Source organism: Rathayibacter sp. AY1F2 (assembly GCF_002930885.1).
GTDB lineage: Bacteria > Actinomycetota > Actinomycetes > Actinomycetales > Microbacteriaceae > Rathayibacter.
The window spans coordinates 1-90,915 of sequence record NZ_PSVG01000012.1; the positions used below are offsets into that span (position 1 = coordinate 1).

Consider the following 90,915-nt stretch of genomic DNA (forward strand, 5'->3'; position numbering starts at 1 on the left):
GCCCCGTAGACCTCGTAGGCCCCCGTGACTCCGCCGCCCACCGGCACGGAGGCGCCCCCGCCCTCGACGCCGCCGCGATCATGGCCCGCTGCGACGAGCTCGCCGCGGTCTCCTCCAGCCGCGACGGCATCGAGCGGGTCTACCTCTCGCCCGAGCACGCCCGGGTGAACGCGATGGCCGCGCGCTGGATGACCGAGGCGGGCATGCGCACCTGGCAGGACGCGGCCGGCAACCAGTGCGGCCGCTACGAGGGCGCGACTCCGGGACTCCCGGCGCTCCTGCTCGGCTCGCACCTCGACTCGGTGCCCGACGCGGGCCGCTACGACGGGATCCTCGGCGTGATGCTCGCGATCGCCGTGGTGTCGCGCCTGCAGGGGGCGGGCCGGCGCCTGCCGTTCGCCGTCGAGGTCGTCGCGTTCGGCGACGAGGAGGGCACCCGCTTCGGCACAGCGCTCCTCGGCTCCCGCGCCCTCGCCGGCACCTGGGACGAGCACTGGTGGGAGCTCGAGGACGCCGACGGGACGACGCTCGTCGAGGCGTTCCACGAGTTCGGGCTGGACCCCTCGCGCATCCGCACCGCCGCGCGCGACGCGCAGGACGTTCTCGCCTACCTCGAGGCGCACATCGAGCAGGGCCCCTACCTGGAGGAGGCTGACCGCGCCCTCGCCGTGGTCTCCTCGATCGCGGGCGCCCGCCGCTTCGCACTCACCCTCACCGGCAAGGCCGGGCACGCGGGCGGAGTTCCGCTCGACCGCCGCCGCGACGCGCTCACCGGGGCGGCCGAGGCCGTGCTCGCGGTGGAGCGCATCGCGCGGGAGCAGGGCGTGATCGCCACGGTCGGCCGGCTCGAGACCTTCCCGGGCGCGGTCAACGTCATCCCCGGCCGGGTCGAGTTCAGCCTCGACCTCCGCGCCGAGACCGACGCCCAGCGCGACACGGCGTGGGACGCCATCGAGCACGCGATGTCGGAGTCGGCGTCGCGCCGCCGTCTCGCGCTGACGGTGGAGGAGACCCATTCGGCCCCCGCGGTCGTCGCCTCCTCTCGGCTGCAGGACGTCGTGCGCGCGGGCATCCGCGCGACCGGGGACGCGGAGCCGATGGTGCTGTTCTCCAAGGCCGGCCACGACGCGATGGCGGTCGCCGACCTCGCCGAGTACGCGATGCTCTTCCTCCGCTGCGAGGGCGGCGTCAGCCACCACCCGGACGAGAACGTGACCGAGGCCGACGTCGCGACCGCGCTCGACGCGTTCGAGGCGGCCGTGCTGGCGCTCGCCCACGGGACGCCGACCGCGTGACCCCCGCCCCGGCCCCCTCGACGAGCATCGGTCACCGCATCGATGCCGGCTACGCCGCGCTGTCGCGGCAGGAGCAGCGGGCGGCCGACTTCATCCTCGACCACCTCGGCGACCTGGCCGTCTACACGGCGACCGAGCTCGCCCAGCACAGCGGAGTGTCCAAGGCCACGGTCTCGCGGCTGTTCCGCCGCCTGGGGTTCTCGAACTCGCAGGAGGTGCGCGAGCACGCCCGGGCGCTGCGGTCCTCCGGTGTGCCAGTCGGTCCCGCGCAGGGACAGGGGGATCCGCTCGCCGCGCACCTCGAGAGCGAGCGGGCGAACCTGGCCCGGCTGGCCGCCGCGTTCGGCGACGGGCGGCTGGAGGAGGCGGTGCGGCTGATCGCGGGAGCGCGCGAGGTCGTCGTGATCGGACTGCGCAACAGCTACCCGGTGGCGCTGCACCTGCGCCAGCAGCTCGCGCAGGCGCGCGGACGCGTCCGGATCGCCCCGCAGCCCGGCCAGTCGCTCGGTGAGGAGCTCGAGGGGCTCGGAGCCGAGGACGTCGTGGTGCTGGTCGGCTTCCGCCGCCGCCCCGCCTCCTTCGCCGCCCTGATCGGGACGCTCGCCGCGCGCGAGGTGCCCGTGGTGCTCCTCGCGGATCCGCCCGCCCGGCGCTACGCGGAGCACGCGGCGGTCTGGCTGGAGTGCCCGGTCGACAGCGGCACGGCGCTGGACAGCTACGCGGCGGCGATGAGCGCGGTCGCGCTCGTGGCCTCCGGAGTGCTCGGGGCGTCGCCGAGGGAGTCGCGCGAGCGGATCGCCGGGATCAGCACGGCCTACGCGGAGCTCGCCGAGCTGGAGGACCGGCCGTGAGCGAGGCGGCGGAGCTGATCCGTGCGCACGCCAAGGACCCCGTCGGGCAGGCCGACCCGACTCCGTCCCTCGGCCGTGCCGAGCTGATCACCCCCACCTGCGGCGACCGGATCGAGCTGCGCGTCGACGGCGGCGTCGAGCAGGTGCGCCTCGCCTGGAGCGGGCGGGGGTGCGAGGTCTCACGGGGATCCGCGTCGCTGCTCGTGGACGGTCTCGACGGGCTGCCGGCGCCGGCGGTACGGGAGCGGATCGACGCGTTCCTCGCGGCGATGGCGCACCGGGAGGGTGCTCTCGCCGGCGAGGAGCAGGCGCTGCTCGCGGTGGCGGGCAATCCCGTCCGCTCCGTCTGCGCGACCCTGGCCTGGCGGGCGCTGGCCGCCGCCCTCGACGACGCGGGCCTGGCGTGAACCGCTCAGTCCGGCCCGTCGCGGTCGGCTCCCGACCACAGATCGCCGCACTCCACCCCCCGCGCGCCCCTCGCGCGGAGCAGGTCGCGCGCGCCGGAGTCGCCGTGCACGCCCTCGAGGAGCTCCGGCCAGTGGTCCCGTCCCAGCAGCACCGGATGACCGGGCCGACCGCGGAAGACCGCGCGGGCGAGCACGTCCGGCGCGACCGGCGCCTCCGCGAGCAGCCGGGCCCCCACGCTCGGCGGCTCCTCGGGCAGGTCGACCAGGGCGACCAGCGCGGCGACGCCCTCGGCCGCGGCGAGACCCGCGCGGAGCGACGCCGAGAGGCCGCTCTCCCACTCCGCCGCGACGACCACGTCCGCGGACGGCGGCACCAGGAGGCGCGCCCGTCCGCCCTCCGCGCCCAGGACCACGAGCACCCGCCCGCAGCCCACCGCGCGGAGCCTCTCGGCGGCCCGCTCCACCCAGGGAACTCCCGCCGCGTCGCGCCGCAGCGCCTTCGGGCCGCCCGCCCGGCGCCCCGCACCCGCCGCGAGCACCAGCCCGACGAGGTCCCGACTCCCGACCAGATCCATCCGACCATCGTGCCGCAGGCCGAGCCCCTGCTCCGCCGGACGAAGGAGACCGCATGACCGACACCCGATCCGAGACCGCCCGCGACGTGCTGCTCGCGTGCCTCGCCGTCCCCCGCTGGGCCGACGAGGTCGCCTCCGGCGCGCCCTACCCGTCGGCCGACGCGCTCGCCGACGCGGCCGAGCGGGCCGCGCGCACGCTCACCGAGGAGGAGGTGGAGGCGGCGCTGGCCGACCACCCCCGGATCGGCGAGCGGCACGCGGGCGCGGGGCGCTCCTCCGCGTTCTCGGCCGCGGAGCAGGCGGCGAGCCGCACGGGCGACGAGGAGCTGACCCGGCGGCTGCTGGCCGGCAACCGCGCCTACGAGGAGCGGTTCGGGCGCGTGTTCCTCCTCCGCGCGGCCGGCCGCGACCGGGCCGAGGTCGTCGCGGAGCTGGAGCGGAGACTCGGGCTCGACGACGAGACGGAGGCCCGCATCGTCGCGGAGCAGCTGCGGGAGATCACGGTGCTGCGGGTCCGCGGCCTTGACGACGGGCGCCTCGTCCGGGCGGAGGCCGCACGATGAGCGGGCACGCCAGCCGCGTCACCACCCACGTGCTCGACGCCGTCCGCGGCCGCCCCGCGCGCGGGGTCCCGGTGGCTCTCGACGCCCGTGCCGGTTCCGGCTGGGAGCGCCTCGCCGAGGCCCGCACCGACGACGACGGCCGCGTGGCGGCCTTCGGGCCGGAGCGCCTGGCCGCCGGGGTGCACCGGGTCGTCTTCGACACCGGCGTCTGGTTCGCCGCCTCGGGCACCGAGTCGTTCTACCCCGAGGTCGTCGTCGCCTTCCGCCTCGACGACGAGGAGGCGCACTTCCACATCCCGCTCCTGCTCAGCCCCTTCGCCTACTCGACCTACCGGGGCAGCTGATGCAGCTGCAGGACGTCCTCGACGCGCCGCAGCTGCGGCTGCGCGTGCTGGTCGCCGGCGACGGAGCGCTCGCGCGGCCGGTCGACGGCATCTTCACGACCGATCTCCTCGACCCGCGCCGCTACATCTCGCGCGACCAGCTGGTGCTGACCGGTCTGGTCTGGCGTCGGGACGCCCAGGACAGCGCGGCCTTCGTCGCCGCGGTCGCGGACTCGGGTGCCAGCGCTCTGCTCGCCGGCGAGGGGCTGCTGGGCTTCGTGCCGGACGACCTCGTCGTCGCCTGCCGCGAGCACGACGTCCCGCTGATCGCCGTGCCGGCCGATGTGTCGTTCGGCGCGATCACGGCGCACCTGTCGAACGCCCTCGCCGGCGACCGCGTGGCCCGGCTGACGGCCGCCCTCGCCCGCCAGCGGGAACTGCTGACGGAGGTCTACCGGGGGCAGCAGCTCGACGAGCTCGTCACGCGCACCTCGCGCGAGCTCGGACTCCCCGTGTCGGTGCTGACCGCCACCGGCCGGACCGCGGCCTCCGCCTCGCCCCTGGGGCTGGGGGAGATCGAGCGGGTCGTGCACGCGGCGCTCACGGCCCGGCGCAGCCCGGTCGTGGTCGCGGACGCCCGCGGCGGCGCCCTGTCGGTCCTCACCGTCGCCGGAGCGGGCGAGCACCGCGCCACCTCCTGGCTGGTCGTCGTCGGGGGCGACTGGAACGACTGGCCCGCCGCAGTGCTGGACGCCGTGACCGAGCTCGCCGGAGTCGTGGGGGTCTACCGGCTGCAGCGGGAGGCGGCGCTCTCGGCCGACTCCGCTCTCGCCGACCGCCTGCTCGAGCTCGTGGAGGAGGACAGCGAGCAGCCCGAGGCCGCGGTGTACCTGCGGCAGCTCGGACTCGGCGGCGCCGGGCGGTGCGCCGTGGTCGCCGCCGAGTTCGAGGGCGACGCGCCCCCGGACCTGGCGCGCCGTGTCCTGGTCGACGCCGCCGCGCACCTGGGCCGCGCCGTGGTCGGACGCGACGCCCAGGGCTGCGCGGTGGCGGTGCTGCCCACCGAGGCGACCGATGCGATCCCCACCGGCGCGGATCCGCTCGCCGTCGTCACCTCGGCGCTGCGACGAGCGGGAGCCGCGTGGCCGGGCGCCGTGCTGCGCGTCGGGACGAGCGCCGCGACTCCGCTGCCCGCGCTCGGCGGCGCCCTCCGCTCGGCACGCTACGGGATGCTGCTGCCGGGCTCTCCGGGCGACGACGCTCCGGTGCGGGTCAGCGACTCCGGGGAGGTCACCTCCGCCGTGCAGCTGCTGAGCGCGGTCCCCGACCACCTGCGCTCGGTGTTCGTCGAGCTGGTGCTCGGGCGGCTCATCGAGCACGACGCGCGCTACGGCTCGCAGCTGGTCGCCACGCTCGCGGCGTTCCTCGACTGCGGCGGCTCGTGGGTGCGCACGGCGGAGCAGACGCACCTGCACCTGAACACGGTGCGGTACCGCATCGCGAGGGTGGAGGAGCTGACGCAGCGCGACCTGTCGGACACCGCGGACCGCGCCGACCTGTTCCTGGCGCTGCGCCTGCGCTGACGGCCGAGTGCGCGCGGTCCGCACCGCGCCGCCCCGGCCGGCCCCGTCACTCCGGAGGCGCGATCCGCCTGCCCCGGACGTGCACCGCGGCGATCGCCGGCTCGCGCAGGGTCATCAGCAGGGCGAAGAGCAGCTGGGCCGTCGCCTCCTCCTCGTCGTCCGCGCGGATCCCGTGGGCGAGGACGTCGGCGAGCGGCTCCCACCGGTCGGGCTCGATGCGGAGGAAGTCCGCGTCCTTCCCGGGGTCGAGGCTGCCGAACCGGTCCTCCTGGTCGAGCGCCCGCGCGCCGGCGAGCGTCGCCGTGAACAGGAGCTCGGCCGGATGCAGGGCGACGGCCGCGTCGCCGGGCTCCGAGAGGTGCACCTTGAAGGCGTCGTTCGCCACTCGCGCCAGCAGCCACTCGTCGCCCGCGCCCACGTCCGAACCGAGGGCGACGGTGACCCCCGAGGCGACGGTCCGGCGCCAGGGCATGGTGCCGGAGCCGAGGAACTGCTGCGAGGTCGGGCAGTGGGCGATCGAGGTGCCGGTCTCCTCCATCCGGTGCAGCTCCGCGTCCTGGCAGTGCACGGCGTGGGCGAGGATCGTGCGCGGCCCGAGGAGGGAGGATCCTCCGCGCGCGGAGCCGGGGAGGAAGAGCCCGTCGTAGGTGTCGAGGTAGCTGCGGGTGCCGTACGAGCCGAGCACGGCGGCGATCTCGCCGTCGCCGGGCCGGTCGTTCTCGTTGAGGTGGCTGTGCACGTAGACGCCGCGTCCGCGGACGTCGTCGTAGAGGTCGCCGAGCGCTCCGAGGGTCCGGGGAGTGACGGACAGCGAGAACCGCGGGACGAGCGCGACCTGCAGGAGCGGGTTCCTCCCGTGCCAGCGGTCGATCTCCTCCGACACGAGCGTCAGCGCCTCCTCCTCCGAGGTGATCAGGGGCGCCGCCGAGGCCGGGCCCGTGGTCTGGATCCCGCGCCCCGACACGATCCGCAGCCCCGCCTCGCGGGTGCGCTCGAAGAGGGCGTCCTGCGCGGCCGGGAACGCGGAGCCGAAGACCATCGCGGCGGTCGTGCCCGCGGCCACCCGCCGCCGGGTGAAGGCTCGCGCGACGACGTCGGCGAACTCCGGGTCGGCGAGCCGCGCCTCCGAGGGGAACACCGTCCGGTCGAGCCACTCGAGCAGCTGGCCGCCGCCGAAGCCGTCGGTCGAGAACGTCTGGGGGAAGTGCACGTGCGCGTCGACGAAGCCGGGCAGCAGGACCGACGCGGCGTCGCCGGAGACCGGCAGGAGCGCGAAGCGGTCCGGCAGCTCGCGGTACGGACCGACCCAGGCGATCGTGCCGTCCTCGTCCACGGCGAGAGCGCCGTCCGGGATCGACACCAGCGACTCCCGCGCGGTCGCGAGCGTCGCACCCCCGGCGACGTGCAGCACGTGCCCCCGGTGGACGCCCCCGGCGCCGGTCACACCAGGCCCGTGTAGGCGGTCCAGGCGGATCCCGCGGGCGGCGCGTCGTCGCGGGTGACGCTCGCCTGGATCAGCCCGTAGGGGCGGTCGGCGGCGTGGAAGACCTCGTTGTCGTTCTCGACGCCGAAGGGCGAGAGGTCGTAGACGAAGTGGTGCTTGTTCGGCGCGGAGAGACGGATCTCGACGATCTGCGGGTACTCCTCCAGGACCGCCTTCCCCATCTCGAAGAGCGTCTGCTGGAGGGCGAGGGAGTGCACGGTCGCGAAGCGGCTCGTCATGAGCGCCTTGACGCCCGCGTAGACCGCCTCCCAGTCCATCGCCGCGATCTCGTCCTCGCTCAGGGCGAAGCGCCACTTCGCGACCAGCGAGGTCGCCATCACCCGGTCGTTCGTCGGCTGGAGGACCGTGTACGGGTCGGTGAGGAAGCCGTGGAACTCGCTCCCCGTGGACTTCAGGATCGTGAGGTCCTTGAAGCCGCCGGTGATCCAGATCCGCCGCTCCTCGCCCGAGCCCTCGACCGTGACCGACGCGATCCGCGTCTCCTGGCCCTTCCGGACCCAGGTGTGGTCGTGCTCGCGCCCGTCCACCAGCACGCGCTCCCAGGCGAACTCCTCGATCTCGATGCGGGCGCCGTGGACGGGCTCGTAGCCGTCGACGAAGTGGCGGGCCAGCTCGAGGCCGTAGGGCTCGATCGAGCGCAGGCCCTTCTCCTTGGCGAAGGCGTACGCCGTCTGCTTCTGCGTGTCCGTGGGCAGGACGGCCGACTGGTCGCCCTCTCGGTGCGCGGCCTCGAAGTCGCCGCGGAGGGCCGTGGAGACGTTGACGTCGTGGATCTCGTGCCGCGGGGTCTCGCGGTAGATCCGCACGACGCGGTTCTCGGCCTTCCCGTACTGGTGGTCCCCGAGGATGATCGACATGTCCGCTCCTGTCCGTTCCGTGCGGCCGGGCCCGGTCACGCGGTGGTGACCGTCCTGCTCGCGGCTCCTGCGAGCCCGTCTGCCAGCCTCGCGCCTGCCGGGGGCTCCGCGCACCGGCGGAGCATCCCGAGGAGCCGCCGCCGGGACTCCGAGTCTTGTGCGATCCGCCCGCTCCGCGGCTCCGACCCGCCTCCGTTCACACGCTCGAAACCTGCCGATGACACGGCGGCGCTCGGCGTGAGCGGTCGAGCTCCCCGAGGTGTCGTCAGGGAGGCGGGGGATCGGCGGATCGAGGTCAGGGGCGGGTGAGGAGGCGCCCGGCGGGCGGGACCGTCTCGGCGGTGACGCGTCGGCCGCCCACCCAGGTGGCGGCGACGGCGCCGCGGAGGACGCGGTCCTCGTAGGCCGAGACGGGGTTCCGGTGCGAGAGGGCGTCGACGTCCACGCGCCACTGCGCCTCCGGGTCGAACGCGACCAGGTCGGCGTCGGACCCCGCGTGCAGCAGGCCCTTCTGGCCGAGCCCGGCGAACGCGGCGGTCGCCGTGGACATCCAGGCGACGACCTGCTCGAGCGGGATGCCCCGCTCGCGGGCCCCGGTCCAGACCGCGCGGAAGCTCAGCTCGAGTCCCGAGATCCCGCCCCAGGCGACGCCGAAGTCGCCGCCCGCGGGGAGCTTGAGCTCGGCGGTGGCGGGGGAGTGGTCCGAGGCGATGATGTCGATCGTCCCGTCGAGCAGCCCCTTCCAGAGCAGCTCGCGGTTGCGCTCGTCGCGGATCGGCGGGCAGCACTTGAACTGCGTGCCGCCGTCGGGGATCGAGCCGGCGTCGAAGGTGAGGTAGTGCGGGCAGGTCTCGGCGGAGATCGGCAGCCCCTCGGCCTTCGCCTCGCGCAGGAGCGGCAGCGCGTCGGCGGAGGAGAGGTGCAGGATGTGCGCGCGGCAGCCGGTCTCGCGGACGGCCTCGATCACGTGCAGGATCGCGCTGCGCTCGGAGGCGGGCGGGCGGGAGTCGACGAACGCGCCGTAGGAGGCGCCGGGCTCCAGCGCGCTCGCCTCCAGTTCGGCCGGGTCCTCGGCGTGCACGATCAGCAGTCCGTCGAAGGCGGCGATCTCGCGCATCGCCTCGACGAGCTGCTCCCGGCTCAGGTGCGGGAACTCGTTTACTCCGCTCGGCGAGAGGAAGCACTTGAAGCCGAAGACGCCCGCGTCGTGGAGCTCGCGCAGCGTGCCGAGGTTCGAGGGGATCGCCCCGCCCCAGAAGCCGACGTCCACCTGCGCCTGCGGCCCGGCGGCCGCGCGCTTGGCCTCGAGCCCCGCCACCGTGGTGGTCGGCGGGATCGAGTTCAGCGGCATGTCGATGATCGTGGTGACGCCCCCGGCGGCGGCCGCGCGGGTGGCGGAGGCGAAGCCCTCCCACTCCGTGCGGCCCGGCTCGTTGACGTGCACGTGGGTGTCGACGATCCCCGGGATCAGGACCTGGCCCTCGGGGAGGACGATCTCCTCCGTGGTCCGCCAGGGGGCGTCCCGCTCGCCGACCGCGACGATCAGGCCCTCGGCGATCGCGATGCTGGCCGGACGCCGGCCGTTCTCGGTCAGCACGTCGGAGGCGCGGATCACGAGGTCGAGGAAGGGAGCGTCGTCAGGCATGGATCGACCCTATACTCGGCATGTTTCCTGCGTGTGAGCGCCCGTCGGCGGCTCCGCCCGGCCTCCCCGCAGCCCCGGCGCCGTCGCCTCCCGTCCGAGAAGAGGAGGCCGTCGTGCTCGACATCGCCGACCCCCTGCTCGAGCTCGTCGAGGCGGGCGGGAGCGTCGCGGTCGTCACGGTCACGCACGTCTTCGGTTCGGCTCCCCGCGCTCTCGGCTCCTCGATGGCGGTGGACGCGGAGGGGCGCGCGATCGGCTCGATCTCCGGCGGCTGCGTCGAGGCGCAGGCGTACGCGCTGGCCCAGGAGGTGCTCGGCACCTCGGGCAGCGCGTCCGAGCATTTCGGCTTCGACGACGAGGCGGCCTTCGCCGCCGGCCTGTCCTGCGGGGGGCAGCTGCGCGTGTTCGGCCAGGTCGTCGACTCCGGCTCCACCGCGGTCCTCGCCGAGCTGCGCGCCGCCCGCGCCGGCCGCTCGGCCGCGCTGGCGATCGTCGTCGGCGGCCCGGAGGAGGTGATCGGCCTCGTCCTCACCGGAGCGACGCGCCTCCAGGACGTCGTCGGCCCGCACCTGGACGAGGACACGGCCCGCCGCATCCTCGCCGAGCGCGAGGCGCGCCTGGCCTCCGGCCGCTCGGCCACGGTCGAGACCGCCTGCCGAGGTGCCGAGCTCGAGATCGCCTACGTCGTGCACGCCGAGCGGCCGCGCCTGCTGATCTACGGCGCCGTCGACTTCTCCGCCGCGCTCTGCTCCGCCGGCGCCCTGCTCGGATACCGCGTGACCGTCTGCGACGCGCGTCCGGTGTTCGCGACCGCCGAGCGCTTCCCCGGCGCCGACGAGGTCCTCGTCGAGTGGCCGTCCGACCACCTCGCCCGCGCCGAGGTCGACTCGCGCACCGTGATCGCGGTGCTCACGCACGACGAGAAGTTCGACATCCCGCTGCTCGAGACCGCGCTCGCGCTCCCGGTCGCCTACGTCGGTGCGATGGGGTCGCGGCGCACCCATGAGCGGCGGCTGCGGCTGCTGCGCGAGGCGGGAGTGACGGAGGAGGCGCTCGCCCGCCTGCACTCGCCGATCGGCCTGGACATCGGCGCGTCGACGCCGGAGGAGACGGCCGTGTCGATCCTCGCGGAGGTCCTCGCCGCGCGCACGGGGACGTCCGGGGAGCCGCTCGCGGGGCGCTCGGGCCCGATCCACACGGCGCGCTGAGCCGCACGTCCTCCCTTGACGGCGCGCCGTCGTGATCGCGCCGGCCTGCTCGCACTCCGGCGGGAAACGGCCGCGAAACACCGCGCTGCCATGCTCGGGGCATGCAGCGCCACGTCCTCACCGGAGCCCACGTCGCCACCGTCGACGCGCACGGGACCGAGCACCCCGTCGGCCACGTCGTCGTCGACGACTCCCGCATCGTCGCCGTCGGAGCCGGCGACCCTCCGGCGTGGGCCCTCGACGGACGGTCCCCGACGGGCCTGCCGGCGCAGGAGGCGATCGCGCTCACGCGGGTCGACGGCCGCGGCCACCTGCTCACTCCCGGGCTCGTCAACACGCACCACCACCTCTACCAGTGGCTCACCCGCGGCTGGGCGCAGGACTCGATCCTCTTCGACTGGCTCGTCGCGCTCTACCCCGCCTGGTCCCGCATCGACGCCGACCTGACCCGCTCCGCCGCCCTCGGCGCGATGGGCGTCCTCGCCCGGTCCGGCTGCAGCACCGTCGCCGACCACCACTACGTCTTCCCACGGGGCTCCGGCGACATCGTCGGCGGCATCGTCGACGCGGCCGGCACCCTCGGCCTCCGGCTGCACGCGACCCGCGGGTCGATGGACCTCGGCGAGTCCCGGGGCGGCCTCCCGCCGGACTTCGCCGTCGAGACCACGGCGGCCGCGCTCCAGGCCAGCGGAGAGGCGGTCCAGCGGTACCACGACGCCTCCGCCGACGCGATGGTGCGGGTCGCGATCGCCCCGTGCTCGCCGTTCTCGGTGACCACCGACCTGCTGCGAGAGTCGGCCGTCCTCGCCCGTCAGCTCGGGGTCCGGCTGCACACCCACGGCTCCGAGACCGTGGAGGAGGACGCCTACACGCGGGAGGCGTTCGGCCTCTCGCCCACCGACCACCTGGAGTCGCTCGGCTGGCTCGGCGACGACGTCTGGATGGCGCACTGCGTCCACCTCGACGCCGACGCGATCGCGAAGTTCGCGGCCACGGGCACCGGAGTCGCGCACTGCCCGTCCTCGAACGGCCGGCTCGCGGCGGGCATCGCGCCGATCCCGCAGCTGCTGGCTGCGGGAGCCCCGGTCGGCCTCGGCGTGGACGGCGCGGCGTCGAACGAGTCCGGTCAGCTCGGCTCCGAGATCCGCGCCGCGGTGCTGATGAACCGCCTGCGCGCCGGCGCCGACCGGATGAGCGCCCGGCAGGCGCTCTCGGTCGCCACCATCGGCGGGGCCCGGGTGCTCGGCCGGCAGGACGAGATCGGCTCGATCGAGGTCGGCAAGCTCGCCGACCTCGCGCTCTGGCGGATCGACGGGATCGAGCACGCGGGCATCGCGGACCCGGTCGCGGCGCTCGCGCTCGGAGCGCAGCCCCCGCTGAGCCTGCTCCTGGTGCAGGGTCGCCCGACGGTGCGGGAGGGACGGCTGGTGAACGCGGACGAGGACGCGATCGCCCGCGAGGTCGCCCGGGCGAGCACGGAGCTGGCGTCGCGCGTCTGAGCTGCGGCGGCCGATCGGCGCTCAGCCCGTCGTCGTTCAACCGGGCGGCGCCTCCGCCTCGACGGACGCGACCGGGGCGGCGTCCGGGTGCAGGAGCCGCCAGATCCGGTCGCGGGAGAGCGGCAGCTCGGTCGGCCGCACGCCGATCGCGTCGCGGACGGCGTTGGCGAGTGCGGGGGCGACCGGGTTGTAGGGCGCCTCGCTCATCGACTTCGCGCCGAACGGCCCGAGCTCGTCGGCGGTGTCCGCGAAGAGCACCTCGGTCTCGGGCACGTCCGCCATCTGCGGGATGTGGTAGTTCCGGAGGATCGCCGTGGTCACGGTGCCCTCGCCGTCGAGGATCACCTCCTCGTACAGCGCCGAGCCGATCGCCTGCGCCACTCCGCCCTCGACCTGCCCGCGGCACTGCGCCGGGTTGATCACGAAGCCGGCGTCGGCCGCCTGGACCGACTGCAGGATCCGCACCTCGCCCGTCGGCTCGTGCACCGCGACGCGGAAGCCCTGGACGTTGAACGCGAGCGAGCGCTGAGCGCCGTCCTCGCTCCCGGTCGCGGTGACCGGTCCGCCGGCCGCACGGACCAGATCGGCGAACGCGACCCGGGTGCCGTCCGGAGCGAGCAGGCCCTCGTCGTCGGGCTCGAAGGTCTCGTCGTGCCCGGTCAGCCGCTTGGCGAGCGCCTGCAGCTCGGCGAGGAGGCGCGTCGCGGCCGAGTGGACGGCCTTGCCCGCGACCACCGTGCCGGCGCTGCCGAACGCTCCGGTGTCGTAGCGGGCCGCGTCCGTGTCGGACTGGCGGATCCGCACCCGGTCGGCCGAGGCGCGGAAGGCGCTCGCGACCAGCTGCGTGTGCACGGTGGTCGTCCCGTTGCCGAACTCGGCCGTGCCGACGCCGATGGTCAGCACGCCCTCGGCGTCGACGGTGACGGTCGCCTCCGAGAAGTGGCCCCGCGGTGGGATGGTGGCGATCATCGCCAGTGCCGTGCCCTGCCCTGTCCGCCACCCCGGTCCGTCGGGGGCGGGGGAGCCGCCGCCGCCGGCCAGTGCCGCCTCGGTGAGGTCGAGGCACTGGTCGAGCCCGTAGGAGGCGAAGCCGATGTCGTCGCCCTCGACGTGCGTGACCACCAGCGGCTCGCCCGGGCGCACCGCGTTGATCCGCCGCAGCTCGAACGGGTCGATCCCGAGCTCGCGGGCGAGATCGTCCATCGCCGACTCGATGCCGAAGATCACCTGCCCGAGGCCGTAGCCGCGGAACGCCCCCGAGGGGAGGTTGTTCGTGTAGACGGCCTGCGCGTCGACGCGCTTGCTGGGCGCGCTGTAGACGGCGACCGACTCCGAGGTGCCGTGGAACATCACGCCGGGTCCGTGGTTGCCGTAGGCGCCGGTGTCCGAGAGCACGTCCACGGCGAGGGCGGTCAGCCGTCCGTCGCGCCGGGCGCCGAGCGTGACGCCGACCCGCATCGGGTGTCGGCAGGGGGCCATCGTGAACTCGTCGCTCCGGGTGAACTCGAACTGCACGGGCCGGCCGGTGGCGAGCACGGCGAGGGCGACGACGTCCTCCGTCAGGATCTCCTGCTTGCCGCCGAAGCCGCCGCCCACCCGTGCCGTGAAGACGCGGACGGTCGACGGATCGCGGTCGAACAGGCGCGCGATCTCGTCGCGCACGAGGAAGGGCACCTGCGTCGAGGTCCGCAGCACCAGCTCTCCGCCCTCGAGCCAGCCGATGGTGCCGTGGGTCTCGAGCGCCGTGTGCGCGACCCGGGAGGTCGAGTACCGGCCCTCGACGACCACGTCGGCCTCCGCGAGTCCGGCGGCCACGTCCCCGTACTCTCCGTGGAGCTCCGCGACGACGTTCGCCTCCGGCCGGGCGATGCGCGAGGCGATCGGATCCTTGTCGGCGTGCAGGAGCGGCGCGCCGGGGGAGCGCGCCTCCTCCGGGTCGAAGACGGCGGGCAGCACCTCGTAGTCGACCTCGACGGCGCGGCAGGCCGCCTCCGCCTCGGCCACCGACTCCGCGACCACCACGGCCACGCGCTGCCCGCGGAACCGGACGACCGTGTCGAGCATGCGGGTGTCGTCCGGGTCGTCGAGCCGGGACTCGTGGCGGGCGGTGGAGTAGAGGACGTCCGGGACGTCCTCGGCGGTGAGGACCGCGACGACGCCCCGCATCGCGCGGGCGGCGGTCGTATCGATCGAGCGGATGCGCGCGTGGGCGTGCGGGCTCTGGACGACCTTCAGGTGCAGCAGGCCGGGGACGGCGACGTCGAGGGTGAACGGCTCGCGGCCCTGGACGATCCGCCGGCCGGCGGGCGCGCCGAGCGAGCGGCCGACCCGGGACTCCTCGGCCGACGGGCGACCGGTGCGGCGGACGGGGGTGAGACCCGACGACGGGGCCGCGTGCCGTCCGCGGACCGGGGCCTCCGTGCGATCCGCTCCGGACGGCTCGGCCGCGTGCGCGCCGTGCCCGGACGCGCAGGCGCCCGTCACGGCCTCGCGGATGGGACGGTAGCCCGTGCACCGGCAGAGGTTGCCCTTCATCAGCCGCGGCACGTCCTCGGCGCGGACTCCGTCGAGCGCCGTGGCCGTGACCACCATGCCGGCCGTGCAGAAGCCGCACTGGAACGCGCCGGCCTCGACGAACGCCTCCTGCACCGCGCTCGGCTCCTCGGGCGTGCCGAGGCCGGCCGCTGTCGTCACCTCGCGCCCCTCGACGCGGTGGGCGGGGTAGAGGCAGGAGTGGAACGGCGTCCCGTCGACGAGGACGGAGCAGGCGCCGCAGTCGCCGGCGTCGCACCCCTTCTTCACCTCGAAGTGCTCGTGGTCGCGGAGGAGGGTGCGCAGCACCTGGCCGGGGCGGGGGGAGGCGTCGACCGGCTCCCCGTTGACGGTGAACCTCATCGGGCGCCTCCGGCCAGCTCGGTGCGGATCTCCTCGGCGAGCACGCGGACGACGGCGTGGCGCCAGTCGGCGGCTCCGTGCGGGTCGGTGAACCAGGTCGCGACGCCGTCGACGGCCGCGGCGAGCTCGGCCGAGGAGGGAACGGCGGCGAAGCGGAGCAGCTCCGGCCGGACGGTCGCCGCGGTGATCGTGAGCACGAACGCGCCGTCGGTGTCGAGGCGGCCGATGACGACGGCGCCGGAGCGTCCGAGAGGGGAGAGCGCCGTCTTGCGGAACGCGGTGCGCGCCCGGAGGGAGGAGAGCGGGATCTCGATCGAGCGGATGACGTCGTCCTGGGCCAGGGAAGTGGTCATGTCGCCGGTCACGAGCTCGGCGACCGGCACGGCGACGTCCGAGCCGTCGGCCCGCCAGACGAGGGCGGTGGCGTCGAGCGCGGCGGCGAGGCTGATCATCGGTCCTGCGGGCAGGGCGTTGGCGATGTTGCCGCCGACAGTGGCGACGTTCCAGATCTTGAAGGAGCCCAGCAGGGCCGTGCAGCACTGGAAGAAGAGCGGATGGGCGGTGTCGCCCGCGTCGGGCATCGCGGCGAGCTCGCTGAGCGTGCAGGTCGCCGCGATCGAGAGCCCGGCGTCCGTGCGCACGATCGGCTCCCACGCGAATCCCTGCAGGTCGAGGAGCTCGTCGAGGTGGTCGTGGGGGAGGGAGAACACCCAGGAGCCGCCTCCGATGACCGCTGAGCGCGGCCCGCGGCCCGCCAGCTCGGAGCGCTCGCGCACCACCCGGACGCGCTGGATCGTGTTCAGGTCCATGCCGCGCCTCCGTCCCGCGCCCGTCGGGCGTCTCCCCCCAGTGAACCCCACCCGTGTGACGCCCGTGTTTCCCCACCCCGTCCTCCCGCGGCTCCGCCCCCCGTCCCCCCGGCGGATCCGCCATCCGCTGCGCCACACCCCGGGCCCCGACCTTGCGGATCAGTGGGCGACCTCCCGATGTCGACCCGCCACCCCCTCGCTCTCCCCCCGAGCCGAACGATCGATCCGCGTGTGAGCGGATCGGTCTAGGCGGTCGCTCCCCGCTCTGCGAATCGCATCCACGCCGGAAAGCCGACCGCGCCGAGCCCGGCGGGGACGGGCTCGGTGTGAAACACCCCCGAGCCGAACGATCGATCCGCGTGCCAGCGGATCGATCTAGGCGATCGCTCCCCGCTCTGCGAAACGTGACCACCCTCTCCGGCCGACCGCGCCGAGCCCGGCGGGGACGGGCTCGAAGGAAGATCAGCCCAAGCTCGCGACCCACTCCGAGCTACCGTCGACGAAGGACTGCTCCTTCCAGATCGGCACCGACGCCTTGATGTCGTCGACCAGTGCCGCGCAGGCTTCGAAGGCCGCCGCGCGGTGGGCCGAGGCCACGGCGCAGGCGAGGGCGAGGTCGCCGACCACGAGGTCGCCGACCCGGTGCACGGCGGCGATCCGGACGTCGGGCCAGCGGTCGGCGATGCGGCGGGCGGAGGCGAGGAGTGCGGCGGGGGCGTCCGGGTGCGCCTCGTAGGACAGCCGGAGCACGCCGCGGCCCTCGTCGTGGTCGCGGACGACGCCCGCGAAGGTCACGACGGCGCCGTGCGTCGGGGAGTCGACCGCCTGCTCGCACTCGTCGACGGTGATGGCCTCGGCCGCGAGCCGGGCGAGGGCGACCGGCTCAGCGGGCATGGTCGCCGCCTCCGAGCTGGTCGAGCAGGTGCCCGATCACCGGGTCGAGCACGTCGATCCCGTCGCGGACGCCGCCGGGGGAGCCGGGGAGGTTCACCACGACGGTGCGGCCGCTGACGCCGGCGAGCCCGCGGCTGAGCACGGCGGTCGGGACGTGGGCGGCGCCCTTGGCGCGCACCGCCTCGGCGAGGCCGGGCAGGGGCCGCTCCAGGAGGGGGGCGGTCTGCTCCGGGGTGACGTCGCTCGGGGCGACGCCCGTCCCGCCGGTGGTCACGACCACGTCGACTCCGCTGCCGATCGCGTCGGCGATCGCCTCGCCCACCGCGTCGCCGTCGGCCACGACGACCACCCGGGACTCCCAGCCGCGGGTGGTGAACCAGGCCTCGAGCGCCGGTCCCGTCCGGTCCTCGTACACGCCGGAGGCGGCACGGGTGGAGGCGACGACCGCCACCGCCCGCCGCGTCACGGGGTTCCTCCGCTCGTCCACGAGCCGCTCCTCCCGCCCGCCTTCGCGAGCACACGGATACCGGTGATCGCGGCACCGCGATCGACCGCCTTGATCATGTCGTAGACCGTGAGGGCGGCCACGCTGACCGCGGTCAGCGCCTCCATCTCGACGCCGGTGCGCCCGGTCGTGCGCACGCGCGCCTCGATCCGGACGCGGCCGTCCTGCGGCTCGAGGTCCACGTCGACGCCGTCCAGCGCCAGCGGGTGGCAGAGCGGGATGAGGGTCGAGGTCGCCTTCGCGCCGAGGATCCCGGCGATCCGCGCCACGCCGAGCGCTTCGCCCTTGGGCAGCTCGCCCTGCTCGAGGAGCCGCACCACCTCGGGCGAGGTCTCGACGTAGCCCTCGGCGACGGCGGTGCGCGCCGTGACCTCCTTCGCGCTCACATCGACCATGTGCACGGCTCCGTCGCCGCGCACATGGGTGAGCCGATCGCTCTCAGTCATCGATCCTCCAGATCTCGACCGTGTCGCCGGTCGCTGCGTGGTCCGTCCCGACGGGGACGTGGATGAGCACGGTGGAGCGGGCGTAGGACGCCAGCAGGTGCGAGCCGGGCCCGCCCACCGGGTGCACGAAGCCCTCGTCGTCGAGGACTCCGCGGCGGATCTGGTGCAGGTGCGCGGGCGAGTCGAGCGCCGTGCCGAGGCGCGCACGGAGCCGCGGCCGCTCGGCGGGCGTCCGTCCCGCGAGCGAGCGCAGCACGGGCCGGAGGAACACCTCGAACGAGACCAGGGCGCTCACCGGGTTCCCGGGAAGCGAGACGACCGGCAGGTGCAGCCCCTCGGCCACGCGCACGAGACCGAGGCCCTGCGGGCCGCCCGGCTGCATCTCGACGTGGCCGAACTCCGAGCCCGCCGGGCCGAGCGCGTCGCGGACGACCTCGTAGGCGCCCGCGCTGACACCGCCGACCGTGATCACCAGGTCGGCCGCGCCCGCGTGCTCCTCGAGCAGCGCCAGGAGGTCCTCGGCCCGATCGCTCGTGCAGGCGGCGACGACGGGCAGCGCCCCCGCCTCGCGGACGGCCTCGGCCAGCAGGGCGCCGTTCGCGTCGTGGATCTGCGCCTCCTCGAGGACGGCGCCTGCGGGACGGATCTCGTTGCCGGTGGGGATGACGAGCACCCGGAGTCGCGGCAGCACCTCCGCCTCGGTCAGCCCGAGGGAGGCGAGGAGTCCGTAGTGGGCCGCGCGGAGGACCGTGCCGGCCGGGAGGGCGAGCTCGCCGCGGCGGGCGTCGCTGCCCCGGGCTCGGACGAAGGTCGCCGGCACCACCGGGTGCGCGAAGGCGACGCTGCCCGCCGCGGGGAAGCGCGGAGGATCGACGCGCTCGACCGGGACGACGGCGTCGGCCCCCACCGGCAGCGGCGAGCCGGTCATGATCGGTGTCGCCGTGCCGGGCTCGTGCCGCGGCGCCCGGTCGCCCGCGGGGATCGGCGCCGAGACGGGCAGGGCGACGGGATGCTCCGGCGCCGCCGCGTCGAGGTCGGCCGCCCGCACCGCGAAGCCGTCCATCTGCGAGTTGTCGAAGCGCGGCAGGTCGAGCGGGGAGTCGACGGAGCGGGCGAGGACCCGCCGGTCGTACGCGCCCGTATCGGCGGCGACGGCGGCCGGATCCAGGCTCAGCGTCTCGCGGGCACCCCGCGTGGCCAGCGGCGCGAGCAGCGCCCGCACCCGGGCGGCGTGCAGGTCGATCGAGGTCATCGTGTCCTCTCGCGAGCGGCGGAGCCCGACCGGCGGCGGGACCGAGTCCATCTTGCCGGGTCGCGCCCGGTTCCGCGGCGTAGTGTGAGCGGATGAGCACAGCACTGGGGATCCCGGGCTTCCGGCCCCGACAGCGCAGCGCGGTCCTCCCGGCCGACCGCCCCGCCACCCCGCTCCTCCTGGACACCTACGGGCGCGTCGCGGACGATCTGCGGATCTCGCTGACGGACAAGTGCAATCTGCGCTGCACCTACTGCATGCCGGCGGAGGGCCTGCCGTTCCAGCCGCCCGCGTCCCTGCTCAGCCGTGAGGAGATCCTCCGCCTCGCGCGCATCGCCGTGGAGCAGTTCGGCGTCCGCCAGATCCGCTTCACCGGCGGCGAGCCGCTCCTGCGCAAGGACCTCGTCGACATCATCCGCGACGTCGCCTCCCTCGACCCGCGCCCCGAGATCTCGCTTACCACGAACGCGATCGGCCTGTCGGGTCGGGCGGCGGCGCTCGCCGACGCCGGCCTGAACCGCGTCAACGTCTCGCTCGACTCGATCTGCGCCGAGACCTTCGCGAAGGTCACCCGTCGCCCGTTCCTCGACCGCGTGCTCGCGGGCATCGACGCGCTCGGTCCCGCCGGCCTGGACCAGACCAAGATCAACGCGGTGCTCCTGCCCGGGATCAACGACCACGAGGCCCCGGAGCTGCTCGCCTGGGCCCTCGCGGGAGGCCACCAGCTCCGCTTCATCGAGCAGATGGCGCTCGACGCCGACCACGGCTGGGACCGCGCGACCATGATCACCGCCGCGGACATCCGGGCGCTGCTCTCGGAGCGCTTCTCGCTCAGCCCGCACGCGGCCCCCCGTGACGGCGCCCCCGCCGAGCTCTTCGACGTCCGCGAGGCCGGGGGGTCCGAGGTGCTCGGCCAGGTGGGGATCATCGCGTCCGTCACCGAGAACTTCTGCGACGACTGCCGCCGCACCCGGCTCACCGCCGAGGGAGGTGTCCGCAGCTGCCTCTTCTCGAACGAGGAGACGGACCTGCTCGGCCCGATGCGCGCGGGCGCGGACGACCACGAGGTCGCCCAGCTCTGGCGCGGGGCGATGTGGGCCAAGCCCGCGGGACACGAGATGAACCGGGCGGGCTTCGTGCAGCCCGAGCGCACGATGAGCGCGATCGGCGGATGAGCATGCGGGTCCGCTACTTCGCGGCGGCCAAGGCCGCCCTCGGCCGTGGTTCCGACGAGCTCGACGAGGTGCCCGACCTGGGCGCTCTCGAGGAGAGACTCGTCGCCTCCGCGCCCTCGGCCGCCGACGTGCTCGCACGGTGCACCTACCTGGTCGACGGCGTGTCGACCGCGGACAGGGCCACGCCGCTGCGTCCCGATGCCGCGGTCGACGTCCTGCCGCCGTTCGCCGGCGGCTGACCCCGAAGAGCCCTCCGTGACGAGCCGTCCTCGACCGGACCGGTGCGTCCGCTCCGCGCGGTTCGCGGCAGGTGCGTCCGCGCTTCTGGAGGACGCTGCATCCCGAGGACGGACTGGTCCTGTCCCGCCGCACAGGGACCCGTGGGACGCCTCCCTCGGACCCGCGTGCGGCGGGGCAGGACCGGATCAGCGGCCGATCCCGTGCGTCACGGGCACAGGACGTTGGTCATCGTGTCGAGCACGTTGCGGTTCTGCACGTCGAGGAATCCGAACGCCGAGGAGACTCCGGTGGCGACCAGCACGCCGCTGACGAAGGCCCTGCCGTCCCGGGTCACGTAGGCGTCCGGCGCGAAGATGGTGGCGTCGGAGGGCACACCGGAGGCGACGCGGATCTGCGGCTGCGTCCTGTCCGCGAACGCGCCGTACCGGACGAGAGCGCCGTTCTGGATCACGTCCACGACGTCACGGTTCTGTCGATCGCGGTAGGCGTCGGCACTGGTCACCCCGGTGGCGACCAGGATGCTGCTGTTGAAGAGGCGCCCGTCCGGCGTCAGGTGGTACGAGGGCGCCAAGGCCGTCGATCCTGCCGGAAAGTTCCTGGCGTAGACCTGGTTCTTCGTGGAGGAGATGTAGCGGACGAGCTCCGAGCCGACGATCACGTCGATGACGTCGTTGTTGCTCTGGTCGCGGAAGGAGTCCGCGCTCGTCACTCCGGTGGTCACGAGGGCTCCGCCGGCGCGCCGCAGCTCGCCGTTCGGTGTGACGTAGAAGGCGGGCGCATGGACCGTCGATCCGGCCGGCACGCCGCTCCCGATGGCCTTCGGCGCGGCGTCTCCGGTGACGAAGCGGTAGAAGACGCCGTCGACCACGAAGTCGGCGACGTCGCGGTTCTGCTCGTCGCGGAAGCCCTGGACGCTGGTGACGCCGCGCGCGATCCGACCCCCGCCGTGGTAGAGCTCGCCCGACTCCGTCAGGTAGTACCGGGGTCCGACGGTCTTGGCTCCCGAGGGCACGTTGCCGTTCGACTCCGTCGTCGTCCGTCCGCCGTCGGTGACGTACCGGACGGCGGTCCCCGTGGTCGCGGTGGTGCTCGCGGTCGCCGTCGCGCCCGCGGCGCCGGAGACGGCGGAGAGGGTGATGCCGTTCTGCGCCACGTTCCCGGCCGTGACCGGGATGCTCACGCGTCCGTCCGCGCCGGTCGTCGCCCTGACGGTCTGCGCGCCGCCGCTGGTCAGGCCGGCGGGGAGAGTGATGGTGACCGTGTCGCCGGCAGCGGGAGCGCCGTTGGTCGTGGCGAGGACGGAGACCGTTCTCGTGGTGCAGGCGGGGAAGGAGTACGCCGGGGCGTCGAAGGCGAGGGTGAGGCCGGTGGACGCGGCGGCCGCGGGGGTCGCGACCGCCGCGGCGACGACGGGGACGGACCAGGCCGCACCCGACATGATCGTCCGCCGGGCGGGCCCCCCGCGGGTCGAGTCGATCCGCGGTGGGAGGGAGCGCGAGTGCGCTGCCGTCGGGTCCAGGGCGTTGGTGTCCGTCATGGTGTTCCTTTTCTTTCTTTCGTGCGAGGGGTGGTGGACGCGCCGATCCTGCCGAACGTCCGGCCTCCGGTCGACGCGGAACGGGCCGCGACGAGGTTCCATGCCCGACCGTGGACGTTCCGTCGCGCCGCCGGACCGGGGGAGCCGCTCAGGCCGCCTCCTCGCCGGGAGCCCGTCCGGCGCGGGGGGCGCGGCGGCCCACGTCAGCTCGCGTCGTCGATCCGGCGGAGGGTCCGCTGCATATGGATCCGCGAGCTGAAGCCGGCCGACCGCGCCACGCGGTCCAGGTCCGTCGCCGCCCGCGGGCCGAGCTCGTCGAGGAGGCGCTGCGCCTCGAAGGCCCGCGCGCGCTCGATCCGCTGACGAGGGGTGGTGCCGGCGGCCGAGAACGCCCGGTGCAGGTGGCTGACCGACACGCCGAGACTCTCCGCGAGCGTCTCCACCGTGAAGGAGCGGTCGCGGTAGTGCCGCTCGATCAGGCGCGTGCCGTTCGCATACACGGCGGCGGGGGACCGGTCCTCCCGGTCGGAGGAGGGCAGCAGCGCCGAGAAGGCCGAGGCCAGGAGGTGCTCGCTCGCGATCTCGAAGTGCTCGAAGGCCGCGTCCGAGGGCTCGACGCCGAAAGTGAGGACGGTGTTCGCCGCACCGGTGAGTGCGCGCCAGTAGGCCTCGGGGAGGGCGAGGACCCGGTCCGTGAGCGAGGCGAACTCGCTCGCGCGGAGCACCGAGGGGCGCAGCTGCCACTCGAAGCGCGCCCACGGACTGAGCGCCGCCGCGTACTGCACCGTCGAGGCGCGGGTCACGAGAGCGCTGCCGGCCGGGAGCCGGTGGTCGCGGCCCCGGGCGGAGAGGCGGCCGGTCCCGTCGAGGCTGAAGAGCACGCGGAGCCTTCCGGGATGGGGAAGGACCTCGAACTCCCCGGTCTGCAGCCAGGCGCGGCTGAGGCTGAGGCGCGGCGAGACGATCGCGTCGCAGACGGCACCTCGCGGCAGGGGGCGCCGCGGAATCCAGCCGAGCCGACGCAGCCGCCTCTCGGCGGGACTCCAGACCTCGGGCATCACGCCTCCGCGCCGGGGCCGAGCGGGTCGGGAGGATCGAGCAGCGCCGCCTGCCGCGCGGAGTGCGGTGAAGGCGTCGGCATGGGTGCTCTCCTCGGAACGGTGGCCGCGAGCACGCCACCGCCGATCAGCTTCGGACACTGCTCCGCCCTGATCCGCGGAGAAGGACGGATCCTCTCCGCTGCGAGCACCGAACATCCCGGGTCGCCGATCGGCAGGGCGCTGGGTGCGCCTCACCCCTCCCGTTCCGCGGCGCACGAGGCCGCGGCGCGGGTCACCGCTCCCGCCACGACGCCATCCCGCCGTCGAGCGAGTCGGACGCCACGCCCGCCGCCGCCGCGCGCTCCGCTGCGAGACGCGACCGGACCCCGGAGGCGCAGTGCAGCACGAGCGGACCGGCCGGCAGAGCGGCGGGGTCGAAGCGCGACATCGGCATCCGCACGGCACCGGGCACCGCGACGGACCGGTCCTCGTCGTCCTCGCGGAGGTCGACGACGGTCGGGGGCGTCGGCCCGGCCAGCCGCTCCCGCAGCTCGGCCGCCGTGATCGAGCCCGCCGCGGCCCGCCGCTCCGGGACCGGCGGCACCCGCCGCTCGAGAGGGAGCTCGGCCCAGGAGGAGTCGAGAGCGTCGTGCACGAGGACGCGACCGAACAGCGGCTCGCCCGCCCCGGTCACGAGCTTGACGACCTCGGCCGCCATGGCCGAGCCGATCAGCGCGCAGAGCGCGCCCAGCACGCCCACCGTCGAGCAGCTGTCGCCCGCGTCCTCGGCCTCGGGGTGCAGCGCGCGCAGGGTCACCCCTCCGCCCGGGGCGCCGGCCCAGAAGGTCGAGAGCTGCCCGTCGAAGCCGAGTGCCGATCCCCACACGTGCGGGATCCCGGCGCGCGTCGTCGCGTCCGAGGCGAGGTAGCGCGCGCCGAAGGTGTCGAAGCCGTCGACCACGACGTCCCAGCCCGCCACCAGGGCGTCGACGTTGGCCGAGGTCAGCGACACCGGGAAGGCCCGGGCGTCGATGCCGGGGGAGAGCCGCCGCGCGGTCGCCGCCGCCGACTCCGCCTTCGACCGGCCCACCGAGGAGTCGTCGTGCGCCGTCTGCCGCGCCAGGTTCGAGAGCTCGACGACATCGCCGTCCACGATGCCGAGCCGCCCGATCCCGGCCGCGGCGAGCGCCGTGATCACCGGCGAGCCGATGCCGCCCGCGCCGAGGATCAGCACGCGCGCGTTCCGGAGGCGCCGCTGTCCGAGCTCCCCGAGGGGCGCCAGGCGGATCTGCCGGGCGAACCGCTCGCGCTCGGCGGCGGTCAGCGGCGGTCCGGGCTCGACGAGCGGGGTCATGGGAGCTCCTTCCTCCACTGGCCCTCGTGGGCGACGGGGGTGAAGCCGACGGCCTCGTTCACAGCGAGCATCGGTCGGTTCTCCTCGGCGTTCCAGGTGTAGACGGCCCGGCAGTCCGGGGCGGTCCCCACCGCATCGCCGATCGCGGTCAGGGCGAGGAGGTCGCTCCAGCCGTGGGCGCCCACGGCCTCGGGGATCGCGAGCTCGCGGATCCGGAGCGCCGGGTCGGAGGTGCGGTTCACCACCCCAGTGTGCACGTCCCGGCGCCCGCGGCGGCCTCCTGCGCCTGTTCCGGTGCGGGATCGCGGCGGTCCGTCGGCCGGTCGGGGCTCCGCCTCCCGGCCCGGCCGCGGCCGTCGGCTACCGTGGAGGCGTTGTGGACGGGAGCGAGGCGGCCGGGTGTACCTGAAGAGCCTGACCCTCAAGGGGTTCAAGTCCTTCGCTCAGCCGACCACGTTCGCCTTCGAGCCGGGGGTCACCTGCGTCGTCGGCCCCAACGGCTCGGGCAAGAGCAACGTCGTCGACGCGCTCGCCTGGGTGATGGGGGAGCAGGGGGCGAAGACGCTCCGCGGCGGCAAGATGGAGGACGTCATCTTCGCGGGCACCTCCACCCGCGGACCCCTCGGCCGCGCCGAGGTCGCGCTCACCATCGACAACTCGGACGGCGCCCTGCCGATCGAGTACACCGAGGTGACGATCACCCGGACCCTCTTCCGCAACGGCGGCAGCGAGTACGCGATCAACGGACGCGGCTGCCGGCTGCTCGACGTGCAGGAGCTGCTGAGCGACTCCGGTCTCGGGCGCGAGATGCACGTCATCGTGGGGCAGGGACAGCTCGACGCCGTGCTGCACGCGACCCCCGAGGAGCGGCGCGGGTTCATCGAGGAGGCCGCCGGGATCCTCAAGCACCGACGCCGCAAGGAGAAGACGCTCCGCAAGCTCGAGGCGATGCAGGCGAACCTGACCCGCCTCTCCGACCTCGCGGGCGAGATCCGGCGCCAGCTCAAGCCCCTCGGGCGCCAGGCCGAGGTCGCACGGCAGGCTCAGACGATCGCCGCCGTGGTGCGCGACGCCCGGGCGCGCCTGCTCGCCGACGACGTGGTCGAGCTCCGGACCGCTCTGGACGGCTTCGCCCGCACCGAGAGCGAGCGGCACAGCGAGCGGGTGGTCCTGCAGCAGCGGCTCGAGCAGGCGACGCTCCGGCGAGCGCGGATCGAGGCGGAGGTGGTCGGCGACGCGGTCGACGACGCCCGGCGCACCTCGTTCGAGCTGGAGTCGGTGCAGGAGCGGCTGCGCAACCTCTCGGCCCTCGCCGGGCAGCGGCTCGCGATGCTCGAGCTCGAGTCCGAGCAGCCGCAGATCCAGCCGCGCGTGACGCCGGGGCAGGTGGAGGAGGCGCGGGTCGAGCTGGAGCGCCTGCGGCAGGCCGTCCTCGACGCGGAGTCGGCGTGGGTCCAGGCGCAGGGCACGACCGTCGCCGCCCGCTCCGCCCTCGACGCGGTCGACGAGGAGATCGCCGCGCAGGCGGCCCTCGTCTCGCGCTACGACCTCGAGCTCTCCACCCTCTCGGGGCAGGCCGACACCGCCGCCTCCCGTCTCGCGTCCGTCCGGGGCGAGGTCCTGCGCGCGCAGAACACCCTCGACGCGGCCGACCGGCGGAAGGAGGCGGCGCGGCGGGCGCTCGACGCTCTGGAGGCCGAGCTGGACGACGCGGGCCGCGGCCCCGACGGCGGCCTCGACGAGGGCTACGAGCTCGCCCAGTCCGCGGTCTCGGCCGCCGAGGGCGGGATCGAGCGGCTGCGCGAGGAGCTGCACGCCCTGGAGCGCGAGCGCGAGGCGCTGGCCGCCCGCACGGGTGCCCTGTCGCTGGCCCTCGACGTCTCGGACGGCTCGGCCGAGCTGATCGCCGCCCGGATCGAGGGGGTGCGCGGCCGGGTCGCCGAGCGGATCCAGGTGCGGCCGGGCTCCGAGGCCGCGATCGCCGCCGCCCTCGGCGCGGTCGCCGACGCCGTGCTGGTCGAGTCGACCGCCCGGGCCGACGCTGCTCTGGACGCCGCGCTGGAGCGCGACCTCGGACGCGTCGAGCTGCTGGTCGCCGACGCCGCCCGGCCGCACGTCGCTCTCACCGTTCCCGAGGGGGCGGAACGCGCGGGCGATCTCGTCACGGCGCCGGCCGGGGTCCTCTCGCTCCTCGAGCGAGTGCTCGTGGTCGAGGACCTCGCCGCGGCGCGGCGCCTGAGAGAGGGCATCGATCCGGGCACCGTCCTGGTCACCCGCGACGGCGCGACCGTCTCCGACGCCGTGCAGAGCGCCGGCTCCGGCGGGCAGCGCAGCCGGATCGAGCTCGTCTCCGAGCGCGACTCGGCCGCCGCCCGGCTGGAGGAGGTCGAGGGCGGGATCGACCGGCTCCGCTTCGAGCTCGCCGAGCAGACCGGAGCGCTCCGCGGCGCGAAGGAGCAGGCCGCGAGCGCGCTCTCGGCCCTCCGCGAGCACGACGCCGCCCGTGCCGCCCACACCGAGCGGCTCGGCGGCGTGCGCGCCCAGCTCGAGGCGGCCACCGCCGAGCTCGGCCGGGGCTCGAGGGCGCTGGCCGTCGCCTCGGACCGGGTCGGCGACGCCGAGCGCGCGGCCCAGGAGGCGAGGTCGGCGCTCGACGCCGCGCGCGCCAGGCCCCGGCCGGTGCTCGACGCGAGCGCGCGCGACGGTCTGCAGAGCGACGTCGACACCGCACGCGAGCGCGAGATCGAGGCGCGACTCGGCGTCGAGACCGCCAAGGAGCGGGTGCGGGCGGAGCAGTCCCGCGGGGAGGCGCTTGCCCGCCAGCTGGCCGCCGACCGCGCCGCGGCCGACGAGGCCGCGCGCCGCGCCGTGATCCGCCGTCGCCAGCGCGACGCCGCGGCCGAGGTGACCGCCGCGCTCCCCGCCGTCCTCGCCTCCGTCGACCGCTCCGTCCAGCAGGCCCGGGCCGAGCTCGTCGCGGCCGAGGCGGCGCGCTCGCAGCAGAACGCCGAGCTGCAGGGGCTCCGCCGCGAGGAGGGGAGCGTGCGCGACCGGCTCCAGTCCGTCACCGAGAGCGTGCACGGCCTCGAGCTGCAGATCTACGAGAAGAGGCTGCAGCTCACCGGTCTGCTCGAGCGCGCCGCGTCCGAGCTCGGGCTCGCCGAGGACGTGCTGGTGGAGGAGTACGGTCCCGGAGTCGGCGTCCCCGACGAGACGGACGTGGAGCAGGAGCCGCGGCCCTACGTCCGCGAGGAGCAGCGCCGCCGCCTCGAGAAGGCCGAGAAGCAGCTCGGGCAGCTGGGCCGCGTCAATCCGCTCGCGCTGGAGGAGTTCGCCGCGCTGGAGCAGCGGCACGCGTTCCTGACCGAGCAGCTGGCCGACCTCACCGGGACCCGGCGCGACCTGCTCACCATCATCGAGGAGCTCGACGAGACGATGCAGACCGTGTTCGCCTCCGCGTTCGACGACACGCAGGCGGCGTTCGCGGACGTGTTCCCCGTCCTCTTCCCCGGCGGCACCGGCAGCATCCGGCTGACCGACCCGGAGAACCTGCTCACCACCGGCATCGAGGTCGCGGTGCGGCCGGCCGGCAAGAAGATCGAGCGGCTGTCGCTCCTCTCCGGAGGGGAGCGCTCGCTCGCGGCCGTGGCGTTCATGGTCGCCATCTTCAAGTCGCGGCCGAGCCCCTTCTACATCATGGACGAGGTGGAGGCCGCCCTCGACGACGCGAATCTCGGCCGACTGCTCAGCATCTTCGAGGACCTGCGCACCTCGAGCCAGCTGATCGTCATCACCCACCAGAAGCGGACCATGGAGATCGCGGACGCCCTCTACGGCGTGTCGATGCGGCAGGACGGCGTCTCGGCCGTCGTCGGCCAGCGCGTCGCCGCGCCCCCGGCCTGAACCCGCCTCCCCGACCGCTCGGAGGCGCGCCCGCCGGTAGCCTGGACCCATGGCAGAACGCACCTCCTGGTCGCTCGGCCGCGCACTGCGCGGCCTGTTCGAGAAGCGCACGATCGACGACCAGACCTGGGACGACCTCGAGACGGCGCTGATCACCGCCGACTTCGGCCCCGACATCACCGAGGAGATCGTCGACGACCTCCGCGCCAAGGTCGCCCGCTACTCCACCACCGACCCGCGCGACCTGCAGCGGATGCTCCGCGAGTCCCTCGAGGAGCGCCTGTCGAAGTACGACACGACCCTCAAGCTCAGCGAGCGCCCCGCCGTGATCCTCGTGGTCGGCGTGAACGGCGTCGGCAAGACCACGACCATCGGCAAGTTCGCCAAGTTCCTCCGCAACTACGGCCGGAGCGTCGTGGTCGGCGCGGCCGACACCTTCCGCGCGGCGGCGGTCGACCAGCTCGCCACCTGGGCGCAGCGCGCCGACGCCCAGATCGTCCGCCCGCAGCAGGAGCGCCAGGATCCGGCGTCCGTCGCCTTCCAGACCGTGCAGTTCGCGAAGGACACCGGCGTCGAGATGGTCATCATCGACACGGCCGGCCGCCTGCACACCAAGGGCGGGCTGATGGACGAGCTCACGAAGATCAAGCGCGTCATCGAGAAGCAGGCCCCGATCTCCGAGATCCTGCTCGTGCTCGACGCGACGACCGGTCAGAACGGGCTGAGCCAGGCCGAGGCGTTCATCGAGCACGCGGGCGTCACCGGCCTGGTCATCACCAAGCTCGACGGCTCCGCGAAGGGCGGCTTCGTCCTCGCGGTCCAGGAGCGCACCGGCATCCCGATCAAGCTCGTCGGCCAGGGCGAGGGCATCGGCGACCTCACCGGCTTCACCCCCCACGTCTTCGCCCAGCAGCTCGTCAGCTGAGCGGCCCCGCCCGGGACGACGCGCCGGCGCCGTCCCGGTGGCGGGCTACACGGCCTGCGAGAAGCCCAGTGCCGCGTCTGCGAGGTGGCGCAGGTGCTCCGGGACCGGCAGCCCCTTCGACTCCATCGAGCGCGCCCAGAGCCGGCCGGCCCGGTAGGAGGAGCGGACCAGGGGCCCCGCGAGGACGCCGAGGAAGCCGATGTCCTCGGCCTCCTCCTTGATCGCCACGAACTCCTCCGGGTGCACCCAGCGGTCCACCGGCAGATGCCGCGGCGTCGGGCGGAGGTACTGCGTGATGGTCACGATGTCGGTGCCGGCGTCGTGGAGGTCCTGCAGCGCCTGCGAGATCTCCTCCCGCTCCTCGCCCATGCCGAGGATGAGGTTCGACTTCGTGATCAGCCCCGCCTCCCGGCCCTGAGTGAGCACGTCGAGCGAGCGCTCGTAGCGGAAGGCCGGCCGGATGCGCTTGAAGATCCGCGGCACCGTCTCGACGTTGTGGGCGAACACCTCCGGCTCCGCGTCGAACACCCTCTGCAGGTGCTCGGCGCGGCCGGTGAAGTCCGGGACCAGGATCTCGACCCCCGTGCCCGGAGCCTGGGCGTGGATCTGGCGGATGGTCTCGGCGTAGAGCCAGGAGCCCTCGTCCGGCAGGTCGTCGCGGGCGACTCCGGTGACGGTCGCGTAGCGGAGGTTCATCCGCGCCACGGACTCGCCGACGCGCCGGGGCTCGTCGGCGTCGTAGTCCGCGGGCTTCCCGGTGTCGATCTGGCAGAAGTCGCAGCGGCGGGTGCACTGGGCGCCCCCGATGAGGAAGGTCGCCTCTCGGTCCTCCCAGCACTCGAAGATGTTGGGGCAGCCCGCCTCCTGGCAGACGGTGTGCAGCTCCTCGCTCTTCACCAGCGACTGCAGCTGCAGGTACTCCGGGCCCATCGAGGCCTTCGTGCGTATCCACTCGGGCTTGCGCTCGATCGGCGTCTCGGCGTTGCGGATCTCCAGCCGCAGGAGCTTGCGGCCGCCGGCCTCGGCGCTCACGCGGCGACCTCCTCGATGCGGGCGGAGAAGGCGGGGGCCGCCTCCGAGAAGCGCGCCGCCACCCGCGCCCGCACCGCCTCCATGGGCGGAGCCTCGCCGCGCTCGCGCTCGAGCGTGGTCACCCCGGCGTCGGCGATGCCGCAGGCGACGATGCGGGCGTAGGGCTCGAGGCTGTTCGAGACGTTGAGGGCGAATCCGTGCATCGTCACGCCCGAGGCGACGCGGATGCCGATCGCGGCGATCTTGTCGGCGCCGCCGTCCCTCGGGATCCACACTCCCGAGCGCCCGTCGACGCGCCGCCCCTGCACGCCCAGGTCGTCGAGAGCGGCGATCAGCACCCCCTCCAGCGAGCGGACGTAGGCGACCACGTCGACGGGCTCGCCGAGCCGCACGATCGGGTAGCCGACGAGCTGGCCCGGGCCGTGCCAGGTGATCCGCCCTCCGCGGTCGACGTCGACCACGGGCGAGCCGTCGTCCGGGCGCTCGTGCGCCTCGGTGCGCTTGCCGGCGGTGTAGACGGAGGAGTGCTCGCAGAGCACGAGGGTGTCCGGCCTCGAGCCCGCCACCACCTCGGCGTGCAGGCGGCGCTGCAGCTCCCAGCCGTCGGTGTAGTCCAGGGGATCCGCGGAGTCGCCCGCCACCAGTGTCTCGATCACCGGGCCACCCTAACCCTGTTCTTGGACCCGGACCAGTTAATCCGCTCCGCGGTGATCGCGCCGATCGCGAGCCGATCGGCGGCCGCGCCCGCCGACCCTCCGGGCCTCCGGTAGAATTCCGGGCATCATGGCTACTTTCGGCACCCTCTCCGATCGACTCGTCGAGACCTTCAAGAACCTCCGCACGAAGGGCAAGCTCTCCGCGTCGGACGTCGACGGCACCGTCCGCGAGATCCGGCGGGCCCTCCTCGACGCCGACGTCGCGCTGGAGGTCGTGAAGGAGTTCACCGGCAAGGTGCGCGAGCGCGCCCTCGGCGACGAGGTCAACAAGGCGCTCAACCCGGCCCAGCAGGTCGTCCAGATCGTCAACGAGGAGCTCGTCGCGATCCTCGGCGGACAGTCGCGCCGGCTCGAGTTCGCCAAGCGCCCGCCGACCGTCATCATGCTCGCCGGCCTCCAGGGCGCGGGCAAGACGACCCTCGCGGGCAAGCTCGGCAAGTACCTCGGCAAGGACGGCCACACCCCGCTGCTCGTCGCGGCCGACCTCCAGCGCCCCAACGCCGTGCAGCAGCTGCAGGTCGTCGGCGAGCAGGCCGGAGTCGCGGTCTACGCGCCGGAGCCGGGCAACGGCGTCGGCAACCCGGTCAAGGTCGCCCAGAACGCGATCCGCTTCGCGACCGACAAGCAGTACGACACGGTCATCATCGACACGGCCGGACGCCTCGGCGTCGACGCCGACATGATGAAGCAGGCCGCCGACATCCGCCGCGTCACGAACCCCGACGAGGTCCTGTTCGTCATCGACGCGATGATCGGCCAGGACGCGGTCGCGACCGCCAAGGCCTTCCAGGAGGGCGTCGACTTCACCGGCGTCGTCCTCTCCAAGCTCGACGGCGACGCCCGCGGAGGCGCGGCGCTCTCGGTCGCCTCGCTCACCGGCCGCCCGATCCTCTTCGCCTCCACGGGCGAGTCGCTCGACGACTTCGAGCAGTTCCACCCCGACCGCATGGCGAGCCGCATCCTCGACCTCGGCGACGTGCTGACGCTCATCGAGCAGGCCCAGTCCGCGTTCGACGAGGACGAGGCGCGCAAGATCGCCGAGAAGATCATGGGGGACACGTTCACCCTCGACGACTTCCTCGGCCAGATGCAGCAGCTGCGCAACATGGGCTCGATCAAGAAGATGATCGGCATGCTGCCCGGCGCGAAGGGCATGCGAGAGCAGCTCGACCAGTTCGACGAGCGCGAGATCGTGCGCACCGAGGCGATCATCCAGTCGATGACGAAGGCGGAGCGGGTCAACCCGAAGCTGCTCAACGGCTCGCGGCGCCTGCGCATCGCCCGCGGCTCCGGCATGACGGTCACGGACGTCAACCAGCTCGTCCAGCGCTTCGAGCAGGCCGCCAAGATGATGAAGACGGTCGCCAAGGGCGGCATGCCCTCGGTCCCCGGCATGGGCCCCGTGCCCGGCGCCGGCTACCAGGGCCGCCCGAAGCCGCAGAAGAAGAAGAGCAGCAAGTCCGGCAACCCCGCCAAGCGCGCGGCCGAGAACGCGGCGATCACCTCCGGGCCCCGCCCGGGCGATGCGGGCGGCTCCGGCTTCGGCCTGGGCGGCGGCGCCGGCAAGGGCGCCCAGCCCACGCCGGAGGAGCTCGAGCAGCTGCAGAAGCTCCTCGGGCGATGAGGCGGGTCGCGGCCGGACGCGCGGGCGGGATCCTCGTCCTCGCGGCCGTGCTCGGGCTCACCGGCTGCGCCGAGGGCTCCGGGGTCGACGCGATGACGGCGCCCTCCCCGGAGGACCTGGTCGGCCGCTGGGTGACAGGCGTCTCCTACGACGCGCCCGACGTGCCGTTCCTCCTGATCGCGGAGGACGGGACCTGGACGGGCTCCGACGGCTGCAACGGCGCGCAGGGCGAGTGGTCGATCGACCAGGAGGGCGCCCTCACCGTCTCGGCCGGGCCGAGCACGCTGATCGCCTGCGACGGCGTCGCACTGCCGATGATCTTCTCGGAGGCGGCGATGGCCTCGATCGACGGCGGACGGCTCCGCCTGTTCGACGACGAGGGGGCCACCGTCGTCAAGCTCGCCCGCTCCACGAGCGACGAGGCGCCCTCGGCGTCGCCGGACCCGGCGGGGGAGTAGCGCGCCGTCCCTCCGGGGGCCGCAGCGGGGATCCCCGTGAGGCGCACCGCTCGCTAGCGTGAGGGCATGACAACCGCACACGCGCGCCCCGTCCGCATCGGCGTCCAGATCGCACCGCAGCACGTCCCCTACGAGGTCATCCGCGACACGCTCGCCGAGCTCGAGGACCTCGGCGTCGACATCGCCTTCAACTGGGACCACTTCTTCCCGCTCTCGGGAGAGCCGAACGGCCTGCACTTCGAGGGCTGGAGCATGCTCGCGGCCTGGGCCGAGCAGACCAGCCGCATCGAGTTCGGCCCGCTGGTCACCTGCAACAGCTACCGGAACCCCGACCTCCTCGCCGACATGGCGCGCACGGTCGACCACATCAGCGCCAAGGGCGCCGAGGGCCGTCTGATCTTCGGCATCGGCTCGGGCTGGTTCGAGCGCGACTACGAGGAGTACGGCTACGAGTTCGGCACCCCGGGCTCCCGCCTCGACGAGCTCTCCGAGGCGATGCCGCGCATCCGCAGCCGGTGGTCGATGCTCAACCCGGCGCCCACCCGCGACATCCCGGTGATGATCGGCGGCGGCGGCGAGAAGAAGACGCTGCGGATCGTCGCCGAGCACGCCGACATCTGGCACAGCTTCTCGGACGTCCCGACGCTCGAGCGCAAGCTCGGCGTGCTCTCGGAGTGGTGCGGCCGCGTCGACCGCGACCCGGCCGCGATCGAGATCTCGACCGGCGCGAGCGTGCGCGGCGGTGTCGGCGACGCCTCCTTCGACGTGCTCGACCAGCAGTACGAGCTGGGCGCCCGCCTGTTCACGCTCGGCATCACCGGTCCGGACATCGACCTCGCTCCCGTGCGCGACCTGCTCGGCTGGCGCGACGGCCGGAACAGCACCGCGCGCTGACCCGGCGGGGCGCCGTCACGGCGGCGCCCCGCGTCGGAGTCAGGCCGCCGGCGCGTCCGTCGCCTTCTGTCCCGTCGGCACCGCCCGGGCGAGGCCGGACTTCTCGGCCGCCACCTCGAACGCGTCGGCCAGGGCGCGCTGGCCCTCGACGGTGGGATGCACGCCGTCCTCGCCGAGCAGCCCGTCCTCGCGGAGGGGGTCCGGGTACTCGAGCGCACCGCCGCCGGCGGCCGTCACGGCCTCGACCAGCGCCGCGTCGTACTCGTCGAGATCGGAGGGGCGCGGGTCGGGGCCCCAGACCGAGTCGAGCGCGATGAGCCGGGCCGAGGGCGAGGCGGACACGATCGCATCCACCGCCGGCCCGATCGCGGCGTCCACGTCCTCCGGATCCCAGCCCAGGTCGTTGCTGCTGGCGATCAGCACGATCGCGTCGGGCCGGGTGTCGGCGATCTCCTCCGCGCGGTCGCCGATCGCGACGCCGCAGTCGCCCGGCTCGATGAAGCCGCCGCCGTCGCAGCCCAGGTTCGTGACCTCCCAGCCGAGGTCGTCGCCGACGAGTGCGGGCCAGGCCTGCTCCGGGTCGACCGTCAGACCGCGCACGATGCTGTCGCCGACGATCGTCACCCGGGAGCCGGCGGGAAGAGAGCCGCCGATCGAGAGCGGCAGCGGATCGGCGGTGACGGTCGGGAGGGGAGTGGCGGTGCCGGTGGGGGACCCGGTCGCCGGGCCGGTCGTCGTCGAGGACGAGCAGCCGGCGAGGCCGAGGGCCAGGGCGCCGATCGCGGCTGCGGCGAGGAGGACGGGACGCGTCATGAGCGGGGATCCCGGAGCCCGTCGCGCAGCTCGCCCGCGAGCGCCCGGACCACCGCCTTGAGGTCGCCGTCGTTCGCCGCGGCCGTCCGCAGCTGGCGCTGATAGCTCGCTCCCGCGACCAGGATCAGCTCGACGTCGCCGAGCTCCTTCACGCAGTCGAGACGCTCGGCGACCGGTGCGAGGGTGACGAGCAGGTCGCGGATGTCGTCGGTGACCAGCCGCTCCGCTCCAGCGGCGTCGAGGATGATCTCGGCGTCGAGTCCGTAGCGGGCCGCGCGCCACTTGTTCTCGCGCACGTACCAGGGCTGCATCGTCGGAAGGTCCTCGCCCGCGTCCAGCCGCGACGAGAGGTGCTCGACGAGGCACTGGATCAGCGCGGCGACCGCTCCGATCTCCTCCGCGGAGGAGAGGCCGTCGCACGCGCGCATCTCGAGAGTGCCCCACTGCGGCGAGGGGCGGATGTCCCAGCGGACCTCCGTGTGGTCGTCGATGACGCCGGTGCGCATCATGTCGTCGACGTACTCCTCGTAGTTCGCCCAGGCACCGAACTGCGGAGGCAGGCCCGCCGTCGGCAGCTGCTGGAACATCAGCGCGCGGTTCGAGGCGTAGCCCGTGTCGACTCCGCCCCAGAACGGGCTCGACGCCGAGAGCGCCTGCAGGTGCGGGTAGTAGTCGAGCAGGGAGTTGAGGATCGGCAGCACCTTGTCGCGGTGCTCGATGCCGACGTGCACGTGGATGCCCCAGATCATCATGTTCCGGCCCCACCACTGGGTCCGGTCGATGAGGCGGTGGTACCGCTCCTTGTCCGTGATGGCCTGGTCGAACCACTGCGCGAACGGGTGCGTGCCCGAGCACACGAGGTCGAGTCCCATGGGGTCGGTGATCTCGCGCACCTGCCGCAGCTGGTCCTGCAGATCGGCGACCGCGTCGCGGACGGAGGTGTGCACGCCGGAGACCAGCTCGACCGTGTTGCGCAGGAGCTCGCCGGTGATGTGCGGGTGCAGGGCGCCGTCGTCGCTGCGGAGCGCCTCCAGCACCACATCGGCGACGTTGGCGAGATCGCCCGTCTGCCGGTCGACGATCGCGACCTCCCACTCGATCCCGAGCGTGGAGCGGTCTGATGCGGCGAAGCTGATCTCCATGGCGTGGTCCTCATCGGATCCGGGCGTCCGCCGATCGGGACGCGCCTCGCCATCCTGCCACCTGCGGCCGGGGCGGACGCCGAGCCCCGGCGGAGGCCTTCCCGGTCCCGCGCGGCCCGCTCCCGCGAGGGTGCCGCTGGTCGGCGGCGTGCCGGGCCCGCACCGGGGCGGTTTTTCTGGCAGAATGATCCGTCGGGTCCGAGGCGGTCGACCCTCTACTCACCGCCGACGAAACCCCCTCGAGCTTCCGCCGGGTGTGCCCCCACGCTCACGGCTCAGTTCATCCATCATCGACCGGACACCGGTCAACGACCACACAGGAGAATTGTGGCTGTCAAGATTCGTCTGAAGCGCCTCGGCAAGATCCGGGCGCCCTACTACCGCATCGTCGTCGCCGACTCGCGCACCAAGCGCGACGGCCGCGTGATCGAGGAGATCGGCAAGTACCACCCGACCGAGCAGCCCTCGTTCATCCAGGTCGACTCGGAGCGCGCGCAGTACTGGCTCGGAGTCGGCGCGCAGCCGACCGAGCAGGTCGCCGCGATCCTCAAGCTGACCGGCGACTGGGGCCGCTTCAAGGGCGACGCCGACGCCGTCAGCACCGTCCAGGTGAAGGAGCCCAAGGCTCCGTTCGTCGTCGACGCGAAGAAGAAGCCCGTCCTCAAGCCGAAGTCCGAGGCTCCGGCCAAGGCCGCCCCGGTCGAGGACACCGCCGACGAGACCTCCACCGAGGCGTAGTCAGTGCTCGCTCCCGCCGTCGAACACCTCGTCAAGGGGATCGTCGAGAACCCCGATGAGGTCAGTGTCGTGGCCACGAGCTCCCCGCGCGGAGAGGTCCTCGAGGTGCGCGTGCACCCCGAGGACCTCGGCCGCGTGATCGGACGCTCCGGTCGCACCGCCAAGGCCGTCCGCACTCTCGTCGCCGCGCTCGCCGACGGGCGCCGCGTGCGCGTCGACGTCGTCGACACCGACAAGTAGAGGTGTCGGTCACCGGACCGGGCACGACGCAGCTCCGCGTCGCCCGACTCACCAAGGCACACGGGCTCAAGGGCGCCATCAAGCTCGAGCTCTACACGGACGAGCCCGACAAGCGCTTCACCCCCGGATCCACGTTCACGCTGCAGGTCCCGCGCACCTCCGAGTGGCACGGCAAGAAGCTCGAGCTCGTCGAGCTTCGCTGGTACAACAGCCACCCCGTCGCATTCTTCCGAGGCGTCGACGACCGCAACGCCGCTGAGACCCTCCTGAAGGCGATCCTCTGGATCGACGAGGAGGTGCAGACCCAGCCGGGCGAGGACGACTCCTGGTACGACTACCAGCTGGTCGGCATGAAGGTCGTCCGCGACGGCGTCGAGGTCGGCACCGTCCGCCGCGTCGACCACTTCCCCGCGCAGGACCTGCTCATCGTCGGCACCCCCTCCGGCGAGGTGATGGTGCCGTTCGTGAACGCGATCGTCCCCTCCGTCGACGCCGCGGCCGGGATCGTCACGGTCACGCCTCCGATCGGCCTGTTCGAGGAGGCCCCCGAGGAGGAGCCCGCCGCGGTCGACCTCAGCGGTGTCGACCTCGCGGACCCGGCGCTGAGCGCGCCTGCGGACGCCGACGCGACGGACGCCTCCGATGACGCGGACTCCGCTGACGCGGACGCCGCTCTCGAGGAGCCCGCCGACGACGAGCCCCTGGCCGCCTCCGAGGAGGAGCCCCGGTCGTGAGGATCGACATCGTCACGATCTTCCCGGAGTTCTTCGGCGTGCTCGACATCAGCCTGCTCGGCCGTGCTCGGCAGAGCGGGCTGATCGAGCTCGGCGTGCACGACCTGCGGGACTTCACCCACGACCGCCACCGCACCGTCGACGACACGCCCTACGGCGGCGGCGCCGGCATGGTGATGCGACCGGAGCCGTGGGGCGAGGCGCTCGACACGATCCTCGACGGCGCGGACGACCCCGTCGTGATATTCCCGTCGCCCGCGGGCGAGCTGTTCACCCAGGCGACCGCCCGCGAGCTCGCGGAGGAGTCCACCCTCGTCTTCGGCTGCGGCCGCTACGAGGGCATCGACCAGCGCGTCGTGGACCACACCGCCGAGCGCGCGCGGGTCCGGCTGATCAGCCTCGGCGACTACGTCCTCAACGGAGGAGAGGTCGCCGTGATGGCGATGATCGAGGCCGTCGGACGCCTGGTCCCGGGCGTGGTCGGCAATCCGGCGAGCCTGGTCGAGGAGAGCCACTCCGACGGGCTGCTCGAGTACCCGAGCTACACCAAGCCGGCCTCCTGGCGCGGCCTCGACGTCCCTCCGGTGCTCCTCAGCGGCAACCACGGGGCGATCGCCGCCTGGCGCCACGAGCAGAGCGTCGAGCGCACGCGCCGCGTCCGCCCCGAACTGCTTCCCTAGCCCCTCGCCGCACGGTCACCGGGCCGCGAGGGCCAGGTGCCGGTCGCGGAGGGCGAGGAAGAGGGGGAACGCGAACGCGAGGGCGACCAGCGGCGCGAGCAGCACCAGGATCCACACGCGGCGCATCCCGATCCGGCGGCCCTCCACCACCATGAAGGCGACGGCCGCGATCGCGACGACCAGCAGGTCGGTCGAGAACGACGACACCCACGGCCCGCCTGCGGCGAGGCCGGCGAGCAGGTCCGCGCCCTCCTGCATAGCCCTCACGTTCCAGGTCCAGGTCCCGATCAGCCCGGCGAGGGCGAGGACGAGGTAGACGATCCCGAGCGGCGTCCAGCCGCGGTGCAGCCGGCTCATGCGCGGGCCTCCGTTCGTGCGAGGGTGAGGATCGTCCCTCCGGCGAGGGCGACCACGGCCACAGTAGCGACGGCGAGGGTCAGCGCGTCCGGTGCGGTCAGCGCCTGACCGCGCAGCGCCTGCCAGCAGGTGAGGGCGACCGCGGCCGCCCAGCCCGCCGAGGCCAGTGCGACGAGCCGCAGCCGGGTGGATCCGGGGCGCAGGACGGGGATCCGGGCTGCCAGCCGTCCGAGCAGCAGCGCGAGCAGCGGGAGCCCCTGCAGAGCGTGCATCCCGACGAAGTGCGGGATGCGCAGATCGCCCCCCGTGGTGCTCCAGCCCAGGAGGGGGAGGCCGGGTCCGCCGTCCGCGACTCCGACGGCGTGCGCACCGACGACGCCCTGGTAGTCGCTGATCTGGCCGGGCGAGGGCCCCGTCATCAGGAACGCGAGGGCCATCCCGACGAGCCCGATCACGAGTCCGGCGCGGACGGCGAGCGTCAGCGCAGGGTCGCCGAGCGGCACCCGCGCCAGGAGGGCGGCGAGGACCAGCGTCGCCAGCCAGACCACCATGATCGAGACGGCCATCGAGGCCCAGAGCGCGGCGTGCAGGGGAGTGGAGACGTCGAAGTGGCTGCGCTCGCCGACCAGGGCGGCGCCTCCGATCACGACCATCTCGACCGCCAGACCGACCGCCGCGACCGTGCCCAGCGCTCGGGCGAGGCGGCGCCGGCGGGGCACGAGCCCGATCAGCCAGGCGAGCGTCACGGCGTACAGCGCGATCGAGAGGCAGAACTTCAGCGGCTTGCCCCAGAGCGGCTGTCCGCCGAGCTCGCGGGGATCGACGACCAGCGCGATCGCGCAGAGGAGGGCGCCGACCGCCATCGCGCCTGCGAGCACCAGGAGCGGCCGGTGCGGAGCAGCTGAGGCCGTGCGCGCGGGCGTCTCGGTCGCGGCGCTCATCGGGGCACCTCCGTCGAGCCGAAGCGGCTCTGCGTCTCGCGCGCCTGGGCGACGCGCCGGAGCGACTGCAGAACCACGTCTCCGAGCGCGGTGCCGACGGCGGCGACGGCGGCCTGCTCGCTCACGCTGTCGCGGGCCTGCAGTTCGTCGAGGTCGGCGGAGGCGACGAGGGCGGCGGCGCGGGCGTAGGCCTCGAGCCAGCCGGCACTTATCGGTCCGGTGGAGAGCTCGAGCGCGTCGAGCGCCCGTGCCGCCGTCGCGACGGCAGGGTGACCGCAGTGGTCGGAGCCCGCGGCCTCGGCGATCCGCCGCGTCGACGCCTCGGTGGCGGACGCGGTCGAGTCGGCGCTCACGGAGACCACGTCCTGCGCCACCTCGAACGCTGCTGTCGGACCGACGCCCGCGTCGAGCGCGGCCGTGATCCGCTTCGCGCCGGCGATGCCGACGCCGCCGCTCTCGATGAGAGCGCGGAGCAGCGTCAGGCGCGCGACATGGGCGTCCCCGTACTCCGCCCGCTGGGGGCCGGCGGCGTCGCCCGGCGGCAGCAGCCCCTCCCGGATGTAGTACTTGATCGTGGGCAGGCTGACGCCGCTGCTGCGGCTGAGCTCCGAGATTCGCACGTGGACAGTATCGCTATCGGATAGCGGTACTGTCCACCATTTGGTCAGTCCCGCGCGGACAGGACGATGTTCCCCGTCTCGGTGATGGCGATCGTGTGCTCCATGTGGGCGCCGCGAGAGCCGTCACGGCTGCGGAGGGTCCAGCCGTCCTTGTCCGTGTAGATCTCGTCGGTCGTCTGCAGGAACCACGGCTCGATCGCGACGACGAGGCCCGGGCGGAGCGGGTAGCCGCGGCCGGCGCGTCCGTCGTTGGGGATGTGCGGATCGCCGTGCATCGTGCGGCCGACGCCGTGGCCGCCGAAGTCGGTGTTGATGGACAGGCCCTCGGCGTGTGCGACGGCCGCGATGGCCGCGGAGATGTCGCCGATCTTCTTCCCGGGCTGCGCGGCGGCGATGCCGGCCTCGAGCGCGCGTGTGGTGGTGTCGATGAGGGCGAGGTCCTCCTCGCGCGGCGTCCCGACCACGACGCTGATGGCCGAGTCGGCGACCCAGCCGTTCACGGAGGCGGCGAAGTCGAGGGTGAGCAGGTCGCCGTCCTTCAGCCGGTAGTCGAAGGGCAGGCCGTGCAGCACCGCGTCGTTGACGGAGGTGCAGATGACCTTGCCGAAGGGGCTCGCGCCGAAGGAGGGGTGGTAGTCGATGTAGCAGGACTCGGCGCCGGCCGTGCGGATCATGTCGTGGGCGAGCCGGTCGAGCTCCAGCAGGTTCACGCCGACCGCGGCGGCAGCGGAGGTGGCCTTCAGTACCTCGCCGACGAAGCGGCCGGCGGGACGCATCTCCTCGATCTCGGCGGGGGTGCGTAGCTCGATCATCCTGATCCTCTCGGGGTCCGCTGAGCCGTCGCTCAGCGGTGGTGGGTACGGTCGGTGCATGCGCATGCGACGGGCATTCGGTTCCTGGCAGTTCCCGGCGGCGATCGTGCTGCCCTTGTGGATCCTCCTCGGCTACGGGGTCTTCGGAGGATCGAGCGGCTGGACCGTGCTCGGCCTGGTGATCGCCCTCCCCATTCTGGCGGTCGCGCTGGCGGCTGTGGCCGCGATCGTCGCATTCCGGGTGACCGTTCGGCCCACGCGCACTCCCGCGTGGAGCGACGTGGCCGTGGTCGGCGCCTGGCACCTCTCCCTGATCGCCTTCGGCTTCTTCCCGCCCGGCGCCTGGGCGCTGGGCCTGCTCTCGGTGGTCCTCGGAGTGGCGGCCTTCTGGCACTCGGCGTGGCGGTTCCTCGCCGACGCGAGGGCCACTCTCCTCGCCTTCTCGGAGGCGGCGTCCGTGCAGGCCGAGGGCGCTCACCGCCCCGTCGCAGGCGAGGGCTTCGACCCGGAGCGCCCGCAGGACGGGCAGACCATCGTCCTCTGAGGGTCGGGCGTCCCGAGAGGCGCTGTCCCCTGCGAGGCCCCGCCCTGCTCCACAGCTCGGCCCTCTCGACGGACCCGCCCTCTGCGCAGCTCTGCCTCCGGGTGACCCTGCCCTGCTCATGACCCTGCTTTGACTCGGATCGGCGCGGCATGGCAGAATGAGCGCTTGTGCCTCGCGCAGGCTCTGCCACAGGGGAGCCGCGACGACGTGGGCACGACCGACTTCCATCAACGAAACGGTGTTCGACCTGTGGCGGGCACGGAGAGCGATACAGCATGCACATCCTCGATTCCGTCGATGCGGCGTCCCTCCGCAGCGATGTCCCGGACTTCCGCGCCGGCGACACCGTCAAGGTCCACGTCAACATCGTCGAGGGCTCCCGCTCGCGCATCCAGGTCTTCCAGGGCGTCGTCATCGGCCGCTCCAACGAGGGCGTCCGCGAGACCTTCACCGTCCGCAAGGTGAGCTTCCAGGTCGGCGTCGAGCGCACGTTCCCCGTGCACTCGCCGGTCATCGACCACATCGAGGTCGTCACCCGCGGTGACGTCCGTCGCGCGAAGCTCTACTACCTGCGCAACCTGCGCGGCAAGAAGGCCAAGATCAAGGAGAAGCGCGACGCCTGAGCGGCATCCGCACGACTTCTCGGGAACCCCGGTCCACCTATGATGGACCGGGGTTCCTCCCTTTCTCGGGGGCGATCCGTCCGGGGAGTCCACCCGGTGATGCACAGTAGGGGCGACGGCGAGCGATGACAGACAGCACGGCCCCGGTCCGCCTCCCCGGAGGCGAGGACCACGCCCGCCACTCGGCGGATCCGTCCGAGAAGCGCCCGCGCAAGCGCCGGGGAGTCCTGCTCTTCCTCCGCGACGTGCTGATCATCTTCGTGGTCGCGGTGCTCGTCTCCTTCCTCGTGAAGACCTTCCTGATCCGCTCGTTCTACATCCCCTCCTCCTCCATGGAGCAGACGCTCGTCGAGAACGATCGCATCCTCGTGAACGAGCTCGTGCCCGGAGTCGTGCCGATCTCGCGGGGCGACGTCGTCGTCTTCCGCGATCCCGGCGGATGGCTCTCGCCGAGCTCCGAGCCCTCCGTGCCGCCGTTCCAGGCCGCGGTCGACTCCGCCCTCGCACTCGTCGGCCTCACCGCTCCCGACAGCAACGACCACCTCATCAAGCGCGTCATCGGCCTGCCCGGCGATCACGTGACCTGCTGCACGCCGCTCGGCCAGGTCGAGATCAACGGCAACCCGATCGACGAGCCCTACGTGAAGCTGCCCGACGGGGTGCAGGCCGTCTCGGCCACCCCCTTCGACGTCGTCGTGCCCGAGGGCTCGCTCTGGGTGATGGGCGACAACCGCTACAACTCCGCCGACTCCCGCTACAACACCGACAAGCCGGGCGGCGGCTTCGTGCCGATCGACAACGTCGTGGGCCGCGCGATCCTCGTGACCTGGCCCGTGCAGCAGTGGGCGTGGCTCGACGACTACCCGTCGGTGTTCCGCGGAGTCGACACCGAGGCCTCCGAGGAGGGCTCGGACGACGCGCAGAGCGGGCAGGGCTAGGTGGTCGTCGCCGAGCCGACGCTGACGCAGGAGCGGCGCCTCTTCCGGCAGGGCTACGAGACGGTCATCGGCTGCGACGAGGTCGGCCGCGGCGCGATCGCCGGCCCGGTGTCGGTCGGTGTCGTGTCGATCGGCAGCCGTTGCGGGCGCTTCCCCGAGGGGCTCCGCGACTCCAAGATGCTCGCTCCCGCCCGCCGCGAGGCGCTCCTGCCGGGAGTCGCGAAGTGGGTCTCGGCCTGGGCGATCGGCGAGTCCTCGGCGGACGAGATCGACGAGACCGGGATCATCGCCGGCCTCGGCCGCGCCGCGTCGAGGGGCATCGAGCGCCTCGCCGACCAGGGCGTCGACCTCGCCACCGCCGTCGTCCTCCTCGACGGTGCCCACGACTGGCTGACGCCCGCGCTGGGCGAGAGGGCGGCAGAGCTGACGATCGTCACCCGCGTGAAGGCCGACCGCGACTGCGCCGCCGTCTCCGCCGCCTCCGTGCTCGCGAAGGTGGGCCGCGATGGTCAGATGGTGCGCCACCACGACGACTTCGCCGACTACGCCTGGGACAGCAACAAGGGCTACGGCAGCGCCGCGCACTGGGCGGGCATCGAGCGGGTCGGCCCGTCCCCGCTGCACCGGGTGACCTGGCTGTCGAAGTCGCGGGAGAGCGTCGAGGAGCCGCTCCCGGCGCTCGGGCCCGTCGGCTCGGCGTAGGATTGTCCAACGATGGATGAGGACGAATTCGAGGACTACGACCGCGAGGTCGAGCTGGCACTGTACCGGGAGTACCGCGACGTCGTCTCGCAGTTCTCGTACGTCGTCGAGACCGAGCGCCGGTTCTACCTGGCGAACGAGGTCGACCTGGTCCGCCGCGACACCGAGCACGACTTCTACTTCGAGCTCACCATGCGCGACGTGTGGGTCTGGGACGTCTACCGCTCCGACCGCTTCGTGAAGTCGGTGCGCGTGCTGACCTTCAAGGACGTCAACGTCGAGGAGCTCTCCCGCAAGGAGTTCGAGCTCCCCAAGGAGCTCGCGCTCGACGAGTAGCCCGCTGTCGCGGCAGGCTCCGGACCCCTTGCTGGTCGCGTAGCCGCCTCCAACGGCGCATCGAGACCCGGTGCCCGGAGCCCCACCCCGCTCCGGAGCTCTCTCGGATCCGCGGCTCCGCAGGTCTCGTCTTCAGGCAACGCGGGTTCCTCCTGCTGGTCGCATAGCCGCCCCCGGCGGCGTCCGAAGACCCCTGCCCGACGTCCCTCCCCACCCGCCTCCTCGGCCCTCTTCTCCCCGGATCCCCTCCCGGCCGTCCGACGCTCGTTCCTGCTCCGGCACGCTTCCGGCAGGAGGACGCATGGACAAGGACGAACTGGGGCGGCGCGGCGAGGAGATCGCGGCGGCGCACCTGAGAGACAACGGATTCGAGATCCTCGACCGTAACTGGCGGGTCCGCGAGGGCGAGCTCGACATCGTGGCCCGCGACGGGTCGGCACTGGTCGTGGTGGAGGTGAAGACGCGCTCGTCGACGCGCTTCGGATTGCCGGTCGAGGCCATCACGCGGGCCAAGGCGCAGCGCCTGCGGCGACTCGCCTACGCCTGGGCCGACGAGCACCACGAGCGCTCCCGCCACCTGCGGATCGACGCGGTCGGCATCGTCGCGCCCGGGGGAGTCCCGTCGCAGATCCGGCACCTGCGGGCGGTGGCCTGATGGGCCTGGGAAGGACCTCGGCGGTCGGTCTCGTCGGCTTCGCGGGAGCCGTGGTCGGGGTGGAGGCGCACTCGGCCGACGGCACCCCTGGCATGGTGATCATCGGCCTGCCCGACGCCGCGCTCGCGCAGGCGAAGGAGCGGGTGCGCTCGGCGGCGATCAACTCCGGCAGCACCATCGCCGAGTACAAGATCACCGTGAACCTCTCGCCGGCCGCGATGCCCAAGCACGGCTCCGCCTTCGATCTCGCCATCGGGCTGGCCGCGCTCGCGTCGCTCCGCGAGGTCGATGCGGAGTCGGTCGCCGCGGTCGTCCACATCGGGGAGCTCGGCCTGGACGGCCGGCTGCGCTCCGTCCCGGGCGTGCTGCCCGCGGTGCTCGCGGCCGCCCGCGAGGGCAGGCGCCGCGTGATGGTCCCCGTCGAGGACCGGCTCGAGGCGGAGCTGGTCGACGGCGTCGAGGTGATCGCGGTCTCCTCGCTGGCGGCGGCCGCCGTCTGGCACGGAGCCGAGTGGGAAGTGCCGGTGCTCCCCGAGGCCGCGCCGCCGTCTGAGACGGTGTCCGAGCCGGAGGCCCGCCTCGACCTCTCCGACGTGGTGGGGAACGAGGAGGCGGCCGAGGCGATGGTCGTCGCGGCGGCGGGCGGGCACCACGTGTTCCTGCTCGGGCCTCCCGGCGCCGGGAAGACGATGCTCGCCTCGCGCCTGCCGGGCATCCTCCCCGACCTCGACGACGATGCAGCGCTCGAGGCCACCTGCATGCGCTCGCTCGTCGGGGCGCCGACCGGTGGCGCGCTGGTGCGCCGGCCGCCGTTCGAGAGTCCGCACCACTCGGCCTCCTCCGCAGCGATCGTCGGCGGGGGCAGCGGCCGCATCCGGCCCGGCGCGGTCGCCCGCGCCACCCGGGGAGTGCTGTTCCTCGACGAGGCCCCCGAGTTCTCGTCCGTCGCCCTCGATGCGTTGCGCCAGCCGCTCGAATCCGGCGTGATCCGCATCCACCGCGCGAACGCCGTCGCCGAGTTCCCCGCGCGGGTGCAGCTCGTCCTCGCGGCGAACCCGTGCCCGTGCGGCCGCTTCGGCATCCCCGGAGAGACCTGCACCTGTGCTCCCTCGGTCCGCCGCCGCTACCTCGCGCGGCTCAGCGGACCGCTGCTCGACCGCGTCGACATCCGCCTGACGGTCCGCCGCATCAGCGCGGCTCAGCTGGCCGCACGTCGAGACACGTCAGGCATGTCGACGGCGCAGGCCCGCGCCCGTGTCGTTGCGGCGCGGTCCCTGGCAGCGGCTCGCCTCGCCTCCACTCCGTGGACGCTCAACTCGGAGGTCTCCGGCGCCTGGCTGCGCTCGGACCCGGTGCGCCCGACCAGTGCCGAGTCCCGCACGCTCGACCGGGCTCTGGAGCGAGGTCTGGTGACCATGCGCGGCTACGACCGGGTCCTGCGCCTGGCCTGGACGCTCGCGGACCTCGACGCAGCCGACCGGCCGTCAGCAGCCCACCTCGCGCGCGCGCTCGTCCTCCGTGGGGGTGCCGCGTGATCCGGCCCGACGCGCTCTTCGACGGCGCGGAGCTCGATGCTGTTCGCCGACTGCTGCCGAGCGGCGCAGCCGATCCGGACTCGGCTGCCGACGGCGAGCCTTCGGGTGAGTCCGGCTGCGCTCGGAGCGCACTCGTCGACGCTGCTGCCCGGTGCGGCTGGAACTCTCTGACCGAGCCCGGCGACTCCGTCGCCGCCCTCCTCATCGAGAGGGTCGGCGCGGCCGCGGCCTTCGCCCACGTCGTGTCCTCGTCGTCCGCGGCGGAGATCCTCGCGCCCCCGCATCGCGCTCCCTCCGACGAAGGAGGCGGGGCGCTCGCGCCCCTCGACTCCGAGGTCGCCGCGCTCCAGTCGGGGCTGGCGCGCTGGCGACCGCGCCTGGACCGCAGGCTCCTGTTCCGACGTCTCGAGATCGCCGAGCGACTCGGCGCTCGGCTGCTCCTGCCCGGGGCTCCCGTGTGGCCCGAGTCGCTCGACGACCTCGGGCCGCACGCGCCACTCCTGCTCTGGCTGCGCGGTGATCCCGCCGCCTTCGATCCGACGCACCGCCTCGCCCTCGTCGGCGCCCGCGCTGCCACCGGCTACGGCGAGCACGTCGCCGCCGAGCTCGCCGCGGGCGTCGCGGCGCGAGGCGTCTCCGTCGTCTCGGGCGGTGCCTTCGGGATCGACGCGGTCGCCCACCGCGCCGCCCTCGGCTCCGGAGGCCGGACGGTCGCCTTCCTCGCCGGGGGAGCGGACCGCCTCTACCCGACGGCCCACGCCGACCTCCTCCACCGCATCATCGCCACCCCCGGCTGCGCCGTCGCGACGGAGGTCCCGCCGGGCACCACGCCCACCCGCTGGCGATTCCTGCAGCGCAACCGCCTCATCGCCGCCTCCACCGCGGGCACCGTCGTCGTCGAGGCCGGTGCCCGCTCCGGCTCCCTCAACACCGCCGGCCACGCGGCTGCCCTGGGCCGCCCCCTCGGCGCGGTCCCGGGCCCGGTCACCAGTGCCTCCTCCGCCGGCTGCCACCGCCTCCTCCGCGAGTACGCGGCGACCTGCGTCACCTCGCCGGCGGATGTGCTCGAACTGCTCGCCGTCGGCGACGCCGACGGATCGTGCCGAGCGCTGACCGCGGCTGAGGCGCGAGTCCTGGCCGTCGTCGAATCCGAAGGAGGCTGTGACGCCGCAACCGTCGCCCGGCTCTCCGGGGAATCGCTCGATTCGGCACTGTCGGCGCTGGGTGCGCTCCTCGCAGACGGACGCGTCCACCGTTCCGAGGACGGGGACTGGGAGCGGGCGCCCGGGTGAGCGGCCCCGCCGCCGCGGCGCTGTCGGCGGTCCGCCCTACGCTGAAGGGGCATCGGCGAGGGGAGCGGCATGGACGCCACGGCAGCAGGACACGGCGGAGAGCGCCCGCAGCTCGGGCACTTCCGCGCCCCCGACAGGGTCATCGCGCATCTGAGCGACACGCACCTGCTGGCCGACGGCGCTCCGCTCTACGGGAAGGTCGACACGGTCGCCCGCCTCGCGCAGGCGGTCGACCGGCTGGCCGAGCGCGGCGGACGCCTGGACGCGATCGTGGTGACCGGGGACGTCGCGGACCGCGGCGAGGAGGACGCCTACCGGCGCGTGCGCGAGCAGCTCGACCCCGTGGGCGAGCGGTTCGGCTGCCCGATCGTCTGGGTGATGGGCAACCACGACGAGCGCGGAGCGTTCCGGCGGGTGCTGCTCGGGCAGGACCCGGCGGGCGCGGGACCCGTGGACCAGGTCGTCGACCTCGGCGGGCTCCGGCTCATCGCGCTCGACAGCGCGGTGCCCGGCTTCCACCACGGCGACCTCACCGACGCCCAGCTGGCCTGGCTGAAGGACGAGCTCGCCGCACCGGCCCCGCTGGGGACGATCCTCGCCCTGCACCACCCTCCGCTGCCCACGCCGCTCGGCGCGATGACCGTGCTCGAGCTGCGGGGGATCGACCGCCTCGAGGAGGTGGTGCGCGGAACCGACGTCCGCGCGATCCTCGGCGGCCACCTGCACTACCCCACGGCTGCGACCTTCGCGGGCGTGCCCGTGCTCGTCGCCGGCGCCACCAGCTACACGATGGACCTCGGAGCGCCCGAGCGGGAGCTCGCCGGCGTCGACGGAGCGCAGAGCCTCTCGCTCGTCCACGTCCACCCGGAGACGGTGGCCGCCTCGTTCGTGCCGACGGCACCGGCCCCGATCGCGACGCGGTTCGGCACCGACCTGATCGAGCGGCTCGAGGGGCTCGACGAGCAGGGGCGCATCGACCTCTGGTCGCGGATTCCGGACGGATCATGACCGGCGAGACGCTCGCCGACTCGGTCGAGCACTTCCTCCGGTACGTCCTCGATGAGCGGTCCCTCTCGCCCGCCACCGCGAAGGGCTACCGCTCCGACCTGGCGCGCCTGATCGCCCACACGGAGGAGAAGGGGCGGCTCCTCACCGCCGAGCTCGACCTCGAGCTGCTGCGCGACTGGCTCTGGCGAGAGTCGGAGTCGGGGATCGCCCGCGCGACCCTCGCCCGGCGCACCGCGGCCGTCCGCTCCTTCTCCTCCTGGGCGCATCGGACCGAGCGGCTCCCCGTCGACGTCGCCGCACGCCTCAAGACGCCCAAGTCGGGACGGACACTGCCGCGGGTCCTCACGCTCCCGCAGGCGGAACAGGTGCTCGACACGGTCGCGGCGCGAGGCGCGACCGATGACCCGGTGGCGCTGCGGGACCTCGCGATCGTCGAGCTGCTCTATGCCTCCGGCATCCGCGTCTCCGAGCTGGTCGCCGTCGACCTGGGCGACGTCGATCTCGGCCGGCTCACCGTGCTCGTCACCGGCAAGGGCGCCAAGCAGCGGGTCGTCCCGTTCGGCGTCCCCGCGAAGGAGGCGCTCGTCGACTACCTGGAGCGCGCCCGACCCTCTCTCGCCACCGGCGACGGGAGCGGGGCCCTGCTGCTGGGACGGCGGGGCGCGCGCCTCACCCCGCGCACGGTCTACGGCGTGGTGGCGAGGCTCCTCGACGGCGGGCAGGGCTCCGGACCGTCCGGTCCGCACACCCTCCGCCACACCGCGGCGACCCATCTGCTCGACGGCGGAGCCGACCTCCGCGCCGTCCAGGAGCTGCTCGGCCACGCGAGCCTGGGCACCACGCAGATCTACACCCACGTCTCGACCGAGCGGATCCGCGACGCCTACCGCCTCGCCCACCCCCGCGCCTGACCGGACGCGCGAGTCGCTGGACGCACCCTTCCGCGCCACTCGCTGAACACCCTGCGCCATGTCGTCCATCGGCAGGAGCACCGCCCGGGGGATCCCGCCGAAGAACCGCATCGGCGAAACGTAGTCGCCACCCTCGCGGACGCCGAGGTGCACGCACCTCCCGTCGCAGTGGCCGCCCGCACCCACTGCTCCGACGGGCTGGCCCGCGGTGAGGACCTGCCCGGCCGTCACCGATCCGTCGACCGGCTCGACCGTCGAGACCAGACCGTCCGCGTGCACGATGCTCACCACGGACCGGTCGACCACCCTGCCCGAGAACGACACGGTACCCGCAGCGACGGCGACCACGGGCTGCCCGGCCGCTGCGGCGAGGTCGATCCCGCGGTGCCCGGGGGCGTAGCGGTGCGCTGGCGCGCCCCACGGCTCCACGACGGAGAAGCCCGCGACGGGGGAGGTCCACCGCGGGTCGGACCGGCCGGGGGACGAGGTGCCGGAGGGCGAGGCGCCGAGAGGCGCCCCGACGAGCAGAGCGGCGAGGGCGAACACGCCCGGGCGCAGGAGTCGGGATCGGAGCATGCGGCCACCCTCCTGGAGCCGGTCCGAGACCGGTGGTCGGCCGAGCGGATCAGGGGAGGAGAGCGCGACGGGCCCGGCTGTGGAGGGAGGACATCGGCCGGGGGAGAGCGCAACCCGTCCCGGCGGTGCCGCGGCGAGGAGTAACGTGCCGGTGATCCGGCTCGGGAGCGGCACCCCGCCCCCACCGGCGGCGAGAATCGGAGACGACCATGACCAGCGGACGATCTGACACGACCAGCGGGAGAGCGGACATCCCGAACCCCTCGGCGGCGAAGCTGAAGAGGAAGGTGATCGGCCTCGCGATCGCGGCGGCGGTCGGCGGCTTCCTCTTCGGCTTCGACTCGTCGGTGGTGAACGGTGCCGTGGAGGCGGTGCAGGGCGAGTTCCAGCTCTCGGCCGCCCTGATCGGCTTCGCCGTCGCCTCCGCGCTGCTCGGCTGTGCGCTCGGCGCGTACCTCGCTGGGCGCCTGGCCGACCGCTGGGGCCGCATCAAGGTCATGCTGCTCGGCGCCGGGCTCTTCTTCATCTCCTCCATCGGCGCCGGCGCGGCGTTCGCGGTCTGGGACCTCGTGCTCTGGCGCGTGGTCGGAGGCCTCGGCATCGGCATCGCCTCCGTGATCGCTCCGACCTACATCTCGGAGATCGCGCCCAAGGCCATCCGCGGAGCTCTCGCGTCGCTGCAGCAGCTGGCGATCACGCTCGGCATCTTCGCCGCCCTGCTCTCGGACACCCTCATCGCGAACGGCGCGGACGGCGCCTCCGAGCCCTTCTGGTTCGGCGTCGCCGCCTGGCGCTGGATGTTCATCGCCTGTGCCGTGCCTGCGGTCATCTACGGCCTCCTGGCCCTGACCCTGCCGGAATCGCCCCGCTACCTCGCGACCCGCGGCCGCTCCGAGGACGCCCGCGCGGTGCTCGCGACGGTCACGCCGCGCGACGAGGTCGACGAGGCGCTCGCGGACATCCAGAAGAAGATCGACGAGGACTCCGAGAACGCGAAGCGCTCCAGCCTCCGCGGTCCCGCCCTCGGCCTGCTCCCCGTGGTCTGGGTCGGCATCCTGCTGTCGGTGTTCCAGCAGTTCGTGGGCATCAACGTGATCTTCTACTACTCCACCTCGCTCTGGAGCGCGGTCGGATTCGACGAGTCCAACTCCTTCGCGATCTCGGTCTTCACCTCGGTCGTGAACGTCGTCGTCACCTTCGTGGCGATCTTCCTGGTCGACAAGGTCGGCCGGAAGCCGCTGCTGCTGGTCGGATCGGCCGGCATGGCCGTCTCGCTCGCACTGATGGCCATCGCCTTCAGCCAGTCGACGATCAGCGGAGAGGACGTCTCGCTGCCCGGCGCGTGGGGGCCGATCGCCCTCGTCTCGGCGAACGCGTTCGTCGTCTTCTTCGGCGCGACCTGGGGCCCGCTGGTGTGGGTCCTCCTCGGCGAGATCTTCCCGAACCGGATCCGAGCGGCCGCGCTCGGCCTGGCGGCCTCGGCCCAGTGGATCGCGAACTTCGCCATCACGGTGACGTTCCCGATCCTCTCGCAGGACGTCTCGCTCACCCTGGCCTACGGCCTCTACGCCGCCTTCGCGGCGATCTCGTTCGTCTTCGTCTTCATGTTCGTGCCCGAGACCAAGGGCCGCTCGCTGGAGGAGATGGACACCCTGCACATCCGCACCGTGATGAAGTCGGCGCGCAAGTAGCACCGGTCTTTTTGAGCCCCGACGGCCGCCCTCCCGCAGCAGCGGGGGAGGCGGCCGTCCTGGTGCTACACTCCACGGAGCACCTCGCTCGTCGGGGTGACTACGCGCGCCCATTCGGCCTCCGCTCCCCACGGTCCCTCTCCGCTCACGCGGCCGGGGCGGGAGTGCGCCGGGCGCCAGGGCGACGTGCCGACCGGCCGTCGCAGACAACCGAACGGGAGTTCGGCGCCGTCGTGCGCCCGGGCCCCGAGACAAGGAGAACGACTCATGGCAGTCGTCACCATGCGCCAGCTGCTCGACAGCGGCGTCCACTTCGGGCACCAGACCCGTCGCTGGAACCCCAAGATGAAGCGCTTCATCCTGACCGAGCGCTCGGGCAGCTACATCATCGACCTCCAGCAGTCGCTGGCCTACATCGACAAGACCTACGACTTCGTCAAGGAGACGGTCGCCCACGGCGGCACCATCCTCTTCGTCGGCACCAAGAAGCAGGCGCAGAACGCGATCTCGGAGCAGGCGACCCGCGTCGGCCAGCCCTACGTGAACCAGCGCTGGCTCGGCGGCCTCCTGACCAACTTCCAGACGGTCTCGAAGCGCCTCGCCCGCATGAAGGAGCTGGAGGAGCTCGACTTCGACGACACGTCGAAGAGCGGCTTCACCAAGAAGGAGCTCCTCATCAAGAAGCGCGAGCTCGACAAGCTGCACAAGTCGCTCGGCGGCATCCGCAACCTCTCGAAGACGCCGTCGGCCCTCTGGGTCGTCGACACCAAGAAGGAGCACCTCGCGATCGACGAGGCCAAGAAGCTGGGCATCCCGGTCATCGGCATCCTCGACACGAACTGCGACCCGGACGAGGTCCAGTACCCGATCCCGGGCAACGACGACGCGATCCGCTCGGTGAGCCTGCTCACCCGCATCGTCGCCGATGCCGCGGCCGAGGGCCTCATCCAGCGCCACCAGAAGCCCGAGGCCGAGGGCAACGTCTCCGCCGTCGAGCCGCTGGCCGAGTGGGAGCAGGAGCTGCTCTCCACCGGTGCGCCCGCCGCCGACGTGCAGGAGCCGAACGAGCAGGCCGGCGCGGAGACCGAGAAGGTCGCCGACGCCGATGCCGAGACCGCCGATGAGGCCGTCGTCGAGGCCGAGACCCCCGCCGCGGAGGAGGCCCCCGAGGCCGACGCCGCCGCGACCTCGACCGACGAGACCTCGACCGACGAGACCGCCACCGCCTGACACCCCGTTCCGTGACGGGGGTCGGACGCCGCACCCGCGGTCGTCCGGCCCCCGCTCGGTCGGTGCACGTTCACCACGAGTAAGAACCGCCGTCACCTCGGCGTGCTGGGCTCCTCCCGTGAGCCCGCCGCCGCGAGTGACGGCGCCACAGGGTTTCCGAACCAAGAGGAGTTCCGAGAACATGGCAAATTTCAGCCTCGCTGACGTCAAGACGCTGCGCGAGCAGCTCGGTACCGGCATGGTCGACACGAAGAACGCGCTCGTCGAGGCCGACGGCGACCTGGACAAGGCGGTCGAGATCCTCCGCCTCAAGGGCGCCAAGGGCAACGCGAAGCGCGCCGACCGCTCCACGAGCGAGGGCCTCGTCGCCGCCGCCGAGAAGGACGGCGTCGCCACGATGATCGAGCTCGCGTGCGAGACCGACTTCGTCGCCAAGGGCACGAAGTTCATCGCCCTCGCCGACGCCGTGCTCGCCGCGGTCGTCGCCGCCGGCTCCACCACGGTCGAGGAGGCCCTCGCGGCCCCCGCCGACGGCAAGACCGTCGCCGACCTCATCAACGACGAGGCCGCGATCCTCGGCGAGAAGGTGGAGCTGCGCCGCGTGGCCTCCGTCTCGGGCGAGCACTTCGCGATCTACCTCCACAAGACGAACAAGGACCTGCCCCCGCAGGTCGGCGTGGTCGTCGGCTACGCGGGTGAGGACGCCGAGACCGCGCGCTCCGTCGCCCAGCACATCTCGTTCGCGAACCCGTCCTACCTCTCGCGCGAGGACGTGCCGCAGTCCGAGGTCGACAACGAGCGCCGCATCGTCGAGGAGATCTCGCGCGGCGAGGGCAAGCCCGAGGCCGCCCTGCCGAAGATCATCGAGGGACGCGTGAACGCGTACTTCAAGCAGGTCGCCCTGCTCGACCAGGACTACGCGAAGGACAACAAGCTGTCCGTTAGCAAGGTCCTGAGCGACGCGGGCCTGACCGTGTCGGGCTTCGCCCGTTTCAAGGTCGGCGCCTAACAGCACTGCAGGAGGGAGTCCGGGTCGTTCAGTCGACCCGGGCTCCCTTCGCTCTGCCCGGGGCGGTCCCGGGCGTGGTCGCGGGGCCCGCTCCGCGCGGGATAGGTTTGTACGGGTCTACGGGAGGAAACGTCCATGACGGAGACGGATGCGATGACGACGGGCAAGCGCCGCAGGGTGCTTCTGAAGCTGTCGGGGGAGGCGTTCGGAGCCGGCACGCTCGGCGTGAACCCGGACGTGATCAGCGCCCTGGCGCGCGAGATCGCCGATGCCGCGACCGAGGTGGAGATCTCGGTGGTCGTCGGCGGCGGCAACTTCTTCCGCGGAGCCGAGCTCTCGCAGCGCGGCATGGACCGCGGCCGGGCCGACTACATGGGGATGCTGGGCACGGTGATGAACGCCCTCGCCCTCCAGGACTTCCTCGAGCAGGCGGGCGCCGAGACGCGCGTGCAGTCCGCGATCGCGATGACGCAGGTCGCGGAGCCCTACATCCCCCGCCGGGCGATCCGGCACATGGAGAAGGGCCGCGTCGTCATCTTCGGCGCCGGCGCCGGACTCCCGTACTTCTCGACCGACACGGTCGCCGCGCAGCGCGCGCTCGAGACGCACGCCGACGTGGTCCTCGTAGCCAAGAACGGCGTGGACGGCGTGTACGACGCCGACCCGCGGACGAACCCCGACGCGAAGAAGCTCGACGCGCTGACCTACCAGGAGGCGCTCCAGCGGGGCCTCAAGGTGGTCGACTCCACCGCGTTCAGCCTCTGCATGGACAACGGCATGCCGATGCAGGTCTTCGGCATGGAGCCCTCGGGCAACGTCGCGAAGGCCATCCGCGGCGCCGAGCTCGGCACGCTCGTCTCGAACTAGACTGACCACTTCCCTCTCTTAAGGAGCTCCCTGTGATCTCGGATGTACTGGCCGACGCGAAGACCAAGATGGGCAAGGCCGTCGAGGTCGCCAAGGAGGACTTCTCCACGGTCCGCACCGGACGCGCGAACCCCGGCATGTTCCAGAAGGTGCTGGTGAGCTACTACGGCACCCCGACGCCGCTGTCGCAGCTCGCCTCGATGCAGAACCAGGAGGCCCGCACGCTCGTCCTGACGCCCTACGACAAGGGCTCGCTGCGCGACATCGAGCAGGCCATCCGGGACATGCCGAACCTCGGCGCGAACCCGACCAACGACGGCACGATCATCCGCGTGACCCTGCCGGAGCTCACCGCCGAGCGCCGCAAGGAGTTCGTCAAGATCGTCCGCACCAAGGCCGAGGACGCCAAGATCGCGGTGCGCAACATCCGCCGCAAGGGCAAGGACGACCTCGACGCGCTGAAGGGCGACATCGGCGACGACGAGCTCGCCCGCGGCGAGAAGGAGCTCGAGGCGCTCACGAAGCAGCACGTCGACGCGATCGACGAGGCGCTCAAGCGCAAGGAATCCGAACTGCTCGAGGTGTAGCGGTGCCCGAGATCCCCGAAGGACCCGAGGGCGGCGAGAAGAGACCGTCTCCGCACGTCCCGGGTGCCCGGGGATCCCGGATGGTCACCCGCGACGCGCTGCGTGCGCGCGCCCAGCAGGGCCGGGCCGACGTCGAGCGCCAGCTCGAGGCGACCCGTGCCCAGCTCGAGGCGACGAACGACCGTCTCACCGCGCGCTCGGGCCGGAACCTCGTGTCGGCGACCGCGATCGGACTCCTCGGCGGCGGCGCGATGGTCGTCAGCCTCCTCCTGGTCAAGGAGCTCTTCATGGTGCTCGCGGGGGTGGTGGTGCTGCTCGCGGCGCTGGAGCTCTCGAACGCCCTGCGCCACGCCGGTCGCGACATCCCGCGCATCCCGACCGGGATCGTGGCGGTCGTCGCCGTGCCGGCCGCCTACTACGGCGGCCTCGGCGCCGCGTGGGCCACGGTCCTCGGCGGATCCGTCCTCGTCGGCCTCTGGCGGCTGGGGGAGCAGCTCTTCCGGCGCACCGCCTCCAGCCGGAGGGACCTCGCCCTCGACATCGGCCTCGGCGCGTTCGTCCAGGGCTACACGACCTTCCTCGGCGCCTTCGCGATCCGTCTCGTCGCCGAGCCCGGCGGCCAGCTCTGGGCGTTCGCGTTCCTGGTGCTCGTGATCGTCGTCGACACCGGCGCCTACGTGAGCGGACTCACCTGGGGCAAGCACCCGATGGCACCGCGGATCAGCCCGAAGAAGACCTGGGAGGGGTTCGCCGGTGCGGCCGTCGCGGGGATCGTCGTCGGCGTCCTGCTCGCCCTGCTGATGCTCGGCCAGCCCTGGTGGGTCGGTGCGGTGTTCGGGGCCGTGGTGCTGCTCACCGCGACGCTCGGCGACCTCGCCGAGTCGCTGATCAAGCGCGACATCGGCATCAAGGACATGAGCTCCTGGCTGCCCGGCCACGGAGGAGTCCTCGACCGGCTGGACTCGATCCTGCCGTCGGCCGCAGCAGCCTACGTGCTGTACTTCCTCTTCGCCCACTGAGCGCACGCCTCACCGGGGCGTGCCGATTCCGCTCCCGGCGCGCGGCTTGGCATGATGTCGGGATGACCGCTCCCTTCCCCCGAGCCCGCGAGTCCCGTCCCGGCTACGACACGGCCGAGGTCGACTCCTTCCTCGCGTCGGCGCGCGAGGCCTACTCGCAGCTCTCCGGGGGACCGGCGGACCTCCGCGCCGCCGACCTGCGCCACACCGCGTTCACCCTGCGCAAGGGCGGCTACTCCGCGCCCCACGTCGATGCGGCGCTCGAGCGCCTCGAGGACGCCTTCGCCCTGCGGGAGCGCCAGTACGCGATCGCGGCCCGGGGCGAGGAGGCGTGGCTCGCGGACGCGCGGTCGACCGCCCAGGAGATCGTGAACCGGCTGGCCCGCGCTCCCCGCGAGCGGTTCACCCGGGCCGGCGCTCTCACGACGGGCTACAACATCCGCCAGGTCGACGCCTTCGCCGACCGGATCTCCGGGTACTTCCGCGACGGATCGGTGCTGACCGTGGACGACGTGCGGACCGTCTCCTTCGCCCCGCAGCGCGGCGGGTACGCCGAGGCGCAGGTCGACCTGCTGCTCGACACGGTGGTCGATGTGATGCTGGCGGTCCGCTGACCGGAGCCGGATCTGCTGGCCGATCAGGTCATCGTCCGTTATGCTTTCGTAATCGTGGCTCAGCATCCTCAGACCTCCGTCGCCCACACGCCCGCGAACCGCACCAGCGGTCGCCCGGCGGTCCCGCACCAGACCCCGGTGCGGCGCTCCTGGGCTCGGATCCCGGTGACGGTGCTGGCCTTCACGGCGTCGATCGCGTTCGCCATGGTGAACGTCGTCGATCCGTCCAGCGGCGCGGTCGCCTCCCCTTACTACCAGGCCCCGGCGCGCTTCAACGGCGACTCCGCGCAGCGGCTCGTCGTCGCGGACGCCGTCGAGCGGACCGTCCAGCGCGACTCGTTCGGCGCCGAGGCGAAGCCGACGCCCACTCCGACCCCGACGCCCACTCCGACCGAGACTCAGACCGCTTCCGCGACCGTCGACGAGGAGGAGTCGGGCTCCGCCGAGGCCGAGACCGCCGCTCCCGTCCAGCGCGCCGCCGCTCCGGATCCCGGATCCGCGAAGGCGATCGCGTACGACATGATCGTGCAGCGCGGCTGGGCCGACAGCGAGTACGACTGCCTCGTCCTCCTCTGGAACCGCGAGTCCGGCTGGAACGTCTACGCCGAGAACAAGTCCAGCGGTGCCTACGGCATCCCGCAGGCACTCCCCGGCAGCAAGATGGCGTCGGCCGGCTCCGACTGGGCGACCAACGCGAGCACCCAGATCACCTGGGGCCTCGGCTACATCTCCGGCCGCTACGGCTCGCCCTGCGGTGCCTGGGCCCACTCCGAATCCGTCGGCTGGTACTGATCGTTCCCCTCCGCTCGGCACCGCGTCCGGCGGGCTGAAGCTCTCGCTACCCTGGTGCCGTGGATTACGCGCTGCTCGGGGTCGTCGGGATCATCACGGTCGTCACCGTCGCGCGGTTCTCGAGCCGCCTCGGGATCGCCGCACCGCTGCTCCTGGTCGTCATCGGGATCGGCGCGTCCTATCTCCCCGGGGTCCCGGACATCGAGGTCGAGCCTGAGCTGATCCTCGCGGGCGTGCTGCCGCCGCTGCTGTACTCGGCCGCGATCCAGGTGCCCCTCACCGACTTCCGGCGGAACCTGCGCTCGATCTTCGGGCTCTCGGTCCTCCTGGTCGTCGTGACCGCCCTCGTGGTCGGCGGCTTCCTCTACCTCGTGTTCCCCGATCTGAGCCTGCCCGCGGCGATCGCTCTGGGCGCCGTCGTGAGCCCGACCGACGCGGTGGCCGCGACCTCGATCGGCAAGAAGCTCGGACTCCCGCCCCGCCTGGTGACGGTGCTCGAGGGCGAGAGCCTCGTGAACGACGCGTCGGCGCTGGTGCTGCTGCGCGCCGCGACGGCTGCGGCGGCCGTGGTCGGCGCCTCCGTCACGACCGACGCGATCGACGTGGGCGAGGTGGGGGTCCTCTTCGTCTACTCCGTCCTGATGGCGATCGTCCTCGGACTGGTGATGGGCGTGCTCACCGTCTTCGTGCGCTCGAAGCTGCGGGACCCGGTGCTCGACACCGCCGTGTCCTTCGCCGTGCCGTTCCTGGCCTACATCCCGGCCGAGGAGCTGGGCGCGTCCGGGGTGCTCGCCGTCGTGGTCACCGGGATCTACACGGGGCACAACAGCGCGCGCTTCCTCTCGCCGCAGTCGCGGATCAGCGAGCGGGTGAACTGGCGGACGGCGCAGTTCCTGCTCGAGAACGGCGTCTTCCTGCTCATGGGCGCCGAGATCAAGGCGATCGTCTCCGGGGTCGTGGACCCGGGCGAGTTCGGAGTGGGCACCGCGGTGCTGCTGGGTCTGGCCACCGTGGTCATCCTGATCGTGTTGCGGGCCCTCTTCGTGTGGCCGCTGCTCCTGTGGCTGCGCAGCTCCGGTCGGCGGGCGGAGCGGATCAACCGGCGGCTGGCGGTGGGCCTCATGCGACTGCGCAACAGCGCCACCAGCGATGAGCGCTTCCGGCGGCGGCAGGTGAGAGCGGAGCGGCTCTACCTCCGGCGCGAGACCGACCTGGCCGCGACCGCGAGCGAGGCGTTCGGCTGGCGCGGCGGAGTCGTCCTGTCCTGGTCCGGGATGCGCGGCGTGGTCACGCTCGCCGCGGCCCAGTCGCTGCCGGACGAGACTCCCTACCGCTCCCAGCTGATCCTGATCGCCTTCACCGTCGCCGTCGTGACGCTGCTCCTGCAGGGTGCGACGCTCCCCGCGCTGATCCGGCTCACCGGCATCCAGGGCACCGACGGAGAGGCCGACCGCCGCGAGCTCGCGACGCTGCTCGACGAGGTCGCGGCCACGGGCATCCAGGCCCTCCCCGAGGCGGTGGCGGAGCTGCCCGACGGCGAGGCGGGCGAGCGCGTCCTCGAGCGCGTGCGCCGCGACACTCTGACCCGCTCGCAGGTGGCGTGGGAACAGGTCGGCCGCGCGGAGGATGCGCCCCTCGGCCCGCACGCGCAGTACCTGCGGCTGCGCCGAGCGGTCCTGCTCGCCGAGCGGGAGGCACTGCTGGACGCCCGGGGGCGCGGGGTCTACTCCTCGCGGACGCTGCGGCGGGCGCAGCTGATGCTCGACGCCGAGGAGACCCGGCTCGAGATGGACGACAGCTCCCACTGACGGGAGGGGCCCGGCGGCGGCCTCCTAGACTGGGGAGATGCCGCGCAGCAACAGACCCCGGGGCGGCCGCCGTGACGACGACGACGAGCAGCGCGACCTCTCGCAGATGCTCGCCGGCTTCCGGCGCACCGAGTCGCACGCCGGCCGGGAGTGGAACGTCCAGCCCGTCTCCGCAGCGCGGGCCGTGAAGAACTACCTCTGCCCGGGCTGCGGGCTCACCATCGACATCGGCCAGCCGCACCTGGTCACCTGGCGGGCCGACGGCGCGCTCGGCGACGCGGCCGACCTGGCCGGCCGCCGCCACTGGCACACGCACTGCTGGAGAATCCGAGGAGCACGATGACCCACGAGATCCGCGGAGGCGTCGTCCTCCCCGCCCGCCGCGAGGACGTCGAGCTGCACACCTCCGACGGCCTGACCCTGGTGGGGGAGCTCGCGCTGCCCCTGGAGCACGAGCCGGTCGCGACCCTGGTCACCCTGCATCCGCTGCCCACCCACGGCGGCTTCATGGACTCGCACATCCTGCGGAAGGCCGCCGCCCGGCTGCCCGCGCTCGCCGACCTGGCGGTCCTCCGCTTCAACACCCGCGGCACCGCGTCGCCGCGCGGCACGAGCGAGGGCGCGTTCGGACACGGCATCGAGGAGCGCGCCGACGTCGCCGCAGCCCTGGCCCTCGTCGCGGACCGCGGACTGCCGCACCCCTGGCTGGTCGGCTGGTCCTTCGGCACCGAGCTCGCGCTGAAGTGGGGGAGGGAGCACCCCGTCGAGGGAGCGATCCTGCTCTCGCCGCCGCTGCACCGCACGAGCGCGGAGGAGGTCGCCGCCTGGGGCGAGGACGGCCGCCCGCTCGTGGCGCTCGTCCCGGAGTTCGACGACTACCTGCGGCCGGAGGCGGCCGCCGAGCGCTTCGCGAGCGTGCCGCAGCTGGACCTCGTCGCCGTGGACGGCGGGAAGCACCTCTGGGTCGGCGAGGCGCAGACCCGGCGGGTCCTCGACGAGATCGTGCGCGTGGTCGCGCCCGCCTCGTCCCCGCTGCCGACGGAGTGGGCGGGCGAGCTCGGCTGAGCCCGCCCGCCCACCGACCGCCTAGCGGCCGGACGAGCCGCCGTCGGAGCCGTCGCCGTCAGAGCCGCTGCCGTCGGAGCCGTCGCCGTCGCTGTCGTCCGCGAGTCCGTCGATGTGGCCGATGAGCCCGCGCAGTCCGGACACGTAGCCGGCGATCGCGTCGCGCTCGGTGCGGATCTCGTCGAGGCGCCGCTCGGCGGTGTCCATCAGCTCGCGGCTGCGGCGCTCCGCGTCCGCGACGAGCTTCTGCGCCTGGTCGCGCGCGTCGTCGAGGAGGGCGTCGGAGTCGTCCTGGGCCTTCCGGCGCAGTCGCGTCGTGTCGTCGAGGGCGTCGCTGCGGAGGGCGTCCGCCTCGAGGCGCTTGTCGTTCGCGCGTCGGATGGCGTCGGCGAGCTGCAGGTTCGACTCGTCGAGGTAGCGCTGGGTCTGCGCGACGGCCTCCTGGTGGCGGAGCAGGTCGTCGCGGTCGGCCTCCTCGCGGCGCGCGGCGAGCTCGACCACCAGGTCGATCCGGGCCTGCTCGACCTCGCGCGAGAGCGCAGCGGCCTCGTCGGCGGACGCGGCGCGCAGGCCCGCCAGCTCGGCGTCGAGCACGGCGACGGCCTCGGCGCGCTCCTGGGTGAGCCGGGTGCGCTGGTCGGCGATCTCGCGCGCGCCCTCGGCGCGGACTGCGGCGACCTCGGCGTCGAGCGCGGCGCGGGTCGAGAGCACCTCGGCCTCGACTGCCGCGCGCGCCTGGGCGACCTCGGCCTCGACGGCCGCCCGGAGCCGGTCCACCTCGGAGGCGACCTCGGCCCGCAGGAGCTCGTTGGCCTGGGCGAGGCGGGCGGCCTCGGCGCGGGCGACCTCGATCTCGCGGGCGGCGACGGCGCGCATCTCCGCGGCCTCGCGCTCGGCCTCGGAGCGGATCGCGGCGGCCTCGCGCTTCGCGGTGGCGCGGGTCTCGGCGGCCTCGGTCGCCACGGTGCCGCGGATCGCGGCGGCCTCGCGGACGGCGTCCTGCGTCATCACGTCGCGGTCGTCGGCGGCCTTGCCGAGCGTCGCCGCGGCCTGCGCCTCGGACTCGTCGCGGGTCCGGTCAGCACGGCGGCGCGCCTCGGTCACCAGGCGCTCGGCCTCGTCGCGCGCCTCCTGGAGGATGCGGTCGCCGTCGTCGCGGGTGGATCGGCGGAGGGCGGAGGCGTCGTTCTCGGCCTGGGCGATGATCCGCTCGGACTGCTCCTCGGCCACGCGCAGGGTGTGCTCGAGCTTGGCGCCCAGGCCGGCGTAGGTGGGAGTGCCGACCTGCTGCAGCTCCTTCTCGAGGCCCTCGATCCGGGAGGAGAGGCGCTTCACCTCGCGGCCGCTCTCGGCCGCCTGGGTGTTCGAGTGGATGAGCTCGCGGCGCAGGCCCTGGACGGCCTTGTCGACCTCGTCCCGGTCGTAGCCACGGAACACCTGGGTGAATTCGGCCTCGTCGTTCGCCACGTCGTCTCCTTCAGAGCAGGACCGCGGTGGGGCTCGCGGCACTGGGAAAGTGTATTCAGCAGGGAGTCCGCGGCCGGGGCGACACCCGCACCGCGCGCCGCTCCGGCCGCACTCTCGGCTTCTCCCGGGCATCGGAGCGAGGGCATCGGCTATCGTGGACTGTCTTTGTCTGTTGCCGTCGCGCCCCGGTCCGGCTGCGTACCCCGAGCCGGCCCCGGCCGTCACCCCGATCCGGCAACGCAGGAGGAGTTCTTTCGTGCGGTTCGTCTTCGCCATCATCGCCACCGTCATCGCTGCCGCGATGATCGTGCTCGGCATCGGTCAGCGGACGGTCTGGGCTCCTCCGGAGTCCCTCACCGCCGAGACCGCGCTCGACTCCTCCGCTCCCTACGCGGTGATCGACGGCAGCACCCTGGGCGCCAACCCGGGACGCCAGACGATCACGGTCGAGGGCAGCGGCGACCTCGTCGTCGCCTACGCCCGGACCTCCGACGTGCTGGGCTGGGTGGGCGGCTCGAGCTACGACGCCATCGGCTACGAGCGCGCCGACGACACCCTCACCTCCGCGGAGGAGACGGGGGAGCGCGTCCAGCTCTCCTCCGACGTCGAGACCGCCGACGCGGCGGTCGTCGATCCGCGCGGCTCCGACCTCTGGCTCGAGGAGTTCGAGGGGAGCGGGAGCGTGACCCTGGCGCTCGACGTGCCGGAGGACGTCTCCATCCTCATCGCGAGCGACGGCACCGCGCCGGCAGCCGACTCCGTGCGCGTCAGCTGGCCCGTGGACACCGCGACGCCCCTCGCCGGCCCGCTGCTGCTCGGAGGAGCCGTGTTCCTCCTCCTCGGCCTCGTCCTCTACATCTGGGCCTTCGTCCACCTGCGCCGTCAGCACGGCCCGCGCCGGAAGGGACCGCAGGGTCGGATCCCCCGCGGTGCCCGCCGCCCCCGGCCGCGTGCCGGGATCCAGGCCTCCACGGCGTCGCCGGCGCCTTCGCGCCGCCGGGCCGCCCTGGTGCTGCCCGTCGTCCTCGGGACGACGGTCCTCCTCTCCGGCTGCAGCTCCGACTACTGGCCTGATCTCGCCGCGGGCGCGAACGAGGCGCCGACCGCGTCCGCCACGGCGACCGCGGGGGCAGAGCCGGTCTCGGCCGAGCCGACCCCCGTGGTCACCACGCAGCAGGCGGAGGCCGTCGTCGCCCAGGTCGCCGATGTCGCGTCGCGCGCCGACGCCGCCCGGGACGCCGGGATCCTGGCCGAGCGCTTCCAGGGCGAGGCGCTCACCGAGCGCACCACGAACTACGACGTCGTCGCCAAGGGCGGGACGATCGACCCGCCGCAGACGATCCCGGCCTCCCCGGTGAGCCTGGTGCTCCCGCAGGACACGGAGTCGTGGCCGCGCCTGGTCACCGCCGTCGTGCAGAACTCGACGGACACCACCCAGGCCCCGATCGCGCTGATGATGAGCCAGGCGAGCCCGCGCGTCGACTACAAGGTCGACTACGCCATCTCGCTCGAGGCCAACGCGCGCATCCCCGACGTCGCGCCCGTCACCGTCGGCACGTCGATCGTGGCGCCCGACTCGCGCCTGATGAAGCTCGCCCCGCAGACCGTCGGCTCCGCGTACGCGGACGTGCTCGCCAACGGCGACTCGAGCCAGTACGCCGAGCTCTTCGCGGCCGACGGCGACACCCTCCGGGGGCAGGTCGGCGTCGACAAGAAGAACGCCGACCGCGAGGCGCTGCCGGACACCGCCTCGATCGAGTTCTCGAACGCCGCCGGCACGTCGCCGACGATCGCGCTCGCGACGAACGACTCGGGGGCCCTCGTCGCGGCGAGCATCGCCGAGACGTCGACCGTCCGCCCCACTGCCGAGGGCTCGACCGTCTCGACCTCCGGCGCCTCGCAGACCCTGCTGGGCACGGACAAGTCGACGACCGGCATCGAGACCACCTACGGATACCAACTGCTGTTCTACGTACCGCCCGTCGGATCGGAGGAGAAGATCGTGATGCTCGGATGGAGCCAGGGACTCGTCTCGGTGGTGCAGCTGCCGTGAGCACCGTCCCGCCCCTGCCCGGAAACCTCCGCGGCGCCGTCGACCTCTCGTCGCTGGTGAACCGCCGCACCCCGTCCGCCGCCTCCGCCGGCGCCCCGGCCGCGCCCGCCGCTCCCGGAGGCGCGCCCGGCGCGAATCCGCTGCTGCTGACCGCCGGCGACGCCGAGTTCGACCAGGTGGTCCAGCTCTCGTCGCGCGTGCCGGTGATCGTCGACCTGCGCGGCTCCTGGTCGGACCAGAGCCAGAGCATGACCGCGCTGCTCGAGAAGGTCGTCGTCTCGTACGCCGGCGCGTTCGTGCTCGTCGGGGTCGACGTGGAGTCGAGCCCGCAGCTGGCGCAGGCGTTCCAGGTGCAGTCCGTGCCGACGGTCGCCGCGATCATCGGCGGCCGCCCGGTGCCCCTGTTCAGCGGCCTCGTCGCCGAGGAGCAGCTGCGCGACCTGCTCGAGCAGGTCCTCCAGCTCGCCGCTCAGAACGGTGTGACGGGCACGGTGCCGGTGGAGGGAGCCGCTCCCGCCGAGGGCGCGGAGCCCGAGACGGAGCCGCTGCCGCCGCACCACCAGGAAGCCTACGACGCGATCGACCGGGGCGACTACGCCGCGGCGATCACCGAGTACGAGACCGCCATCGCGCAGAACCCGCGCGACGACCTCGCGGTCGCCGGTCTCGCTCAGGTGCGGCTGCTGGCCCGCCTCCAGGGCCGCACGCTCGACGACATCCGCTCGACCGCCGCGGCGGAGCCGTCGAACCTCGACGCGCAGCTCGCCGTCGCCGACCTCGACGTCTCGGGTGGCCACGTCGAGGACGCCTTCGACCGGCTGCTCTCGATGTTCCCGCGCCTCGACGCCGAGGGGAAGGCCGCCGTCCGGGCTCGTCTCCTGGAGCTCTTCGAGATCGTCGGTCAGACCGACCCGCGCGTCAACAAGGCTCGGGCCCGGCTCACCGGCCTGCTCTACTGACGCTGGCTGGAACGCCGAGAGGCCGCCCGCTCGCGACGATCGTCGCGGCGGGCGGCCTCTTCCGTGCGGGGACCGATCAGTCGGCGGGTCGCAGGTAGAGCACGGCCAGCGGGGGCAGGACCAGCTCGGCGGAAGCCGGGCGGCCGGCCCACGGCTCCTCGCGAGCCTCGACCGCTCCGAAGTTCCCGACTCCGCTGCCGCCGTAGATCTCGGCGTCCGTGTTGACGAGCTCCTCCCAGCGGCCGGCCGTGGGCAGGCTCACGCGGTAGCCGTGCACGGGCGAACCCGAGAAGTTGGCGATGACGGCGATCGGGCGACCCTCGCTGTCCTTGCGCAGGAACGAGACGACGTTGGCCGCCGCCGCGCCGCCGTCGATCCACTCGAAGCCCGACTGCTCGTGGTCGAGCTCCCAGAGCGACGGCGAGTCGCGGTACACGCGGTTCAGCTGACCGACGAGGCTCCAGAGACCGCGGTGGCTCGGCTGATCGAGGATCCACCAGTCCAGGCCCCGCTCCTCGCTCCACTCGGAGTACTGGCCGAACTCCTGGCCCATGAAGAGCAGCTGCTTGCCGGGATGGGCCCACATGAAGGCGAGGTAGGCGCGCACGTTCGCGAGCTGCTGCCAGTGGTCGCCCGGCATCTTCTGGATCAGCGAGCCCTTGCCGTGCACGACCTCGTCGTGGCTGATCGGCAGGACGAACTTCTCGCTGAAGGCGTAGACGAACGAGAAGGTGATCTCGCCCAGGTGGTACTGGCGCCAGAGCGGGTCGTTCGCCATGTAGTCGAGCGAGTCGTGCATCCAGCCCATGTTCCACTTGAGCCCGAAGCCGAGGCCGCCGGAGCTGGTGGGCTGGGTGACGCCGGGCCAGCTCGTCGACTCCTCGGCGATCATCATGATGCCGGGGTGCAGCTTGTAGGCCGTGGCGTTGACCTCCTGGAGGAAGCTGATCGCCTCGAGGTGCTCGCGTCCGCCGTACTGGTTCGGCAGCCACTCGCCCTCCTTGCGGGAGTAGTCGAGGTAAAGCATCGAGGCGACGGCGTCCACGCGCAGGGCGTCGACGTGGAACTCCTCGAGCCAGAACAGGGCGTTCGCGACGAGGAAGTTGCGCACCTGGGTGTGCCCGAAGTCGAAGACGTAGGTGCCCCAGTCCATCTGCTCGCCGCGGCGCCAGTCCGGGTGCTCGTAGAGCGGCTCGCCGTCGAAGCGGGCGAGGGCGAAGTCGTCCTTGGGGAAGTGCCCGGGCACCCAGTCGACGATGACGCCGATGCCGGCCTGGTGCAGACGGTCGATCAGGTACTTGAGGTCGTCGGCCGTGCCGAAGCGGCTCGAGGCGGCGTAGTAGCCGGTGACCTGGTAGCCCCAGGAGCCGCCGAACGGGTGCTCGGCGAGCGGCATGAACTCCACGTGCGTGAAGCCGAGCTCGGTGACGTACTCGATCAGCGGGTCCGCGAGGTCGCGGTAGCCCAGTCCCGGACGCCAGGAGCCGAGGTGCATCTCGTAGACGCTGAGCGGCTGCGTGTGCGGATCGACCGAGGCTCGCTTCTCCATCCAGCCGGAGTCGCCCCACTGGTGGTGCGAGACGGGGACCTTCGAGGCGGTCGCAGGCGGCACCTCCGTGGCGCGGGCCATCGGGTCGGCCTTGCGGACCCAGTGGCCGTCGCGCGAGAGCAGGTCGAACTTGTAGGAGGCTCCGGGCTCGACGCCCGGGACGAAGATCTCCCAGACCCCGGTCGTCCCGAGGTTGCGGAGGGAGTGGCCCTCGCCGTTCCAGTCGTTGAAGTCGCCGACGACCCGAGCGGCCTGGGCGTGCGGGGCCCAGACGGCGAAGCTCGTGCCCCAGACCCCCTCGTACTCGCGGTGGCGGGCACCGAGCGCCTCCCAGAGACGCTCGTGGCGGCCCTCGCCGATGAGGTAGAGGTCGAAGTCGCCGACCGTCTTCGAGAACCGGTAGGGGTCCTCCGCGGTCCACTCGCCGCCGCCGCCGTAGCGGGCCTCGACCGTGTACGCCTGCGGACCGAGGACGTGGAAGCCCTGCCAGATCCCGTCGCTGAGGTGGCTCAGCTCGACGCGGGCGCCGGTGGCGAGCACCACGGCGACCTTCTCGGCGAGCGGGCGGCGCACGCGGACGACCGTCACCGGGTCGGAGACGCCGGGGGCCGCGACGAGGTGCTGGCCCAGGACGTCGTGGGGGAGCGCGTTGCTGCCGGTGGCGAGCTGCTGCAGCACCCACTCCGGGATGTCGGGCAGCGCGATCGCCGCGGTGCCGTCGACGGGGCCCGAAGCGGTCGCGGGGTCCGCGGTCGTCTCGGCGGGGTCCGCGGTCGTCTCGGCGGGGCCGGCGGTCGTCTCGACGGGAGCGGCGCTGTCGGCTGCGACGGAATCGGCGGCGTCCGTGTCGTCGGGCAGGTCGCCCTCGGCCCCGCTGCCGACCGGAGCGGACTCCGCGTCGTCGGCGTCGCGCTCGACGGTCACGGCGTCGTCGCCCGCGACCGGCTGAGGCGCCTCCGGGACCGTCTCGACCGCGTAGCTGCGCGCGTTCTCGCCGTCCGCTCCGGGGTGCTGTCGTGCGTCGGACGCCGCGTCGGCGACGTGCGCGCCGTGGCCGGAGGTGGTCGCCGAGCTGGTGCCCGTCGTGGGGACCGTCTCGGCGTGCGCGCCGAGGCCCGCCTCCGCGGCCGGGCTCGTGTCCTCGGGGGTGGTTCCGCTCATCGCTCGTCCGCCTTCACGCTCAGGATGTGCACGGGCTCGACGAACGAGTCGAGCCGCACGTAGTCGTCGCTGCCCCAGGTCCAGACGGCGCCGGTGATCAGGTCCTCGACCTCGAAGGTCGCGCTCCAGTCGAGCCCGATCGCGGGCAGGTCGAGGTGGACCGTGGTCTCGCGGGCCGAGTGCGGGTCGGTGTTGACGACGACGATGATCGTGTCGTCGGTCCCGGTGCCCGTGAACGCGGCCTGCAGGTGCTTGGAGTAGACGAGGATCGCGTCGTCGTCGCTGCCGTGCACGTGCAGGTTCCGCAGCTGCCCGAGCGCGGGGTGCGAGCGCCGGATCTCGTTGAGACGCGTGATGTACGGCGCCAGCGAGCGGCCCGACTCCTCGGCGCCGGCCCAGTCGCGCGTCTTGTACTCGTACTTCTCGTTGTCGATGTTCTCCTCGGCGCCGGGGCGAGCGACGTTCTCGACCAGTTCGTAGCCGGCGTAGACCCCCCACAGCGGCGACGCGGTCGCGGCCAGGGCCGCCCGCACCTTGTACGCCGAGCGGCCGCCGTACTGGAGGTACTCGGTGAGGATGTCCGGAGTGTTCACGAAGAGGTTCGGCCGCATGTAGTCGGCCGTCTCGTGGGAGATGCTCGTGAAGAACTCGCCGAGCTCCTCCTTGGTGTTGCGCCAGGTGAAGTACGAGTACGACTGCTGGAAGCCGACCTTGCCGAGTGCGCGCATGATCGCGGGGCGGGTGAACGCCTCCGCGAGGAAGACGACCTCGGGGTGCTCGGCGTTGACCTCGTGGATGATCCACTCCCAGAAGTCGAGCGGCTTCGTGTGGGGGTTGTCGACGCGGAAGATCCGCACGCCCAGGTCGATCCAGTGCCGCAGGACCCGCAGCGACTCCTGACGGATGCCGTCGGGGTCGTTGTCGAAGTTGATCGGGTAGATGTCCTGGTACTTCTTCGGCGGGTTCTCGGCGTAGGCGATCGAGCCGTCGGGGAGCGTCGTGAACCACTCGGGGTGGCTGGTGACCCAGGGATGGTCGGGCGAGGCCTGCAGGGCGAAGTCGAGGGCGAGCTCGAGGCCCGCGGCCTCGACCGCGGCGTGGAAGGCGCGGAAGTCGTCCTCGGTGCCGAGGTCCGGGTGGATCGCGTCGTGGCCGCCCTCGGCCGAGCCGATCGCCCACGGCGAGCCGGGGTCGTTCTCGCCGGCGTCGAGCGTGTTGTTCGGGCCCTTGCGGAAGGAGCGGCCGATGGGGTGGATCGGCGGCAGGTAGAGCACGTCGAAGCCCATCGCGGCCACAGCGGGGAGGCGGTCGATCGCGGTGCGGAAGGATCCGCTGGTCACGGTCCCGTCCTCGTGGCGCACGGCGCCCTCGGAGCGGGGGAAGAACTCGTACCAGGCGCCGACGCCGGCGCGGGTGCGCTCGACGTGGACGGTGCGCGGCTCCGAGACGCTGGTGAGGCTCATCACCGGGCGGGCGTCGAGCGCGCCGTGGACGGCGGGATCGGTCGCCGCGGCGAGGCGCTCCTCGGCGCTCAGCGTGGTGTCGCCGACGCGGGCGGCGGTGTCGGAGAGCAGGCTGCGCTCGCCCTCGGGCCGCGAGGAGTCGTCGGCGCCGCTGCGCAGCAGGCCCTCGCCGATGGCGAAGGTGACGTCGATGTCCAGGCCGGCCGGGATCTTGACCTCGGCCGTGTGGAGCCAGGTCGCCCAGTCGTCGGCGTAGGCGCGGATGCGGTAGCTCCAGTCGCCCTCCTCGTCGAGGGCCGCGAGGCGCCCGTAGCGGTCGGTGCCGGTCGCGAGGAGCGACATGCGGTGCTCCGACTCGGCCCCGGACGGCGAGCTCAGCAGGAGGTCGACGCCGATGAGGTCGTGCCCCTCGCGGAAGGCCGTGGCGGCGAAGGGGACGACCTCGCCGACGAACGCCTTCGCGGGCCAGCGGTCGTCCTCGAGCCGCGGCTGCGGGTCGATGATCGGCAGGCGCTCGGCGCGGACGCGGTAGCCGCTCCCGGTCGTCGCGGGCGCCGGCGACGCGTCGGGTGCGTCCGCGGTCACCGGGGCGGCCGGAGCACTGTCGGCCGCGGGGGGAGCAGGAGTCGCCTCGGGGGCGGCAGCGGGCGCCGGAGCGGCCGTCTCGGGAGGCGCCGACGCCTCCTGGGGTGCGCGTCCGCGACCCGCTCGCCGTGCGTCCTTGCCGTTCTGAGCCTTGCCGAAAGGTATCTGAGCCACGTCACGACAGTAGCGACCGGCGGCGGCTCGCACACGACGGTTGCGCCCGCGCTCGGGCCTGTGCAAACGGACCCGGGGAGCGCGTGCCGGAGGGTCGCGGCGGGTCCGCGTCCCGCCGATCCGCGGTGGTCGGGGTCCGCTAGGGTGACCGAGCGCGACCGCCCCGGTGCTCCGCGACCGGGCGCTCCGGGGTCCGCAGAGAGTCGAGGGGTGCCGTGAAGGCGATCCGCCGCTTCATCGTCCGCTCCGTCCTCCCGCCCGAGCTCTCGGCTCTGGGCGATCTGGCGGGCAATCTCCGCTGGGCCTGGCACGAGCCCGCCCGGCGCTTGTTCGAGCGGGTCGATCCGGAGCTGTGGCGGCGCGGGGGAGCGGACCCCACCGCTCTGCTCGGAGCAGTGAGCCCCGAGCGCCTCGCCGAGCTGGCGGGGGACCAGGGCTTCGTCGACGAGGCGTGGCGCCTCCGCGACGAGCTGGAGCGCTACCGCACCGAGCCGCGGTGGTACCAGTCGCTGCCGGAGTCCGCCCCGCGCTCGATCGCCTACTTCTCGCCGGAGTTCGGCATCGCGGCGGCGCTGCCCCAGTACTCCGGCGGACTCGGCATCCTCGCGGGCGACCACCTGAAGGCCTCCTCGGACCTGGGCGTGCCGCTCACCGGCGTGGGCCTCTTCTACCGGTCGGGCTACTTCTCGCAGAAGCTCTCCGCCGACGGCTGGCAGCTCGAGTCCTACCCCTCGCTCGATCCCGACGGGCTGCCGCTGCGCGTCGTCCGTCTCGCCGACGGCTCGCCCGCCCGCATCGTGCTGGCGCTCCCCGAGGGACGCGCGCTCTACGCCCGGGTCTGGCGCGCGGAGGTCGGCCGGGTGACCCTCCTCCTGCTCGACACCGACATCCCCGAGAACGAGGACTCGCTCCGCTCCGTCACCGACCGCCTCTACGGCGGCGGGGGCGAGCACCGCCTGCTGCAGGAGCTGCTGCTGGGCATCGGCGGGGTCCGCGCGCTCGAGCTCTGGGCCGAGGTCTCGGGCGGCGTCCTCCCGGAGGTGTTCCACACGAACGAGGGGCACGCCGGCTTCCAGGGGCTCGAGCGCATCTCCGGCCTGATCGGCGCGGGCCTGGACTTCGACCAGGCTCTCCAGGTGGTGCGGGCGAGCACGGTCTTCACCACGCACACTCCGGTGCCGGCGGGCATCGACCGCTTCGACCGCGGGATGATCGAGGAGTACTTCTCCACGGAGCTGCTCCCGGGCGTGCAGGTCGAGGACGTGCTCGCGCTGGGCGCCGAGCCGGGGGACTCCGGGACGGCGTTCAACATGGCGTACATGGGCCTGCGGCTCGCGCAGCGCTCCAACGGCGTCTCGACGCTGCACGGCGAGGTCAGCCGATCGATGTTCTCGAGCCTCTGGCCCGGCTTCGAGACGGCGGAGGTGCCGATCGGCTCGGTGACGAACGGCGTCCACGCGGCCACCTGGACCGATCCGATCCTCCGGCGGCTCGCGGAGGAGCGGCTCGGCACCGACGACACGACGCGGGCCGACTGGGCCTCGGGTGCGCTCGGCGACACCGAGCTGTGGGCCGCGCGCCGGGCGATGCGGGAGCAGCTGGTGCGGGACGCCCGCCGCCGGGCCGCCCGCTCCTGGCGCGAGCAGAACCCGGGCGGCCTCCCGCCGGCCTGGCTCGACGAGCTGCTGGACCCGGACGTGCTCACCATCGGCTTCGCGCGGCGGGTGCCGACCTACAAGCGGCTGACCCTGATGCTCCACGACCCCGAGCGTCTGCGCGCGCTGCTCACCCACCCGCAGCACCCGATCCAGATCGTCATCGCGGGCAAGTCCCACCCGGCCGACGAGGAGGGGAAGCGCCTGATCCAGCGGCTCGTCCGCTTCGCGCAGGAGCCGGACGTGCGCCGCAGGATCGTCTTCCTGCCGGACTACGACATCGCGATGGCGCAGCTGCTCTACCCGGGCACCGACGTCTGGCTCAACAACCCGCTGCGCCCGCTCGAGGCGTGCGGCACCTCGGGGATGAAGGCGGCGCTCAACGGCTCGCTCAACCTCTCGATCCTCGACGGCTGGTGGAACGAGTACTTCGACGGCGAGAACGGCTGGGCGATCCCCTCCTCCGACCGCGCGCTCGACCCGGAGGCCCGCGACACGCTCGAGGCCGAGGCGCTCTACGAGCTGCTCGAGACCGAGGTCGTGCCGCGCTACTACGAGCGCGATCACGACGGCGTGCCCCGGCGGTGGGTGCGGTCGATCCGGCACACCCTCGCGACCCTCTCGCCCGAGCTCTCCGCCGAGCGGATGGTGCGCCAGTACGTCGAGGCGCTCTACTCGCCGGCCGCCGAGGCCGGGCGCGCCGTCGCCGCCGACCACTTCGAGCCGGCCAAGGAGCTGGCGACCTGGAAGCGGCGGGTCCGCGCCGGCTGGCCCGGGGTCGCGGTCGCGTCCGTCGAGTCCGGCGGGATCGACGCGGTGCCCCAGCGCGGGGACCGGCTCGCCGTGCGGGCGGGCGTGCGCCTGGGCGAGCTCTCGCCGGCGGACGTCTCGGTCGAGGTCGTCTACGGGACGACGTCCGCTGACGGCTCGCTCACCGAGGTCCGCCACCACGAGCTCGAGGTGGTCGAGGAGTCGGGTGCCGTGGTGCCGGCCGACGCGGTCGGGCGCGTGCCCTACGCCGGAGTGGTCACCCTCGACCGCAGCGGCTCCTTCGGCTACACCGTCCGCGTCGTGCCGCGGCATCCCCTCCTGGCCCGCTCCGCCGAGCTGGGACTGGCCGCCGCCGCCGGCTGACCCCGCCCGGTCCCTCTCCGCGAGATGCCGCTCCGGTGCGCCTTCCTCGGCGTCTCGCGGACCGGAGTGGGATCTCGCGGGAGGAGGACGGCGCATCGAGCGAAACGGCGCCCGGAGGAGGACGGCGAGGGATCGGGGGTCAGCGCGCGATGTCGGCGAGGAGGGCGGCCGTCGCGGCGACGAGGTCGGCGGGGGTGAGCTCGATGTCGAAGCCCCGGCGCCCGCCCGACACGAGCACCGTGTCGTGGAGCTCGACGGTCTCGTCGATCACGGTGCGATGCCGCGTCCTCTGCCCGAGCGGCGAGATGCCGCCGAGCACGTAGCCGGTCCGGCGCTGGGCCAGCACGGGGTCGGCCATCGCCGCCCGCCTGCCTCCGACCGCGGCCGCGAGCTCCTTCAGCCCGAGGGAGCCGGTGACGGGCACGACGCCCACCACGAGCTCGCCGTCCACATCGACCATCAGGGTCTTGAACACGCGCTCCGGCTCGACGCCGAGCGCCTCGGCCGCCTCGAGCCCGTAGCGCGTCGTGGCCGGGTCGTGCCGGTACTGGCGGGGAGTGAAGGGGACGCCCGCCGCCGTCAGCGCGACGGTCGCCGGGGTCCCCGGCCCGCTCCGCGCCATCAGGCGTCCTGCTCGGCCGCCGGCCCGTGCGCGGCGAAGAGCTGCATCGAGGTGCCGGCCACGCGGATGACCTGCCCCGGCTCGAACGACTCGCCGTGCTCCAGCGGCTCCGGCTCCTCGCTGTTCCACAGGCGCGTGTAGCCGGTGACCCCCTCGCCGTCGGCGAGCACGACCGTGGTGTCCTGCTCGACGCCGTGCACCACCAGCAGGACGCGGTCCGGCTCGCCCTCGACCGGCGTCGAGGCGGCGAGGTACTGCAGCGTCCGGTTGGCGGCGGAGGTCCAGTCGTGCTCGCTCATCCCGCGCCCGTGGGCGTCGAACCACGTCATGGTCGTGGCGCCCGGCTCGCTCGCGTCGCCGCTGCCGTAGCGGGAGGGACGCAGCGCCGGGTGCTCACGCCGCAGGCGCAGCAGGGTGCGCGTGTGCGCGCGGAGCGCGAGCTGCCAGTCGGCCAGGCCCTCCCAGCGCACCCAGGTCAGGTCCGAGTCCTGGCAGTAGGCGTTGTTGTTGCCGCGCTGGCTGCGCCCGGTCTCGTCGCCCGCCGTGATCATCGGCACGCCGGCCGACAGCAGCAGGGTGCCGAGAAGGTTCCGCATCGCCTTGCGCCGCGCCAGCGTGATCCGCTCGTCGGTGGTGGGGCCCTCGAAGCCGTGGTTGAAGGAGCGGTTGGTGTCGGCTCCGTCGCGGTTCGACTCGCCGTTGCCGATGTTGTGCTTGACGTTGTACGAGACCAGGTCCGCCAGCGTGAAGCCGTCGTGCGCGGTGACGAAGTTGACCGACGCGAGGGGGCCCCGCTCCGCCGAGAACGTGTTGGACGAGCCCGAGAGCCGGGTCGCGAAGCCGCCGATGCCGACGGGGGCCGTGCCGGCGCGGCGGGCGTAGTCGATGTCCGAGAGCCAGAAGTTGCGGGCGCGGTCGCGGTAGCGGTCGTTCCACTCCGACCACCCGGCCGGGAAGTTCCCGGTCTGCCAGCCGCCCATCCCCACGTCCCAGGGCTCGGCGATCATCTTCACGCCGGCCAGCGCCGGATCCTCGACCGCGGCCCGCAGCAGCGGGTGGTCGCTCCGGAAGTGCGCGATCTCGTCCCGGCCGAGGGTCGCGGCCAGGTCGAGCCGGAAGCCGTCGATCCCGACCTCGCCCGACCAGTAGCGCATCGAGTCCAACGCGAGGCGCTGCGCCGCGGGCCGGCCGAAGTCGATCGTGTTCCCGCAGCCGGTGACGTCCACGTAGTGGCCCTCGGGCGTCTGGCGGTACCAGCCGGCGTCGTCGATCCCGCGCAGGCTCGACATCGGCCCGCCCGGCCCCTCCTCGGCGGTGTGGTTGTAGACCACGTCCAGGATCACCTCGAGGCCGGCCTCGTGCAGGAGCTTCACCATCCCCTTGAACTCGCGGAGCACCGCGGTCGGTCCGCCGCGCTGCGCGGTGGAGGAGGCGTACGCGGCGTGCGGGGCGAAGAAGTTCAGCGTGTTGTAGCCCCAGTAGTTGGTCAGCCCCTGCCGCAGCAGGCGCTGCTCCGACACGAACGCGTGCACGGGCAGCAGCTCGACCGCCGTCACGCCCAGATCGAGCAGCGCCGAGACCGTCGACTCGTGCGCCAGGCCGGCGTAGGTGCCGCGCAGCTCCACGGGCAGCGCCGGGTTCAGCCGGGTCAGCCCCTTCACATGCGCCTCGTAGATCACGGTGCGGTCCATCGGGGTGCCGGGCCGGGAGGAGGAGCCCCAGTCGAACGCGTCGTCCACGACGACCGAGCGCCACTCGTTCTCCGCCACCCGGTGCAGGCCGCGGGAGTACGGCTCCAGCAGGGCCCGGCGGGGGTCGAAGCGGTGCCGGGGGCCCGTGGGTCCGTCGACGCGCAGGGCGTAGCGGCGGCCGGGGGCCAGCAGATCGGAGCGCGCGGACCAGACCGCGGCGTCGTCGCGCGCCAGCGGGACCGTGCGGGTCACCCAGGTCGGATCCTTCTCGTCGTACAGCAGCAGATCGACGGCGCTCGCGCTCTCGGACCAGACCCGCAGCTCACCGCCCTGATCGTCCACGGTCACGCCGAGCCGGGCCAGGGGATCGTGAGAGGTCATGCGACTTACAGTAGTGACGGGCACCGGCTCCCTCCGTGCCCCCGACGCGGGACGAAGGGCTGCTGTGATCTACCTCGACCACGCCGCGACCACCCCGCTGCGCGCCTCGGCGCTCGCCGCGTTCGCGGAGGCGTCCGCCCACGGCGGCAATCCCTCCTCCGTCCACGGCTCCGGCCAGGAGGCGCGCCGCCGGCTGGAGGACGCCCGGTCGGCGCTCGCCGGGGTGCTCGGCTGCGAGCCGATCGAGGTGATCCTCACCGCCGGCGGCACCGAGGCGGTCAACCTCGGGATCAAGGGCCTCTACTGGCAGCGCCGGAGCGAGGACCCGGCTCGCGTCCGGGTCCTGGTCGCCGAGGGGGAGCACCACGCGACGCTCGACTCGGCCGCCTGGCTCGCCGAGCACGAGGGCGCCGTCCTCGAGTGGCTGCCTCTCGACGACGAGGGCACCCTGCGGCCGGAGGCGCTCGCCGCGGCGCTGGAGGAGGACCCCGGCTCGGTCGCCCTGGTCACGGTGCTCTGGGTCAACAACGAGATCGGGACGATCAATCCGATCGCCGAGCTGGCGGCGGCGTGCGCCCGCGCCGGCGTCCCCCTCCACGTCGACGCGGTCGCCGCCCTCGGGCACGTGCCGCTGCGGATCGCCGAGATCCGCCGCGCCTCCGGCTCCGGGCGCGGCGCGGGACTGGCCGCCGTCAGCGTCTCGGGTCACAAGGTCGGCGGCCCGATCGCGACCGGTGCGCTCGTGCTCGCCCGCGACGCCCGCGTGATCCCGGTGCTGCACGGAGGCGGACAGCAGCGGGGCGTCCGCTCCGGCACCCAGGACGTGCCCGGCGCCGCGGCCTTCGCCGCCGCCGCGGTCGAGGCGGACGCCGAGCTGTCGGCGGAGGCGCAGCGCCTTGCCGCCCTGCGCGACCGGCTCGTCGCGGGCGTCCTCGCCGCCGTGCCGGGGGCGACCCTGACCGGGCCCGCCCTCGACTCCGGACGCCGGGTCGCCAACAACGCGCACCTCGCCTTCCCCGGTGCGCAGGGCGACTCCCTCCTCTTCCTCCTCGACACCGCGGGCGTCTCCGTCTCGACCGGGTCCGCCTGCACGGCGGGGATCCCGGAGCCCTCGCACGTGGTCCTCGCGCTCGGCCGGAGCGAGGAGGAGGCCCGCGGGGTGCTCCGGATGACGCTCGGCCACACCTCGACCGACGCGGACGTCGACGCCCTCCTGGCCGCGCTGCCCGCCGCCTACGCCCGCGCCGCCCGAGCCGGACTCTCGAGCCGCGCGGTGCTGCCCGCCTGAACCCCTGCCGGCCGCGCCCGCGGGAAACGTAGACTCGCACGGTGAAGGTTCTGGCGGCGATGAGCGGTGGAGTGGACTCGGCGGTGGCCGCGGCCCGCGCGGTGGAGGCGGGGCACGATGTGGTGGGCGTGCACCTCGCCCTGAGCAGGATGCCCGGCACGCTGCGCACCGGCAGCCGGGGGTGCTGCACGATCGAGGACTCGATGGACGCGCAGCGCGCCGCGAACGTCCTCGGCATCCCGTACTACGTGTGGGACTTCTCCGAACGGTTCAAGCTGGACGTCGTCGACGACTTCGTCGCCGAGTACTCGGTGGGCCGCACCCCGAACCCCTGCATGCGCTGCAACGAGCGGATCAAGTTCGCCGCCCTGCTCGAGAAGGCTCTCGACCTCGGCTTCGACGCGGTCTGCACCGGCCACTACGCCTCCCTCCGCACCGCCGCCGACGGCTCCCCGGAGCTCCACCGCGCGAGCGACGAGGCGAAGGACCAGTCCTACGTCCTCGGCGTGCTGACGGAGCAGCAGCTGCGGCACTCGATGTTCCCGCTCGGCTCCACGCCGTCCAAGGCGATCGTGCGCGCGGAGGCGGCGGAGCGGGGCCTCAGCGTCGCGAGCAAGCCCGACAGCTACGACATCTGCTTCATCCCCGACGGCGACACCCGCGGCTGGCTCGCCGAGCGCGTCGCCCCCGAGACCGGAGCGGTCGTCGATCGGGACGGCGCGGTGGTCGGCTCCCACGAGGGCGCTCACGGGTACACGGTGGGCCAGCGCCGGGGCCTGCACCTCGGCGTCCCCGCGCCCGACGGCCGGCCGCGCTTCGTCCTGGAGGTGCGGCCGGTGAGCAACGAGGTCGTCGTCGGTCCGCGCGAGGCGCTGCGCATCGGCGAGATCGCCGGCGAGCGGTTCACCTGGGCGGGCGCCGCTCCCGAGGACGTGGACGCGCCCTTCCGCTGCGACGTCCAGATCCGCGCGCACGCCGACCCGGTCCCCGCCTCCGCGGTGGTGTCGCACGTCGATGGCAGGGTGGAGCTCGTGATCACTCCGGACTCGCCGCTCGACGGCGTCGCCCCCGGCCAGACGGCCGTCGTCTACCTCGGCACCCGCGTGCTGGGCCAGTGCACGATCGACCGCACGGTCGCGGCCGACGCCGCGGTGCTCCGGTGAGCGCCGTCGAGCCCGCCGCCCGCGTCGAGGAGCTGCGGGCGCGGATCCGGTCGGCGAGCGACGACTACTACGCGGCCGACTCCTCGCCGCTGTCCGACGCCGAGTACGACGCCCTGGTGCGCGAGCTCGCCGCGCTCGAGGCCGAGCACCCCGAGCTCGCCGCCGAGGACTCGCCGACGCGGACCGTCGGCGGGATCGTCGGAGCGGGCCTCGCCCCGATCGACCACGCCGAGCGGATGCTCTCCCTCGACAACGTGTTCTCGGCCGAGGAGCTGCGCGAGTGGTGCGAGAAGACGGTGGCCTCGGCCGACCGCCCCGTCGCCTGGCTCACGGAGCTCAAGATCGACGGGCTCGCGATCTCCCTCCACTACGAGGACGGCCGCCTCGTCACGGCGGCGACCCGCGGTGACGGCCGCACCGGCGAGGACGTCACCGTCAACGCCCTCCGCGTCGCGGGCATCCCCGAGCGCCTCTCCGGCGAGGGCCACCCGGCACTCGTCGAGGTCCGCGGCGAGGTCTTCATCCCCGTGGCCGCCTTCGCCGAGCTGAACGCCCTCCAGGAGACGCTTCGCGACGAGGCGGTCGAGGAGGCGCGGACCCGCTGGTCGTCCCGCCCGCCCGCCACCCGAGGCGTCTTCGAGGAGGAGAAGGCGCGCACGAGCGCACTGCGGCGCTTCCCGACCTTCGCCAACCCGCGGAACGCGGCGAGCGGCGGCCTCCGCCAGCAGCTCGACAAGAAGTCGGGTCTCGACCTGCGCGCCGGCGAGGCGCGCGTCGGCTCCCTCGCGCTCTACGTGCACGGCATCGGCGCCTGGCCGGACCCGCCTGTCGCGTCCCAGTCCGAGGTCTACGGGCTCCTCTCCTCCTGGGGACTGCCGGTCAGCGGCCACAACCGCGTCTCGGCCTTGGTGGAGGAGGTGCTCGCCTTCGTCGACCGCTACGGCCGCGAGCGGCACTCGGTCGAGCACGAGATCGACGGCGTGGTCGTGAAGGTGGACGAGCTCGAGCTGCACGACGAGCTCGGCGCCACCAGCCGGGCGCCGCGCTGGGCGATCGCCTACAAGTACCCGCCCGAGGAGGTCCACACGAAGCTCCTCGACATCGTCGTGAGCGTCGGGCGCACCGGCCGCGCGACGCCGTTCGCCCAGATGACCAAGGTGAAGGTCGCGGGGTCCGAGGTGCGCCAGGCCACGCTGCACAACGCCGACGTGGTCAAGGCCAAGGGCGTGCTCATCGGCGACACGGTCGTGCTGCGGAAGGCCGGGGACGTCATCCCCGAGGTGCTCGGCCCGGTGGTGGAGCTCCGCGACGGCTCCGAGCGCGAGTTCGTGATGCCGACGCAGTGCCCCGAGTGCGGCACCACGCTCGCTCCGGCCAAGGAGGGCGACGTCGACCTGCGCTGCCCCAACGCGGAGTCCTGCCCCGCGCAGGTCCGCGGGCGCGTCGAGCACATGGGCAGCCGCGGCGCGCTCGACATCGAGGCGCTCGGCGAGGTCAGCGCCGCCGCCCTGACCCAGCCCCTGGTGCCCGCCGAGCCGCCGCTGCGGACCGAGGCCGGCCTGTTCGAGCTCACGGTGGCCGATCTCTTCCCGATCGAGGTCGTCGTCCGCGACTCCGAGACGGGTCTGCAGAAGCTCGACGCGAAGGGCGATCCGAAGGTCGTCACGCCCTTCAAGCGCAAGCGGCAGCTCGCCAAGGACGGCGCCTTCGACCCGGAGGCGGGAGCCTTCGCGGGGGACGCGGCCTCCGTGCCCTCCACCAACGCCCTCCGGCTGATCGAGAACATCGAGCGGGCGAAGACCAAGGAGCTGTGGCGTCTGCTGGTCTCGCTCAGCATCCGGCACGTCGGCCCGGTCGCCGCGCGCGCGCTGGCGGGCTACTTCGGCTCGCTCGACGCGATCCGCGGGGCGAGCCGCGACGAGCTCGCCGCGGTCGACGGGGTGGGCGGGATCATCGCCGACGCCCTGATCGCCTGGTTCGAGGTCGACTGGCACGTCGAGATCGTCGACCGCTGGGCCGCGGCCGGAGTGCGCTTCGCCACGCCCGGCCACCCCGGTCCCGGTGCCGCGGACGCCGCCGGCGGGGTGCTCGCGGGTCTCACGGTCGTGGCAACCGGCAGCCTGGAGGGGTACTCCCGCGAGGGGGCGCAGGAGGCCATCCTCGCGGCCGGCGGCAAGGCCGGCTCGAGCGTCTCCAAGAAGACCGACTACGTCGCCGCCGGTCCCGGCGCCGGCAGCAAGCTCGGCAAGGCCGAGGCCCTGGGGCTCCGGATCATCACCGCGGCCGAGTTCCACCTCCTGGTGACGGAGGGACCGGACGCGATCGCACTGCCGGAGGAGGCGTCCGCCGACGCTCCGGAGGAGGCCGCCGCCGGCCCGGACGGGGACGTCGCCGGCGCATCGCGCTCCGACGCCTCGCCGGAGGACGACGCCGTGCCGGACACCGACGCCGTCCCGGACGCGGCCGCCCCGAGCACGGAGGAGCCGACCGGGCCCGATGCCTGACGCGGGCGGCGGGGAGCGGCGTGCGTTCCTGCGCCGCTCCCTCGCCGACGCAGCGTCGCTCGCGCTCGACGCCGCGGTTAGGCCCACCCCCGCCGAGCGCCGGACCGCCGAGGTGCTGGGCCGGATCGACCACCTGGTCGTGCTCTCCTTCGCCGGCCGCAGCCGCGACCAGGTCCTCGGCGCGCTCGACGATCCGGACGGTCCGGTGTTCACCGGTGATACGGACGCCGTGATGACCGCGCCCGGCCCGGACGATCCTCCGGGCGCGCGCTTCGCCCCCGAGATGCTGCCGGTGCACGCGCTCCTCGCCACGGCCTTCGCCCGGGCCGACCACTGGCGCGCCGACGGCCGCGATCCGCTGCCGGCGGCCCTGCGCGCGGCCCGGGAGACCGGCACCGGCTGGGCTCTCGCGGTCGACGAGCGGCAGGGCGTCTCGATCACGCTCCTCGCCGATCCGGAGTGGCCCCACCGCGATCCGGGCGCCGCCGGCTCCCGCGGCGGGCGCCTCCTTCCCATCGACGCGCTGGCCGCCGAGGCCGCAGCCGGCACCCTGCCTCCGCTCGTCCTGGTCGAGCCGCGGTCCCTCGTCGATCCGGCCGACTTCGCCGACGCCGCAGCCGCCGGCACCGATCGATCCGCCGATGCGCGCCTCGCGGAGCAGCTGCTGCACGTCGTGTTCGACGCCGTCCGCGACGCGGAGCGGGCAGGGCGGCGGATGCTGCTCCTCGTCACCGCGCGGGGGAGCGCGGAGCGGCCCGGCACGGTGCCGGCGCTCGTGATCGCCTCGGCCGTCCCCTCGGGTGCACGGATCGGCGTGCCGCTCGGTCCGGAGACTCCCGCGCAGCTCGTCCGCGCCCGGGCGGGCGTGCGCCGGGCCCTCGTCGATCCGCAGGTCCGTGAGCTGGCCGCACTCCTCAGCGGTCCCGACCGGTCCCTCGCGCGCTGGCCCCGCACGGCGCCCGCGTTCGCGCCGCCCGCGCCGGTCGGGCGCCGCCTCCGCGACGCGGCCCGCCGCGCGCACGTCGACCCCGAGCCGGAGTCGGGACTGCTCGCCCGCGTTCGAGCCGCCGTCCCGGGCGCGTCGCTACACTCCGAGCAGGCGCAGGCGGCGCAGGAGAGGCGGCGGAGATGACCAGCGAGCGGACTCCCTCGGAGCACGACGACGGAGCTCCCCGCTCCCGCTCGCGCCGCCGCTTCCTGGCCGGCACCGCCGCCGCCGGAGTCGGAGCCGGAGCCCTCGCCGGTGGCGCGATCGGCGCGGCCGTCGCCTCCGGCCCCCGCCGCGAGGAGGAGCCGCGACTGCCCGCCCGCACGGAGCCGGGATTCGACCACGTCGTCGTGATCATGTTCGAGAACCGCTCCTTCGACAACGTCCTCGGCCGCCTCTACGGACCGGACGACCTGCCCGCGGGCGAGAGCTTCGAGGGCCTCCTCCCCGACGAGCGGACGAACACCAGCGCCGGGGGACTGACCGTCGGCACGCACGTCTACGAGGGCGCCACCGACTCCGTGATGCGCCAGCCCGACCCGGACCCGGGCGAGGAGTACCCGCACGTCAACACTCAGCTCTTCGGCACGGTGGATCCGCCCGAGAACGCCGGCCGCACCGTCGGCGCCATGACCGCGCCATTCAACGCGCCCGCCGACGCCTCCGCCCCGACGATGAGCGGCTTCCTCGAGGACTACGTCCAGCACCTGAGGGTGATGAAGAAGGGGCAGGAGCCCACGGCGGAGGAGGCGCGGACGATCATGGGCGGCTTCTCGCCGGAGATGCTGCCCGTCTTCTCCACCCTCGCCCGCGAGTTCGCCGTCTTCGACCAGTGGTTCTGCGCCGTCCCCTCCCAGACCTTCTGCAACCGGTCCTTCCTGCACGCGTCGACCTCGCACGGCTTCGTCACCAACAAGCAGGGCGGCGGCTACGAGAAGTGGCTCGCGGACGACCTGGCCGACGCGCCGACGGTGTTCAACCGCCTCGAGGAGGCGGGGAGGACCTGGCGCGTCTACTTCGACGCGCTGCAGGTGGTCTCGTACACCGGGTTCCTGCACGCGCCGGTGCTCGAGAAGTACTGGAAGACCCACTTCTCGACGATGGACCGGTTCTACGCCGACGTGGAGAACGGCGAGCTGCCCGACTACGCCTTCCTCGAGCCGCGGCTCGTCTTCGACCACAACGACATGCACCCGCCGACCGGGGTCCTGCACGAGGACGAGGTCGACGGCACGCCCGTCTACGACAGCGCGCTGTCCGACGTCCGCGCCGGCGAGCTGCTGCTGCACCAGGTGTACTCGGCGATCCGGGAGAGCGCGAGCACGACCGGCTCGAACGCGGTGAACACGCTGCTGCTGGCGACCTTCGACGAGCACGGCGGCCTCTACGACCACGTCCCCCCGCCGTCGGCGACTCCGCCGGGCGACGGCCGCGAGGGCGAGATGGGCTTCGCCTTCGACCGGCTCGGCTGCCGCGTGCCGGCGATCGCCGTCTCGGCGTACACGAGGGCCGGCACGATCGTGCACGACGAGCTGCACCACGGCGCGGTGATCCGGACCCTCAGCGCCCTGCACGGCCTCGAGCCGCTGACCGCTCGCGACGCCTCCGCCCCCGACCTCTTCGGGGTGCTGACCCTCGACGAGCCGCGGCAGATCGGCGACTGGCCGACCACGGTGCCGCAGTACCTGCCCCCGAACCCCGAGGCGGCGCCCGCGCATCCGGCGCACGTGAACCGCGACAAGCCGCTGAGCCCGCCCGCCGTCGGCCTGATGGGCCTGCTGCTGGCCCGGTACGGCGAGCCCGGCGAGGACCTGCCGACCACCTACGAGGGGGCGTACAACGCACTCCTGAAGCACGGCTCCAGCCTCTTCGGCGGCTCCTGACGGTCGGGCGGCGCGGGCGGAGGCGGTGCGGGCGCGCCGAGTAGACTGGCGGCCGGAAAACCCCCCCGAACCACCAGACGGAGACGCATGTCCGAGATCACGGCCGACACGGTCGCCCATCTGGCCCAGCTGGCCAGGATCGACCTCACTTCCGACGAGATCGGGAGCCTCACCAGGGAGCTCGGCCAGATCGTCGACTCCGTGCGCGCGGTCCAGGCCGTCGCCACGCCCGAGGTGCCGGCGACCAGCCACCCGATCCCGCTCGAGAACGTCTTCCGGCCCGACGTGGTCGGCGAGACCCTCACGCTCGAGCAGGCGCTCTCCGGCGCGCCCGAGCACGACGGCAGCCGCTTCCAGGTCTCCGCGATCCTGGGGGAGGAGCAGTGAGCGCGCACGGCGACGAGCTCGTCCGCCTCAGCGCGTCCGCCCTCTCCGAGAAGCTGGCCGACGGCTCGGTCTCCTCGGTCGAGGCCACCCGCGCCCACCTCGAGCGCATCGACGCGGTCGACGGAGCGGTCCACGCCTTCCTCCACGTCGCGCGCGAGGGCGCGGTCGCGTCCGCCGAGGCGATCGACCGCCGGCGCGCCGACGGCGAGTCGCTGCACCCCCTCGCCGGAGTGCCTCTCGCGGTCAAGGACGTCATCGTCACGAACGACATGCCGACCACGAGCGGCTCCCGCATCCTCGAGGGCTGGCGCCCGCCCTACGACGCGACCGTCATGCGCAAGGTCCGCGAGGCCGGGCTGGTCCCGATCGGCAAGACCAACATGGACGAGTTCGCGATGGGCTCGACCACCGAGCGCAGCGCCTACGGCCCCACCCACAACCCGTGGGACCTCGACCGCATCCCCGGCGGCTCCGGCGGCGGGTCCGCCGCGGCCGTCGCGAGCTACGAGGCGCCCCTGGCCCTCGGCTCCGACACCGGGGGATCGATCCGCCAGCCCGCGCACGTGACCGGCACCGTCGGCGTGAAGCCGACCTACGGCGGCGTGTCCCGCTACGGAGCGATCGCGCTCGCCTCGAGCCTCGACCAGATCGGCCCCGTCTCCCGGACGGTCCTCGACTCCGCGCTGCTGCACGACGTCATCGCGGGCCACGACCCGCGCGACTCGACGTCGCTGCGCGACTCCTGGCCCTCCTTCGCCGACGCGGTGCGCCGCGCCGACGTGACGGGCCTCCGGATCGGCGTGGTCAAGGAGCTCGACGGCGGCGAGGGCTTCCAGCCCGGCGTGCTGGCGCGCTTCCACGAGGCGCTCGAGATCCTTCAGGGCGCCGGAGCCGAGGTCGTCGAGGTGAGCCTCCCGAGCGTCGAGCACGCGGTCGCCGCCTACTACCTGATCCTCCCCGCGGAGGCCTCCAGCAACCTCGCCAAGTTCGACTCGGTCCGGTTCGGCCTCCGGGTCACGCCGGAGGGCGGCGGCACGGTCGAGCAGGTCATGTCCGCGACCCGCGAGCAGGGCTTCGGCCCCGAGGTCAAGCGCCGGATCATCCTCGGCACCTACGCCCTCTCGGCCGGCTACTACGACGCCTACTACGGCAGCGCGCAGAAGGTCCGGACCCTGGTGCAGCGGGACTTCGACGCGGCCTTCGCGGACGTCGACGTGATCGCCTCGCCGACGGCACCGACGACCGCCTACCGCCTCGGCGAGAAGCTCGACGACCCGCTGGCGATGTACCGCGGCGACGTCGCGACCATCCCGGCGAACCTGGCCGGCATCCCCGGCATCTCCGTCCCCGCCGGCCTCGCCGACGAGGACGGGCTGCCCGTCGGCATCCAGTTCCTCGCTCCCGCCCGGGAGGACGTGCGCCTCTACACCGTGGGCGCCGCGCTCGAGGCGCTGCTCGAGGAGAAGTGGGGCCGCCCGCTCCTCGCGCAGGCCCCCGACCTGACCCACTCCGTGCTCTCCGCGACCGAGGAAGGTGCCGTCTGATGGCCTCCGCGCACACGTCCGCTCCCGAGCTGATGGACTACGACGAGGTCTTCGAGACCTTCGAGCCGGTGCTCGGCTTCGAGGTGCACGTCGAGCTCAACACGAAGACCAAGATGTTCTCGGACGCGCCGAACGAGTTCGGGTCCGAGCCCAACACGAACGTGACCCCGGTCGACCTCGGCCTCCCGGGCTCGCTGCCGGTCGTGAACGAGCAAGCCGTCCGCTACTCGATCAGCCTCGGCCTCGCCCTGGGCTGCTCGATCGCCCCGTCCAGCCGCTTCGCGCGCAAGAACTACTTCTATCCGGACCTGGCGAAGAACTACCAGATCTCGCAGTTCGACGAGCCGATCGCCTTCGAGGGCTCGGTCGAGATCGAGCTGGCCGACGGCTCGCTCGTGCAGATCCCGATCGAGCGCGCGCACATGGAGGAGGACGCCGGCAAGCTCACGCACGTCGGCGGCGCCACCGGCCGCATCCAGGGCGCCGAGTACTCGCTCGTGGACTACAACCGCGCGGGGGTCCCGCTCGTGGAGATCGTCACGAAGCCCATCTACGGCGCGGGGAAGAGCGCGCCCGAGTACGCGAAGGCCTACGTCGCGATGATCCGCGACATCGTGCTGGCGCTCGGCATCTCGGACGCCAAGATGGAGCGCGGCAACCTGCGCTGCGACGCGAACGTCTCGCTCCGCCCGATCGGCCAGGAGAAGCTCGGAACCCGCACCGAGACCAAGAACGTCAACTCGCTCCGCTCGGTCGAGCGCGCCGTCCGCTACGAGATCCAGCGCCAGGCGGCGATCCTCGCCGCGGGCGGCACGATCACGCAGGAGACGCGCCACTGGCACGAGGACACCGGCCGCACCTCCGCGGGCCGGCCCAAGAGCGACGCCGACGACTACCGCTACTTCCCGGAGCCCGACCTGCTCCCGGTCGTGCCGAGCCCCGAGCTGATCGAGGAGCTGCGCGCCGCGCTCCCCGAGAAGCCCGCCGACCGCCGTCGCCGCCTCAAGCAGGAGTGGGGCTTCACCGACCTCGAGTTCCAGGACGTCGCCAACAGCGGCCTGCTGGTCGAGATCACCGAGACCGTCTCCGCGGGAGCCGCTCCGCAGGCGGCCCGCAAGTGGTGGACCGGGGAGATCGCGCGCCTCGCGAACGCGGCGGGCGAGGACCCGGCCTCCCTGGTCACCCCGGCCCAGGTCGCCGAGCTCGCCGGTCTGATCGAGAGCGGCACGCTGACCGACCGCCTCGCCCGCGAGGTCCTCCAGGGCGTCATCGCCGGGGAGGGCACCCCGCAGGAGGTCGTCGACGCCCGTGGACTCGCGGTCGTCTCGGACGACGGAGCGCTCATCGAGGCGATCGACGCGGCACTGGCCTCGCAGCCCGACGTGCTCGCGAAGATCCGCGACGGCAAGGTGCAGGCCGCCGGTGCCGTGATCGGTGCCGTGATGAAGGCCATGAAGGGGCAGGCCGACGCCGCCCGCGTCCGCGAGCTCGTCCTGGAGCGCGCGGCCGGCTGAGCCGGTGCGCGGGGAGGTGCGGTCATGAGCGGTGGAACCGGCGACGCGCCCCTTCCCGCGCGGCTCGAGCTGCCGGCAGGCGCCCTCCTGCGTCCTCTCGTCTCCAGCGACGCGGACCTCCTGCACGCGGTGATCGGCGAGCAGCGACCGTGGCTCGCGGCTCTCCTCCGCGGGGACGATCCGGCCGCCCTGCCGTCGGCGTCCCTCGGCGACGACGTGCGCGGTCTCCTGCGCCTCGAGGAGGAGTCGCGTGCGGGCAGAGCGCACGCGTTCCTGCTCGTCGGCCCGGACCGCACCGAGGCGCTGGGCGCTCTGAGCGTCCGGCCCGGCGGCGGCGACTCCGCCGAGGCCTCCTGGTGGGTCGTCCCCGCCGTCCGGGGCTCGCGGCTCGAGGAGGAGCTCGACGCCTACGCGCGCCGCTGGCTCCAGCAGCACTGGCCTTTCGACACGGTCACCACGCCCGACAACCACCCCGACGATCCCGCCTCCCTGGCCGGGGCGAACATCGTGGCGCTCGTGCCCGCCGCGCCGGAGCGCACCGCCCTCCCCGACACCGACGCCGCCTCGGCGGCGCTCCTCTGGGCGGAGTACCGCTCCGCGCATCCGGGAGTCGACGAGGCGCTCCCGCCGGTCGAGGCGTTCGGCGACAGCACGGCGATGGCGGACGAGCTGCTGGGCCTCGTGCGGCGCGGAGTGAAGACGGCCACGGCGTCCCTCGCCGAGGAGGGGGCGCCCGTCGCGGGTGACCACTGGATCGTCTGCGACGGCGCGGGAGCGGCGCGTGTCGTCCTCGTGACGGACGAGGTGCGGACCGGTCCGCTCGACTCCGTCGACGACGCGTTCGCCTGGGCCGAGGGCGAGGGGGACCGCACGCGCGCCTCCTGGCTCGACGGCCACCGCCGCTACTTCGCCCGCGTCTCACCGGGCGGCATCGGCGACGTGGTCTTCGAGCGCTTCCACGTGGTCTGGCCGGAGGCCGACGCCGAGCGCGCCGCCGCCTTCGCCCGCTCGGTCGGAGCGTTCCGGCCCGAGGAGCTCGACGGGACTCCCTCGCAGACCTAGGGGGTTTCCCGGATGCCCCGCTCAGGCGCCCTGCGCCAGAGTGGAGTCATGGCTACTCTCGTGCGCCCCCGTCGGGGCAGGATCATCGCCGGCGTCTGTGCCGGTCTCGCCCGCCGATTCGGCTGGAGCCCCTTCGTGGTGCGTCTCCTGTTCGTGCTCTCGTGCCTCCTCCCGGGGCCGCAGATCATCGCCTACCTCGTGATGTGGGTGGTCATCCCGAAGCAGAAGTGACCGAGGCCCCCGCTCCGAGCAGCCTCTGAGAGAACGCTCAGCACCCGGAGCGACGAGGGGCCTACGGTGGCGGTGTGCGTCCGTCGGGCGCCGAGGAGGAGATCATGGGATTCCTGGACCGACTGCTGGGCCGCGACGAGCAGCCCGAGAGCGCACGCCGCTCGACGTACGCGCCGCCGCAGGCCGCGGACCGCAGGCCCGAGTACGGCTCCCCTCCGGCGACGTCTCCGCGCACCGACGATGAGCGTGCCATCGAGCGCTACCGCTATCTCCTCCGCACCGCGCCGCCCGAGGCGATCGAGCAGGTGCACCGCGAGGCCTTCGAGCAGCTGACCCCGGAGCAGCGCCAGCAGGTCTTCCGAGAGCTCAGCGAGGGGGCCCCTGTCGGCGACGCGCCGAAGGACGACGATCCCCGCACGCTCGCCCAGTCCGCCACGAGGAGCGAGCTGCGCCAGCCCGGATTCATGGAGCGGCGCTTCTCCGGCGGCGGAGGCATGGGCTTCGGCGGCGTCCTCGCCTCCTCGATGCTCGGCACGATCGCCGGGTTCGCGATCGGCTCGGCCATCGCGGGCGCGTTCCTCCCCGACGCGGGAGGCGACTACGCCGGCGGTGACGGCGGGGGAGACGCCTCGGCCGACGGCGGAGCGGTTTCGGGAGGTGCGGACGCCTCCGGTGCGGACGCCGGAGACGGCGGCGGCTGGGGCGACTCCGGCAGCGGCGACTTCGGTGGCGGAGGCGACTTCGGCGGGGGCGGCGACTTCGGAGGCGGCGACTTCGGCTTCTAGCCTCGTTGCAGAGGGCCCCCGATCACGGACAGTGGTCGTGGGCCCTCGCTCGTTCCGGGCTAGTCCTCGTCGGTCAGCATCGCCTTCACCTGGCGGCGGAGGACCTTGCCGATCATGCTCCGCGGCAGCTCGTCGACGACGGTGATCCGCTTGGGCACCTTGTAGGGCGTCAGCGCCTCCCGGACGGCCTTGCGGGCGGCTGCGACGTCGAGCTGCGCGCCCGGCTCCAGGACGACCGCCGCCGCCACGGACTCGCCGCTGCGCGGATCGGGCAGGCCGACCACCGCCACCTCCTTGATCTCGGGCAGGCGGAGCAGCACCTCCTCCACCTCGGACGGCGAGACGTTGAAGCCGCCCGTGATCACGAGCTCCTTGATCCGGTCGACGATGCGCACGAAGCCGTCCTCGTCGATCGTCGCGATGTCGCCGGTGCGGAACCAGCCGTCGCCGGTGAAGGTCGCCGCCGTCTCGTCGGGCTTGCGGTGGTAGCCCCGGAACACCTGCGGACCGCGCACGACCAGCTCGCCCTGCTCGCCGGTCGCCACCTCCGTGTCGGGATCCTCGGGGTCGACGATCCGCACGTCGGTGCCGGGCAGCGGAAGCCCGACCGTCCCGGCGCGTCGCGTCGGACCGACCGGGTTGGCCATCAGGACCGGAGAGGTCTCCGAGAGGCCGTAGCCCTCGACGAGCGTGCCTCCGGTCAGCGCCTCGAACGACTCGACCAGCGCCGGGTCGAGCGGCATCGCGCCGGAGATGGCGATCTCGATGCCGCGGAGGGAGACGCCCCGCTGCTGCGCGCTGCGCGCCAGGCGCTCCGCGATCGGCGGAACGGCCGGGAGGAAGGTGGCGGGGTGCTTCTTGACGACCTTCAGCACCAGCTCCGGGTCGAACTTCGGGAACAGCACCAGGCGCGCGCCCATGCTCATCGCGAAGGTGAGGCAGAGCGTCAGCCCGTAGGCGTGGAACATGGGGAGCACCGCGTAGACCACGCAGTCGCCGCGGCGGACCGTCGGCACCCAGGCGCGCGACTGGGCGGCGTTCGCCGTCAGGTTCGCGTGGGTCAGCTCGGCGCCCTTGGGCGTGCCGGTCGTGCCGCTCGTGTACTGGATGACCGCGAGGTCCTCCGCGACCGGGCGCGGGTGCGCCGGGTCGATCCGCCGGCGCAGCAGCGTCTCCCAGTCGATCGCGCCGCGGACCGGCCCGGTCAGCGCGGCGCGCGACTCCCGAGCCTTCTTCAGCGGCAGGCGGAGGGCTGCGCGCATCGAGGCGGGCATCGCGCGGGTGAGGTCGACGGCGACGACGGTCTCGACGCCGAGATCGGCCGGGAGGTCCTGCACCGTCGGCACGACGCGGTTCCAGGCGATCGCGACACGAGCGCCGTGGTCCTCGAACTGGTGGCGCAGCTCGCGCGGGGTGTAGAGCGGGTTGTGCTCGACCACCACGGCGCCGAGCCGGAGGACGGCGTAGAAGGCGACGACGTGCTGCGGGCAGTTCGGGAGGACGAGGGCGACAGGATCGCCCGCGCGGACGCCCAGGCGGCGGAGGCCCTCTGCGGCCCGCTCCACCTCGTCGGCGAGCTGGGAGTAGCTGGTCGAACGGCCGAAGAACTCGAGCGCGACCTGGTGGGGATACCGCTCGGCCGACTCGGTGACGATGTCGACGAGCGAGCCGGTCGGGAGCTCGAGCTCCGTCGGCACGCCGGGCGCGTAGCTGCGGATCCAGGGGCGGGGCGTCTCCCTCCGCGGCATCGAGATCGCCATCTCCGGCGCGATGCCGCTCGACCC

82 protein-coding genes and 1 pseudogene are annotated in these 90,915 nt (G+C 73.5%); 54 read left to right on the forward strand and 29 right to left on the reverse strand.

Annotation, left to right across the window (positions count from 1 at the left end):
- Positions 1 to 80: 80 nt before the first annotated feature.
- From C5C54_RS10565 to C5C54_RS10575, 3 genes are read left to right on the forward strand one after another with little or no spacing between them, the layout of a single operon-like run.
- Positions 81 to 1,295 carry an allantoate amidohydrolase gene (locus C5C54_RS10565; RefSeq protein ID WP_104288308.1) on the forward strand — a complete coding sequence of 405 codons (1,215 nt, stop codon included), beginning with the start codon at positions 81 to 83 and terminating at the stop codon, positions 1,293 to 1,295.
- Positions 1,292 to 2,146, forward strand: a complete 855-nt coding sequence (locus C5C54_RS10570) for a MurR/RpiR family transcriptional regulator (protein ID WP_219812189.1) — start codon at positions 1,292 to 1,294, stop codon at positions 2,144 to 2,146. The genes C5C54_RS10565 and C5C54_RS10570 overlap by 4 nt, the downstream gene beginning before the upstream one ends.
- Positions 2,143 to 2,553, forward strand: a complete 411-nt coding sequence (locus C5C54_RS10575) for an iron-sulfur cluster assembly scaffold protein (protein WP_104226650.1) — start codon at positions 2,143 to 2,145, stop codon at positions 2,551 to 2,553. The genes C5C54_RS10570 and C5C54_RS10575 overlap by 4 nt, the downstream gene beginning before the upstream one ends.
- 5 nt (positions 2,554 to 2,558) lie before the next feature.
- On the opposite strand, the gene C5C54_RS10580 is transcribed toward C5C54_RS10575, so the two are convergent.
- Entirely contained in the window at positions 2,559 to 3,128 is a 570-nt protein-coding gene (locus C5C54_RS10580; protein WP_104226649.1) for an NTP transferase domain-containing protein, read from the reverse strand.
- A gap of 53 nt (positions 3,129 to 3,181) precedes the next feature.
- Between C5C54_RS10580 and uraD the strand changes: the two genes are divergently transcribed.
- The 3 genes from uraD to C5C54_RS10595 are packed head-to-tail and all read left to right on the forward strand — an operon-like array spanning position 3,182 to position 5,597.
- Entirely contained in the window at positions 3,182 to 3,691 is a 510-nt protein-coding gene (gene uraD, locus C5C54_RS10585) for a 2-oxo-4-hydroxy-4-carboxy-5-ureidoimidazoline decarboxylase (RefSeq protein WP_104234584.1), read from the forward strand.
- Positions 3,688 to 4,035: a hydroxyisourate hydrolase gene (gene uraH, locus C5C54_RS10590; protein ID WP_104262995.1), complete on the forward strand. Its 348-nt coding sequence runs from the start codon at positions 3,688 to 3,690 to the stop codon at positions 4,033 to 4,035. Before uraD ends, uraH begins: the two co-directional genes overlap by 4 nt.
- Complete coding sequence (locus tag C5C54_RS10595) at positions 4,035 to 5,597, forward strand: PucR family transcriptional regulator (RefSeq protein ID WP_104288309.1); 1,563 nt, start codon at positions 4,035 to 4,037, stop codon at positions 5,595 to 5,597. Before uraH ends, C5C54_RS10595 begins: the two co-directional genes overlap by 1 nt.
- A 46-nt stretch (positions 5,598 to 5,643) precedes the next feature.
- Here C5C54_RS10595 and C5C54_RS10600 read toward each other — a convergent pair whose 3' ends face one another.
- From C5C54_RS10600 to allB, 3 genes are all read right to left on the reverse strand, one after another.
- A complete protein-coding gene (locus C5C54_RS10600) occupies positions 5,644 to 7,041 on the reverse strand; it encodes an amidohydrolase family protein (RefSeq protein WP_104288310.1) in 1,398 nt (465 codons plus the stop codon).
- The gene (pucL, locus tag C5C54_RS10605; RefSeq protein ID WP_104226645.1) at positions 7,038 to 7,958 is read right to left on the reverse strand and encodes a factor-independent urate hydroxylase; all 921 of its coding nucleotides are present in this window, start codon (positions 7,956 to 7,958) and stop codon (positions 7,038 to 7,040) included. The genes C5C54_RS10600 and pucL overlap by 4 nt, the downstream gene beginning before the upstream one ends.
- A gap of 295 nt (positions 7,959 to 8,253) precedes the next feature.
- On the reverse strand, positions 8,254 to 9,603 hold the full coding sequence (allB, locus tag C5C54_RS10610) for an allantoinase AllB (RefSeq protein ID WP_104288311.1): 1,350 nt from the start codon (positions 9,601 to 9,603) through the stop codon (positions 8,254 to 8,256).
- Between the two features lie 113 nt (positions 9,604 to 9,716).
- Here allB and C5C54_RS10615 point away from each other — a divergent pair, with 113 nt between their 5' ends.
- Together C5C54_RS10615 and C5C54_RS10620 are read left to right on the forward strand one after the other, a co-directional pair.
- Positions 9,717 to 10,811, forward strand: a complete 1,095-nt coding sequence (locus C5C54_RS10615) for an XdhC family protein (RefSeq protein WP_104288312.1) — start codon at positions 9,717 to 9,719, stop codon at positions 10,809 to 10,811.
- A 101-nt stretch (positions 10,812 to 10,912) separates the two neighbouring features.
- Positions 10,913 to 12,310: an 8-oxoguanine deaminase gene (locus C5C54_RS10620; protein WP_104248247.1), complete on the forward strand. Its 1,398-nt coding sequence runs from the start codon at positions 10,913 to 10,915 to the stop codon at positions 12,308 to 12,310.
- Positions 12,311 to 12,346: 36 nt separating this feature from the next.
- On the opposite strand, the gene C5C54_RS10625 is transcribed toward C5C54_RS10620, so the two are convergent.
- From C5C54_RS10625 to glp, 6 genes are all read right to left on the reverse strand, one after another.
- On the reverse strand, positions 12,347 to 15,205 hold the full coding sequence (locus C5C54_RS10625; protein WP_104288313.1) for a molybdopterin cofactor-binding domain-containing protein: 2,859 nt from the start codon (positions 15,203 to 15,205) through the stop codon (positions 12,347 to 12,349).
- Entirely contained in the window at positions 15,202 to 16,014 is an 813-nt protein-coding gene (locus C5C54_RS10630) for an FAD binding domain-containing protein (RefSeq protein WP_104288314.1), read from the reverse strand. Before C5C54_RS10630 ends, C5C54_RS10625 begins: the two co-directional genes overlap by 4 nt.
- Positions 16,015 to 16,476: 462 nt before the next feature.
- Entirely contained in the window at positions 16,477 to 16,908 is a 432-nt protein-coding gene (locus tag C5C54_RS10635) for a molybdenum cofactor biosynthesis protein MoaE (RefSeq protein ID WP_104247639.1), read from the reverse strand.
- On the reverse strand, positions 16,898 to 17,395 hold the full coding sequence (locus C5C54_RS10640) for a molybdenum cofactor biosynthesis protein B (RefSeq protein WP_244229433.1): 498 nt from the start codon (positions 17,393 to 17,395) through the stop codon (positions 16,898 to 16,900). The genes C5C54_RS10635 and C5C54_RS10640 overlap by 11 nt, the downstream gene beginning before the upstream one ends.
- Positions 17,371 to 17,859 carry a cyclic pyranopterin monophosphate synthase MoaC gene (gene moaC / locus C5C54_RS10645; protein WP_104232482.1) on the reverse strand — a complete coding sequence of 163 codons (489 nt, stop codon included), beginning with the start codon at positions 17,857 to 17,859 and terminating at the stop codon, positions 17,371 to 17,373. The genes C5C54_RS10640 and moaC overlap by 25 nt, the downstream gene beginning before the upstream one ends.
- Positions 17,852 to 19,111 carry a gephyrin-like molybdotransferase Glp gene (gene glp / locus C5C54_RS10650; RefSeq protein WP_104288339.1) on the reverse strand — a complete coding sequence of 420 codons (1,260 nt, stop codon included), beginning with the start codon at positions 19,109 to 19,111 and terminating at the stop codon, positions 17,852 to 17,854. The genes moaC and glp overlap by 8 nt, the downstream gene beginning before the upstream one ends.
- A 92-nt stretch (positions 19,112 to 19,203) precedes the next feature.
- On the opposite strand from glp, the gene moaA reads away from it, so the two are divergent.
- Together moaA and C5C54_RS10660 are read left to right on the forward strand one after the other, a co-directional pair.
- Positions 19,204 to 20,286 carry a GTP 3',8-cyclase MoaA gene (moaA, locus tag C5C54_RS10655; RefSeq protein ID WP_104226889.1) on the forward strand — a complete coding sequence of 361 codons (1,083 nt, stop codon included), beginning with the start codon at positions 19,204 to 19,206 and terminating at the stop codon, positions 20,284 to 20,286.
- Positions 20,283 to 20,525, forward strand: a complete 243-nt coding sequence (locus C5C54_RS10660; protein WP_104223924.1) for a MoaD/ThiS family protein — start codon at positions 20,283 to 20,285, stop codon at positions 20,523 to 20,525. The genes moaA and C5C54_RS10660 overlap by 4 nt, the downstream gene beginning before the upstream one ends.
- A 206-nt stretch (positions 20,526 to 20,731) precedes the next feature.
- Here the strand turns inward: C5C54_RS10660 and C5C54_RS10665 are convergent, their stop codons facing one another.
- From C5C54_RS10665 to C5C54_RS18460, 4 genes are all read right to left on the reverse strand, one after another.
- A complete protein-coding gene (locus C5C54_RS10665) occupies positions 20,732 to 22,063 on the reverse strand; it encodes a hypothetical protein (RefSeq protein WP_104288315.1) in 1,332 nt (443 codons plus the stop codon).
- Between the two features lie 203 nt (positions 22,064 to 22,266).
- On the reverse strand, positions 22,267 to 23,121 hold the full coding sequence (locus C5C54_RS10670) for an AraC family transcriptional regulator (RefSeq protein WP_104288316.1): 855 nt from the start codon (positions 23,119 to 23,121) through the stop codon (positions 22,267 to 22,269).
- Between the two features lie 274 nt (positions 23,122 to 23,395).
- Positions 23,396 to 24,457: a ThiF family adenylyltransferase gene (locus C5C54_RS10675; RefSeq protein WP_104232484.1), complete on the reverse strand. Its 1,062-nt coding sequence runs from the start codon at positions 24,455 to 24,457 to the stop codon at positions 23,396 to 23,398.
- Entirely contained in the window at positions 24,454 to 24,699 is a 246-nt protein-coding gene (locus tag C5C54_RS18460; RefSeq protein WP_146078819.1) for a hypothetical protein, read from the reverse strand. The genes C5C54_RS10675 and C5C54_RS18460 overlap by 4 nt, the downstream gene beginning before the upstream one ends.
- A 157-nt stretch (positions 24,700 to 24,856) precedes the next feature.
- Between C5C54_RS18460 and smc the strand changes: the two genes are divergently transcribed.
- Together smc and ftsY are read left to right on the forward strand one after the other, a co-directional pair.
- Positions 24,857 to 28,360, forward strand: a complete 3,504-nt coding sequence (gene smc, locus C5C54_RS10685; protein ID WP_104288318.1) for a chromosome segregation protein SMC — start codon at positions 24,857 to 24,859, stop codon at positions 28,358 to 28,360.
- Between the two features lie 49 nt (positions 28,361 to 28,409).
- Positions 28,410 to 29,285 (forward strand): signal recognition particle-docking protein FtsY, encoded by an 876-nt coding sequence (gene ftsY / locus C5C54_RS10690; RefSeq protein WP_104223920.1) that lies wholly within the window; start codon positions 28,410 to 28,412, stop codon positions 29,283 to 29,285.
- 45 nt (positions 29,286 to 29,330) lie between these two features.
- Here the strand turns inward: ftsY and lipA are convergent, their stop codons facing one another.
- On the reverse strand, positions 29,331 to 30,317 hold the full coding sequence (lipA, locus tag C5C54_RS10695) for a lipoyl synthase (RefSeq protein WP_104247634.1): 987 nt from the start codon (positions 30,315 to 30,317) through the stop codon (positions 29,331 to 29,333).
- Positions 30,314 to 30,973 (reverse strand): lipoyl(octanoyl) transferase LipB, encoded by a 660-nt coding sequence (gene lipB, locus C5C54_RS10700; protein ID WP_104238539.1) that lies wholly within the window; start codon positions 30,971 to 30,973, stop codon positions 30,314 to 30,316. The genes lipA and lipB overlap by 4 nt, the downstream gene beginning before the upstream one ends.
- A 127-nt stretch (positions 30,974 to 31,100) precedes the next feature.
- Here lipB and ffh point away from each other — a divergent pair, with 127 nt between their 5' ends.
- From ffh to C5C54_RS10715, 3 genes are all read left to right on the forward strand, one after another.
- Positions 31,101 to 32,657 (forward strand): signal recognition particle protein, encoded by a 1,557-nt coding sequence (gene ffh / locus C5C54_RS10705; RefSeq protein ID WP_104226882.1) that lies wholly within the window; start codon positions 31,101 to 31,103, stop codon positions 32,655 to 32,657.
- Positions 32,654 to 33,115: an META domain-containing protein gene (locus C5C54_RS10710; RefSeq protein WP_104260572.1), complete on the forward strand. Its 462-nt coding sequence runs from the start codon at positions 32,654 to 32,656 to the stop codon at positions 33,113 to 33,115. Before ffh ends, C5C54_RS10710 begins: the two co-directional genes overlap by 4 nt.
- Positions 33,116 to 33,181: 66 nt before the next feature.
- Positions 33,182 to 34,009: an LLM class F420-dependent oxidoreductase gene (locus tag C5C54_RS10715; RefSeq protein WP_104288319.1), complete on the forward strand. Its 828-nt coding sequence runs from the start codon at positions 33,182 to 33,184 to the stop codon at positions 34,007 to 34,009.
- Positions 34,010 to 34,048: 39 nt separating this feature from the next.
- On the opposite strand, the gene C5C54_RS10720 is transcribed toward C5C54_RS10715, so the two are convergent.
- Positions 34,049 to 34,822, reverse strand: coding sequence for an SGNH/GDSL hydrolase family protein (locus tag C5C54_RS10720; protein ID WP_104288320.1), 774 nt, complete (start codon positions 34,820 to 34,822; stop codon positions 34,049 to 34,051).
- Complete coding sequence (locus tag C5C54_RS10725; protein WP_104226878.1) at positions 34,819 to 35,964, reverse strand: glutamate--cysteine ligase; 1,146 nt, start codon at positions 35,962 to 35,964, stop codon at positions 34,819 to 34,821. Before C5C54_RS10725 ends, C5C54_RS10720 begins: the two co-directional genes overlap by 4 nt.
- A gap of 327 nt (positions 35,965 to 36,291) precedes the next feature.
- Here C5C54_RS10725 and rpsP point away from each other — a divergent pair, with 327 nt between their 5' ends.
- From rpsP to trmD, 4 genes are read left to right on the forward strand one after another with little or no spacing between them, the layout of a single operon-like run.
- The gene (gene rpsP / locus C5C54_RS10730; RefSeq protein WP_104223912.1) at positions 36,292 to 36,702 is read left to right on the forward strand and encodes a 30S ribosomal protein S16; all 411 of its coding nucleotides are present in this window, start codon (positions 36,292 to 36,294) and stop codon (positions 36,700 to 36,702) included.
- A 3-nt stretch (positions 36,703 to 36,705) separates the two neighbouring features.
- A complete protein-coding gene (locus C5C54_RS10735) occupies positions 36,706 to 36,942 on the forward strand; it encodes an RNA-binding protein (RefSeq protein ID WP_068210678.1) in 237 nt (78 codons plus the stop codon).
- A 2-nt stretch (positions 36,943 to 36,944) separates the two neighbouring features.
- Complete coding sequence (rimM, locus tag C5C54_RS10740; protein ID WP_104288321.1) at positions 36,945 to 37,676, forward strand: ribosome maturation factor RimM; 732 nt, start codon at positions 36,945 to 36,947, stop codon at positions 37,674 to 37,676.
- Positions 37,673 to 38,356 (forward strand): tRNA (guanosine(37)-N1)-methyltransferase TrmD, encoded by a 684-nt coding sequence (trmD, locus tag C5C54_RS10745; protein ID WP_104226875.1) that lies wholly within the window; start codon positions 37,673 to 37,675, stop codon positions 38,354 to 38,356. Before rimM ends, trmD begins: the two co-directional genes overlap by 4 nt.
- 15 nt (positions 38,357 to 38,371) lie before the next feature.
- Here trmD and C5C54_RS10750 read toward each other — a convergent pair whose 3' ends face one another.
- The 4 genes from C5C54_RS10750 to map are packed head-to-tail and all read right to left on the reverse strand — an operon-like array spanning position 38,372 to position 41,086.
- Positions 38,372 to 38,713: a DUF2834 domain-containing protein gene (locus C5C54_RS10750; RefSeq protein WP_104223909.1), complete on the reverse strand. Its 342-nt coding sequence runs from the start codon at positions 38,711 to 38,713 to the stop codon at positions 38,372 to 38,374.
- Positions 38,710 to 39,654, reverse strand: a complete 945-nt coding sequence (locus C5C54_RS10755) for a hypothetical protein (protein ID WP_104262842.1) — start codon at positions 39,652 to 39,654, stop codon at positions 38,710 to 38,712. The genes C5C54_RS10750 and C5C54_RS10755 overlap by 4 nt, the downstream gene beginning before the upstream one ends.
- The gene (locus C5C54_RS10760) at positions 39,651 to 40,274 is read right to left on the reverse strand and encodes a MerR family transcriptional regulator (protein ID WP_104288322.1); all 624 of its coding nucleotides are present in this window, start codon (positions 40,272 to 40,274) and stop codon (positions 39,651 to 39,653) included. Before C5C54_RS10760 ends, C5C54_RS10755 begins: the two co-directional genes overlap by 4 nt.
- A gap of 44 nt (positions 40,275 to 40,318) precedes the next feature.
- On the reverse strand, positions 40,319 to 41,086 hold the full coding sequence (gene map, locus C5C54_RS10765; RefSeq protein ID WP_104223906.1) for a type I methionyl aminopeptidase: 768 nt from the start codon (positions 41,084 to 41,086) through the stop codon (positions 40,319 to 40,321).
- A gap of 58 nt (positions 41,087 to 41,144) precedes the next feature.
- Between map and C5C54_RS10770 the strand changes: the two genes are divergently transcribed.
- The 10 genes from C5C54_RS10770 (at position 41,145) to C5C54_RS10815 (ending at position 49,630) form a co-directional block, all read left to right on the forward strand.
- Complete coding sequence (locus tag C5C54_RS10770; RefSeq protein WP_104288323.1) at positions 41,145 to 41,630, forward strand: hypothetical protein; 486 nt, start codon at positions 41,145 to 41,147, stop codon at positions 41,628 to 41,630.
- A 275-nt stretch (positions 41,631 to 41,905) separates the two neighbouring features.
- On the forward strand, positions 41,906 to 42,253 hold the full coding sequence (gene rplS / locus C5C54_RS10775; protein ID WP_104223904.1) for a 50S ribosomal protein L19: 348 nt from the start codon (positions 41,906 to 41,908) through the stop codon (positions 42,251 to 42,253).
- A 125-nt stretch (positions 42,254 to 42,378) separates the two neighbouring features.
- Positions 42,379 to 43,191 carry a signal peptidase I gene (gene lepB / locus C5C54_RS10780; protein ID WP_104250528.1) on the forward strand — a complete coding sequence of 271 codons (813 nt, stop codon included), beginning with the start codon at positions 42,379 to 42,381 and terminating at the stop codon, positions 43,189 to 43,191.
- Positions 43,192 to 43,893, forward strand: a complete 702-nt coding sequence (locus C5C54_RS10785; protein WP_104288324.1) for a ribonuclease HII — start codon at positions 43,192 to 43,194, stop codon at positions 43,891 to 43,893.
- A gap of 12 nt (positions 43,894 to 43,905) precedes the next feature.
- A complete protein-coding gene (locus tag C5C54_RS10790) occupies positions 43,906 to 44,229 on the forward strand; it encodes a DUF2469 domain-containing protein (protein ID WP_055792576.1) in 324 nt (107 codons plus the stop codon).
- A gap of 301 nt (positions 44,230 to 44,530) precedes the next feature.
- Positions 44,531 to 44,884, forward strand: coding sequence for a YraN family protein (locus C5C54_RS10795; protein WP_104223901.1), 354 nt, complete (start codon positions 44,531 to 44,533; stop codon positions 44,882 to 44,884).
- Positions 44,884 to 46,419: a YifB family Mg chelatase-like AAA ATPase gene (locus C5C54_RS10800; protein WP_104267272.1), complete on the forward strand. Its 1,536-nt coding sequence runs from the start codon at positions 44,884 to 44,886 to the stop codon at positions 46,417 to 46,419. The genes C5C54_RS10795 and C5C54_RS10800 overlap by 1 nt, the downstream gene beginning before the upstream one ends.
- The gene (dprA, locus tag C5C54_RS10805; protein ID WP_258063292.1) at positions 46,416 to 47,711 is read left to right on the forward strand and encodes a DNA-processing protein DprA; all 1,296 of its coding nucleotides are present in this window, start codon (positions 46,416 to 46,418) and stop codon (positions 47,709 to 47,711) included. Before C5C54_RS10800 ends, dprA begins: the two co-directional genes overlap by 4 nt.
- A 69-nt stretch (positions 47,712 to 47,780) precedes the next feature.
- Positions 47,781 to 48,719, forward strand: a complete 939-nt coding sequence (locus tag C5C54_RS10810) for a phosphodiesterase (protein WP_104288325.1) — start codon at positions 47,781 to 47,783, stop codon at positions 48,717 to 48,719.
- Positions 48,716 to 49,630: a tyrosine recombinase XerC gene (locus tag C5C54_RS10815; protein ID WP_104288326.1), complete on the forward strand. Its 915-nt coding sequence runs from the start codon at positions 48,716 to 48,718 to the stop codon at positions 49,628 to 49,630. The genes C5C54_RS10810 and C5C54_RS10815 overlap by 4 nt, the downstream gene beginning before the upstream one ends.
- Positions 49,631 to 49,753: 123 nt before the next feature.
- Here C5C54_RS10815 and C5C54_RS18515 read toward each other — a convergent pair.
- Positions 49,754 to 50,206, reverse strand: a pseudogene (locus C5C54_RS18515) (murein hydrolase activator EnvC family protein); the annotation flags it as partial.
- Between the two features lie 209 nt (positions 50,207 to 50,415).
- Here C5C54_RS18515 and C5C54_RS10825 point away from each other — a divergent pair.
- From C5C54_RS10825 to C5C54_RS10875, 11 genes are all read left to right on the forward strand, one after another.
- Entirely contained in the window at positions 50,416 to 51,897 is a 1,482-nt protein-coding gene (locus C5C54_RS10825) for a sugar porter family MFS transporter (protein ID WP_104223897.1), read from the forward strand.
- A 267-nt stretch (positions 51,898 to 52,164) separates the two neighbouring features.
- Positions 52,165 to 53,127, forward strand: a complete 963-nt coding sequence (gene rpsB / locus C5C54_RS10830; RefSeq protein ID WP_104288327.1) for a 30S ribosomal protein S2 — start codon at positions 52,165 to 52,167, stop codon at positions 53,125 to 53,127.
- A gap of 181 nt (positions 53,128 to 53,308) precedes the next feature.
- Entirely contained in the window at positions 53,309 to 54,136 is an 828-nt protein-coding gene (gene tsf, locus C5C54_RS10835) for a translation elongation factor Ts (protein WP_104223895.1), read from the forward strand.
- Between the two features lie 153 nt (positions 54,137 to 54,289).
- On the forward strand, positions 54,290 to 55,003 hold the full coding sequence (pyrH, locus tag C5C54_RS10840) for a UMP kinase (RefSeq protein WP_374952923.1): 714 nt from the start codon (positions 54,290 to 54,292) through the stop codon (positions 55,001 to 55,003).
- A 32-nt stretch (positions 55,004 to 55,035) separates the two neighbouring features.
- A complete protein-coding gene (gene frr, locus C5C54_RS10845; RefSeq protein WP_104232499.1) occupies positions 55,036 to 55,590 on the forward strand; it encodes a ribosome recycling factor in 555 nt (184 codons plus the stop codon).
- A gap of 80 nt (positions 55,591 to 55,670) precedes the next feature.
- Positions 55,671 to 56,609 carry a phosphatidate cytidylyltransferase gene (locus tag C5C54_RS10850; RefSeq protein ID WP_104232500.1) on the forward strand — a complete coding sequence of 313 codons (939 nt, stop codon included), beginning with the start codon at positions 55,671 to 55,673 and terminating at the stop codon, positions 56,607 to 56,609.
- A gap of 62 nt (positions 56,610 to 56,671) precedes the next feature.
- The gene (locus C5C54_RS10855) at positions 56,672 to 57,223 is read left to right on the forward strand and encodes a DivIVA domain-containing protein (protein WP_104226865.1); all 552 of its coding nucleotides are present in this window, start codon (positions 56,672 to 56,674) and stop codon (positions 57,221 to 57,223) included.
- A 54-nt stretch (positions 57,224 to 57,277) separates the two neighbouring features.
- The gene (locus tag C5C54_RS10860; RefSeq protein ID WP_244229431.1) at positions 57,278 to 58,015 is read left to right on the forward strand and encodes a lytic transglycosylase domain-containing protein; all 738 of its coding nucleotides are present in this window, start codon (positions 57,278 to 57,280) and stop codon (positions 58,013 to 58,015) included.
- 59 nt (positions 58,016 to 58,074) lie between these two features.
- Positions 58,075 to 59,823, forward strand: a complete 1,749-nt coding sequence (locus C5C54_RS10865) for a sodium:proton antiporter (RefSeq protein ID WP_104260590.1) — start codon at positions 58,075 to 58,077, stop codon at positions 59,821 to 59,823.
- A 37-nt stretch (positions 59,824 to 59,860) separates the two neighbouring features.
- Positions 59,861 to 60,166 carry a hypothetical protein gene (locus tag C5C54_RS10870; RefSeq protein WP_181027199.1) on the forward strand — a complete coding sequence of 102 codons (306 nt, stop codon included), beginning with the start codon at positions 59,861 to 59,863 and terminating at the stop codon, positions 60,164 to 60,166.
- A complete protein-coding gene (locus C5C54_RS10875; protein WP_104288328.1) occupies positions 60,163 to 60,888 on the forward strand; it encodes an alpha/beta hydrolase in 726 nt (241 codons plus the stop codon). Before C5C54_RS10870 ends, C5C54_RS10875 begins: the two co-directional genes overlap by 4 nt.
- 21 nt (positions 60,889 to 60,909) lie before the next feature.
- On the opposite strand, the gene C5C54_RS10880 is transcribed toward C5C54_RS10875, so the two are convergent.
- Complete coding sequence (locus C5C54_RS10880) at positions 60,910 to 62,355, reverse strand: DivIVA domain-containing protein (protein ID WP_104247620.1); 1,446 nt, start codon at positions 62,353 to 62,355, stop codon at positions 60,910 to 60,912.
- A gap of 256 nt (positions 62,356 to 62,611) precedes the next feature.
- Here C5C54_RS10880 and C5C54_RS10885 point away from each other — a divergent pair, with 256 nt between their 5' ends.
- Together C5C54_RS10885 and C5C54_RS10890 are read left to right on the forward strand one after the other, a co-directional pair.
- Positions 62,612 to 64,408: a hypothetical protein gene (locus C5C54_RS10885; protein WP_104288329.1), complete on the forward strand. Its 1,797-nt coding sequence runs from the start codon at positions 62,612 to 62,614 to the stop codon at positions 64,406 to 64,408.
- Entirely contained in the window at positions 64,405 to 65,367 is a 963-nt protein-coding gene (locus tag C5C54_RS10890) for a tetratricopeptide repeat protein (protein ID WP_104288330.1), read from the forward strand. Before C5C54_RS10885 ends, C5C54_RS10890 begins: the two co-directional genes overlap by 4 nt.
- A gap of 76 nt (positions 65,368 to 65,443) precedes the next feature.
- On the opposite strand, the gene glgB is transcribed toward C5C54_RS10890, so the two are convergent.
- Positions 65,444 to 68,077: a 1,4-alpha-glucan branching protein GlgB gene (gene glgB / locus C5C54_RS10895; protein ID WP_181127874.1), complete on the reverse strand. Its 2,634-nt coding sequence runs from the start codon at positions 68,075 to 68,077 to the stop codon at positions 65,444 to 65,446.
- Complete coding sequence (locus C5C54_RS10900; RefSeq protein WP_258063293.1) at positions 68,074 to 70,044, reverse strand: alpha-1,4-glucan--maltose-1-phosphate maltosyltransferase; 1,971 nt, start codon at positions 70,042 to 70,044, stop codon at positions 68,074 to 68,076. The genes glgB and C5C54_RS10900 overlap by 4 nt, the downstream gene beginning before the upstream one ends.
- 470 nt (positions 70,045 to 70,514) lie before the next feature.
- Between C5C54_RS10900 and glgP the strand changes: the two genes are divergently transcribed.
- A complete protein-coding gene (glgP, locus tag C5C54_RS10905; RefSeq protein WP_104226856.1) occupies positions 70,515 to 73,088 on the forward strand; it encodes an alpha-glucan family phosphorylase in 2,574 nt (857 codons plus the stop codon).
- Positions 73,089 to 73,227: 139 nt separating this feature from the next.
- Here the strand turns inward: glgP and ybaK are convergent, their stop codons facing one another.
- Together ybaK and glgX are read right to left on the reverse strand one after the other, a co-directional pair.
- Positions 73,228 to 73,710: a Cys-tRNA(Pro) deacylase gene (gene ybaK / locus C5C54_RS10910; protein WP_104247616.1), complete on the reverse strand. Its 483-nt coding sequence runs from the start codon at positions 73,708 to 73,710 to the stop codon at positions 73,228 to 73,230.
- A complete protein-coding gene (gene glgX / locus C5C54_RS10915; RefSeq protein ID WP_104288331.1) occupies positions 73,710 to 75,782 on the reverse strand; it encodes a glycogen debranching protein GlgX in 2,073 nt (690 codons plus the stop codon). The genes ybaK and glgX overlap by 1 nt, the downstream gene beginning before the upstream one ends.
- On the opposite strand from glgX, the gene C5C54_RS10920 reads away from it, so the two are divergent.
- From C5C54_RS10920 to C5C54_RS10970, 11 genes are all read left to right on the forward strand, one after another.
- A complete protein-coding gene (locus C5C54_RS10920; protein ID WP_104288332.1) occupies positions 75,781 to 77,070 on the forward strand; it encodes a cysteine desulfurase family protein in 1,290 nt (429 codons plus the stop codon). The two genes, glgX and C5C54_RS10920, sit on opposite strands and share 2 nt — an antisense overlap.
- A 41-nt stretch (positions 77,071 to 77,111) precedes the next feature.
- Complete coding sequence (mnmA, locus tag C5C54_RS10925) at positions 77,112 to 78,233, forward strand: tRNA 2-thiouridine(34) synthase MnmA (protein WP_181127875.1); 1,122 nt, start codon at positions 77,112 to 77,114, stop codon at positions 78,231 to 78,233.
- Positions 78,230 to 80,737, forward strand: coding sequence for an NAD-dependent DNA ligase LigA (gene ligA / locus C5C54_RS10930; RefSeq protein ID WP_104288334.1), 2,508 nt, complete (start codon positions 78,230 to 78,232; stop codon positions 80,735 to 80,737). Before mnmA ends, ligA begins: the two co-directional genes overlap by 4 nt.
- A complete protein-coding gene (locus tag C5C54_RS10935) occupies positions 80,730 to 81,869 on the forward strand; it encodes a hypothetical protein (protein ID WP_104288335.1) in 1,140 nt (379 codons plus the stop codon). The genes ligA and C5C54_RS10935 overlap by 8 nt, the downstream gene beginning before the upstream one ends.
- Positions 81,866 to 83,608, forward strand: a complete 1,743-nt coding sequence (locus C5C54_RS10940; protein ID WP_104288336.1) for an alkaline phosphatase family protein — start codon at positions 81,866 to 81,868, stop codon at positions 83,606 to 83,608. Before C5C54_RS10935 ends, C5C54_RS10940 begins: the two co-directional genes overlap by 4 nt.
- 87 nt (positions 83,609 to 83,695) lie before the next feature.
- Entirely contained in the window at positions 83,696 to 83,995 is a 300-nt protein-coding gene (gatC, locus tag C5C54_RS10945) for an Asp-tRNA(Asn)/Glu-tRNA(Gln) amidotransferase subunit GatC (RefSeq protein ID WP_104226848.1), read from the forward strand.
- Positions 83,992 to 85,539: an Asp-tRNA(Asn)/Glu-tRNA(Gln) amidotransferase subunit GatA gene (gene gatA / locus C5C54_RS10950; protein ID WP_104247609.1), complete on the forward strand. Its 1,548-nt coding sequence runs from the start codon at positions 83,992 to 83,994 to the stop codon at positions 85,537 to 85,539. Before gatC ends, gatA begins: the two co-directional genes overlap by 4 nt.
- Positions 85,539 to 87,053 carry an Asp-tRNA(Asn)/Glu-tRNA(Gln) amidotransferase subunit GatB gene (gene gatB / locus C5C54_RS10955; protein ID WP_104288337.1) on the forward strand — a complete coding sequence of 505 codons (1,515 nt, stop codon included), beginning with the start codon at positions 85,539 to 85,541 and terminating at the stop codon, positions 87,051 to 87,053. The genes gatA and gatB overlap by 1 nt, the downstream gene beginning before the upstream one ends.
- 24 nt (positions 87,054 to 87,077) lie before the next feature.
- On the forward strand, positions 87,078 to 88,115 hold the full coding sequence (locus C5C54_RS10960; RefSeq protein WP_104288338.1) for an ASCH domain-containing protein: 1,038 nt from the start codon (positions 87,078 to 87,080) through the stop codon (positions 88,113 to 88,115).
- A gap of 48 nt (positions 88,116 to 88,163) precedes the next feature.
- The gene (locus tag C5C54_RS10965; RefSeq protein WP_104223873.1) at positions 88,164 to 88,346 is read left to right on the forward strand and encodes a PspC domain-containing protein; all 183 of its coding nucleotides are present in this window, start codon (positions 88,164 to 88,166) and stop codon (positions 88,344 to 88,346) included.
- Between the two features lie 104 nt (positions 88,347 to 88,450).
- Entirely contained in the window at positions 88,451 to 89,131 is a 681-nt protein-coding gene (locus C5C54_RS10970) for a hypothetical protein (RefSeq protein WP_104288343.1), read from the forward strand.
- Positions 89,132 to 89,190: 59 nt separating this feature from the next.
- Here the strand turns inward: C5C54_RS10970 and C5C54_RS10975 are convergent, their stop codons facing one another.
- Complete coding sequence (locus C5C54_RS10975; protein WP_104288344.1) at positions 89,191 to 90,879, reverse strand: long-chain-fatty-acid--CoA ligase; 1,689 nt, start codon at positions 90,877 to 90,879, stop codon at positions 89,191 to 89,193.
- Between the last annotated feature and the right edge of the window lie 36 nt (positions 90,880 to 90,915).

Bases quoted from the DNA above. Each gene is read 5' to 3' on its own strand.
- C5C54_RS10565 (WP_104288308.1), top strand. From the start codon at position 81: ATGGCCCGCTGCGACGAGCTCGCCGCGGTCTCCTCCAGCCGCGACGGC.
- C5C54_RS10580 (WP_104226649.1), bottom strand. From the start codon at position 3,128: ATGGATCTGGTCGGGAGTCGGGACCTCGTCGGGCTGGTGCTCGCGGCG.
- uraD (WP_104234584.1), top strand. From the start codon at position 3,182: ATGACCGACACCCGATCCGAGACCGCCCGCGACGTGCTGCTCGCGTGC.
- uraH (WP_104262995.1), top strand. From the start codon at position 3,688: ATGAGCGGGCACGCCAGCCGCGTCACCACCCACGTGCTCGACGCCGTC.
- C5C54_RS10595 (WP_104288309.1), top strand. From the start codon at position 4,035: ATGCAGCTGCAGGACGTCCTCGACGCGCCGCAGCTGCGGCTGCGCGTG.
- pucL (WP_104226645.1), bottom strand. From the start codon at position 7,958: ATGTCGATCATCCTCGGGGACCACCAGTACGGGAAGGCCGAGAACCGC.
- allB (WP_104288311.1), bottom strand. From the start codon at position 9,603: ATGCCTGACGACGCTCCCTTCCTCGACCTCGTGATCCGCGCCTCCGAC.
- C5C54_RS10620 (WP_104248247.1), top strand. From the start codon at position 10,913: ATGCAGCGCCACGTCCTCACCGGAGCCCACGTCGCCACCGTCGACGCG.
- C5C54_RS10625 (WP_104288313.1), bottom strand. From the start codon at position 15,205: ATGAGGTTCACCGTCAACGGGGAGCCGGTCGACGCCTCCCCCCGCCCC.
- C5C54_RS10630 (WP_104288314.1), bottom strand. From the start codon at position 16,014: ATGGACCTGAACACGATCCAGCGCGTCCGGGTGGTGCGCGAGCGCTCC.
- C5C54_RS10635 (WP_104247639.1), bottom strand. From the start codon at position 16,908: ATGCCCGCTGAGCCGGTCGCCCTCGCCCGGCTCGCGGCCGAGGCCATC.
- moaC (WP_104232482.1), bottom strand. From the start codon at position 17,859: ATGACTGAGAGCGATCGGCTCACCCATGTGCGCGGCGACGGAGCCGTG.
- glp (WP_104288339.1), bottom strand. From the start codon at position 19,111: ATGACCTCGATCGACCTGCACGCCGCCCGGGTGCGGGCGCTGCTCGCG.
- moaA (WP_104226889.1), top strand. From the start codon at position 19,204: ATGAGCACAGCACTGGGGATCCCGGGCTTCCGGCCCCGACAGCGCAGC.
- C5C54_RS10660 (WP_104223924.1), top strand. From the start codon at position 20,283: ATGAGCATGCGGGTCCGCTACTTCGCGGCGGCCAAGGCCGCCCTCGGC.
- C5C54_RS10665 (WP_104288315.1), bottom strand. From the start codon at position 22,063: ATGACGGACACCAACGCCCTGGACCCGACGGCAGCGCACTCGCGCTCC.
- C5C54_RS10670 (WP_104288316.1), bottom strand. From the start codon at position 23,121: ATGCCCGAGGTCTGGAGTCCCGCCGAGAGGCGGCTGCGTCGGCTCGGC.
- C5C54_RS10675 (WP_104232484.1), bottom strand. From the start codon at position 24,457: ATGACCCCGCTCGTCGAGCCCGGACCGCCGCTGACCGCCGCCGAGCGC.
- ftsY (WP_104223920.1), top strand. From the start codon at position 28,410: ATGGCAGAACGCACCTCCTGGTCGCTCGGCCGCGCACTGCGCGGCCTG.
- ffh (WP_104226882.1), top strand. From the start codon at position 31,101: ATGGCTACTTTCGGCACCCTCTCCGATCGACTCGTCGAGACCTTCAAG.
- C5C54_RS10710 (WP_104260572.1), top strand. From the start codon at position 32,654: ATGAGGCGGGTCGCGGCCGGACGCGCGGGCGGGATCCTCGTCCTCGCG.
- C5C54_RS10715 (WP_104288319.1), top strand. From the start codon at position 33,182: ATGACAACCGCACACGCGCGCCCCGTCCGCATCGGCGTCCAGATCGCA.
- C5C54_RS10720 (WP_104288320.1), bottom strand. From the start codon at position 34,822: ATGACGCGTCCCGTCCTCCTCGCCGCAGCCGCGATCGGCGCCCTGGCC.
- C5C54_RS10725 (WP_104226878.1), bottom strand. From the start codon at position 35,964: ATGGAGATCAGCTTCGCCGCATCAGACCGCTCCACGCTCGGGATCGAG.
- C5C54_RS10750 (WP_104223909.1), bottom strand. From the start codon at position 38,713: ATGAGCCGGCTGCACCGCGGCTGGACGCCGCTCGGGATCGTCTACCTC.
- C5C54_RS10755 (WP_104262842.1), bottom strand. From the start codon at position 39,654: ATGAGCGCCGCGACCGAGACGCCCGCGCGCACGGCCTCAGCTGCTCCG.
- map (WP_104223906.1), bottom strand. From the start codon at position 41,086: ATGATCGAGCTACGCACCCCCGCCGAGATCGAGGAGATGCGTCCCGCC.
- C5C54_RS10770 (WP_104288323.1), top strand. From the start codon at position 41,145: ATGCGCATGCGACGGGCATTCGGTTCCTGGCAGTTCCCGGCGGCGATC.
- rplS (WP_104223904.1), top strand. From the start codon at position 41,906: ATGCACATCCTCGATTCCGTCGATGCGGCGTCCCTCCGCAGCGATGTC.
- lepB (WP_104250528.1), top strand. From the start codon at position 42,379: ATGACAGACAGCACGGCCCCGGTCCGCCTCCCCGGAGGCGAGGACCAC.
- C5C54_RS10790 (WP_055792576.1), top strand. From the start codon at position 43,906: ATGGATGAGGACGAATTCGAGGACTACGACCGCGAGGTCGAGCTGGCA.
- C5C54_RS10795 (WP_104223901.1), top strand. From the start codon at position 44,531: ATGGACAAGGACGAACTGGGGCGGCGCGGCGAGGAGATCGCGGCGGCG.
- C5C54_RS10800 (WP_104267272.1), top strand. From the start codon at position 44,884: ATGGGCCTGGGAAGGACCTCGGCGGTCGGTCTCGTCGGCTTCGCGGGA.
- C5C54_RS10810 (WP_104288325.1), top strand. From the start codon at position 47,781: ATGGACGCCACGGCAGCAGGACACGGCGGAGAGCGCCCGCAGCTCGGG.
- C5C54_RS10815 (WP_104288326.1), top strand. From the start codon at position 48,716: ATGACCGGCGAGACGCTCGCCGACTCGGTCGAGCACTTCCTCCGGTAC.
- C5C54_RS10825 (WP_104223897.1), top strand. From the start codon at position 50,416: ATGACCAGCGGACGATCTGACACGACCAGCGGGAGAGCGGACATCCCG.
- rpsB (WP_104288327.1), top strand. From the start codon at position 52,165: ATGGCAGTCGTCACCATGCGCCAGCTGCTCGACAGCGGCGTCCACTTC.
- tsf (WP_104223895.1), top strand. From the start codon at position 53,309: ATGGCAAATTTCAGCCTCGCTGACGTCAAGACGCTGCGCGAGCAGCTC.
- pyrH (WP_374952923.1), top strand. From the start codon at position 54,290: ATGACGACGGGCAAGCGCCGCAGGGTGCTTCTGAAGCTGTCGGGGGAG.
- C5C54_RS10850 (WP_104232500.1), top strand. From the start codon at position 55,671: ATGGTCACCCGCGACGCGCTGCGTGCGCGCGCCCAGCAGGGCCGGGCC.
- C5C54_RS10855 (WP_104226865.1), top strand. From the start codon at position 56,672: ATGACCGCTCCCTTCCCCCGAGCCCGCGAGTCCCGTCCCGGCTACGAC.
- C5C54_RS10870 (WP_181027199.1), top strand. From the start codon at position 59,861: ATGCCGCGCAGCAACAGACCCCGGGGCGGCCGCCGTGACGACGACGAC.
- C5C54_RS10875 (WP_104288328.1), top strand. From the start codon at position 60,163: ATGACCCACGAGATCCGCGGAGGCGTCGTCCTCCCCGCCCGCCGCGAG.
- glgB (WP_181127874.1), bottom strand. From the start codon at position 68,077: ATGAGCGGAACCACCCCCGAGGACACGAGCCCGGCCGCGGAGGCGGGC.
- ybaK (WP_104247616.1), bottom strand. From the start codon at position 73,710: ATGGCGCGGAGCGGGCCGGGGACCCCGGCGACCGTCGCGCTGACGGCG.
- C5C54_RS10920 (WP_104288332.1), top strand. From the start codon at position 75,781: ATGCGACTTACAGTAGTGACGGGCACCGGCTCCCTCCGTGCCCCCGAC.
- glgX (WP_104288331.1), bottom strand. From the start codon at position 75,782: ATGACCTCTCACGATCCCCTGGCCCGGCTCGGCGTGACCGTGGACGAT.
- C5C54_RS10935 (WP_104288335.1), top strand. From the start codon at position 80,730: ATGCCTGACGCGGGCGGCGGGGAGCGGCGTGCGTTCCTGCGCCGCTCC.
- C5C54_RS10940 (WP_104288336.1), top strand. From the start codon at position 81,866: ATGACCAGCGAGCGGACTCCCTCGGAGCACGACGACGGAGCTCCCCGC.
- gatC (WP_104226848.1), top strand. From the start codon at position 83,696: ATGTCCGAGATCACGGCCGACACGGTCGCCCATCTGGCCCAGCTGGCC.
- gatB (WP_104288337.1), top strand. From the start codon at position 85,539: ATGGCCTCCGCGCACACGTCCGCTCCCGAGCTGATGGACTACGACGAG.
- C5C54_RS10960 (WP_104288338.1), top strand. From the start codon at position 87,078: ATGAGCGGTGGAACCGGCGACGCGCCCCTTCCCGCGCGGCTCGAGCTG.
- C5C54_RS10965 (WP_104223873.1), top strand. From the start codon at position 88,164: ATGGCTACTCTCGTGCGCCCCCGTCGGGGCAGGATCATCGCCGGCGTC.
- C5C54_RS10970 (WP_104288343.1), top strand. From the start codon at position 88,451: ATGGGATTCCTGGACCGACTGCTGGGCCGCGACGAGCAGCCCGAGAGC.
- C5C54_RS10975 (WP_104288344.1), bottom strand. From the start codon at position 90,879: ATGCCGCGGAGGGAGACGCCCCGCCCCTGGATCCGCAGCTACGCGCCC.